Source organism: Streptomyces sp. NRRL B-24484, assembly GCF_000717715.1.
Lineage (GTDB): Bacteria > Actinomycetota > Actinomycetes > Streptomycetales > Streptomycetaceae > Kitasatospora.
Map to the genome: position 1 here is coordinate 1 of NZ_JOAI01000022.1, position 111,165 is coordinate 111,165.

The 111,165-nt window shown below is 73.5% G+C and carries 110 protein-coding genes and 3 pseudogenes (1 of these 113 only partly in view); 57 read left to right on the forward strand and 56 right to left on the reverse strand.

What is annotated here, in order from left to right; all coding sequences use genetic code 11:
- Positions 1–340: 340 nt before the first annotated feature.
- Positions 341–1,819 (forward strand): DEAD/DEAH box helicase, encoded by a 1,479-nt coding sequence (locus tag IE98_RS0120310; protein ID WP_078661156.1) that lies wholly within the window; start codon positions 341–343, stop codon positions 1,817–1,819.
- Positions 1,820–2,869: 1,050 nt separating this feature from the next.
- Here IE98_RS0120310 and IE98_RS0120320 read toward each other — a convergent pair.
- On the reverse strand, positions 2,870–3,445 hold the full coding sequence (locus tag IE98_RS0120320) for an N-acetylmuramoyl-L-alanine amidase (protein ID WP_159400990.1): 576 nt from the start codon (positions 3,443–3,445) through the stop codon (positions 2,870–2,872).
- 850 nt (positions 3,446–4,295) lie between these two features.
- On the opposite strand from IE98_RS0120320, the gene IE98_RS46525 reads away from it, so the two are divergent.
- Entirely contained in the window at positions 4,296–5,189 is an 894-nt protein-coding gene (locus IE98_RS46525; protein ID WP_078661158.1) for a restriction endonuclease, read from the forward strand.
- A gap of 323 nt (positions 5,190–5,512) precedes the next feature.
- On the opposite strand, the gene IE98_RS0120330 is transcribed toward IE98_RS46525, so the two are convergent.
- Positions 5,513–6,244: a dienelactone hydrolase family protein gene (locus IE98_RS0120330; RefSeq protein ID WP_030270859.1), complete on the reverse strand. Its 732-nt coding sequence runs from the start codon at positions 6,242–6,244 to the stop codon at positions 5,513–5,515.
- Between the two features lie 399 nt (positions 6,245–6,643).
- Between IE98_RS0120330 and IE98_RS0120335 the strand changes: the two genes are divergently transcribed.
- Entirely contained in the window at positions 6,644–7,357 is a 714-nt protein-coding gene (locus IE98_RS0120335) for a VIT1/CCC1 transporter family protein (protein ID WP_030270861.1), read from the forward strand.
- A 364-nt stretch (positions 7,358–7,721) separates the two neighbouring features.
- Here IE98_RS0120335 and IE98_RS0120340 read toward each other — a convergent pair whose 3' ends face one another.
- The gene (locus tag IE98_RS0120340; protein WP_030270863.1) at positions 7,722–8,159 is read right to left on the reverse strand and encodes a DoxX family protein; all 438 of its coding nucleotides are present in this window, start codon (positions 8,157–8,159) and stop codon (positions 7,722–7,724) included.
- A gap of 299 nt (positions 8,160–8,458) precedes the next feature.
- Between IE98_RS0120340 and IE98_RS0120345 the strand changes: the two genes are divergently transcribed.
- The 8 genes from IE98_RS0120345 (at position 8,459) to IE98_RS0120380 (ending at position 15,192) form a co-directional block, all read left to right on the forward strand.
- Positions 8,459–9,145: a response regulator transcription factor gene (locus IE98_RS0120345; protein ID WP_043174674.1), complete on the forward strand. Its 687-nt coding sequence runs from the start codon at positions 8,459–8,461 to the stop codon at positions 9,143–9,145.
- A gap of 6 nt (positions 9,146–9,151) precedes the next feature.
- Positions 9,152–10,549 carry a HAMP domain-containing sensor histidine kinase gene (locus IE98_RS0120350; RefSeq protein WP_030270867.1) on the forward strand — a complete coding sequence of 466 codons (1,398 nt, stop codon included), beginning with the start codon at positions 9,152–9,154 and terminating at the stop codon, positions 10,547–10,549.
- Positions 10,550–10,749: 200 nt separating this feature from the next.
- Entirely contained in the window at positions 10,750–11,052 is a 303-nt protein-coding gene (locus IE98_RS42755; RefSeq protein ID WP_043174676.1) for a hypothetical protein, read from the forward strand.
- Positions 11,049–12,047: an FAD:protein FMN transferase gene (locus tag IE98_RS0120360; protein ID WP_052390732.1), complete on the forward strand. Its 999-nt coding sequence runs from the start codon at positions 11,049–11,051 to the stop codon at positions 12,045–12,047. Before IE98_RS42755 ends, IE98_RS0120360 begins: the two co-directional genes overlap by 4 nt.
- Positions 12,044–12,790 (forward strand): ferric reductase-like transmembrane domain-containing protein, encoded by a 747-nt coding sequence (locus IE98_RS0120365; RefSeq protein WP_063748975.1) that lies wholly within the window; start codon positions 12,044–12,046, stop codon positions 12,788–12,790. Before IE98_RS0120360 ends, IE98_RS0120365 begins: the two co-directional genes overlap by 4 nt.
- A complete protein-coding gene (locus IE98_RS0120370; protein ID WP_234443608.1) occupies positions 12,787–14,127 on the forward strand; it encodes an NADH-ubiquinone oxidoreductase-F iron-sulfur binding region domain-containing protein in 1,341 nt (446 codons plus the stop codon). Before IE98_RS0120365 ends, IE98_RS0120370 begins: the two co-directional genes overlap by 4 nt.
- Positions 14,124–14,345, forward strand: coding sequence for a ferredoxin (locus tag IE98_RS0120375; protein WP_199922939.1), 222 nt, complete (start codon positions 14,124–14,126; stop codon positions 14,343–14,345). Before IE98_RS0120370 ends, IE98_RS0120375 begins: the two co-directional genes overlap by 4 nt.
- Before the next feature lie 115 nt (positions 14,346–14,460).
- On the forward strand, positions 14,461–15,192 hold the full coding sequence (locus IE98_RS0120380; RefSeq protein WP_030270878.1) for a hypothetical protein: 732 nt from the start codon (positions 14,461–14,463) through the stop codon (positions 15,190–15,192).
- A gap of 441 nt (positions 15,193–15,633) precedes the next feature.
- Here the strand turns inward: IE98_RS0120380 and IE98_RS0120385 are convergent, their stop codons facing one another.
- Entirely contained in the window at positions 15,634–15,948 is a 315-nt protein-coding gene (locus IE98_RS0120385) for a rhodanese-like domain-containing protein (protein ID WP_030270879.1), read from the reverse strand.
- A 501-nt stretch (positions 15,949–16,449) separates the two neighbouring features.
- Between IE98_RS0120385 and IE98_RS0120390 the strand changes: the two genes are divergently transcribed.
- The 9 genes from IE98_RS0120390 (at position 16,450) to IE98_RS0120430 (ending at position 23,546) form a co-directional block, all read left to right on the forward strand.
- Positions 16,450–17,640: a 4Fe-4S dicluster domain-containing protein gene (locus IE98_RS0120390; protein WP_030270881.1), complete on the forward strand. Its 1,191-nt coding sequence runs from the start codon at positions 16,450–16,452 to the stop codon at positions 17,638–17,640.
- On the forward strand, positions 17,637–18,098 hold the full coding sequence (locus IE98_RS0120395; RefSeq protein WP_063748976.1) for a cyclic nucleotide-binding domain-containing protein: 462 nt from the start codon (positions 17,637–17,639) through the stop codon (positions 18,096–18,098). Before IE98_RS0120390 ends, IE98_RS0120395 begins: the two co-directional genes overlap by 4 nt.
- Positions 18,095–18,892, forward strand: coding sequence for an FAD/NAD(P)-binding protein (locus tag IE98_RS0120400; protein ID WP_030270885.1), 798 nt, complete (start codon positions 18,095–18,097; stop codon positions 18,890–18,892). Before IE98_RS0120395 ends, IE98_RS0120400 begins: the two co-directional genes overlap by 4 nt.
- A 2-nt stretch (positions 18,893–18,894) precedes the next feature.
- The gene (locus IE98_RS0120405) at positions 18,895–19,728 is read left to right on the forward strand and encodes an oxidoreductase (RefSeq protein WP_030270887.1); all 834 of its coding nucleotides are present in this window, start codon (positions 18,895–18,897) and stop codon (positions 19,726–19,728) included.
- The gene (locus tag IE98_RS0120410; protein ID WP_030270890.1) at positions 19,725–21,071 is read left to right on the forward strand and encodes a Ni/Fe hydrogenase subunit alpha; all 1,347 of its coding nucleotides are present in this window, start codon (positions 19,725–19,727) and stop codon (positions 21,069–21,071) included. The genes IE98_RS0120405 and IE98_RS0120410 overlap by 4 nt, the downstream gene beginning before the upstream one ends.
- Positions 21,068–21,544: a hydrogenase maturation protease gene (locus IE98_RS0120415; protein ID WP_030270891.1), complete on the forward strand. Its 477-nt coding sequence runs from the start codon at positions 21,068–21,070 to the stop codon at positions 21,542–21,544. The genes IE98_RS0120410 and IE98_RS0120415 overlap by 4 nt, the downstream gene beginning before the upstream one ends.
- 498 nt (positions 21,545–22,042) lie before the next feature.
- Complete coding sequence (locus IE98_RS0120420; RefSeq protein WP_043174678.1) at positions 22,043–22,324, forward strand: dsRBD fold-containing protein; 282 nt, start codon at positions 22,043–22,045, stop codon at positions 22,322–22,324.
- Between the two features lie 14 nt (positions 22,325–22,338).
- A complete protein-coding gene (locus IE98_RS0120425; protein WP_030270895.1) occupies positions 22,339–22,785 on the forward strand; it encodes a universal stress protein in 447 nt (148 codons plus the stop codon).
- 59 nt (positions 22,786–22,844) lie between these two features.
- The gene (locus IE98_RS0120430) at positions 22,845–23,546 is read left to right on the forward strand and encodes a pyridoxamine 5'-phosphate oxidase family protein (protein ID WP_052390733.1); all 702 of its coding nucleotides are present in this window, start codon (positions 22,845–22,847) and stop codon (positions 23,544–23,546) included.
- Between the two features lie 141 nt (positions 23,547–23,687).
- Here the strand turns inward: IE98_RS0120430 and IE98_RS0120435 are convergent, their stop codons facing one another.
- Positions 23,688–24,383, reverse strand: a complete 696-nt coding sequence (locus IE98_RS0120435) for a CBS domain-containing protein (RefSeq protein ID WP_030270898.1) — start codon at positions 24,381–24,383, stop codon at positions 23,688–23,690.
- Between the two features lie 44 nt (positions 24,384–24,427).
- Positions 24,428–25,201, reverse strand: coding sequence for a CBS domain-containing protein (locus IE98_RS44800; RefSeq protein WP_052390734.1), 774 nt, complete (start codon positions 25,199–25,201; stop codon positions 24,428–24,430).
- Positions 25,202–25,392: 191 nt separating this feature from the next.
- Between IE98_RS44800 and IE98_RS0120450 the strand changes: the two genes are divergently transcribed.
- Positions 25,393–27,111, forward strand: a complete 1,719-nt coding sequence (locus IE98_RS0120450) for a GAF domain-containing sensor histidine kinase (RefSeq protein WP_030270900.1) — start codon at positions 25,393–25,395, stop codon at positions 27,109–27,111.
- Between the two features lie 2 nt (positions 27,112–27,113).
- Here IE98_RS0120450 and IE98_RS0120455 read toward each other — a convergent pair whose 3' ends face one another.
- The 6 genes from IE98_RS0120455 to IE98_RS0120485 all read right to left on the reverse strand — a co-directional run bounded on the left by IE98_RS0120455 (position 27,114) and on the right by IE98_RS0120485 (position 31,362).
- Entirely contained in the window at positions 27,114–28,109 is a 996-nt protein-coding gene (locus tag IE98_RS0120455) for an Acg family FMN-binding oxidoreductase (protein WP_030270902.1), read from the reverse strand.
- 219 nt (positions 28,110–28,328) lie between these two features.
- Positions 28,329–29,021, reverse strand: coding sequence for a response regulator (locus tag IE98_RS0120465; protein ID WP_030270903.1), 693 nt, complete (start codon positions 29,019–29,021; stop codon positions 28,329–28,331).
- 72 nt (positions 29,022–29,093) lie between these two features.
- The gene (locus tag IE98_RS0120470; RefSeq protein WP_159400991.1) at positions 29,094–29,906 is read right to left on the reverse strand and encodes a universal stress protein; all 813 of its coding nucleotides are present in this window, start codon (positions 29,904–29,906) and stop codon (positions 29,094–29,096) included.
- A gap of 21 nt (positions 29,907–29,927) precedes the next feature.
- Positions 29,928–30,530 carry a CBS domain-containing protein gene (locus tag IE98_RS0120475; RefSeq protein ID WP_030270907.1) on the reverse strand — a complete coding sequence of 201 codons (603 nt, stop codon included), beginning with the start codon at positions 30,528–30,530 and terminating at the stop codon, positions 29,928–29,930.
- Positions 30,527–30,979: a cyclic nucleotide-binding/CBS domain-containing protein gene (locus IE98_RS0120480; RefSeq protein ID WP_030270909.1), complete on the reverse strand. Its 453-nt coding sequence runs from the start codon at positions 30,977–30,979 to the stop codon at positions 30,527–30,529. The genes IE98_RS0120475 and IE98_RS0120480 overlap by 4 nt, the downstream gene beginning before the upstream one ends.
- Positions 30,958–31,362, reverse strand: coding sequence for an OsmC family protein (locus IE98_RS0120485; protein ID WP_234443609.1), 405 nt, complete (start codon positions 31,360–31,362; stop codon positions 30,958–30,960). Before IE98_RS0120485 ends, IE98_RS0120480 begins: the two co-directional genes overlap by 22 nt.
- Positions 31,363–31,856: 494 nt before the next feature.
- On the opposite strand from IE98_RS0120485, the gene IE98_RS0120490 reads away from it, so the two are divergent.
- The 6 genes and pseudogenes from IE98_RS0120490 (at position 31,857) to IE98_RS0120510 (ending at position 40,418) form a co-directional block, all read left to right on the forward strand.
- Complete coding sequence (locus tag IE98_RS0120490) at positions 31,857–32,450, forward strand: hypothetical protein (protein ID WP_052390735.1); 594 nt, start codon at positions 31,857–31,859, stop codon at positions 32,448–32,450.
- A gap of 42 nt (positions 32,451–32,492) precedes the next feature.
- On the forward strand, positions 32,493–33,371 hold the full coding sequence (locus IE98_RS0120495) for a universal stress protein (protein ID WP_030270915.1): 879 nt from the start codon (positions 32,493–32,495) through the stop codon (positions 33,369–33,371).
- A 1-nt stretch (position 33,372) separates the two neighbouring features.
- A complete protein-coding gene (locus IE98_RS0120500) occupies positions 33,373–36,327 on the forward strand; it encodes a cation-translocating P-type ATPase (protein ID WP_267882354.1) in 2,955 nt (984 codons plus the stop codon).
- 284 nt (positions 36,328–36,611) lie between these two features.
- A pseudogene (locus IE98_RS50940) lies at positions 36,612–37,899 on the forward strand (PEP/pyruvate-binding domain-containing protein); the annotation flags it as partial.
- 147 nt (positions 37,900–38,046) lie between these two features.
- Positions 38,047–38,985 (forward strand): putative PEP-binding protein, encoded by a 939-nt coding sequence (locus IE98_RS50955; RefSeq protein WP_234443613.1) that lies wholly within the window; start codon positions 38,047–38,049, stop codon positions 38,983–38,985.
- Between the two features lie 104 nt (positions 38,986–39,089).
- The gene (locus IE98_RS0120510) at positions 39,090–40,418 is read left to right on the forward strand and encodes an MBL fold metallo-hydrolase (protein ID WP_078661176.1); all 1,329 of its coding nucleotides are present in this window, start codon (positions 39,090–39,092) and stop codon (positions 40,416–40,418) included.
- A gap of 471 nt (positions 40,419–40,889) precedes the next feature.
- Here the strand turns inward: IE98_RS0120510 and IE98_RS0120515 are convergent, their stop codons facing one another.
- A complete protein-coding gene (locus IE98_RS0120515) occupies positions 40,890–41,528 on the reverse strand; it encodes a hypothetical protein (protein ID WP_052390736.1) in 639 nt (212 codons plus the stop codon).
- A gap of 45 nt (positions 41,529–41,573) precedes the next feature.
- Entirely contained in the window at positions 41,574–42,098 is a 525-nt protein-coding gene (locus IE98_RS0120520; RefSeq protein WP_030270925.1) for a flavodoxin domain-containing protein, read from the reverse strand.
- A 186-nt stretch (positions 42,099–42,284) separates the two neighbouring features.
- Here IE98_RS0120520 and IE98_RS0120525 point away from each other — a divergent pair, with 186 nt between their 5' ends.
- Positions 42,285–42,827: a flavodoxin domain-containing protein gene (locus IE98_RS0120525; protein WP_030270927.1), complete on the forward strand. Its 543-nt coding sequence runs from the start codon at positions 42,285–42,287 to the stop codon at positions 42,825–42,827.
- Positions 42,828–42,918: 91 nt separating this feature from the next.
- On the opposite strand, the gene IE98_RS0120530 is transcribed toward IE98_RS0120525, so the two are convergent.
- The 3 genes from IE98_RS0120530 to IE98_RS0120540 form a co-directional block, all read right to left on the reverse strand.
- On the reverse strand, positions 42,919–43,452 hold the full coding sequence (locus tag IE98_RS0120530; RefSeq protein ID WP_043174681.1) for an ester cyclase: 534 nt from the start codon (positions 43,450–43,452) through the stop codon (positions 42,919–42,921).
- A gap of 132 nt (positions 43,453–43,584) precedes the next feature.
- Positions 43,585–46,506: an ABC transporter permease gene (locus IE98_RS0120535; protein WP_030270933.1), complete on the reverse strand. Its 2,922-nt coding sequence runs from the start codon at positions 46,504–46,506 to the stop codon at positions 43,585–43,587.
- A 2-nt stretch (positions 46,507–46,508) separates the two neighbouring features.
- Complete coding sequence (locus IE98_RS0120540; RefSeq protein WP_030270935.1) at positions 46,509–47,240, reverse strand: ABC transporter ATP-binding protein; 732 nt, start codon at positions 47,238–47,240, stop codon at positions 46,509–46,511.
- Positions 47,241–47,466: 226 nt separating this feature from the next.
- On the opposite strand from IE98_RS0120540, the gene IE98_RS0120545 reads away from it, so the two are divergent.
- Positions 47,467–47,706, forward strand: a complete 240-nt coding sequence (locus IE98_RS0120545; protein ID WP_052390738.1) for a DUF1918 domain-containing protein — start codon at positions 47,467–47,469, stop codon at positions 47,704–47,706.
- 174 nt (positions 47,707–47,880) lie between these two features.
- Here the strand turns inward: IE98_RS0120545 and IE98_RS0120550 are convergent, their stop codons facing one another.
- The 8 genes from IE98_RS0120550 to IE98_RS0120585 form a co-directional block, all read right to left on the reverse strand.
- Positions 47,881–48,738 (reverse strand): universal stress protein, encoded by an 858-nt coding sequence (locus IE98_RS0120550; protein ID WP_030270940.1) that lies wholly within the window; start codon positions 48,736–48,738, stop codon positions 47,881–47,883.
- 164 nt (positions 48,739–48,902) lie between these two features.
- Positions 48,903–51,287: a phosphoketolase gene (locus IE98_RS0120555; protein ID WP_030270942.1), complete on the reverse strand. Its 2,385-nt coding sequence runs from the start codon at positions 51,285–51,287 to the stop codon at positions 48,903–48,905.
- Between the two features lie 417 nt (positions 51,288–51,704).
- Positions 51,705–51,830, reverse strand: a complete 126-nt coding sequence (locus IE98_RS46535) for a sigma 54 modulation/S30EA ribosomal C-terminal domain-containing protein (RefSeq protein WP_324605789.1) — start codon at positions 51,828–51,830, stop codon at positions 51,705–51,707.
- A complete protein-coding gene (locus IE98_RS51985; RefSeq protein WP_267882355.1) occupies positions 51,809–51,931 on the reverse strand; it encodes a hypothetical protein in 123 nt (40 codons plus the stop codon). Before IE98_RS51985 ends, IE98_RS46535 begins: the two co-directional genes overlap by 22 nt.
- 22 nt (positions 51,932–51,953) lie before the next feature.
- Positions 51,954–52,949, reverse strand: coding sequence for a carbamate kinase (locus IE98_RS0120570; RefSeq protein ID WP_052390739.1), 996 nt, complete (start codon positions 52,947–52,949; stop codon positions 51,954–51,956).
- 2 nt (positions 52,950–52,951) lie between these two features.
- Positions 52,952–53,956: an ornithine carbamoyltransferase gene (argF, locus tag IE98_RS0120575; RefSeq protein ID WP_030270945.1), complete on the reverse strand. Its 1,005-nt coding sequence runs from the start codon at positions 53,954–53,956 to the stop codon at positions 52,952–52,954.
- 23 nt (positions 53,957–53,979) lie between these two features.
- The gene (locus tag IE98_RS0120580) at positions 53,980–55,203 is read right to left on the reverse strand and encodes an arginine deiminase (RefSeq protein WP_030270947.1); all 1,224 of its coding nucleotides are present in this window, start codon (positions 55,201–55,203) and stop codon (positions 53,980–53,982) included.
- A gap of 20 nt (positions 55,204–55,223) precedes the next feature.
- Positions 55,224–56,651 carry an amino acid permease gene (locus tag IE98_RS0120585; RefSeq protein WP_030270949.1) on the reverse strand — a complete coding sequence of 476 codons (1,428 nt, stop codon included), beginning with the start codon at positions 56,649–56,651 and terminating at the stop codon, positions 55,224–55,226.
- A gap of 512 nt (positions 56,652–57,163) precedes the next feature.
- Between IE98_RS0120585 and IE98_RS49265 the strand changes: the two genes are divergently transcribed.
- Positions 57,164–57,814 (forward strand): hypothetical protein, encoded by a 651-nt coding sequence (locus IE98_RS49265; protein ID WP_030270951.1) that lies wholly within the window; start codon positions 57,164–57,166, stop codon positions 57,812–57,814.
- Positions 57,815–57,901: 87 nt separating this feature from the next.
- On the opposite strand, the gene IE98_RS0120595 is transcribed toward IE98_RS49265, so the two are convergent.
- Positions 57,902–58,564 carry a DUF4389 domain-containing protein gene (locus tag IE98_RS0120595; RefSeq protein ID WP_030270952.1) on the reverse strand — a complete coding sequence of 221 codons (663 nt, stop codon included), beginning with the start codon at positions 58,562–58,564 and terminating at the stop codon, positions 57,902–57,904.
- Positions 58,565–58,905: 341 nt separating this feature from the next.
- Between IE98_RS0120595 and IE98_RS51990 the strand changes: the two genes are divergently transcribed.
- Together IE98_RS51990 and IE98_RS51995 are read left to right on the forward strand one after the other, a co-directional pair.
- Positions 58,906–59,109, forward strand: coding sequence for a universal stress protein (locus IE98_RS51990; RefSeq protein ID WP_052390740.1), 204 nt, complete (start codon positions 58,906–58,908; stop codon positions 59,107–59,109).
- Between the two features lie 34 nt (positions 59,110–59,143).
- Positions 59,144–59,329 (forward strand): annotated as a pseudogene (locus IE98_RS51995) (universal stress protein); the annotation flags it as partial.
- A gap of 185 nt (positions 59,330–59,514) precedes the next feature.
- Here IE98_RS51995 and IE98_RS0120605 read toward each other — a convergent pair.
- The 3 genes from IE98_RS0120605 to IE98_RS0120615 form a co-directional block, all read right to left on the reverse strand.
- Positions 59,515–59,994, reverse strand: a complete 480-nt coding sequence (locus tag IE98_RS0120605; RefSeq protein WP_030270954.1) for a universal stress protein — start codon at positions 59,992–59,994, stop codon at positions 59,515–59,517.
- A 153-nt stretch (positions 59,995–60,147) separates the two neighbouring features.
- The gene (locus IE98_RS0120610) at positions 60,148–61,413 is read right to left on the reverse strand and encodes a DnaJ C-terminal domain-containing protein (protein WP_052390742.1); all 1,266 of its coding nucleotides are present in this window, start codon (positions 61,411–61,413) and stop codon (positions 60,148–60,150) included.
- 100 nt (positions 61,414–61,513) lie between these two features.
- Entirely contained in the window at positions 61,514–64,048 is a 2,535-nt protein-coding gene (locus IE98_RS0120615; protein ID WP_030270959.1) for a cation-translocating P-type ATPase, read from the reverse strand.
- Positions 64,049–64,381: 333 nt separating this feature from the next.
- Between IE98_RS0120615 and IE98_RS0120620 the strand changes: the two genes are divergently transcribed.
- The 3 genes from IE98_RS0120620 to IE98_RS52275 all read left to right on the forward strand — a co-directional run bounded on the left by IE98_RS0120620 (position 64,382) and on the right by IE98_RS52275 (position 68,405).
- A complete protein-coding gene (locus IE98_RS0120620) occupies positions 64,382–64,915 on the forward strand; it encodes a DUF4383 domain-containing protein (RefSeq protein ID WP_030270961.1) in 534 nt (177 codons plus the stop codon).
- Positions 64,916–65,873: 958 nt separating this feature from the next.
- Positions 65,874–67,112, forward strand: a complete 1,239-nt coding sequence (locus IE98_RS0120625) for a phospholipase D-like domain-containing protein (RefSeq protein WP_420706207.1) — start codon at positions 65,874–65,876, stop codon at positions 67,110–67,112.
- Positions 67,113–67,682: 570 nt separating this feature from the next.
- Positions 67,683–68,405, forward strand: a complete 723-nt coding sequence (locus IE98_RS52275) for a transglycosylase family protein (protein WP_030270965.1) — start codon at positions 67,683–67,685, stop codon at positions 68,403–68,405.
- Positions 68,406–68,418: 13 nt separating this feature from the next.
- Here the strand turns inward: IE98_RS52275 and IE98_RS0120640 are convergent, their stop codons facing one another.
- On the reverse strand, positions 68,419–68,865 hold the full coding sequence (locus tag IE98_RS0120640) for a hypothetical protein (protein ID WP_030270967.1): 447 nt from the start codon (positions 68,863–68,865) through the stop codon (positions 68,419–68,421).
- A gap of 647 nt (positions 68,866–69,512) precedes the next feature.
- Positions 69,513–70,448: a MerR family transcriptional regulator gene (locus tag IE98_RS0120645; RefSeq protein WP_030270968.1), complete on the reverse strand. Its 936-nt coding sequence runs from the start codon at positions 70,446–70,448 to the stop codon at positions 69,513–69,515.
- Positions 70,449–70,844: 396 nt separating this feature from the next.
- Here IE98_RS0120645 and IE98_RS0120650 point away from each other — a divergent pair, with 396 nt between their 5' ends.
- Complete coding sequence (locus tag IE98_RS0120650; protein WP_030270969.1) at positions 70,845–71,141, forward strand: DUF3303 family protein; 297 nt, start codon at positions 70,845–70,847, stop codon at positions 71,139–71,141.
- A 185-nt stretch (positions 71,142–71,326) separates the two neighbouring features.
- Here IE98_RS0120650 and IE98_RS0120655 read toward each other — a convergent pair whose 3' ends face one another.
- The 6 genes and pseudogenes from IE98_RS0120655 to IE98_RS52620 all read right to left on the reverse strand — a co-directional run.
- Positions 71,327–71,674 (reverse strand): ParB N-terminal domain-containing protein, encoded by a 348-nt coding sequence (locus tag IE98_RS0120655; RefSeq protein WP_052390743.1) that lies wholly within the window; start codon positions 71,672–71,674, stop codon positions 71,327–71,329.
- Positions 71,675–71,688: 14 nt separating this feature from the next.
- Positions 71,689–71,892, reverse strand: coding sequence for a cold-shock protein (locus IE98_RS0120660; RefSeq protein ID WP_030270971.1), 204 nt, complete (start codon positions 71,890–71,892; stop codon positions 71,689–71,691).
- Positions 71,893–72,283: 391 nt separating this feature from the next.
- Positions 72,284–72,556, reverse strand: a complete 273-nt coding sequence (locus tag IE98_RS46550) for a GntR family transcriptional regulator (RefSeq protein WP_234443610.1) — start codon at positions 72,554–72,556, stop codon at positions 72,284–72,286.
- A 135-nt stretch (positions 72,557–72,691) separates the two neighbouring features.
- Positions 72,692–73,087, reverse strand: coding sequence for a hypothetical protein (locus IE98_RS44815; RefSeq protein WP_052390744.1), 396 nt, complete (start codon positions 73,085–73,087; stop codon positions 72,692–72,694).
- A 201-nt stretch (positions 73,088–73,288) separates the two neighbouring features.
- On the reverse strand, positions 73,289–73,852 hold the full coding sequence (locus IE98_RS44820) for a hypothetical protein (protein ID WP_052390745.1): 564 nt from the start codon (positions 73,850–73,852) through the stop codon (positions 73,289–73,291).
- Positions 73,853–73,993: 141 nt separating this feature from the next.
- Positions 73,994–74,187: pseudogene (locus IE98_RS52620) on the reverse strand (MFS transporter); the annotation flags it as partial.
- A gap of 724 nt (positions 74,188–74,911) precedes the next feature.
- Here IE98_RS52620 and IE98_RS49270 point away from each other — a divergent pair.
- The gene (locus IE98_RS49270; RefSeq protein WP_159400992.1) at positions 74,912–75,049 is read left to right on the forward strand and encodes a hypothetical protein; all 138 of its coding nucleotides are present in this window, start codon (positions 74,912–74,914) and stop codon (positions 75,047–75,049) included.
- Between the two features lie 338 nt (positions 75,050–75,387).
- Here IE98_RS49270 and IE98_RS0120690 read toward each other — a convergent pair whose 3' ends face one another.
- Complete coding sequence (locus IE98_RS0120690; RefSeq protein WP_030270976.1) at positions 75,388–76,539, reverse strand: FAD-dependent oxidoreductase; 1,152 nt, start codon at positions 76,537–76,539, stop codon at positions 75,388–75,390.
- 1,031 nt (positions 76,540–77,570) lie between these two features.
- Here IE98_RS0120690 and IE98_RS0120695 point away from each other — a divergent pair.
- Entirely contained in the window at positions 77,571–78,131 is a 561-nt protein-coding gene (locus tag IE98_RS0120695) for a hypothetical protein (protein ID WP_030270978.1), read from the forward strand.
- A gap of 815 nt (positions 78,132–78,946) precedes the next feature.
- On the opposite strand, the gene IE98_RS0120705 is transcribed toward IE98_RS0120695, so the two are convergent.
- Together IE98_RS0120705 and IE98_RS44825 are read right to left on the reverse strand one after the other, a co-directional pair.
- On the reverse strand, positions 78,947–80,224 hold the full coding sequence (locus tag IE98_RS0120705) for a hypothetical protein (RefSeq protein WP_030270980.1): 1,278 nt from the start codon (positions 80,222–80,224) through the stop codon (positions 78,947–78,949).
- A gap of 81 nt (positions 80,225–80,305) precedes the next feature.
- On the reverse strand, positions 80,306–81,025 hold the full coding sequence (locus tag IE98_RS44825; RefSeq protein WP_159400993.1) for a hypothetical protein: 720 nt from the start codon (positions 81,023–81,025) through the stop codon (positions 80,306–80,308).
- A 384-nt stretch (positions 81,026–81,409) separates the two neighbouring features.
- Here IE98_RS44825 and IE98_RS0120715 point away from each other — a divergent pair, with 384 nt between their 5' ends.
- Both IE98_RS0120715 and IE98_RS49275 read left to right on the forward strand, forming a co-directional pair.
- Positions 81,410–81,817: a hypothetical protein gene (locus tag IE98_RS0120715; protein ID WP_030270985.1), complete on the forward strand. Its 408-nt coding sequence runs from the start codon at positions 81,410–81,412 to the stop codon at positions 81,815–81,817.
- Positions 81,818–82,246: 429 nt separating this feature from the next.
- Positions 82,247–82,606, forward strand: a complete 360-nt coding sequence (locus IE98_RS49275; RefSeq protein WP_052390746.1) for an SsgA family sporulation/cell division regulator — start codon at positions 82,247–82,249, stop codon at positions 82,604–82,606.
- Positions 82,607–82,890: 284 nt separating this feature from the next.
- Here IE98_RS49275 and IE98_RS0120725 read toward each other — a convergent pair whose 3' ends face one another.
- Entirely contained in the window at positions 82,891–84,309 is a 1,419-nt protein-coding gene (locus tag IE98_RS0120725; protein ID WP_052390747.1) for an amidohydrolase family protein, read from the reverse strand.
- A 300-nt stretch (positions 84,310–84,609) separates the two neighbouring features.
- Between IE98_RS0120725 and IE98_RS0120730 the strand changes: the two genes are divergently transcribed.
- Positions 84,610–85,437 (forward strand): helix-turn-helix domain-containing protein, encoded by an 828-nt coding sequence (locus IE98_RS0120730; RefSeq protein ID WP_030270991.1) that lies wholly within the window; start codon positions 84,610–84,612, stop codon positions 85,435–85,437.
- A gap of 211 nt (positions 85,438–85,648) precedes the next feature.
- On the opposite strand, the gene IE98_RS0120735 is transcribed toward IE98_RS0120730, so the two are convergent.
- From IE98_RS0120735 to IE98_RS0120745, 3 genes are all read right to left on the reverse strand, one after another.
- Positions 85,649–86,515 (reverse strand): NmrA family NAD(P)-binding protein, encoded by an 867-nt coding sequence (locus tag IE98_RS0120735; protein ID WP_030270993.1) that lies wholly within the window; start codon positions 86,513–86,515, stop codon positions 85,649–85,651.
- Positions 86,512–87,000 (reverse strand): hypothetical protein, encoded by a 489-nt coding sequence (locus IE98_RS0120740; RefSeq protein ID WP_052390748.1) that lies wholly within the window; start codon positions 86,998–87,000, stop codon positions 86,512–86,514. Before IE98_RS0120740 ends, IE98_RS0120735 begins: the two co-directional genes overlap by 4 nt.
- Positions 87,001–87,108: 108 nt before the next feature.
- A complete protein-coding gene (locus IE98_RS0120745) occupies positions 87,109–87,630 on the reverse strand; it encodes a MarR family winged helix-turn-helix transcriptional regulator (protein WP_030270995.1) in 522 nt (173 codons plus the stop codon).
- A gap of 495 nt (positions 87,631–88,125) precedes the next feature.
- On the opposite strand from IE98_RS0120745, the gene IE98_RS0120750 reads away from it, so the two are divergent.
- Positions 88,126–88,446, forward strand: coding sequence for a GntR family transcriptional regulator (locus IE98_RS0120750; protein ID WP_324605790.1), 321 nt, complete (start codon positions 88,126–88,128; stop codon positions 88,444–88,446).
- Between the two features lie 114 nt (positions 88,447–88,560).
- Here IE98_RS0120750 and IE98_RS0120755 read toward each other — a convergent pair whose 3' ends face one another.
- Positions 88,561–90,105, reverse strand: a complete 1,545-nt coding sequence (locus tag IE98_RS0120755; protein ID WP_030270998.1) for an FMN-binding glutamate synthase family protein — start codon at positions 90,103–90,105, stop codon at positions 88,561–88,563.
- A gap of 748 nt (positions 90,106–90,853) precedes the next feature.
- Positions 90,854–91,300, reverse strand: a complete 447-nt coding sequence (locus tag IE98_RS0120760) for an Lrp/AsnC family transcriptional regulator (RefSeq protein ID WP_030271000.1) — start codon at positions 91,298–91,300, stop codon at positions 90,854–90,856.
- A 93-nt stretch (positions 91,301–91,393) separates the two neighbouring features.
- Between IE98_RS0120760 and IE98_RS0120765 the strand changes: the two genes are divergently transcribed.
- Both IE98_RS0120765 and IE98_RS0120770 read left to right on the forward strand, forming a co-directional pair.
- Positions 91,394–92,212, forward strand: a complete 819-nt coding sequence (locus tag IE98_RS0120765; protein WP_030271002.1) for an LLM class flavin-dependent oxidoreductase — start codon at positions 91,394–91,396, stop codon at positions 92,210–92,212.
- Positions 92,209–92,637, forward strand: a complete 429-nt coding sequence (locus IE98_RS0120770) for a nucleoside deaminase (RefSeq protein ID WP_030271004.1) — start codon at positions 92,209–92,211, stop codon at positions 92,635–92,637. The genes IE98_RS0120765 and IE98_RS0120770 overlap by 4 nt, the downstream gene beginning before the upstream one ends.
- An 87-nt stretch (positions 92,638–92,724) precedes the next feature.
- Here IE98_RS0120770 and IE98_RS0120775 read toward each other — a convergent pair whose 3' ends face one another.
- Positions 92,725–93,699 carry a glycoside hydrolase family 16 protein gene (locus IE98_RS0120775; protein WP_159400994.1) on the reverse strand — a complete coding sequence of 325 codons (975 nt, stop codon included), beginning with the start codon at positions 93,697–93,699 and terminating at the stop codon, positions 92,725–92,727.
- Positions 93,700–94,248: 549 nt separating this feature from the next.
- On the opposite strand from IE98_RS0120775, the gene IE98_RS0120780 reads away from it, so the two are divergent.
- The gene (locus IE98_RS0120780) at positions 94,249–96,402 is read left to right on the forward strand and encodes a bifunctional polysaccharide deacetylase/glycosyltransferase family 2 protein (protein WP_052390750.1); all 2,154 of its coding nucleotides are present in this window, start codon (positions 94,249–94,251) and stop codon (positions 96,400–96,402) included.
- A gap of 218 nt (positions 96,403–96,620) precedes the next feature.
- Here IE98_RS0120780 and IE98_RS0120785 read toward each other — a convergent pair whose 3' ends face one another.
- Together IE98_RS0120785 and IE98_RS42785 are read right to left on the reverse strand one after the other, a co-directional pair.
- A complete protein-coding gene (locus tag IE98_RS0120785; RefSeq protein WP_052390751.1) occupies positions 96,621–97,034 on the reverse strand; it encodes an ATP-binding protein in 414 nt (137 codons plus the stop codon).
- An 87-nt stretch (positions 97,035–97,121) separates the two neighbouring features.
- Positions 97,122–97,517, reverse strand: a complete 396-nt coding sequence (locus tag IE98_RS42785) for an STAS domain-containing protein (RefSeq protein WP_043174683.1) — start codon at positions 97,515–97,517, stop codon at positions 97,122–97,124.
- A 327-nt stretch (positions 97,518–97,844) separates the two neighbouring features.
- Between IE98_RS42785 and IE98_RS48115 the strand changes: the two genes are divergently transcribed.
- Positions 97,845–98,036: a hypothetical protein gene (locus tag IE98_RS48115; protein ID WP_030271014.1), complete on the forward strand. Its 192-nt coding sequence runs from the start codon at positions 97,845–97,847 to the stop codon at positions 98,034–98,036.
- Between the two features lie 146 nt (positions 98,037–98,182).
- Entirely contained in the window at positions 98,183–98,509 is a 327-nt protein-coding gene (locus IE98_RS48120) for a hypothetical protein (protein ID WP_030271016.1), read from the forward strand.
- A 49-nt stretch (positions 98,510–98,558) separates the two neighbouring features.
- Here IE98_RS48120 and IE98_RS0120805 read toward each other — a convergent pair whose 3' ends face one another.
- Positions 98,559–98,918 carry an avidin/streptavidin family protein gene (locus tag IE98_RS0120805; protein ID WP_030271017.1) on the reverse strand — a complete coding sequence of 120 codons (360 nt, stop codon included), beginning with the start codon at positions 98,916–98,918 and terminating at the stop codon, positions 98,559–98,561.
- A 1,609-nt stretch (positions 98,919–100,527) separates the two neighbouring features.
- Here IE98_RS0120805 and IE98_RS42790 point away from each other — a divergent pair.
- From IE98_RS42790 to IE98_RS50985, 4 genes are all read left to right on the forward strand, one after another.
- Entirely contained in the window at positions 100,528–100,722 is a 195-nt protein-coding gene (locus IE98_RS42790) for a transposase (protein ID WP_106976648.1), read from the forward strand.
- 47 nt (positions 100,723–100,769) lie between these two features.
- Positions 100,770–101,240 (forward strand): sulfite exporter TauE/SafE family protein, encoded by a 471-nt coding sequence (locus tag IE98_RS0120825; protein WP_030271020.1) that lies wholly within the window; start codon positions 100,770–100,772, stop codon positions 101,238–101,240.
- Between the two features lie 334 nt (positions 101,241–101,574).
- Positions 101,575–102,033 (forward strand): GNAT family N-acetyltransferase, encoded by a 459-nt coding sequence (locus tag IE98_RS0120830; protein WP_234443615.1) that lies wholly within the window; start codon positions 101,575–101,577, stop codon positions 102,031–102,033.
- Positions 102,034–102,336: 303 nt separating this feature from the next.
- Positions 102,337–102,546, forward strand: a complete 210-nt coding sequence (locus IE98_RS50985) for a hypothetical protein (RefSeq protein ID WP_234443611.1) — start codon at positions 102,337–102,339, stop codon at positions 102,544–102,546.
- A gap of 72 nt (positions 102,547–102,618) precedes the next feature.
- Here IE98_RS50985 and trxB read toward each other — a convergent pair whose 3' ends face one another.
- Positions 102,619–103,623, reverse strand: a complete 1,005-nt coding sequence (trxB, locus tag IE98_RS0120840; protein WP_030271024.1) for a thioredoxin-disulfide reductase — start codon at positions 103,621–103,623, stop codon at positions 102,619–102,621.
- A 7-nt stretch (positions 103,624–103,630) separates the two neighbouring features.
- Positions 103,631–104,059 (reverse strand): arsenate reductase ArsC, encoded by a 429-nt coding sequence (locus tag IE98_RS0120845; RefSeq protein ID WP_030271026.1) that lies wholly within the window; start codon positions 104,057–104,059, stop codon positions 103,631–103,633.
- A gap of 119 nt (positions 104,060–104,178) precedes the next feature.
- On the opposite strand from IE98_RS0120845, the gene IE98_RS0120850 reads away from it, so the two are divergent.
- From IE98_RS0120850 to IE98_RS0120860, 3 genes are all read left to right on the forward strand, one after another.
- A complete protein-coding gene (locus IE98_RS0120850; protein WP_030271029.1) occupies positions 104,179–104,484 on the forward strand; it encodes an ArsR/SmtB family transcription factor in 306 nt (101 codons plus the stop codon).
- 63 nt (positions 104,485–104,547) lie between these two features.
- Positions 104,548–105,312 (forward strand): aquaporin, encoded by a 765-nt coding sequence (locus tag IE98_RS0120855; protein ID WP_078661175.1) that lies wholly within the window; start codon positions 104,548–104,550, stop codon positions 105,310–105,312.
- Positions 105,313–105,382: 70 nt separating this feature from the next.
- Entirely contained in the window at positions 105,383–106,435 is a 1,053-nt protein-coding gene (locus IE98_RS0120860; protein ID WP_030271035.1) for an ArsO family NAD(P)H-dependent flavin-containing monooxygenase, read from the forward strand.
- Positions 106,436–106,443: 8 nt separating this feature from the next.
- Here IE98_RS0120860 and IE98_RS0120865 read toward each other — a convergent pair whose 3' ends face one another.
- The 3 genes from IE98_RS0120865 to IE98_RS0120875 form a co-directional block, all read right to left on the reverse strand.
- Positions 106,444–106,944 (reverse strand): GNAT family N-acetyltransferase, encoded by a 501-nt coding sequence (locus tag IE98_RS0120865; RefSeq protein WP_030271037.1) that lies wholly within the window; start codon positions 106,942–106,944, stop codon positions 106,444–106,446.
- The gene (locus IE98_RS0120870; protein ID WP_030271039.1) at positions 106,934–107,275 is read right to left on the reverse strand and encodes an ArsR/SmtB family transcription factor; all 342 of its coding nucleotides are present in this window, start codon (positions 107,273–107,275) and stop codon (positions 106,934–106,936) included. Before IE98_RS0120870 ends, IE98_RS0120865 begins: the two co-directional genes overlap by 11 nt.
- Before the next feature lie 78 nt (positions 107,276–107,353).
- Positions 107,354–107,719 carry an ArsR/SmtB family transcription factor gene (locus IE98_RS0120875; RefSeq protein ID WP_030271041.1) on the reverse strand — a complete coding sequence of 122 codons (366 nt, stop codon included), beginning with the start codon at positions 107,717–107,719 and terminating at the stop codon, positions 107,354–107,356.
- Between the two features lie 202 nt (positions 107,720–107,921).
- Between IE98_RS0120875 and IE98_RS0120880 the strand changes: the two genes are divergently transcribed.
- From IE98_RS0120880 to IE98_RS0120890, 3 genes are read left to right on the forward strand one after another with little or no spacing between them, the layout of a single operon-like run.
- A complete protein-coding gene (locus IE98_RS0120880; protein WP_030271043.1) occupies positions 107,922–108,125 on the forward strand; it encodes a hypothetical protein in 204 nt (67 codons plus the stop codon).
- 51 nt (positions 108,126–108,176) lie between these two features.
- Entirely contained in the window at positions 108,177–109,565 is a 1,389-nt protein-coding gene (locus tag IE98_RS0120885; protein WP_030271045.1) for an NAD(P)-binding domain-containing protein, read from the forward strand.
- 8 nt (positions 109,566–109,573) lie between these two features.
- A complete protein-coding gene (locus IE98_RS0120890) occupies positions 109,574–110,815 on the forward strand; it encodes an MFS transporter (RefSeq protein ID WP_043174715.1) in 1,242 nt (413 codons plus the stop codon).
- Positions 110,816–110,910: 95 nt separating this feature from the next.
- Here the strand turns inward: IE98_RS0120890 and IE98_RS0120895 are convergent, their stop codons facing one another.
- Positions 110,911–111,165 carry the 3' portion of a hypothetical protein gene (locus tag IE98_RS0120895; RefSeq protein ID WP_159400996.1) on the reverse strand. 153 nt of this gene lie beyond the right edge of the window, so 255 of the gene's 408 nt are visible here — the last part of the coding sequence; the start codon falls outside the window, past its right edge — the gene reads right to left on this strand; it ends in the stop codon at positions 110,911–110,913.

Genomic DNA, 111,165 nt, shown 5'->3' on the forward strand with positions numbered 1-111,165 from the left:
GGCCGAGAACATCCGCCCGCTGTAGTTCTTCTGCCACGGCACCCGCCCGGCAGCGAGGGGCCCGCACCGCGTACACGCCCGGTGCGGGCCCCTCGGCATTGCACCTGGTCCCGCACTGCCTGTCCGCGGCCTACGGCCGGTCCGGGCGAGAGCGGCCTCCACTGGCCGAACCCGCGCCGAAGCACGGGGCGGGATTGCGCTCCCGGCGTCCTGTGGGCGCCGGGACTCAGCGCCTGCACGCCCCTCGTCACAGTACCGGCCTGTTGCCTTGCGGTCTTCGCCGGCGCGCCTGCGCCTCGCAGCCCTCTTCGTGGCGTGCCGTTCAGCAGAAGGCTTCCTCATGAACCGCTTCCCTCGCCCCTCCCCGTCGAGCACCCGGGGCCGGCCGCACAACAGCGTCGGCGGTTTCCCGTCGGCCGGCGGGCGGCACTCCACGGATCGCGGCCATCAGGACATCCCTCCGCAGGACGATCCCTCAGCGACCCCCGGCCGTACGGCACTGCCCGCCGTCACGTCCTTCGACGAGCTGGACCTGCCCACGGCCCTCATGGCGGAACTGACCCGTCAGGGCCTCACCTTGCCGTTCCCCATCCAGGCCGCGACGCTGCCCGACTCGCTGACCGGTCGCGACGTACTGGGACGGGGCCGCACCGGCTCCGGCAAGACCATCGCCTTCGGTCTGGCCGTCCTGGCCCGGCTCACCGGACGGAGGGCCCAGCCCCGCCGCCCACTCGCCCTGGTACTGGTCCCCACGCGCGAGCTCGCGCACCAGGTCGCCGAAGCCCTCGTCCCGTACGCCCACGCCGTCCGCCTGCGGACAGCCACCGTGGTCGGAGGGACATCGATCGGCCGCCAGTCCCAACGGCTCGGCCACGGCGCCGAGGTCGTCGTGGCCACCCCCGGCCGGCTGCGGGACCTCGTCCACCGAGGCGACTGCCGTCTCGACGACGTCACCGTCACCGTGCTCGACGAGGCCGACCAGATGGCCGACATGGGCTTCCTCCCCCAGGTCACCGACCTGCTCGAACAGGTCGCCCCGGACGCGCAGACCCTGCTGTTCTCCGCCACCCTGGACCGCAACGTCGAGCGCCTGGTGCAGCGCTTCCTGAAGGACCCCGTCACGCACTCGGTGGACCCGTCCACCGCCGCGGTCACCACGCTGGAACACCACGTGCTGCACATCCAGAACTTCGACAAGAGCGCCACGATCGCCCACATCGCCTCCCGCGACGGCAAGGTGATCATGTTCATCGACACCAAGCACGGCGCGGACCGCCTGGTCGACGACCTGCTCGCGAACGGGGTCAAAGCCGCCGCCCTGCACGGCGACAAGACCCAGCCCGAGCGTGCCCGCACCCTGGAACGGTTCCGCGCCGGCCAGGTGACCGCGCTGATCGCGACCAACGTCGCCGCCCGCGGCATCCACGTCGACGGCCTCGACCTGGTCGTCAACCTGGACCCGCCGACCGACCCCAAGGACTACCTGCACCGGGGCGGCCGGACAGCCCGAGCCGGCGCGTCCGGCACCGTCGTCACCCTCGTCCTGCCCAAACAGCGCCGCCACATGACACGCACAGCGACCGCGGCCGGGATCGCACCGACCATCACCAGGGTCCGCGCCGGCGATGACGAGCTGGCCCGCATCACCGGAGCCCGCGTCCCCAGCGGCGTGCCCGTCCTGATCGCCGAACCCGGCGGCGGACGACCGCGCCGAACCGTTTCCGCCGCCGGCCGCAGCCGCCGCTCCCCCAGCGCCCACAACTCACGCGCCACCAACAGCCCCCGGGAGGGCACCCCCAGGCACGTCGCCCCCGAATAGGACAACGCCGAGCCCCGACCACCGCCAACCCGGTGGACACGGAGAGCCCGCCCGTGCCCACCGCCATCGGCCACCCCCGAGCCACCACGGTCCGAGACCGCGTGCAACGACCGGAGCTGCAGATCAGCGGCGACACCGTGGTCGACACCGCCCTGGACATCCTGCGAAGCTCCGGCGCCGAGCCCACCCCATGCCGCTCCGGTCGGCAACCGCCTGCGCCCGCCACCTCGACGCCTGGCCGGTCGTGGACAACGACGGCCACGTCATCGGCCTGCTCTCCCTCTGGGCTCCGCTGCCCGGCACAGGTTCGAACCGGCATCCGACGCGCCCCCGGTGCGTCGCGCAGCTGCAAGCCGTGCCCTCGCCTCTGTCACCCCGTCCCGTTGCCGACACCGCCACACCATCGGCACGTCCTTCGAACACCCGGCTGCAGGACGGAAGTTCACGGGCCGGGTGATCATCTCCGGACACCCGACGAACCGTCCAGACCGCCACCACCGACACCGTCCCGGCCATCCGCCACGCAGCCCTGCGCGGACGTAGGCAGCCGGCCGTCGGGCAGCGGGACCACCTCGTCCGCTGGAGCTCGGCGGCGCCCCGCGCGACCCGGGCAACCTGTGGCCCGAGCCGCACTACGGCGCCAAGACGTCCTCCACCAAGGACGGCATCGAGACGAAGCCGAAGAACGCCGTCTGCAAGGGCACCATCACCCTCGCCCCCGCCCGCAACGCGATCCGCACCGGCCGGACCACCGCCCTCCAGGTCACCGGCATCGGCTGACCCGGCCGCTGCCGGCCGGCGGCCGGGTCGCGTCGGGCTCTGCCGGGTTCCGAGAGGCGCGCGCCACGGGCGTCGGCCGCTGCGCCCGGGCCGGCCGGTACGACACGGCCCGGCCGCCGGGGGGAGGACGGCCGGGCCGGGTACCACGGGGACGAGACGAGCCCCGCCTCGCGGAAACGACGATACGACCGACCGCTGTTCGGGGCGCGAAGGCGCGCGGCTCCCCGGCCGACAGGCGCAGGCGCGGCACCGGTCCGGCGGCCGCCCGGTCTACGCGGACGAGATCGGCCGGCTCCAGTAGAACGCTGCGCGGCGGGTGATGTCGGGCAGTTGGCTGTAGAGGGCGTCGCCGGGGCACTGGGTGCAGTAGGCGTCGCGGTGGCCGCTGATGGCGCGGAAGACGTGCCGGGTGCCCTGACGGTAGAGGCTCTCGGTGTTGTGGGAGGTCAGCACCGCGCTGCTGTCGGGGCGGGTGCCGCAGGCGGCCAGGCGCCAGGCCGCGAGGCGGGCGACGGCATCCAGGGCCGGCTCGGGGGCCGGGACGTCGGTGCAGGTGCCGATGACGGCGATCCCGACGGTCTCGCGGTTGAACCCGGCGGCGTGGGATCCGGCCACCACGCGGTGGATGTCCAGGGCGCCGCTGCGGCCCTCGTAGACGGTGCCGTAGCGGTCGACGAGGAAGTGGTAGCCGATGTCGTCCCACCCGCGGCGGTGCATGCTGTCGTACTGGATCTCCCGCACGATCTCCGCCGCATCGCCGGGGCCGTAGTCGTTGGGATCGGCACTGTGGTGCACGAACACCGCACGCACCACCTCGTCGAACACCAGCCGCCCCGACGCGGGCACCGCGCCCCACCCGGCCCTGGGCACCACCGGAACCGGCGGCCCATTGCCACCGGCACTCCCGGCGCCCCGGGGGGGAGGAGGCGCCGCCCGGCCGCCGCCGTGCGCAGCCGACCGCATCCGCAGCACTTCTGACCGAACATCACCTGGAACCGCCGACGGCCTCCGCTCCTCGGGGCCCACCGCCGCGGCCACGGCGGCGCCGAGCCCACCCCACGCCGCCCCGGTCAGCAACCGCCTGCGCCCGATCACCCTGCGCACCGTAGCGGCCCCTGCCCCTGCCACCCGCCTGCCACACCGGCCCGTCACCACCCCGGCCCACCCGCATCACCCGCGGCGCCCTGACCTCAAGCCAACTGCGCGACGCTCTGGCGGCCGACGCCCGGCGGTGTTCGCCGTACGCAACGCCGGCAGTGCACTCCCGTCTGGCTGAGCCGTTTCTGCAGCCCCTCCCGGTCAATGGCGACGGCTCGCGCACCCGACGGCGGACGCGGTTCGTCAGCGGGGCGAAGTATGTCTGCGTGTAGGTACCGGGTGCTACTGGGCACGGTGCGGCAGGCGTCGCGGCAAGCGGAGCGCGGCCGGTGGGCAAAGCCCCGGCGCAGCGCGACCTCGGTGACGGTAGTGGAACCGGGTCGGCGGCCGGGAGCACGCCGGAGGCGCAGTGCCAAGCAGCCGGGATCTCGTCTCCGCTCCTTTGCTGCGCACCCACTCCGCGTGACCGCCGTCTACCGACCGGGCAGCTGGTGCTGGCTGTTCCAGCTGCTGGCCGCGGCGCCCCCGACAGCAGCGACAGCCAGTAGATCTCCCGGTGGCTCCGGGACGGGGCGGAGGCCGTGCGATACTCCCGGCCGTGAGCAGCGGAAACAGTATTCGCGGGCCGCGCGCAGGCAGGCCGGCCCCTCGTCAGGTCCAGACCTGGCAGGTGGCGGAGCACAATGCGGCGGCCTGGATGCGGCATTGGGGCTATGACGATGCGCGAGCGCAGCCGGGCGGTGCCGATGGCGGCGTGGATGTCGTGTCCGGGCGGGCGTTGGGGCAGGTGAAGTATCAGGCGAGCGCCGTGGGTAGGCCCGAGTTGCAGCGGCTGTTCGGGGCGCGGGGCCTGGACATGGGCAAGCAGCTGCTGTTCTTCACAGGGAGCAGTTATGCGGCGACGGCTGTGGACTACGCAAACAAGAACAGCATTGCCCTGTTCGTCTACGCCCTCGACGGAACGATGAAGGCGATCAACCCGATCGCCCGTCAGATCAGCGCACCTCCCTCGCCCGCGATATCCGTTCCGGTCCAGGCTGACATGAGGAAGGCTCCATCGAAGCAGTCAGGTCTCAACGCCCGGCAAGGGGTGATCATTTTCCTGACCGTAGTCGCTTTGGGCGGGGTCGTCTCGGCGGTCGAGGGGCTCACGGGATACTCTCCCCACCGGGCCACCGGCAACGCCGCCGACAGTGCGTCGGCGATCCCTCCTGCGCAAGCAGCGGCCGCCTTCAAGGCCTACGCGGCGGAGCACGGCTCTCTCGAGCAGAAGGCCGCGGTGAACCATGTGTCCACGATCACCGAGACCGTGCAGCCGATTTCCGGTTTCGCTGTAGTGAATATCTACACCGATCTCGGGCGGTTCAGCGATAATTTCGACGAGGGACAGCTCGTGTCTTCCCTGTTCTCGGAATACCGCGGGGGCCGGAAACATGGGACTTTGACTGTTTACAACGGAGACCGTGCACCACTTGCATATGGCTCCTACTGAACGAGTTGGCCGCGGTCGGCGCCCGAGCCTTCGATGGGCGGGCGCCAGAGTGGGTGCTCTCTGCCCGCCGCGTCTTGGTCGACTGCCTGCACCAACGAGCTCCGTTGTGTTTTCGCCTCGAACCCCCAACGGGCTTGCAGGACCTGCGAAAACGCTGACTTCCCGGCCTTGGGTCAAGGCCCCACCGCTGAGCCGCAGGGGTGTGATCGGCAAACCTCCCTCGCAGAGCGGTCGATGCCGAGTGCCGGTCTCGGCCCGCGGTGGCCGGGGCGCGCCGACAAGCAGGGATGCCGGCCGGCGCGCTCGGGCCGAGGCCAGCGGTATCAGTCGAGGTGGCGGGCGAAGAACCGCACGGTGCTGTCGAGCTCGACGGCCGGCACCTCGGCGTGCTTGCCGGGGTTGGCGTGCAGGGTCTTCTCGGCCGAACCGAGGGCGTCGAAGAGGGCCAGTGCGGCGGCCCGCGGCACCCGTTCGTCGTCCCACTGGAGGAGGAACTCCACCGGGACGGTGATCCGCGCGGCGTCCCCGGCGGAGGCCGAGGCCCCGCCCAGGCCCAGGACCGCGGCACGGACCCGCGGTTCGGCGGCGACGAACGGTACGCCGAGCCCGCATCCCAGCGAGATCCCCCAGTAGCCCACCGGGCCGGCCCCGACGTGTGCCAGCCGCTGGACCGCGTCCACGACCGACCGCCACTCCGGGACGGTCCGGCGCGCCACCAGGGCCTGGAACTCGGCGATGAGCTGCGCCAGGTCCTCGCCCGCCTCGACGCGGGCCCGGTTCCCGGTCGCGATCCGGTCGAACTCCTCGTCCACCGGCCGGTCGCCGTGGCCGGGGACGTCGACCGCGACCACCGCACAGCCGCACTCGGCCGCGAGGCGGCGGGCCAGGCCCTCGATGTCCGGGTCCTTCTTGTGCCGGCCGCCGCCGTGACCCATCACGATCAGCGGACGGGGTCCGGCGGGCCCTTCCGGGGTCCACAGCACGCCGGGGACGCCGCCCAGGTCGAAGAGCTGCTCACGGACACCGCGGGACGACGATTCGGAGATGAAGCGCATGGGCGGTGAAGCCTTTCGGGATGCCTACTGCGGGCGTCCCCGGGCCATGCGGGGGAGGGAGGCCCGACCTGTCACAGCGTTGACGGGTCCCACCTCCTCGAATGCGCAGCGGCGCACGGCGGCACAGAAGGTATCACGAACGGTCTCGACCTCAAGCGGCCGGATGCCGCGGGAGACGAGGGGAGCTGACGAAGCATCGGGGCTCGTCCCTCGCGGGTGTCCGGTTGGCGCAAACTGCCCCGGGGCTCGGCGAGGCACGACCCGCCAGTGCGGCCCCGCGAGGGCGTACGGCCGGGTACCACGGGCCCTGGCCGTCGCCAAGGGGTCCTCCGGAAGCGACAACCGCCCACCCCGCCGATACTGACGAGGACGACCCGCATACCCAGGAACGCCGCACGGATGACCTTCTTCGACAGGCTCGGTCCGCACCGGGAGAGCCATGCCGCCGGCCGGGCCGGGTGGCTGCGGGCGGCCGTGCTCGGCGCCAACGACGGTCTGGTCTCCGTGGCCAGCCTGATGGTCGGCCTCGCCGCCGGTGGGGTGAGCACCTCCACCGTCGTCACCGGCGGCTTGGCGGGCCTGTCCGCCGGTGCGATGTCGATGGCCGCCGGCGAGTACGTCTCCGTCAGCTCCCAGGTCGATGTCGAAAGGGCCGACCGGGCCAAGGAGGCACGCGAACTCGCCGAGGCCCCCGAGGCGGAGCTCGACGAACTCACCGCCATCTACGAAGGCCGCGGTGTTCCGCGCGAGCTCGCCCGTCGGGTCGCCGAGGCCCTGCACGAGGCCGACCCGCTCGCGGCGCACCTGCGCGACGAGCTCGGCCAGAGCGAACAGACCGCCGCCAACCCGCTCCAGGCCGCGCTCGCCTCCGCCGCCAGCTTCCTCGCCGGCGGCCTGGTGCCCTTCCTCGGCCTGCTCGCCGGATCGGCCACCGCGCGCCTGTGGCTGATCGTCGCCGTCACGCTCTGCGGCCTCGCCCTGGCGGGCGTGCTCGCAGCCCGGGCCGCCGGCACGGCCGTCCTCCGGCCGACCCTGCGCGTCGTCCTCGGCGGCGGACTCGCCATGGCCGTCACCGCAGCCGTCGGCCAGCTCGCCCAGGTGTCCGGAGTCTGAGCCCCCGGGCACCACACGGCGAGAGCCGCCGACCGGCCGGGGACGGCCCCGAGCGCCGACGACCTCCTGGCCAGGACAGTGCCGGTCGACGTGCCACCCCTCACTACCTGACCGACGGCCGGGCCCACAGCCACTCGGCCATGCCGTACCCGGCGCCCCGACGGCGGGGGCGGCCGGCCGCGACGGCACGGTGGGCGTGCCGTCCGGCTCAGGATCCGGGCCGGACGGCCCAGGCCGTCCACTGCCCTGTTCGGACAGGCTGAAGAGAGCGGACGCCGAGGAGGTGGACATCCGCTCCCGTCGGGCGCTCCGCCGGCCGGGCCGGGAACGGCTGCGCGGAGCCGTCCCCGGCCAGCCGTGGAGATCAGGCCGAGGCCACGACCGCACCACCGGTTCGGTGCCGGACCGCCGGTCCGAGCGCCAGACCGCCAGGTCCGGTGACCGCGATCAGCAGGAAGGCCCAGCAGAACATCGCCGCGGGCTCGCCGCCGTTCTGGATCGGCCACAGGGCGTGCTCCTGGTGGACGCCGAAGTAGGCGTAGGCCATCGAACCGGAACAGAGCAGCGCGGCCGGGCGGACGGCCAGCCCCAGCAGGACGAAGGCGCCTGCAACCAGCTGGATGACGGCCGCCCACCAGCCGGGCCACTGCCCGACCTGCGGCGCCCTGCCGTGCGCGCCGCCGAGGACGCCGAACAGGGTCGCGGCGCCGTGGCACACGAAGAGGAGGGAGACCACGATGCGGAACAGCCCCAGCACGGTGGGTCGGGCGCGCTCGACGAGCAGCGAGAGGTCTGCGGACACAGGAACTCCTTGGGTGGGGACGAGGAGATCGGGCAGGCAGCCGAAATCGGTCGGGCGCGCGACGACGGCTGGCACCGGCTGCGCACTCGGACCGGAGGTGACGCCCGGACACCAAGACTGACGCTGTGTCATGTCCCTGACCAGACCTGTGAACCTCTGAACTTCCTCTGAGTCCCGCCGCCCAGGCCTCGTCCCGGATCTCGTCGGTCCGGACTCCGTCCGGGCAGCAGGGCGCAGCCGCCTGCCGATGCCCGGCGTCGGCGTGCCGGCTCCCCCTGCGCGACCCCTACGCTGGAGCCATGCACGACACGGGTACGGACACTGCGGCGGTACGGGTGCTCGTGGTCGAGGACGATGCGGGGATCGCCCGGTCCCTGGTCAGGGGTCTGCAGCGGGCCGGCTACGCAGCACAGAGCGTCGGGACGGGCCGTGCGGCCCTCACCGCCGTCCCGCCCCCGGACGTGGTCCTGCTCGATCTGGGGCTGCCCGACCTGGACGGCGTCGAGGTGTGCCGCCGGCTGCGGCAGCACGGCGACGCGGCGATCATCGTGGTGACCGCTCGGGGTGAGGAGGGCGACCGGGTCTCGGCCCTGGACGAGGGCGCGGACGACTACCTCGTCAAGCCGTTCGGCCTGGCCGAGCTGCTGGCCCGGATCCGCGCGGTGCTCCGCCGCACGCGCCCCGCCGAACCGGACCTGCTGCGCCACGGCGTGCTCACCGTCGACCCGCGGACGCGCAAGGTGAGCGTCGGCGGGACGGAGATCGCTCTGACTCCGAAGGAGTTCGACATCCTGGAGTGCCTGGCCGTCGACCCGGGCCGGGTGGTCTCCCGCCAGGAGATCCTGGAACGCGCCTGGGACCAGCACTGGTACGGGCCCACCAAGGTGCTGGACGTCCACGTGGCCGCACTTCGCCGCAAGCTCGGTGTGCCCGGCCTGGTCGAGACGGTCTACGGCCGGGGCTTCCGCCTCGGCGAACCGGGCTGAGCGGCGATGACCCGCCGGATCGCACTGACCGTCCTGGCCCTGGTGACCGTCCTCCTGGTGCTCGCCGTCGTCCCGCTGGGGGTGCTGCTGACGCAGCGTGAGGAGACCTCCTTCCGCGGCGCGGCCGAGGCCGCGGCACGGACGCTCGCCTCCGCCGCCGAGGAGAACCTCTCCGACCACAAGCCGGACACCGACCTGCGCGAGCTGCTCGACGAGACGCAGGACGAGGGCGGCTGCGCGGCCGTCTACGACGCCGCGGGCAAGGTGATCGCCCGCACCTCGTGCGCCGCCGCGACCTCCCGGACCGCCCGCGGCCTGGTGGCCGCGACCCTCGCCGACCCGCGCACGGTCGCCCACCGGTCCGGCGACACCCTGACGGTGGCCACGCCGGTCGGTGACAGCTCCGACGCGGTCGGCACGGTCGTGCTGGTGCGGTCCGCCGATCCGCTGGACGACCGGACCGCCGTGGTCTGGGCCTGGCTCGCGCTCATCGGCGTCGTCGGGCTCGTCCTCGGGACCCTGGTGTCGGTGCGGCTGGCCCGCTGGGTGGGGCGTCCGCTCCAGGCGGTCGACGCCGCAGCCCGCCGCCTGGGCGAGGGCGCGCTGGACGTCCGGGCCCCGGCGGACTCCGGGCCCGAGGAGGTGCGCCGGCTCGCAGCCACCTTCAACACCATGGCGGCACGCACCGAGGCCCTGGTGCACGGGCACCGGGCGGTGACCGCCGACGTGTCCCACCAGCTGCGGACCCCGCTGACGGCACTGCGGCTGCGGCTGGACCTGCTGGCTGCGGACGCCGAGGGCGAGGACGCGGTCGAGCTCGCCGGAGCCCAGGAGGAGATCGCCCGGCTGTCGCGTCTGGTGGACGGCCTGCTGGCGACCGCCCGCGCCGAGAACGCCGTACCCAGGCCCGTACCCGTGCGCGTGGACGAGGTCGTCGCGGAGCGGATCACGGCCTGGGAGCCGGTGGCCGCCGAACGGCAGGTGGACCTGACCTCGCACAGCCCCGGCCGGCCGGTCGTGTACCTCGGCGCCGGCGACCTGGAGCAGCTGCTCGACAACCTGCTGGCCAACGCCCTGGAGGCGGTGCCCGGAGGCGGTCGCATCCGGGTGGAGGCGGCATCCGCGGCGGCCTCCTTCGGGCCCGGTACGGAACTGCGGGTCGTCGACGACGGGCCGGGGATGAGTCCCGAGGCCCGGGCCACCGCGTTCCGGCGCTTCGGCAATCCGGAGGCACGCGGCACCGGCCTCGGCCTGGCCATCGTGCACCGGCTGGCGACCGCCAACGGTGGCACGGCCCGCTTGGAGGAGACCGTGGGCGGCGGTCTGACCGTGGTGCTGGAACTCCCCGCCGTCCCGCGCGGGCAGGGGTCGGAGCCGGGCCGTCCCCCGCAGCGGACGGCCTGAGCCCGCCACCGTCGGGCGGTCCGCCCTGCCCGTTCCCGACGCCGTGATCGGGTGCCCGCCGGCCTTTACGGGATCCGAAGGATTTCTGAACGGGATCCCGACCGCCCGTGTCGGACGCTGGAGACGGACGGTCCGGAGGCGACCCCACCGTCCACGCCCCAACACGACGGGTGCCGGGACGCCACCACCGGAGGTGCACCATGCCGGACTCCGACCCGCAGGACAGCTTCGCCGCCCGCCGGCGCGAGCGGGGGCTGCGCCGCGTCGGCGCGGTCACCGCAGCCCTCCTGACCACGGCCGCCGCGGGCACGGCGGTGCTCGGCGCGGAGTACCGCGCCCTGCTGTCGGGTGGCACCGCCGCGCCGGCGACGTCACCCGCCTCCGGGACGCCGGGCACGACCGGGACGACGGCCCCCCGGTCGGCCCTGCGACCTCCCTCCCGGGCCCCGGCCCCGGTCGCCCCGCACAGCCGGGCACCGTCCGCCACCACCGGTGCGTCATGACCGCCACGACCGCGCGGCACACCACCACGACGTTCACGGCCCTCGGAACGACGGCGGTGCTGCTGGTCGCCGAACCCGCCGCCATGGCCGCCGCCCTCCGGGTGCTGGAGGAGGAGCTCGCGGCGATCGACCTCGCGTGCAGCAGGTTCCGGCCCGACTCCGAGCTCTCCCGGGCCAATGACGCCGACGGAGCGGTCACCGCCGGACCTCTGTTCGCCGAGGCGATCGACGCGGCGCTGCGGGCGTCCCGGGCGACCGACGGCGCGGTCGATCCCACGGTCGGGCCCTCCGTGGCGGCACTCGGCTACGACCGCACCTTCGCCTCCGTCCGCCCCGACGGCGTGGGTCCGGTCACCGCCGTCCGGCCGTCCGGATGGCGCACCGTCGACTGGAACCCCCGAACGCGCCGGCTGTACCTGCCGCCGGGCACCGCGCTCGACCTCGGAGCGACGGCGAAGGCACTGGCCGCGGACCGCGCGGCCGCACGGGCGGCACACACGGCGGGTTGCGGCGTCCTGGTCTGCCTCGGCGGTGATCTGGCAGCAGCCGGCCCCGCCCCGGCAGGGGGCTGGCAGGTCGCGGTCGCCGACGACCACGCGGCCCCGGTGGACGGGGCGGGTCCGGTGGTGTCCGTCACGGGCGGCGGCCTGGCCACCTCCGGCACCACCGTGCGGAACTGGCGGCGGGGCGGCCGGGTCCTTCACCACATCGTGGACCCGGCCACCGGGGACGTCCCGGCCCCGCTCTGGCGGACGGTCAGCGTCGCCGCGGCGACCTGCGTGGACGCCAACACCGCCGCCACCGCGGCGATCGTGCGGAGCGCGCACGCCCTCGGGTGGCTGCACCGCCTCGGCCTGCCGGCCCGTCTGGTGCGGACCGACGGCTCCGTGGTGGTCGTCGGCGGCTGGCCGGCGGACCCGGCCCCCGCCCCTGCGCCCGGCAGCGGCCCCGGTGCCGGGCCGGAACCCGACGGCCCGGCGGGAGGTCCCCGATGACCGGCACCGTCCAGCTCGCGACCACCGCACCGAGCCCGCTCTGGTACGCGACCCGGGCCGGCGGCACCGTCGCCCTGCTCCTGCTCACGGCCACCCTCGTCCTGGGGATCGCCGCAGGCGGCCGGTACGCGCCGAAGCGGATCGCCCGGTTCGAGATCGGGGCTCTGCACCGCAACCTCGCGCTCCTCACCACGGTGTTCCTCGGCCTCCACATCGCCACCGCGATCGCCGACCCGTTCGTCCACCTGAGGTGGCTGGACGCGGTCGTGCCGTTCGCCTCCTCCTACCGCCCGTTCTGGCTGGGCCTCGGCGCCCTCGCGGTCGACCTGCTGCTCGCCGTCCTGGTGACCAGCGCGCTACGGCTACGGATCGGCCGCCGGAGCTGGAAGGCGGTGCACTGGCTCGCCTACGCGCTCTGGCCCCTGGCGCTCCTCCACGGGGCGGGGACCGGGACGGACACCCGACTGACCCTGCAACTCGGCCTCGCCGCCGGCTGCCTGGCTGCCGTGGTGGCGGCGGTGTGGTGGCGCCTGCTCCGGGCCGGCCCCGGTCACCGGGCCGGCCGGCTGTGGGCCGCCCTGGCGGCGGCAGCCGTCCCCGCCCTCGTGGCGGCGCTGCTGGCGGCCGGGCCGGCACGGACCGGATGGGCGCACCACGGCGGCAGCACCGTACGGCCCGGCACCGTCGCCACCGACCGGCAGACCGCCGGCGACGACGGCGGCAACGGAGGGGAGGACGGGTGATCCCCCGGACCCGCGCCGTGGCAGCGCCGCAGCCCGCAGGCATCCCCGAAGGACCGGCAGGCGCCCGGCTGCTGCACGGCTGGTACAGCACGGGCGGCCCGGCCGGACTGGCCGAGCACCTGGAGCGGTACGGCCCACCGCCCACCGCGTCCGGACACCGGGCCGCCGACCGACTGATCCGGGCCGTTGAGGAGGCCGGCCTGACCGGGCGCGGCGGCGCCGCCTTCCCCACCGGCCGCAAGCTCCGCGCGGTCGCCGCGCGGCGCGGCCGGGCCGTGGTCGTCGCCAACGGCATGGAGAGCGAGCCGGCCAGCGGCAAGGACGCCGCTCTGCTCGACCTCGCCCCGCACCTCGTCCTCGACGGCGCCGTCCTGGCCGCGGCGGCCGTGGGAGCATCCGCCGTCCACCTCTGTCTGGCCCGCACACGGCCGTGGCAGCTCGCACGGCTGACCGCGGCCGTCGACGAACGCGGCCGGGCGGGTCTCGACCGGCTGCCCGTCCGGGTGCACGCTCTGCCCCACCATTACGTCTCCAGTGAGGAGACCTCGCTGGTGCACTGGCTGAACGGCGGTGACGCCCGTCCCACAGCCACCCCACCGAGGCCGTTCGAGAAGGGCGTGGGCGGGCGCCCCACGCTCGTCGACAACGTGGAGACCCTGGCCCACCTCGCCCTCGTCGCCCGCTACGGACCCCGGTGGTTCCGCAGCGCGGGCAGCCCGGACGCGCCCGGGACGACCCTGGTCACGGTCTCCGGGGCGGTCCGCGCCCCCGGCGTCCGGGAGATCCCCCTCGGCACCCGGGTCGGGTCCGTCGTCGAAGCCGCCGGCGGCGCGTCGGAGCCGCTCGGCGCGGTCCTCGTCGGCGGGTACTTCGGCAGCTGGCTGCCGCTCTCCGCCGTGAGCGTGCCGTTCAGCAGGAACGGCCTCGCCCGGCTCGGCGCCGGGCCCGGCGCGGGGGTACTGGTCGCGCTCCCCCGCGACGCGTGCGGCCTCGCCGAGACCGCCGGGGTGCTCCACCACCTCGCCGTCCAGAGCGCGCGGCAGTGCGGCCCCTGCCGGTTCGGGCTGCCCGCGGTCGCCGACGACTTCGCGCGGCTCGCAGCCGGGCACACCGACCCCGGGCTGCTCGACCGGCTGAGCCGCCGCGCCGGGCTGCTGGCCGGGCGCGGTGCCTGCCGCCACCCCGACGGCGCTTCGCGGCTCACCGCGACCGCCCTGGAGGTGTTCGCCGAGGACGTGCGCCGGCACGTGCTGGGCGGGCCGTGCGGCGCCGCCGGGCGACGCTCCGTTCTCACGGTGCCCGATGCGGCAGACCCGGAGAGCGAGGGATGGCGGTGAGCGGGCACCGCCGCCTCACCGTCGACCGCATCGCCTGCGACGGCCGCGGCCTCTGCGCCGAGCTGCTGCCCGAACTGGTCGTCCCCGACGAGTGGGGCTACCCGATCCTCGTCGGGCCCGACGTCCCCGACGAGTTGCTGTCCGAAGCCCGGCGCGCGGTCGCGGCCTGCCCTGTCCTCGCCCTGCGGATCGAACGCACCCGTCCCGGCCGTACGTGACCTGAACCACTTCTTAGTGCCCGCTCGGGCACACTGCTCGCGGCCTCGCACCGGGCGGGCCGCCGTCCCGCGCAGCCCTGCGCGGCCCTGCACCAGCGGAAGGCGGAGCCATCACATGGTCTCGACAGGCAGCGACGCAGCCCCGGCCGGCAGTGCCGCGCCGATCCCGGCGGGCCGGCTCGGCGGGCCGGAGGGGAACCGGCGGCTGATCGCCGCCACCGGCGCCCTCCTGCTGCTGCTCCTGGCGGCCCAGGGCGTGACCATCCTGTTCCTGGACCGGCTCCTCACCTGGCACTTCTTCATCGGCATGCTGCTCGTCGGCCCGGTCGTGCTCAAGCTGGGCAGCACCGGCTACCGCATCGTGCGCTACTACACCGGCAGTCCCGCCTACCGTCGGCAGGGGCCGCCCCATCCGCTGCTACGACTGCTCGGCCCGGTCGTGGTCGCCACCACGCTCGCCGTCCTGGCCACCGGGGGCGCCCTCGCCCTCCTGGGCCGCGACACCGGAGCCGTACCCGTCCTCTTCCTCCACAAGGCCGCCTTCGTCTGCTGGGCGGCGGCGACCACCGTCCACGTCCTGGCCCACGTGTGGCGCCTGCCCGGGCTGATCGGCGCCGACCTGCGGCTGCGGGCCGCCCGGCACGGCCGACCCCGCGTCCGGGGAGCCGCGATCCGCTGGTCGCTGCTGCTCACCGCACTCGGCGCGGGACTCGCCCTGGCGCTGGCCGGTGCACCGACGGCCGGCCGGTGGCACGCGTCCACCCACCACGCCACGCGGCACCACGACCACCGTGCCGCCGCCGCACGGCCTGCCCTCGACCGGATCCCCGGGGCCCGGCTCACATGACCTCGCGCAACGCGGCACCCGCCCGAGCCGTCGGATCTCCGACCCGACTGACCGAAGTGGACCGATCGCACCCTCGCCGCACGCGGCGGTCGTCGAACGATGCCCCGACAGCCGTGCCCGGGCCTCCCTCGCACCGGACGTCACACCGGCCCGGGGAAACCGCGGAGAAGCCGCCGATGGCGGCTCAGCCGTGGGAGAAGGAGATCCTCGGAAGGATCCGGTCGAGCCGGGCAAGGGTGTGCCAGGCTGCCCGGCCGGTCAACCGGAGGATGTCCGGGAGCAGGACGAGGCGAACCAGGGCGGCGTCGAGTGGGACAGGGCGGGCAGCAGGGGCTGACCGGAGGCGACGAGGGGGCCGGAGGCGAGGACCAGGACGGCAAGAGTGGGTGGCCCCCTCGGGAATCCCGCAGTCCGCGCCGCACGCCGTCCCGCGAAGGAGGGTCATCCGGTTCCGGCCGCGAGTTCACGGCCGGAGAGCGACCAGGCGGCGACGCCTCCCCGGACGGAGGCCGCGTCGAAGCCGACCCCGGCAAGCAGTTCGGCTCCGACCTTGCTCCGGTTTCCGGACGCGCAGATCACCATGACCGCTCGGTCGCGGGGCAGGCCGACAAGACTTCCGGCCAGCATCCCCAAGGGGACCCAGCGAGCACCCGGCACGTGCCCCTCGGCGAACTCGAAGGCCTCCCGCACGTCGAGCACCACCGCGCCCGTATCACGGGCTGCACCGAACGCCTCGATGTCGACTTCCCTCACCATGTTCCAACCCTTCTTAATACCCTGGGGGGTATATTCAGCCTACGGCAACACTCACCGCGGGAAGTGCATTCCGCCGCTTGCGCACCGGCCGTGGCGTACTCGCGCACGAGCAGCAGACACACGACATCCCGGGCGAGGGCTCGGAGGAACTCATGGAAGAGGTCCCGGTCGGCCGAGGCACCGGTTCGGGTCGCCGCCCTGCGGCCCTCCTGCTCACCACGGCCGGGCCGGGAACGGCTGGTCCGCCTGGCGGACGACGCACCGGCAGGGCATCGGGAGATTCCCGGGCGCCCTCCGCCACGGGCAGCGCGCCGCGTCGGCCGCCGCGCCTGTCGGCGATGAGCCTTCGACCGCCGAAGGCGGCGTCCGCGATCGGCCGGTGCCCCGGCACGGCGTGCACCCGTCCGGGCGTATCCGGCGGTGTCGAGGACCGGCTTCCCCCTCGCGGGGACCGATCTGTGCGACACATGGAGGCGGACGTCGGCGAGGAGGGTGCACGGCATGACGGCGCGCAGCGGTGCCCCTGGTACGGCGGCCGAAGGCGGTGTCATCGGCACCGACGGCCTGGCGGCCCTGGTGGAGGTGCTGCTGGCCCGGGGCTTCACCGTGGTGGGCCCGACCGTGCGGGACGGGGCTATCGTCCTCGACGAGCTCAGCACCGCCGATCAGCTGCCCTACGGCTGGGGTGTCGAGTTGGCGGCCGGGTCGTACCGGCTGCGCGAGCGGTCCGACCGCGCGGCCTTCGCCAACGCGGCGGGCCCACAGTCCTGGAAGTCCTACCTGCACCCGGCGCGGGTCCGGCAGTGGCGGGCCGACCGGTCGGAGGGCGGTCTGGCGGTGGAGTCGGACGAGCCGATGCCGCACCGCTTCGCGTTCCTCGGGGTGCGACCGTGCGACCTGCGCGCCATCGCCGTCCAGGACCGCGTCATGGTCGGCGGGCGGCACCGCGATCCGGTCTACGAAGGCCGGCGGACCGGGGCGTTCCTGATCGCGGTCGAATGCACCGAACCGGGCGGTACGTGCTTCTGCGTGTCCATGGGCACCGGCCCGGCGGCAGGCCCGGGCCACGACCTCGTCCTGACGGAGGTGACGGACGCGTCGGACTCCGCGGGCCACCGGTTCTGGATCCGCAGCGGGAGCCCGGAGGGCGCCGAGGTCCTCGCCGAGCTGCCGCTGCGGCCCGCCGACGCACAGACCGTCGGCGCCGCCCGTGACGGCGTCTCCTCCGCCGCCGGCCGGATGGGCCGCAGCATGCCGGAGGTGGACCTGCACCGGCTGATGGCCGGCACGCTGGACGCCCCGCGCTGGAACGAGGTCGCCGAGCGCTGCCTGACGTGCGGGAACTGCACGATGGTCTGCCCGACCTGCTTCTGCACCACGACCGAGGACGTCACCGACCTGACCGGCGACCACGCCGAGCGGTGGCGGGTGTGGGACTCCTGCTTCGACCTCGACCACTCGTACGTGCACGGCGGCCCGGTGCGCGCGTCCGCGCCGAGCCGCTACCGGCAGTGGCTCACCCACAAGCTCGGAACGTGGTGGGACCAGTTCGGCTCCTCCGGCTGCGTCGGGTGCGGGCGGTGCATCGTCTGGTGCCCGGTCGCCATCGACATCACCGAGGAGGCGGCGGCCCTGCACGACTGGGCCGGGCTGCGGGCCGAATCGGACGGGGACGGGGACGGGCGGCCGTGACGGAACCGCAGCCGCAGCCACTGCTGGACGGCCTGTCCGACCTGCACCGGGCCCGCCTGCTCGGGCTCGCCGACGACCGCGAATTCCCCGCGGACAGGCGCCTGTTCGACGAGGCCGGGGCGGCCGACCGGTTCTGGCTGCTCCGCTCCGGCGAGGTCGCCCTCGATCTGCACGTGCCCGGGCGTCGTCCGCCGGTGGTCGAGACGGTCGGCGCCGGCCAACTGCTCGGCTGGTCCTGGCTCTTCCCGCCGTACCGCTGGCACCTCGGCGCCCGGACCCTCGGCCCGGTCTCCGCGTGGGAGTTCCCCGCGCACCGGGTACGGGCGCTCTGCGGGGCCGAGCCGGAGTTCGGTCTCCGACTCACCCTGCACTGCGCCGCCGTGATCGCGGAACGGCTCCAGGCCGCCCGGCTGCGCCTGGTGGACCTCTACGCACCGGACGGAGGCGGTCCGCCGTGAGCACCGTGCCCGTCCCGTACCGGGTGCTCTCGTCCCGGCCGGAGACCCCGGGCTGCGTCTCGCTCACCCTGGCCGCGGACGGCGTGTCCCTGTCGGCCTTCTCCCCCGGGCAGTTCGCCATGCTGTACACCTTCGGCGTCGGGGAGGTGCCGATCTCCGTCAGCGCCGTCGGCGACCGGACGCTGACCTTCACCGTCCGCACGGTCGGCGCCGTCTCGGCGGCGCTGTGCCGGCTCGCCCCCGGCGAGGCCCTCGGTGTGCGCGGCCCGTTCGGCACCGGCTGGAACCTCGACGGGGCGGACGGCTCCGAGGTCCTGGTGGTCGCCGGCGGCCTCGGACTGGCCCCGCTGCGGCCGGCCGTGCACCGGCTCCTGGGCCGGGCCGCCCGTCTCGCCGTCCTGGTGGGGACACGCACCCCTGCGGACCTCCTCTTCCCCGGCGAACTCGCCGCATGGAGCGACCGGTGCCGGGTGGAGGTGACGGTGGACCGGCCGACTCCGCAGTGGCGGGGCAGCGTCGGGGTGGTGACCGCCCTGCTCGACCGCGTGGCCGTCGGGGCGGGCACCGCAACCGCCCTCGTCTGCGGGCCGGAGGTGATGATGCGGCGCACCGCGGATGCGCTGCTCGCACGCGGCATGCCGCCCGAGCGCATCCAGCTCTCGCTGGAGCGCAACATGCGCTGCGGAACGGGACACTGCGGCCACTGCCAGCTGGGGCCGCTGCTGCTGTGCCGCGACGGCCCGGTGGTCGGCTGCGCGGTCTCCCGACAACTGCTCGCGGTGAGGGAGCTGTAGACATGGACGATGCCGACCGGCCGACCCTGGCGGTGTGGAAGTTCGCCTCCTGCGACGGCTGCCAGCTGACCCTCCTCGACTGCGAGGACGAACTGCTGCCGCTGGCCGGACGGGTGCGCATCGCCCACTTCCTGGAGATGAGCGGCGCCGAGGGCACGGGCTCCCGGGGTCCGGCCGGCCTTGGGGGTGCAGGGCCGTACGACCTGTCGCTGGTCGAGGGATCGATCACCACGGACGAGGACGCCCGGCGGATCCGGCACATCCGCGGCATCTCCCGGCGCCTGGTGACCATCGGCGCCTGCGCGACGGCCGGCGGTGTGCAGGCGCTGCGGAACTTCGCGGACGTCGCCGAGTTCCGCTCCGCCGTCTATGCCCGCCCCGAGTTCGTCGCGACACTCGGCACCTCCACCCCGATCTCGGCGCACGTCCCGGTCGACTTCGAACTGCGCGGCTGCCCGATCGACCGGCGCCAACTGCTGGAGGTGATCACCGCGTACCTGACCCACCGCAAACCCAACATCCCGGCGCACAGCGTCTGCTACGAGTGCAAGATCCGCGGCACCACCTGCGTCACCGTGGCCCACGGTACTCCCTGCCTCGGCCCGGTCACCCACGCCGGATGCGGGGCCATCTGCCCCGCGTACGAGCGGGGCTGCTACGGATGCTTCGGACCGGTGACCGACCCCAATCTGGAGTCGATGGTGCGCCAACTCGGCCGGGACGGCATGTCCGAGCTGGATGTCGTCCGCGTCTTCCGCACCTTCAACGCCGCGGCGCCCGAGTACGGTCCGGTGCCGGAGATCGCCGAAGGGCTCGGCACCGAGGGGCCGCAGTGAGCCACGGGTCGTCGCGAGTCCTGCGGTTGGACGCCCTGGCCAGGGTGGAGGGCGAGACTGCCGTCCGGCTGCGCCTGCAGGAAGGCGAGGTTGTCGCCGCCGAGCTGCGGATCTACGAGCCGCCCCGCTTCTTCGAGGCCTTCCTGGTCGGCCGGGGGCACACCGAGCCACCCGATCTCACCGCCCGGATCTGCGGGATCTGCCCGGTCGCCTACCAGATGACGGCCTGCCAGGCCATCGAGGCCGCCTGCGGGATCACCGTCGACGGACCGATCGCGCAATTGCGCCGGCTGCTGTACTACGGCGAGTGGATCGAAAGCCAGTCCCTGCACATCCACCTGTTGCACGCCCCCGACTTCCTCGGCTGCGCCGATGCCGTCGAGGTCGCCCGCGGACACCGGGGAGCCCTGGAACGCGGGCTGCGGATCAAACAGGCGGGCAACGCGGTGGTGGAGGTCCTCGGCGGGCGCCCGATCCACCCGGTCAACGTCAGGATCGGCGGCTTCCACAGGGCCCCGGCCCGGGCCGAACTCTCCCCACTGGCGGAGCAGCTGCGCCGCGCGCGGGACGAAGCACTGGAGACGGTGCGCTGGGTCGCCGGATTCGACTTCCCGGAGGCCTCGTTCGACGGGGAGTTCCTGGCCCTGCACGACCCGGGCCGCTACGCGATCGCCTCCGGCGAGCCCGCCGTGCTGCCCGCGCCGGAGAGCGGAGGCGTCCCGCGCGGCTTTCCCGTCACGGATTTCGAGCACCGCGTCGTCGAGGAGCAGGTGCCGTACTCGACGGCGCTCCAGTCGCGGCTGGACGGCCGACCGCACCTCACCGGAACGCTCGCCCGCTACGCGCTCAACGGCCGCTGGCTCCACCCGACGGCCGCCGAGGCGGCACGCGCCTCGGGACTCGGCGATCCCACGGCGGGCGTGGTGTGCCGCAACCCGTACCGCAGCATCGTCGTCCGGGCCGTCGAGGTGGTGCACGCCCTGGAGGAAGCGCTGCTGATCATCGAGGGGTACCGGCCGCCGGAGCGGGCGCACGTGACGGTGCCCGCGCGGGAGGCGGTCGGCTGCGCCGCCACCGAGGCACCCCGCGGCCTGCTCTACCACCGCTACGCGCTCGGCCCCGACGGTACCGTCACCGGGGCCCGGATCGTGCCGCCCACCGCACAGAACCAGGCGGCGATCGAGGAGGACCTCCGCCGCCAGGTCGGAGCCCGGCTGGCACAGTCCCCGGCCGAGGCCGGGGACGAGGGGCTGGCCGCGTTGTGCGAGCGGGCCGTCCGCAACCACGACCCGTGCATCTCCTGCGCCACTCACTTCCTCGACCTCACCGTGGAACGGGAGTGACCGGCCGGGTGGTGGTGATCGGCGTCGGCAATCCCTTCCGCCGCGACGACGGCGCCGGGCCGGCCGTGATCGAGTCCCTGCGGGTGCGGGGTGCACCGGCCGCCGTGCTCGCCCTGAGCGACGGGGACCCGGGCCGGTTGCTGGAGCTGTGGGGTCCGGCCGACACGGTGGTCCTCGCCGAGGCGGTGCGCTCCCCCGCCGACCGTCCCGGGCGCCTGCACACCCTCCGGGCCGGGCGGGCCGCCTCGCTGGCGGCCGCAACGGCCAGCACCCACGGGCTGGGCCTCGCAGAGACGGTGGCCCTGGCCGCCGCCCTCGACCGGCTGCCGAGCACCCTGGTCGTCCACGCCGTCGAAGGCGCGGACTTCACCCCCGGGCTCGGCCTCACCGACGCTGTCCGGGCGTCCCTTCCCGCCCTGGTGGAGTCGGTGGCCGCCTCCGTGCGGGCCGCACTATGGCGACAAGCACGGTGACCCGGCCGGCAACCAGGGCCGTTCTCCGAGCGGAACGGGGCCGCCCGACCCCGGCGGGAAGCCGTCGCCGAGGAGACGGTGGACGGCACGGTCGTCCTCGCGATCGCCGGCGGAACAGTGGCGCCAGGAGAGCAAGCCGCGAAGCCACAGCCCGTACACACGCCGAGGAACGCTGTCGTACGGCGGGCCCGGTGAGGCGGCCACACCGGCCCGCCCCCTCCGCCATCACCGGCACCCAGCCGGGGAGCCTGCTCGGCACGCCCCACAACCGTCCCGTCGGCCGGCACTGACCTGAAGCGAGGCCTCCGCCGCAGGCGCTGCGGAGCGTCCAGCCACGGGCAGGCGGCCCGTGCCCGTCCGTCCGCAGGATCAGGGCCGAACGGCCCCAGCGGCATGCCGGTCCCCCGGCCGACGCTGGTGGTACGGGCGCAGGCGCAGCGACCCGGACGGTGGGTCATGCGCCTCACCCGGCCGCATGCCGGAGGAGGCGACGGAGAGATGACCGAAAAGCGGACCCGGGCTCCCATGCACGTCAAGACCTGGACACTCAAGCTCGATCTGTTCGAGGACGGGGACACGACCACCGCGCACGGCGTGCTCGACACCGGCGACAACGTCCTGGAGAGCCGAAGCAGCGCCCACCGCAGCCCGCAGGATGCCGCCGTTCCCGAGATCGGCGACGAGTACGCGGCCGGCCGTGCCCTGATGGAGCTCGGACACCGGCTCCTGGTCGCAGGCATGCACGACGCCGCGGCCAATACGCCCGCCACCAGCGGCTGATCCCAGGAGGAATCATGACCGGCGACCGGTCAGGACAAGCGATTGTCGTCGGCGTGGACGGCTCGGAGCAGTCCCGGCGCGCCCTGCGCTGGGCGGTCCGCCAGGCCGGGCTGACCGGCGATGCGGTGCGGGCGGTCATCGCCTGGGAGCCGCCGTTCACGGGGTGGGGCGCGGACGTCCCCGCCTCCGGGGAGAAGGCGATGAACGACATCGCGTCGAGGGTGCTGGCGGAAAGCGTGGAGAAGGCGGCGGGCGCCGAGCCTGCGGTCGAGATCAGCACGGCGGTCGTCCAGGGCACTCCCGCGCAGGTGCTGCTGTCGGCGGCCGGCGAGGAGGACGTGGTCCTCCTGGTGGTGGGAAGCCGGGGAATCGGCGGCTTCACCGGGGCACTGCTCGGGTCGGTGGGACAGCACTGCGCGCAGCACGCGCCGTGCCCGGTCCTGATCGTGCGCGGCCCCTAGACATTCCGGGCCGTGTCTTCGAGGGAGAGCCGTGTCTTCGAGGGAGAAGGGAGTGAACCATGCGCAGGCAGCCGACGGGCACCGGGAGCCCAGGAGTTCCGGCCGGGCAACGGGGTGATGTCGCACGGCGCGTGACGCTGTGCAGGGAGCGGCTGGGGCTCAGCCGCGAGGAGGTGGCGGAGCGGGCCGGCATGGCGGTGGAGTACCTGGAGTACCTGGAATCGTCCGCCGCCGTACCCGACTCGGCGCCCCTCACACGGCTGGCGGGCGTGTTGGGCACCTCGGTCCGTACGCTGCTCGGTGCCGGCACGGAGGTGCCGCCGGGGCGTGCGGCAGCCGCCGCGGAGCCGGTGGTCGAGGAGCTGGCGCCGGCGGAGTGCTGGGCGAAGCTCGCCTCCGGCGGGGTCGGCAGGGTGGTGCTGTCCACCGGGAGCGGTCCCCTTGCCCTGCCCGTGAACTTCCGGGTGTCGGACGGAACGGTGGTCTACCGCACGGCGGAGGGAAGCAGTGTGTGCCCGGAGCCCGGCACATCCCTGGCGTTCGAGGTGGACCTCGTCGACGAGGCGTTGAGCTCGGGTTGGAGTGTGCTGGTGAGGGGCACTGCGGTCCGGCTCGACGAGCCTGGGGCCGTCGAGCGTCTGAAGCGCCGGGGCCGTCCCGAGCCATGGGTCGGTGAGGGCCGCGACGTCTACGTCCGGATCCGGACCTCGTCGGTGACAGGACGGTCCATCCGCACTGACGGCCCCGCGGCAACCCGTTGAGACCACGACCGGTGCTGCCCGTCGTCCAGGGGCGGCGCGGTCGTGCGGCGGACCGCCGTCGTAGCGGCGGCGGTCCCGGTCCGTCAGCGTTCCGGCGCTCCGTGTGGGGTCGATGGCCACCTCTGCCGGAGGCGCACCCGGTCAGCTGCCGGCCTGGTAGGCATGCGGGTGTTCGAGGCGGGCCTCGGTGTCGTCCTCGGTCCAGTCGAGCGTCTGGTGGACGGCCACGACTCCGTCGACCGCGCGGCACAGCTGCTCGGCGACCGGGATCAGGCTGCGTCGCGGGAGGCGGCCGGTGACGGTGACGACACCGTCGTGGACGGTCACCTCGACGTCTTCCGGCGGGGTCCACAGGATCTGGCCGAAGACGTCGTGCGCGATCTCCTCGCGGATTGCCGCGTCGTGCCGCAGGAACACCTGCAGCAGGTCGCGGCGGCTGACGATGCCGACGAGCCGGCCTGCCTCGTCCACCACGGGCAGCCGCTTCACCTTGTGCTTGTCCATCTGCCGGGCGGCCTCCGGCACGGACCAGGTGGGCCGGGCGGTGATGGCCGGTGTGGTCATCAGGCCTCCGGCCGTCTCGGCCTCGGCGCGGGCGCGGTCCTTCGGCGGCAGCCAGCGCCCCGGTGTGCGGCCCTCGGGGTCGGGCAGGACCGCTTCCTTGCGGATCAGGTCCGCCTCGGAGACCATGCCGATCGGCCGGTCCTGTTCGTCGAGGACGGGGACGGCCGTGATGTCGTTGCGGTGGAACAGGGCGGCGACCGCCTTGAACGGCGTGTCCGGCCTCGCGGTCACCACCTCTTGGGTCATGACTTCGTGAACGCTCCGGTGCTGCATGGTTCTCCTCCTCCTCGGTGGATCAGGGCCTCACTCGGGCGCGGTCATTTCGGCCGCGTGCCGGATCCGGTCGGTGACCGGGACGACGCCGTCGATCGGACGGCACAGCCTGTCGACGACCGCCGCCGGGGAGGGCGGGTCGATGGTGCCGCTGAGCGTGACCCGTCCCTGATCGACTTGGAGGTCCACGGCGGCGGGTCGATGCCGTCGATACCGCCGAGGACCTCGTCGGCGATCTGCTCCGCGATGGCCCGGTCGTCGCGGAGGAAGGCCTTCACCGGGTCGGCCCGGCTGACCGTGCCGACCAGCAGGCCGTCGGCGTCCACGGCCGGCAGGTGCTTCACTCGGTTCCGCTCCATGTGCCGGGCGGCGGCGACCACGCCGGCGTCGGCGGTGATGCACACGGGCGGGGCTGACATCAGGCCCGCCGCCGTGGCCCGGTCGCCTTCGGGGCGGGGCACGGTGCGGATCTCGTCGGGGTCGTCCTGGACGGCCTGGACGTGCATCAGGTCCGTCCGGTCCACCTGGAAGCCGACGTCGGAGCCGGCCGCGGTGGCCGCGATGCCGAAGTCGGACGTGCGGTGGGCGACAGCGCGGCCGTCGACGGTGCAGTTGACCGGCAGGACGACCGGGTAGTGGTGCCCCGGCAGTGCGATCCGGCCGACGCCGTGGGTTCCCGGCCGGTCCCGGCACTCCTTCCCGGTGAGCCGGAGCAGTCGGGCGCGCCGGGCCGCGTGTGCGTGTCGCGGGGGCTCGTCGGGGCGGCCGTCGACGAGGTCGTTGCGGCTCACGCCGAGGGCGTGCGCGAGACGGAACATGGCCACTCCCTCGGACGGCCCGGCCAAGCCACTGGTTGCCGGGGTTCCCTTTTCAGCGTCGGTCCGGGGACGGCGTCCGCACCATGGGCCGGACGGCCCACGGAGCGGGTCGAGCGGCCCCTGCTGCCACGGCATGCGCTCGGTGCCGTGACTAGCCTGGAAACGGCGCTCCGATCAGGACGGAGAACGACGTGGGCAAGGAACGGGACGAAGGCGGGTCCCCGCTGCCGCAACTCCACCTGGACGGTCTCCTCGACGAGCTCCAGGCACGGCTCGACGCCGCCCGCAGCGCCCGCGACCGCGTGCACAGCCTGCTGGAAGCGGTGCTGGACGTCGGCCGGGACCTGGAACTCGCCCAGGCCCTGCGGCACATCGTCGAAGCAGCGGTGACCCTGGTGGAAGCCCGTTACGGTGCGCTGGGCGTGATCGGCGAGGACCACCGGCTGTCCCAGTTCATCCCGGTGGGGATCAGCGACGAGCAGCGGGCGCGGATCGGCCCGCTGCCGTCCGGGCACGGCCTGCTCGGCGAGCTGATCCGCCATCCGGTGCCCTTGCGGCTCGACGAGATCGCGGACCACCCCTCGTCCGTCGGCTTCCCCGAGCACCACCCGCCGATGCACGGCTTCCTCGGTGTGCCGATCCGGGTTCGGAAGAAGGTCTTCGGCAACCTCTACCTGTCGGAGAAGCGCGGCGGCGGCGGGTTCGACGCCGACGACGAAGCCGTGCTCGCCACCCTGGCGGTGGCCGCGGGCGTCGCAATCGACAACGCCCTCCTCTACACACAGGCCCGGCTGCGGGAGCGCTGGCTGGCCGCGGGCGCCGAGGTGACGGGCGGCCTGCTGTCCGGCGAGGCGGAGCAGACGGTGCTGGACCTGCTGGTGAGCCGCGCCTCCGAGATCGCCGGTGCGGACCTCGCGGTGGTGGCGTTCCGCCTCCCGGGGACGGACGAACTGGAGGTCCGGATCGCGGTGGGCCTGCGCGGCTCCGACCACCAGGGCCTGGTGCTGCCGGTGAAGGGATCGTTCATGGGTGCGGCCGTGCAGTCGGCCGGCCTGGTGGTCAGCACCGATGTCCACAAGGACCCGCGGATCACAGCCGGACCGCCACGGTGGGAGGGCCTCGGGCCGGCAATCGCCGTACCGATCGGTACCCCGGAGGACGGCATCCGCGGGGTGCTCATGCTTGCCCGCGCCGAGGGCGCGCCCCTCTTCGACCAGGACGAGTCCGCTCCGCTGAAGGGATTCGCGGCCCAGGCGGCCGTGGCGATGGAGCTCGCGGAGCGGCGCCGCGACTCGGAGCAGGTGGCCCTGCTCCAGGAACGCGACCGGATCGCCCGGGACCTGCACGACCTGGCCATCCAGCGGCTCTTCGCCACCGGAATGACCCTGCAGGGCGCCACCCGGTTCATCGACCACCCGGAGGCCACCGACCGCGTGCTACGGGCGATCGACGACCTCGACGAGACCGCGAAGACCATCCGCTCCACCGTCTTCGGCCTGCGGACCCGGCGATCGGGGCCGGCCGGCAAGGGCCTGCGGGCAAGGGCCGGGGAGACGGTGGACCGGGCAGCCACCGTCCTCGGATTCGCCCCGGCTCTGCGGATGACCGGACTGATCGACGTCACCGTCCCGCCCGACACGGCAGACGAGGCGCTGGCCGTCCTGCAGGAAGCACTGTCCAACGCCGCCCGGCACTCCGGGGCCACCTCCGTGGAGGTGACGCTCGCCGCCGGCGCCGACCTGGTGCTCAGCATCACGGACAACGGCATCGGCCTGCCCGAGGGCGGAAGGCGCAGCGGCCTGGCCAACCTGGCCGAACGGGCGGCCTCACTGCGCGGCGGATTCGACGCCCGCACCCGCCCCGGCGGGGGCACGGAGCTGGTCTGGCGGGTACCGCTGCCGGCCGCCTGAACTCACGGGCGCTCGGCCTCGTCGTCGTCGATGCTGTCGGCCGGCGGGATCCGCGGCGTCGGTGCGCCTTCGGGGCCGTAGCCGAGGCGGAGGAGCATCTGCACGCAGCCGGGCCCTCGGGACGGGTCTCGGGTCGCCCACCGCACGTGGGGCCACTCGAGGGCCTGGTGCAGCATCGACGCACGGACCTGGTGGACGGTGGCGACCAGGAGCACGTGCTGCAGGGCCAGCCCTGCACGCAGCCAGTCCACCGGGCGGTCCTGGTGGGTGGACAGCACGGCGATGCACGGGTGTGCCTCGAAGGCTGCGGGCGGCAGGTGGTCGGCCGGGTCGATGGCGGAGAAGTCCCGCACCGGCAGGTGGCCCGCCGCGTCCTGCGGGCCGAGGGCGCTGCGCGGGATGCCCAGCGGCGGCCCGCCGGGTTCCTGGATCCAGGCACGGCTCTCGATGCGGCGCCTGATGTCGGTGGTGTTGGTCCGTTCCGCCTCCGCGGTCAGGTGGAGGAGCCGTTCGGTCTCCTCGGGGCCGGGGATGTCCAGCGCCGTCTCCTCCGCCCGTGCGGCCGCGACGAGGTCGGCGAGGACCGCAGCCGGGACGGGCGGGCCGGTGAACGGCGTGCGGATGGTGTGCCGGTGCCAGATCGCCTCGTACAGTTCGGCGGTGCTGGGAAGGGTGACGAGGGCCGGCCGGTCGAGTTCGACGGCGGCCAGCAGATCGGGTTCGGCCGGGTCCGGCAGCAGCCGGACCTCGGGCGCCCAACCCAGGTGGCGGGCCGCGACGCGCACGTTGAAGACCGCGGCGCCGACCGAGACGTACAGGGCCTGGCCGCGCGGGTCGGTCTGGGGAAGCTTCCGTTCTCCGACGGCACGCACCTCGAGGGTGGAGGTCTCGGGGCGCAGCCTGAAGTGCCAGGGCTGGCTGTTGTGGATGGACGGTGCGGCGACCGCGGCTGAGACGAGGGTCTCCAGTGCGGCGGCGTCGAGGGCGATGGTGGACATGACGGCTCCTCCGGGTGTTCGGTCAGCCGGAGGCCGGCCGGTTCGCGGCGTGCAGGGCGACCGAGCGGTGTCGGACGGGCCGGGCGGCGGTGCTTGTCCGGTGCATCATCGCGCGCTCCTGGTCCGGCGAGGTCGGGGCGGTCGCCCCTCACTTCCACCCTCCGCCTGCGGCGCAGGGCGCACATGGGCCGAGCGGCCCGATCCGCCGGGCCGTGCGGCTCAGTGGGGGTGCGGCGATCGGTGCCCGGTGTCGACCTGTGCGGCCAGGACGGCGGCCTGCAGGCGCCGCTCGACCCCGAGTTTGGCGAGTAGCCGGGACACGTGGTTCTTGACGGTCTTCTCGGCGAGGTAGAGCTCCTTGCCGATCTGCCGGTTGGTCTTGCCCTCGCCCACCAGGACGAGGATTTCCCGCTCGCGCGGGGTCAGCTGGTCGAGCAGGGCCTCCGTGTCGGTCTCGTCGTGGTGGCGCAGGTTCTCCATCAGCTTGCGGGTGGTGGCCGGGTCGAGCATCGACTGGCCGGCCGCGACGGTGCGGACGGCGCTGACCAGGTCCGCGCTCTTGACCTGCTTGAGGACGTACCCGGCCGCCCCGGCCATGATCGCGTCCAGCAGCGCGTCGTCGTCGTCGAAGGACGTGAGCATCAGGCAGACCAGGCCGGGCATCCGGTCGCGCAGCTCGCGGCAGACGGTGACGCCGTCGCCGTCGGGGAGCCGCACGTCGAGGACGGCCACCCGGGGCTTGAGCGCGGGCACCCGTGCGAGGGCCTGGGCGCAGGTGCCCGCCTCGCCGACGACCTCGATGTCGGGTTCGGCGTCGAGCAGGTCCTTGACGCCGCGCCGGACGATCTCGTGGTCGTCCAGCAGGAACACCCGTACGGGCTGTTCGGTGTCGCCGTCCCGGGTCGGGTCCATGGCGGCCTCCCTGCACCTGTGTCGTCTCTTCCCGATTCTGCGCGTCTGCTTCCTGTGCCGCACCGGTCGGGTTCATCCGTGCGGGACGACGGCGACCGGGACGCGAGCCCGGCCGATGACGGCGCGCGCCACCGGGCCGAGTCTTCGGCCCGCGCGGCCGACGACGAGCAGGTCGCAGTCCTCGCCCGCTCGGACGAGTTCCTCGGCAGCGGTGCCCGGGCGGACCTCGGTGACCGTTCGCGGAGCTGCGGGGCCGCGCTCGGCCACCGGCCCGGGGTCGCGTACGGTCCCGGGCCCGGTCAGCCGCTGCAGGACCTGCCGGGCGTGTTCGGTCAGTTCGCGCTCGACGGCGACGATCCGCAGTTCGGCCCCGCGGGACTCTGCCGCGTCCCGGGCGAAGGCGACGACCTCCGGGGCGGGAGGGCCGGGGTTGACCCCCACCACGATCCGTCCCGTCGGGGCCGCTCGTGCTCCGTTGTGCAGCAGCACGGTGGGGCAGTCGGCGTCGCCCGCCACGGCGGGCCCGAGGGCGTCGAGGAAGCGGGGGCCGAGGTGCCGGGGTCCGTGGGTGCCGAGCACGAGGAGACCGGCGCCGTGGGTGGCGGTGAGCACTCCTCGGAGCGCCGACTCTTCCAGGACGGCGGTCCGCACGTCCAGGCCTCGATGGTCGAGGCGCAGGCGGGCGGCCGTCTCGGCGAGCAGGCCGAGTGCCCGGCCTCGGACCTCGCTGGCACCGGGGAGCGCTGGCACGGTGCCGAGCGGCCGGGGCAGCGGGTGGACGAGGCACAGCGGTGCACCGCGGCGCCCGGCCTCGGCCGCGGCCCAGTCGACGACGGCCGGTGTGGCGGGCGAGCCGTCGACGACGGCCACTACGGGCGGGGCCACGGCGTTCACGTCGCAGGCCGTTCAGGCCGGAACGCCGAGCCGGACTTCGGCGGCGATGACGCCGGGCACACCCGTGACCAGGTGTTCCAGCAGGGCGGCCGTCGCTGTGCCGGGGAGTGTGCCGGACAGTGTGATCCGCCCGTCGTCGGCCTGCACGTCGAGCCCGGAGGCGTCCGCCGGGTGGAGCGCCGCGGTCAGCTCGAAGCGGACCTGGCCGGCCAGTTCCGCGTCGTCGCGGAGGTGGACCTTGAGCAGGTCGCCCCGGCTGACGATGCCGACCAGGCAGTCCTCGGCGTCGACGACCGGCAGCCGTTTGAGGTGCATCCGGGCCATCGACCGGCCGGCCTCGGCGATCGGGCTGTCCGGGTGGACGGTCACGGCCGGCGCGGTCATCATGGCGCCGGCGGTCATGCCCCGGTAGGTCTCGGGTTCACGGTCCTGGGCGGTGAGCAGGTCCGCCTCGGAGACCACGCCGATCACCCGCCCGTCACCGGTCAGCACGGGTACGGCGCTGACCTGCCACTGCTGCAGGGTGTCGGTGATCTCCCGGAAGTCCGCGTCCCGTCCCACCGCGACGACCGCGTGGGTCATCACGTCGCCGACGGTGTACCAGGTGCTGTTCATGGCGTGGTCCTTTCGAGGGGCGGCACGGCGGCCTCGTCGTGCAGGGTGCTGCGGGAGACCGGGCCGAGCAGGTCGGCGAAGTGCTGCAGGACGTCGAGGAAGAGGTCGTCGACGGTGATGACGCCGACCGCCTCGCCGTCCCGCAGCACAGGCAGTCGGCGCACCCCGGTGCGGCGGAACATCCGGTAGGCGGCGGTGAGTTCGTCGTCGGCATCGACGGTCAGCGCAGGTGCCGACATCAGCCTGGCCACCGACGTGTTGGCGTCCGCGTCCCCCGCCAGCACCCGGACGACGAGGTCACGATCGGTCAGGACGCCCAGGAGGGCGCGGTCGTCCGCCACCAGGACGCAGCCGATAGCCCGGTCCGCCATCATCCGCGCCGCCTCGGCGGCGGTGCTGTCGGGCGGAACGGCCACCGGGGGCGAGATCATGAGCTCCGAGACGCGCACGGGTCACCCTCCTTCAGCGCGATGGTGACCTCGGGCGGACGGGTCAGCGTGTTGTGGACCGTGCAGTGGGATGCCACGGCGAGCAGTCCCGCAGCTCGCTCCGCAGGCAGCCGGGGAGCGGCGATGCGAACGTCTGCCGAGGCGATCCGCGCCGGCCGGTCGTTCGCCATCCGGTGGTCCACCGTCACCCGCAGCCCCTCGCGGTCGATACCGTGCCGGGCCAGGTAGCGGCCCGCGTAGTGGGCGACACACCCGGCGAGGGAGGCGGTGAACAGTTCGAGCGGTGTCGGTGCCGTGTCGGCGCCGCCATCCTGCACCGGCTGATCGACGGTGAGCACGTGGCCGCGCACGAATACGGCGTACTGGTCGTCGCGCAGGTGCACCGCCTCCGTGTACCCGGCTCCGTCCCGGCCCCCCGGGACGGCCGCCTCGCGGATCAGGGCCGCAGCGACCTGCCTCGCCTCGGCACACGTCAGCGCGGCCCGGCCGGCGGCGCCGAGGTCCAGCAACAACGGGCCGGCTCCGACAGGGGCGGCGCGGGTGACGAGGACCGACCCTCCGGCCGCGGTGGTCATCGGTTGGGTCGAGGTCGCCATGGCGGTCCTCCGTGCTCCGTGCGCCCTTGAGAGGCGCGGGCTCCTGCTCCCAGCACACCGCGCCCTGCGGGCGGCGGCCAGGGCCGGCCGGTCGCATCCCGGCAGGACCGTGGGTACCCCGCCGAGAGGGCCGTTCGGCCCTCCGCGCCCACCGCAGCGCGTGGAACGCCGGCCAAGGGGCCGTTCCGTCCGAGGAGGCACCATGTCGACGGCCGGGATCACCGACTTGTACGAGGTGACGACGGCACACTCCTGACCTCGCCGCCGCCGGCCTGGCCGGGGTGAGGATCACGGCCGGTGGCGGCCTCGACGAACACGGCATCGCCGACCTGCTCGCCGCGGGGGCACCGATCGACGTCTTCGCCGTCGGGACCCGTGTCGGCGTCTCGGCGGACGCCCCGTACCTGGACGTCGCGTACAAACTGGTCGCCTACGACGGGCGGCCGATGATGAAGCTCTCGGCGGGCAAGGCCACGGCGCCCGGCGCCAAGCAGGTCTTCCGCAGCCGGAACCTCTCCGACACCATCGTTCTCCGGGCGGAGGCCGCACCACCGGGGACCAGGCCGTTGCCGGGCCGGATGATGGCAGGCGGGCAGCGGATCGGCGGACCGCGCGCCATCGAGCAGGCGCGAGCGGCTTTCGGATCCGATCTGGCGGCTCTCCCCGCGCCCGCCAGGCGCGTCACCGGTCCGCGGCCCCCGGCGGCGGCCTGGTCCGAAAGGCCCGCCATCCTCACCGACGGCCTCCGGCGGCGGCTCGAGACGGCTGCGGGTCACGGGTACCGCGGAACCGGCGCTGTTCGGCCGCCGGGAGTGCGCACCGGCCCCGGCGGGCGGGGCCGGTCGGCCCTCCCCGTCGGCGGCGGCCGACCGTAGCGTGGCAGCGAGGCACTGATCCGCTCACGGGTGGAGGACGCCATGGGATCCGCTGCTGCACACCGTCCGATCGTGCTGGGCATCGACGCTCCGGCTCCCGCCCCGATGACCGTGGCCTGGGCCGCGGACGAGGCCGCCCGGTGGGACCGGCCGCTGCGGCTGGTCCGCGCCGTGTCTCCCCCGCCCTACGGATTCACCGGAGCCGACTGGGTCGGCAGCCTCAAGGAGCAGCACCGCGAGGGCGGCGTGGCCGTCGACAGGGCGGCCCTGCTGGCCCGGGAGCGCCACCCTGGCCTGGAGGTGACGGGCGAAACCGTCGAAGGCGTCACGGACCAGGTCCTGTGCGAGGAGTCCCGGCGCGCCGACCTGGTGGTCGTCGGCTCGCGGCGCCTCAGCCACGCCGAGGAGTGGCTGAGCGCCTCCTCGGTCACCGTCCCGCTGAGCGCCCAGGCGCACTGCCCGCTCGTCGTGGTCGGCGCACCGGAGCACTCGACCCAGCAGCCTCCGTACGTGGTGGTGGGGGTGGACGGCAGCCGTTCGTCGGCCGCCGCGGTGGACTTCGCCTTCGACCTGGCGGCGCGGCGCGGCGCCGAGCTGCGGGCCGTGTGGGTGTGGCGGCCTCCGCTGATCCTGCCGACCGACCGGGCCACCGCCGTGCAGACCCTGCGGCGGCAGCTGTCCGAGGCCACCGCCGGTCACGGTGACGCGCAGCCGGACGTCCGGCTGACCCACGACCTACTTGTCGGGCACCCGGTCGAGCAGCTGGCCGCGGCGTCGGCGCACGCCCTGGCCGTGGTGGTCGGCCGGCGCGGCCACGGCGGGTTCACCGGCATGCGTCTGGGCTCCGTCCCGCACGGACTGCTGCACCACGCGCGCTGCCCGGTCGTCACCGTCCCGCCGCCCGCCGACCACCCTCGCTGACGTGTCCGGCGAACGGGCCGGCACGCTCCGGCCACCGCCTGTGGAGGCCGAACCGGCGGAGCCCGACCCGCGCGAGCCGGTCAACCTGCTCTTCCGCGACCTGCGGACCTCGCCGGACGGCCTGGCCGAACGGGAGGCGAGCCGCCGGCTGACCGTCCACGGGCCGAACGCGCTGGCCCGGCGGGGCGGACGGCGCTGGCCCGGCGAGCTGGCGCAGCAGTTCACCCACCCGCTGGCCGTCCTGCTCGCCCTGGCGGCGGTTCTCGCCCTGGTGAGCGGCGCCCCGGCCCTGGCGGTGGCGATCGCCGCCGTCATCGTGCTGAACGCCCTGCTCGCCTTCGCGCAGGAACGGCAGGCCGAACAGGCGGTGGAGGCACTGGCCGACTTCCTGCCGGACCGCGCCACCGTCGTCCGCGGCGGCACCCGCAAGGAGGTCCCGGCCACCGAGCTCGTGCCGGGCGACATCCTCCTCGTCGAGGAGGGCGACCGGGTGTCCGCCGATGCCCGGCTGCTCTCCGGCGGCGTCGAGGTGGACCTGTCGGCGCTGACCGGCGAGTCCGTCCCTGTCTTCCGCTCCGCCGAGACGGCCGACCTCACCGGTCCGCTGCTGGACGCCCGCGACCTGGTGTTCTCCGGCTCCGCCTGCACCGGCGGCCAGGCTCTGGCCGTGGTGACGGCCACCGGCATGCACACCGAACTCGGGCGGATCGCCGCCCTGAGCCAGCGCACCCGCCGCGAGGAAAGCCCACTGGAACACCAGGTCAAACGGGTCGCCCGGCTGATCGCGGTGATCGCGGTGGGTGTCGGGCTCGCCTTCCTGCCGATGGGCCTGGCCGCCGGCCTCTCGCTGACCGCCGCGGTGACCTTCGCCGTCGGTCTGCTGGTCGCGAACGTGCCCGAGGGCCTGCTGCCGACCATCACGCTCGCCCTCGCCTCCGGGGTGCGCGACCTGGCCAGGCGCGGCGCAGTCGTCAAACGGCTGTCCGCGGTGGAGACCCTCGGTTCGACCACCGTCGTCTGCACCGACAAGACCGGCACCCTGACCGAGAACCGGATGCGGGTCACCACCGTGTGGACACCGGCCGGCGAGGCCCCGGCCGACGGCGCCGCAGCCGGCGACGCCGGACTGCGCGACCTCGCCGAAGCGGCCGCGGCCTGCACCACCGCCGACCCCGACACCGCACACGGCGACCCGACGGAGCTGGCCCTGCTCGACCTCGCCGACCGCTTCGGCGTGCCCTGCCCGGCAGGCCCCCGGGACAGCAGCCGTATGGCGCTCTTCCGATTCGACCCCCGGCTGAAGCTGATGACCACAGCCGACCGCCACGGCGAGCACGTGGTGCTCCACACCAAAGGGGCACCGGAGGAAGTCCTCGCCCACGCCGCCACGGTGTCCGACCGCGGCGCCCCTCGGCCCCTGACCGCCGCGGACCGCACCGCGACAGTGCACGAGATCGGCCGACTCGCAGCCCACGGCCTACGAGTTCTCGCGGTCGCCGTGAGGCCGCTCCGCCCCGGGCCGCCGCCGCGGCGCCGCGAGGACGCCGAACACGACCTGTGCCTGCTCGGCCTGGTCGCCATGGCCGACCCGCCCAGGCCCGAGGTCGCCGACGCCATCACCCGGGCCCACCGCGCCGGCATCACCGTGCACGTGGTCACCGGCGACAACGGACTGACCGCCGCAGCCGTCGCCGAGCAGGTCGGCATCGGTCACCGCGGCATGCGGATCGTCACCGGCGCGGAACTGGACTCCCTGGGCGACGACCGGCTGGACGCCCTGCTGGCACGCGGCGAGGAGGTGGTGTTCGCCCGGACCTCGCCCGAAGCCAAGCTGCGCATCGCCGACGCCCTGCGGGCGGAGGGCAACACGGTGGCCATGACCGGCGACGGGGTCAACGACGCCCCGGCGCTGCGCCGCGCCGACATCGGCGTCGCCATGGGCCGCTCCGGTACCGAGGTCGCCCGCGAATCGGCCACCATGGTGCTCACCGACGACAACTTCGCCACCATCGTGGCAGCGGTCGAGGAGGGCCGGCGCACCTACGACAACATCCGCAAGTTCATCGTCTACATCTTCGCGCACGCGGTGCCCGAGGTGGTGCCCTTCCTGGTCTTCGCCCTGGCCGGAGGCGCCGTGCCGCTGCCGCTGACGGTGATGCAGATCCTCGCGGTGGACCTCGGCACCGACACCCTGCCCGCCCTCGCCCTCGGCCGGGAGCGCGCCGAACCGGGCCTGATGGACCGTCCGCCCAGGCCGCGCGGGGAGAAGGTGATCCGGCCCGCCATGCTGGCCAGGGCCTGGGGATTCCTCGGCCTGATCTCCGCCGCGCTCGTCATGGGCGGCTACTTCCTCACCCTGACCGCGGGCGGCTGGCACCCCGGCGACCCCACCGGCCCCGGCAGCCCCCTCCACCACCTGTACCAGCAGGCCACCACCGTCGCCTGGCTGGGCATCGTCGCCTGCCAGGTCGGCACCGCCTTCGCCGCCCGGACCGAGCGGGCCTCGCTGCGGTCGATCGGGGTGTTCAGCAACCGCCAGTTGCTCGGCGGCATCGCCTTCTCCCTGGCGTTCGCGGCCGCACTCGTGTACGTCCCCGCCCTGCACGGCCTGTTCGGCACGGCTGCCCTCGGCCCGGCGCAGCTGGCCGTGCTGCTGCCCTTCCCCCTGGTGGTCTGGGGTGCGGACGAGCTCCGCAGGGCCGTCGTCCGCCGCGGGGCGGCCACAGCCACTGTTCCGGCAGCCGTGCGGCCCCTACAGCCCCCAGCGGCGGACGAGGAGACGGGCCACCACCCGCTGCCGGTGCTGCTCGCCCGGCACGGCTGGAGCGCCCACCGGCTGATCCACGCCCTGGGTGTCGGGGAGCACGCGGCAGCCGACATCGTGGCCCACGCGCGGCACATTGCGGCGGGGCACGGCCGGCCACCCGGCGGAGGCAGCAGTCCGACGCCGCGCTGATGTCCGTCCCTCTGCCGGGCTTGGGCCGAACGGCCCAAGGCGCCGTGCCCGACCGACACCGTGGCAGGGGCGGAGGGGCCCTGGAGACCTCGCCCGGTCCGAAAGGATCGTGGAGGACGACGGCAGTCCGCCCGCACCAGCGGGCCACCGGCCGAGGAGGTGGCAGCAATGCCCCGGACCAGGATCGTCAGGCATCCCACCACCCGGCCCCGTCCGCTCCCGCCGCTCGACCTGCGCACGCCGTCGGGCCGTCGGCTGCCCTACTGAACCGTCCGGGAGGAGCCATGCGCCGAGTGATCCGGTTCGCCGACCTCGAACGGGGCGATGTCGGCCTGGTCGGGGGCAAGAACGCCTCCCTGGGAGAGCTGGTCGGGCACCTCGGGCCGGCCGGTGTCCGCGTGCCCGACGGCTTCGCCACGACGGCCGACGCCTTCCGCGAGTTCATGGCCCGGGGCGGTCTGCGGGACGAGGTCGCCGCGCAGTTCGACCGGCTGCGTGAGGGCGCCCCGCTCGCCGACGTCGGCACCGCCGTCCGGGCCGCCGTCCTGGCGACACCTCTGCCCGAGGCACTGGCCGAGGAAATCACGGACGGGTACGCACGGCTGGGCCGGAAGGCGGGCCGGACGGACCCCGACGTGGCCGTGCGCAGCAGCGCCACTGCCGAGGACCTGCCGGAGGCGAGCTTCGCCGGGCAGCAGGAGACCTTCCTCAACGTCCGCGGGCCCGAGGCCCTGTTGGACGCCTGCCGGCGCTGCTTCGCGTCGCTGTTCACCGACCGGGCGATCGACTACCGCGAGCGGCTCGGGTTCGACCACCTCGCGGTGGCGCTGTCGGTCGGCGTGCAGCTGATGGTCCGCTCGGACCTCGGCGGATCGGGCGTGATGTTCACCCTGGACCCGGAGAGCCGCTTCCCGGAGGCCGTCGTGGTGAGCGCCGCATGGGGGCTCGGCGAGACGGTGGTCAGCGGCCAGGTCGATCCCGACGAGTACCTGGTCTTCAAGCCGCTGCTGAAGGACCCGGCTGTCGACCCGGTGCTACAGGCCGTGTGCGGCCCCAAGCGGCACAAGTCGGTGTACGGCGACGAGGGCCTCACCCGGATCGTCGAGACCTCGGCGGAGGAGCGCGGCGCCCTGGTGCTGGACCGGGCCGAGGTCCGGCGGCTGGCCGAGTGGGCGGTCGCCGTCGAGGAGCACTACGGCTGCCCGATGGACCTGGAATGGGCCAAGGACGGCCGTAGCGAACAGCTCTTCCTCGTACAGGCCCGACCGGAGACCGTCCAGTCCCGGCGTCGCGGGACGGTCCTGCGGCGCTACCGACTGACCGGCACCGGCACACGGCTGGTCGACGGCATCGCGGTGGGTGAGGCGATCGGGGCCGGCCCGGTCAGCAGGCTGAGCAGCCCCGTCGAGATCGGCCGCTTCCCCACGGGGGCGGTGCTGGTCACCGCGATCACCGACCCCGACTGGGAACCGCTGATGAAGAAGGCGTCGGCGATCGTCACCGACCACGGGGGACGCACCTCGCACGGCGATCGTCAGCCGCGAACTCGGCGTACCGGCCGTGGTCGGTACCGGCCGGGCGACGGAGGTCCTCGACGACGGGCAGCAGGTCACCGTCTCCTGCGCGGAGGGCGCCGAGGGCCACGTCTACCGCGGCCACGTCGACTACGAGGAGTCGGAGACCGACCTCGACTCGCTGCCCGCCACCCGCACCAAGGTGATGCTGAACCTGGCCGACCCGGCCGCGGCTTTCCGCTGGTGGCGCCTGCCCGCGGACGGCGTGGGGCTCGCGCGCACCGAGTTCGTCGTGGCCCACCAGGTCCGGGTGCACCCCCTCGCGCTGCTGCACCCCGAGCGGCTGTCCGCCGAGGACCGGCGGCAGGTGGACGTGCTGACCGACGGCATGGCGGACCGGTCCGAGTACTTCGTCGACCGGCTGGCGCAGGGCGTCGCACGGATCGCCGCGTCCCGCTGGCCCGACCCGGTGGTGGTGCGCACCAGCGACTTCAAGACCAACGAGTACGCCCGGCTGGTCGGCGGCGCCCCGTTCGAACCCGTGGAGGCCAACCCGATGATCGGCTGGCGCGGCGCGAGCCGGTACTACGACGACCGCTACCGCGAGGGCTTCGCCCTCGAATGCCGGGCACTGCGGCGGGTCCGCGACGAGATGGGGCTGACCAACCCGGTGATCATGATCCCCTTCTGCCGCACCCCGGAGGAGGCCGACCGCGTGCTCGCCGTCATGGCGGACAACGGCCTCGCCCGCGGCCGCAACGGGCTCCGGGTCTTCGTGATGGCGGAGATCCCGGCGAACATCCTCCTCGCGGAGGAGTTCGCGCAGCGTTTCGACGGCTTCTCGATCGGCAGCAACGACTTCACCCAGCTCACCCTCGGCGTCGACCGCGACTCCGACCTCCTCGCGCACCTCTTCGACGAGAGCAACCCGGCGGTCACCCGCAGCATCGAGACACTGATCGCCACCGCGCACGCGGCCGGCCGCCACGTCGGCCTGTGCGGCCAACGCCCCAGCAACGACCCCGCGTTCACTCGCTTCCTGGTCGACGCGGGCATCGACTCGATCTCGGTCACCCCGGACAGCTTCGCCGCCGTCAAGCAGCAGGTCGCGGCAGCCGAACACGAGCAGCACAGCGCGAAGTGAGGACCGCCGTGAACACCACCGCGCCCATCACCCCCGGCCCCGCGCCCCGGCCGGGCCTGCTGACCTTCCTCGGCGGTGTCGGCACCGTCACCGGCAGCAAGTTCATGGTCGAGACCGACCACGCACGGATCGTGGTCGACTGCGGTCTCTTCCAGGGCCTCGCCGAACTGCGCCGCCGCAACCGCCGTCCGCTGCCGCTCGATCCGGCCGACGTCGACGCCGTCGTCCTGACCCACGCCCACCTGGACCACTGCGGCTACCTGCCGCGCCTGGTCCGCGACGGCTTCCGCGGCCCCGTCCTGACCACCCCGGACACCGCCCGCCTCGCCGAACTGATCCTCCGCGACAGCGCCCACCTGCTCCGCGAGGACGCCGACCACGCGAACCGGCACGGCTGGTCCAAGCACCGTCCCGCCGAACCGCTGTACGACGACAAGGACGTCGAGAACACCCTGCGCATGTTCGACCCCGTCCCGCTCGACACGGACGTCGAGATCAAGGCCGGCACGGTCCTGCGCCTGCACCGGGCCGGGCACATCCTCGGCTCCGCCTGGGCCCACCTCACCCTGGAGGACGGGCATACCCTCGCCGTCAGCGGCGACCTCGGCCGCCCGGTGCACCCCCTTCTCCGCCCGCCCGAACCGTTCACCGGTGCGGACGTGCTGCTGGTGGAGTCGACCTACGGCAACCGGCACCACGAGGAAACGGCCGCCCGCGAATGGTTCGCGCACGCCGTCGAACGGACCCTCGCCCGCGGCGGGACGGTCGTCATCCCCTCCTTCGCGGTCGACCGCACCGAGGTCGTCCTGCACCAGCTCGCCGACCTGCGCCGCAGCGGACGGCTGCGGGCCGGCGCCCCGGTGTACGTGGACAGCCCGATGGCGCTGGCCGCGCTGCAGGTGTACCGCGACGCCTTCGCCCGCCGTTCGCCCGAACTACGGCCCGACGTCCTGGACGACACTACGGCCCTCGACCCGGAGCCGTTCGAGCCGATCCACTCCCTCCAGGAGTCGCTGGCCCTCGAACGCTCCGCCGTGCCGTCCGTGCTGGTCTCCGCCTCCGGCATGGCCACCGGCGGGCGCGTCGTGCACCACCTGAGGCGCCTGCTGCCCGATCCGCGGAACACCGTCGTCGTGGTCGGCTACGCGGCCGAGGGCACCCGGGCCCGCCAACTCGTCGACGGGGCCAGGGTGCTGAAGATGTACGGCAGCTACGTGCCCGTCCGCGCCGAGGTGGTGAACGTTCCGGCCTTCTCGGCCCACGCCGACGCGGCGGAGGTCGTCGAGTGGCTGCGGGCCGCGCCGCCGCCGAGCGCCACCTACCTGGTGCACGGCGAACCCGAAGGGGCCGAGGCCCTCCGGGACCGGATCGACCGCGAACTCGGCTGGACGGCCGTGGTCCCGCGACCGGGCGAACGCGTCCTCGTCAACTGACCACCGGATGACCGGAGCGGGCTCGATCCGTCACTGGTGGGCCGTCGGTCCCCATCGACCAGCCGGAACGCGCCCGGCGCGCGGGCCGCCGGGGCGCGTTCTCGACAGTCACCGAGACCGACCGGGGCCTCCCCACCTGCCCGGACCTCGACCGGGCGCTGCGCCACCCCCGAGGCATCGGGCAGGCGACGGGGGCGGTGTGGAACGTGTCTCGCGGCCGACGTCCTTCGGGTGCCGGACCTGTGGTGGTGCTTGCCGGAACCCTGGCTGGCACCGGAAGCAAACGGCCTGGTCCGAGACCACGTACGAATCTCTCGGGTACCGCAACGAACCGCGTGGGCGTGCAGCAGCGGGAGCGGCTCGCGAAGGCCGCCGGCGGGGGCCGCAGGACGAGGCCGTTCCACGCCGGATCGTCATCACCCCGTCCGTCGGGAGTTCTGGGACGCCAGCCCTGCACGGTCTGCGCCCTGGTCAGCGTTCGCCGGTGCCCGGCCGGTCCGACCGGCCGGACCACAGTGGTTCGACGAGCTCCCAGTCGTTCTCCCACGCGGCGGCCGCCCGGTGGTCGAGGACACCGCGGCGCAGGACGAGCACCGCCCCGGAGAGGGTACCCGCGCCGGCCAGCGCGATGAGGCCGTAGCTCGCCGCGGACACCGCCATCTGGCTCTCACTGAGGGGAGGCTCGGCGGGAGCACCGACGTCGTCGACCCACAGCGGAACCTTCGTACCCTGCGGCGTCCCGCCCGGCACCTTGACGGTCCCGCTCAGGCTCTCCCCGGCCATGGTCCAGGTGGCGCCGGTCTGCGCCGTACCCAGGGGTTGGCCGCCGGTGTCGGCGGCGGCCTCCAGGGTCGTGGCCGTGACCTGGTGGCGGTGCGCGGTCGTGCGCTGCGCCTCGGCCCGCATGTCGTGCAGCAGTATCCGGGCGGTGGCCAGGGCGGCGACGACCGAGAGCACGGCCAGCAGGACGGCGGTGACGACCAGTCGGCTCCGGGCCCGGTCGGCACTGCGGCAGAGCGGGTTGCGGTCGAGGCCGACGGCCCGGCGCAGATGGCACCGGAGCGGGTGACCCGGCTGGAACGGGCGGGGCGAGGTGGATGCGGCGGGCATGGCGCGCCTCCTCGGTCTGCTGCGGCTGCCGCGGGCCACGGGGCGTCAGCTGCCCGTGCGGCCGCGGTCCTCGTGGGCCCGCAGGTCGGCGCCGATCTGCCGGGCCCAGCGCCGGATGTGCTCGGGGCTGCGGAAGTCGCCGCCCTTGTCGTGGCGGACCAAGCTGCGGGCGACGAAGCCGGGCGTCTCGGCGGTCACGCTGCCGCCGAAGGTGACGTGCCCGCGCGCGTGCAGGCGCTCCATCTCCTCCGCCACCTGGGCGACCGGCGGGATCTCGTGCTGCTCCGCGGAGCTGTCGACCGGCCCGCTGCTGAACAGCCAGACGGGCCGCCGTTCCAGCTCCCTCACGTGGCGGTGGGCGCAGCGGAGCGCATCGCGCTGCCAGTGGTTCATGTAGAGGGCGCTGCCGAGAATCACGGCGTCGAAGTCGGCAACGGTGGTGACCTCGGCGGCGGGGAGAACCTCGGTGGTGAAGCCCTCCTCGTCCAGCACCTGCCCGATCTCCTGGGCGATGCCGGCTGTGGCGCCGTGCTTGGTCCCGTAGGCGACGAGGACTCGCTGCTTCGTCATGGTGTGCCTCCCGCGGAATCGGATTCCGGAGGTCCCGGTTCGGCTTGCGTTTCCAGCGTCGTCCCGTTCGGGTCGGCGCCGACAGGGCCGCGTGTCCCGATCCGGGGGCCGAACGGTCCCTGCCGGTGGGGGACGCGCGGGCGTCTGATGGAGAGAGCGACGGGGAGCGGAAGCAGGAGCGGTGGCGTGCTGGTCTTCGTGGGTTGTGCGAGTGCATACGGTTCGACGCGTCGGATCGCGGAGCGGATCGCCCGGCAGTTGCGGTCGGACGGCCACGACACGGTCCTCCGACCGCTGGATCGGGCCGCGGGCCTCCCGGGCTGCGACGCCGCAGTGCTGGGCAGCGCCGTGCACGGCGGCAGGTGGCTGCCCGACGCGGTCGAGTTCGTCCGCCGAAACGCCGGTGCGCTCGCCGCGCGGCCGGTCGGGCTGTTCAGCGTGAGCCTCGTCGGAGAGCGGAGCAGCGCCTTCCCCTCGCCGGTGGCCCGCGGCCTGCGGCGGTTGAAGGCGCGCTCCGCCTCCGAGCTGCCTGCCGATCTCCTGGCTGCGATCGCGCCGGTCGGCCGGCACGACTTCGCAGGTGCGGTGGCACCGGAGCACTGGCCGGCGACCGGCCGGCTGGTCTTCCGGCTGATGGGCGGGCGGTACGGCGAGCACACCGACTGGGACGAGGTGGACGCGTGGGCGGCGGTCATCGCCGCCCGGGTGTCCGGCCGGCCGCCGGAATGAGCCGCACGCACGTCATCGGCCGGGCTGGAGCCGGAGGCCCGCACAGGCGGTGCGGTGGGGGCGGCGCCCTGGCAGAGGTCCGGGACGGCCGTCAGCCGGACCGTTGTGGAGCGGCGGCCGCGCGCCGGCTCCTTGCCCACGCGGTCGGACGGGTCTTCGTGTTGAACGTGGTGGTCAGGGACCGGTCCAGCGCCGAGCCGCGTGGCGGCAGCATGCCCACCTGGCGGGCGAAGGTGGCGCCGTCGTAGGCGATCCGGTTGCGGCGCACCAGGCCCGACTCGATCTCCATGAAGTCGATGCCGCGCAGGTCGATACGACGCCCATTGGGCCGCACGCCCTGGAACGCGCCACCGGAGAACGTGCCGGTCGTCCGCCACGTGACCGCCGCGCCGCGGTGGTCACCGATGACGTCCTCGGCGGTGATCGAGAAGTCCGGGAGGGCGGTGAGCAGTTCCGCGAAGAAGCGCCGGACCTCCACCGGGCCCCGGACTTCACCCACCGCGAGGAAGTCGTCGACGACATCGGGATGGCAGAGTCCGGTCAGCCGGTCGAGGTCGCGGGCGTCGAGGGCCGCGAACACGGCCCGGGCGACGTCGGCGGGCGAAGCGGGGGGCGGCTCCGGCATCGGGGTTCCTCCTGGCCTGGTTCCTCACCGTCTTCCGCCCTGATTCCGCCTCCGCCGCGGACGGATCCGCCGTCCTCGGTGGGCCGTCCGCACGCCGGCGGCGCGATCTCCCGGTCCCGTCTCCGCCGGCCGTCAGTCCGGAAGGCGGACGGCGAGGGCGGGTCTGATCCGTGCGGCGCGGCGGGCCGGGCCCGCGGCGGCGAGCAAGGAGGCGGCGAGGGTGAGGGCTGCGAGTACCGCGATCTGCGCCCATTCGACGGGGAAGCCGCCGTCGAGGCCGGTGAAGGCAGAGCTCTTCTGGTACATCAGCCAGGTGGTGAGGACGCCGAGGGCGGCGCCGAGCAGGGTGCCCTCCAGGGCGACGAGTCCGCTCTCCCACAGGAAGGACCGTTCGACGGTGCGGGCCTGGCAGCCGAGTGCGCGCAGCACGCCGATGGTGCGGCGGCGTTCGCGGACGGCGCGGACCATGACGACGCCGAGCCCGGTGATGCCGATCAGCAGGCCGAGGGCGAGGAAGCCCTGCATGAGGCGGAAGAAGGCGGTGTTGGCGGCGAACAGCCGGTGCACGTCGGCGGCGATCGGCGTGGCGACCAGGCTCGCGGAGAGGTGGCTGCCCTGCAGCCGGCCGGCCAGGTCCTCCGGGGATGTGCCGGGGGTGGTGCGGATCAGGGCGGCGGCGGTCTGCGCCTGCGGTCCGAACTGCGTACGGACGGCCTGCTCGCCCATGACGAGCGGGTAGACGGTGGCGCTGCTGCCCGTGCCGGGGTAGAAGGCGAGGCCGCTGGTCAGCACCCCGGCGATGGTCTTCGGCTCGGCGCGGCCGGTCACCGGGTCGGTCAGGGTGAGGGTGTCGCCGGGTGCGTAGAACCGGCCGCTGGGGCCGCCGGTGTGGCCGAAGAAGTTGTCCAGGACGACGTAGTCGGGGTGGGTGGCGAGGGCGTCCCAGACGGCCTTGTCGTCGGGCAGGCCGGGCAGACGGTCACGGAAGGCGATGCCGCTGGTCGCGCCGTCGGGCACGCCGACGACGGCGGTCTCCAACGGTGCGGGGGTGCGGTGGCCGGGGTCGGTGGCCTGTCCGCGGGCCGCCAGCAGCGGGGCGACGGCCTCGATCTGCCGGGCGAGCGGTCCGGTGCGCAGGTCCGTCAGGGGGTTCGCGGTCCGCGGGTTGTAGTCGACACGGAGGCTGTAGCCGGCGGTGGCGTCGGCGGCGGCCTGGTCGATGCTGGCGTTCATGATGCCGCTGATCTCGGTGAGCAGGACCAGGACGAGCACGATCAGGGTGTACATCACCATGGTCGAGCCGGTGCGGAACCGTTTGGCCAGCGGGTACGCGGCGGCGAGCCGGGTGGCGAGCCCCTGCTGGGTGGGGCGGTCCGTCAGGCGCCGCAGCGGCCGCAGCACGGCGTGCTGGTTCTCGCTGACCAGGACGACGGCGGAGAAGGCGGCCAGGGTGCCGAGGATGACGTAGACGGCCATGGACGGGGTGTCGAAGACACGGGGGCGGACCACGCTCGCCGCCAGGGTCCACAGCAGGACCAGCGCGGCCGCGATGCTGGTGGCCGCCCGGCGCGGCATCACCCTGGATGCGGCGGGCACCGCGAACGCCACGGCCAGTGCGGGCAACAGGTAGGTCTGTTCGGCCTGGCTCCGGGCGAGGGCCGGGACGGCGGCCAGTGCGCAGAGCAGGCTCAGGGCGGTGGAGACGGCGACCCGGCGGCGGTGGGGGCGGGGGCCGGCCTCGGCCGGCAGGTCGCGTACGGCGGCGATGACGTTGAAGCGGCTGATCCGCGCGCTGGTGGCGGCGATCGCGGCCAGGGCGATCACCAGGCCGAGCGCGGCGCCGTTGACGAGGCTGGTGGGGGTGACGGCGAAGGCGATGTCGAGGCCGCTGCCGTCGACCGACCAGCTGCGGAAGATCTGGGCGGCGGCGACGGCGACGCCCCAGCCGACCGCGATGCCGACGGCCGTGCCGGGCAGTGCGGCGGCCAGTGCGTAGAGGGCCCCTTCGATGCTGAACGAGCCGACCAGGTGGGCCCGTTTGAGTCCGACCGCGCGGAGCATGCCCAGCTGGGTCTTCCGCTCCTCGGCGAGCATCACGAAGATGTTCACCAGCAGCAGGGCGCCGGCGATGATGCTGAAGCTGCCGATCATCAGGAAGAGCGCGCCGAGGGCGTCGCCGGTCGCGGCGGCCTGGTCGAGAACGGTGTGCTTGGGGGTGTCGACGGCGGCCCGGCCGGCGTCGGGGCCGAGCGCGCTGCGGATCCCGGCGGTGACGGGTCCGGTGAGCTTCTCGCCCGTCTCGACGCCGCCGCGGTTGGAGACCAGGGTCACCGCGTGCGTGCTGCCCGCTCCGGCGGCGTCCAGCGTGCCGGGCGGCAGGAAGGCGTTGCGGTTGACCCGTCCGCCGAGTCCCGTACCTGCGAGGCCCTGCTGCGGGACGACCCGGGCCACCGTGAACTCGGCGGCGTGTCCGTTCAGGTACAGCGTGATCGGACGGCCTGCACCGGTCTTCAGCGACCGGGCGAGGGGTTCGTTGAGCACGACCTGGCCCGGAGACGGCGTCGGTCCGGCGAGCCCGGAGGGGCCGCCTGCGGCGCCGAAGCGGGCGGCCGCGTCGAAGTCGATCTGCCAGGCAAGCACCCGGGGTTCGGCCACGGGCTGCGCGGTGTGGGTGTTGACCGCCGCGGCCTGCGCGACCTCGGCGGTGAGCAGGCCGTCGACGTCGGGATCGGCCGCCAGCGGCTGGAGCCGGTCGGCAATGGCGCGTCCTGCGGCCGGGTCGGTGCTGACGATCCGTTCGTCGACCGGTCCGAGGGTGCGGTAGGCCTCCTGGCGGACGGAGAAGTTCAGGGTGTCGCCGACGACGAGTGCGCCGACGATGATCGCGGTGCCGAGGACGGATCCGGTGACGACCAGGGCCGCCTCCGTGCGGCGGCGGGCGACCTGGCGCAGCGCCAGGCGCCGCACCACGGGCTTGCGGACGGCGACGAGCAGCAGCGTCAGCAGGGCGGCCCCGAGGACGCCGAGGAGCGGGAGGAGGAGGTTCGGGTACATGGTCAGCCCGTCGACTGCAGCTCGGGCTGACGGGTGTCGGAGACGAGGCGCCCGTCGCGCATCCGGATGACGCGGGGCAGCCGGGCGCCGATGGCCTCGTCGTGGGTGACCAGCACGATGGTCTGGCCCTCGTCGCGGTTGAGGGTGTGCAGCAGGTCCATCACCTGGGCGGCCATGGTGCTGTCCAGGTTGCCGGTGGGCTCGTCCGCCCAGACCACGGCGGGCCGGGCGACGAGGGCGCGGGCGATGGTCACGCGCTGCTGCTCGCCGCCGGAGAGTTCGCCGGGCCGGTGCGCGGTGCGGTGGCCGAGGCCGACCCGTTCCAGCATGGCCTCGGCCCGGGCACGGGCCTCGCGCGGCGCGGTGCCGGTGAGCAGCAGCGGGAGTTCGACGTTCTCGGCGGCGGAGAAGACCGGGATCAGGTTGAAGGCCTGGAAGACGAAGCCCATCGCGCGGGCGCGGTGCTCGGTGCGTTCGGCGTCCGACATGGCGAACAGGTCGCGGCCCTCGACCTCGACCCGTCCCGCGTCGATGTCGTCCAGCCCGGACAGGCAGTTGAGCAGGGTGGTCTTGCCCGATCCCGACGGGCCCATCACGCCGACGAGTTCACCGGGCAGGACGGTGAGGTCGAGGTCCCGCAGCGCGGTCACCTCGACGGTACCGGTCCGGTAGACCTTGCGGACGCCGGTGGCGGCCAGCAGCGGCCGCGGCGCGTCGCTCGTCGGGGTGGACATGGCCGTCTCCTCGGTGCGGGCGGTCCCCGGGTTCCAGCCTCGTCCGGCGGGCCGGCCGGTCCCCAGTGCCGACCGGCCCGATGCCCGCGGCGAACGGGCCCCCGGTCGGCGAGGCCGTTCGGCCCGGGCAGGGGACCCGCCCGGCCCTGGCGCCGCCGGCGGATCCCTGCTGGTCTGGAGCCGGGGCCCGGCGCACCCGGGAACGCTTCGAGGACGGAGGCCCGCCATGAAGGCCGACATCGGAGATCGGGTCATCGTGAACGCCACCCGGCCCGGCGCCGCACGCCGCGACGGCGAGGTCGTGGCACTGCACCACCCGGACGGCAGCCCGCCGTGGGACGTCCGCTGGTCGGAGTCCGGCCGGGTGTCGATGTTCTTCCCCGGTCCGGACACCCAGCTGCACCACTTCGAGCACCCGGGGCGGGACCTGCGGCCGGCCGGTGTGCTCCACACCTTCGCCGACTGAGGCCTCCGCCGCGTCGGGTGCGCGGCCGGCGGGCGCTTCCGGTGAGCGCGGCCGTGCGCGGCCCCGGCTCCGGGGCCCACCTGCGCTGCGCCCCGCGGACGCGGCCCGGACCGCCGGGGGTCCGGGCCGCGGGAGACGGATGCAGGACCACCGGAGACAGGCGTACGGGCGTGCTCACCCGTGCGGCACGACGGCGACCGGGCCGTGGGCGTGGTGCAGCACCGTGTGTGCGGTACCGCCGAGCCGCGGGGCCGCGGGGAGCAGCCGGGGTGTCCGGCGGCCCAGCACCACCAGGGCGGCCGAGCGTGAGGCCTCGACCAGGGCACGCCCGGCCGGCCACCCGGTCACCTCGGCCTCGGCCCTGACCTCGGGGTACTTCTCCCGCCAGCGCGCGAGCGCGTCCTGGAGCCGCACCGTCTCGGACGCGGCCATCGACTCCCTGATCTCCGGCCGGGCCATCGGAGCGTCCGTCACGTAGGGCCCGGCGGGCAGGGTCACGCTCTCCAGCGCCCGCAGACCGGTGCCGTACTCGGCCGCCCGCGCGAAGGCGAAGGCCAGGACCTCGTCGCAGGGCCTGCTGCCCTCCACACCGACCACCACGTCGCCGCCCGTACCGCCGTCGTCCGCGCCCGACCGGACCAGGACCACCGGGCACGCGGCGTGCGCCGCCGCCTGCAGCGCCACCGACCCGAGGACCAGCCCCGCGGCCCCGCCCCGCCCGCGCGAACCGAGCACCAGCATCCCCTCCCGCTCCCCCACGGCGGCGAGCGCGTGGGCCGGGCTCCCGGGCACGTGCTCGCAGTGGATCTCCAGGTCGGGCAGTGCGTCCACGAGACGGTTGCGGAGCGCGCGCACCTCCTCCGGCAGCGGCTCGGCCGGGTCGCCGGGCTGCTCCGACAGCGGGGCCTCCGGTCCCCCGGCGTGGACCATCCGCAGCGTCCGGCCGCTGCGCCGGGCCTGCCGGGCCGCCCACTCGGCCGCCGCCGTGCTCTCCGCGGAGCCGTCGACCCCCACCACCACGGACTGAGTCATGGTCACATCCTCCTTCGTCAGGTGTCGCGCGGCACCGGTGCGCGCGACCTCGTCCCTGCAGGACAGGTTCTCGGCGCGCGCCCGCCGGGGACAGGGGCCGGGCAGCCCCGGACCGGGCCCGAAGGTCCCGGTCCGGGGCGGCGCCGAGGTGTCGATGTCGCGGGTCAGCCGCTCCAGCTCCAGTCGGCGACCTCGGGCAGGTCGGTGCCGTGTTCGCGGATCCAGTCGTGGTGGCGGGTTCGCCGGTCGGCCATCTCCTGTCGCACGGCGGCGGCGCGGACGGCGAGGCCGGGGACGCGGTCGATGACGTCCATGACCAGCCGGTAGCGGTCGAGGTCGTTACGGACGACCATGTCGAAGGGCGTGGTGGTGGTGCCGGACTCCTTGTATCCGCGCACGTGGAGCCGGGCGTGGACGGCCCGGCGGTAGGCGAGGCGGTGGATCAGCCACGGGTAGCCGTGGTACGCGAAGACCACCGGCCGGTCGCGGGTGAAGAGGGCGTCGAACTCGGCGTCCGGCATGCCGTGCGGGTGCTCCTCGGCGGGCATCAGCCGGGCCAGGTCGACCACGTTGACCACCCGTACGGCCAGGTCGGGCAGGTGGCGGCGCAGCAGCTCGGCCGCGGCCAGGACCTCCTGGGTGGGGACGTCGCCGGCACAGGCCAGGACCACGTCGGGTTCGCGGCCGCCGTCGTCCGTGCCCGCCCACTCCCAGATTCCGGCGCCCCGGGCGCAGTGGGTGCGGGCCTCGTCCAGCGTGAGCCAGTCGGAGCAGGGCTGCTTTCCGGCGACGACGACGTTGACGTAGTCGCGGCTGCGCAGCACGTGGTCGGCGGTGGCGAGCAGGGTGTTGGCGTCCGGCGGGAAGTAGACCCGGACGGCCTCGGGGCTCTTGTTGAGGACGTGGTCGACGAAGCCCGGGTCCTGGTGGGAGAAGCCGTTGTGGTCCTGGCGCCAGACGTGCGAGGTGAGCAGGTAGTTGAGCGAGGCGATCGGCGCCCGCCAGGGCAGGGCACGTGTGGTGCGCAGCCACTTGATGTGCTGGTTCACCATCGAGTCGACGATGTGGACGAACGCCTCGTAGCAGGAGAACAGGCCGTGGCGTCCGGTGAGCAGGTAGCCCTCCAGCCAGCCCTGGCAGGTGTGTTCGGAGAGGATCTCCATGACCCGGCCGTCCCGGGCGAGGTGTTCGTCGACGGGCAGCGTGTCGGCCTGCCAGGCCTTGCCGGTGGCGGCGTAGACGGCCTGGAGCCGGTTGGAGGCGGTCTCGTCCGGGCCGACCAGGCGGAAGTCCCGGCGGTCGGCGGTGGCGGCCATCAGGTCGGCGAGCAGACCGCCCAGGACCTGGGTCGGTTCGTGCCGGGTGGTGCCCGGCTTGTCCACCGGAACCGCGTATCGGTCCAGGTCCGGCAGCGGCAGGTCGCGCAGCAGCAGGCCGCCGTTGGCGTGCGGGTTGGCCCCGAGCCGGCGGGTGCCCTCGGGTATGCACGCCAGCACGTCGGCCGCGGGCCCGCCGTGCTCGTCGAAGAGTTCCCTGGGACGGTAGGAGCGCAGCCAGGCCTCCAGCTGGGCGAGGTGCCCGGGGTTGTCCCGGACGTGGTCGAGCGGCACCTGGTGGGCCCGCCAGGTGCCCTCCACCGGCAGGCCGTCGACCTCGGCCGGGCCGGTCCATCCCTTCGGGGTGCGCAGCACGATCAGCGGCCAGTGCGGGCGCCGGGTGGACCCGTCGGTGCGGGCCTCGTACTGGATCGCGGCGATCCGGTCCAGGGCGGTGTCCATGGCCTCCGCCATCGCCCGGTGGACGGCCGCCGGGTCGGCGCCGGTGACGTACAGCGGGAGGTGGCCGTAGCCGCGCAGCAGGGCGTCGAGTTCGCCCTCGGGCAGGCGTGACAGCACCGTCGGGTTGGCGATCTTGTATCCGTTCAGGTGCAGGATCGGCAGCACCGCGCCGTCGTGCACCGGGTCGAGGAACTTGTTGCCGTGCCAGGAGGCGGCCAGCGGGCCGGTCTCGGCCTCTCCGTCGCCGATCACGCAGGCGACCAGCAGACCGGGGTTGTCGAAGGCCGCGCCGTACGCGTGCGAGAGCGCGTAGCCGAGCTCGCCGCCCTCGTGGATCGAGCCCGGGGTCTCCGGTGCGACGTGGCTCGGCACCCCGCCCGGGAAGGAGAACCGGCGGAACAGCCGGGCCATGCCCGCCTCGTCCCGGCTCACGTCCGGGTACGTCTCCGAGTAGCTGCCGTCCAGCCACGAGTTCGCCAGCACGGCCGGCCCGCCGTGTCCGGGGCCCCAGACGCAGATCGCCTCCAGACCGCGGTTCCTGACGACCCGGTTGAGGTGGGTGTGCACGAGGTTCAGTCCCGGCGAGGTGCCCCAGTGTCCCAGCAGCCGCGGTTTGACGTGCTCGGGGCGCAGCGGCTCGCGCAGCAGCGGATTGGCCATCAGGTAGATCTGTCCCACCGCGAGATAGTTGGCGGCCCGCCAGTGGGCGTCGAGCGACCGCAGCTCCTCCTCGGACGGGGTGCCGGGCTGCGTGCTTGGGGTAGCGGGCATGTCGGCTGCCTCCTCGGCATCGGTCCGGACGGCCGCCGCGCGGCGGCCCGGACCATCGTCACCCGCTGCGACCGCCCGGCCACAGGGCCGATCGGTCCCCGGAACCGGATCCGGGCCGGGACCTGTGGCCCCGGGGAGCCCGGCTGCTGCACGGCACGATCCGGGCGCCTGCGGGTACCTGCCGAGGGCCGCGGGCCGACCCGACGACGACCGGGGGGTCATCGACGGTGGACGCGAAGTCCCTTCCGGAAGGCCCGTCCGGTCGGCGGCGGCCTCCGTTCCGGCGGCTGCGCGGGAGCGGCCCGGCCGGCACCGCACCGCGGTGGCGTGCAGGAGCCGGGGCCGGCCCCCACGCCGCCCCCGGTTCTGCGTTCCGTTCCCGGCCGGCCCCACGCCCGCCGGGTCGGACCCGTGTTGCTACGACACGGGAGTGATCAGGCCGTAGTGGCCGTCGTGCCGGTGGTGGAGAACATTGCCGCGACCGGTCTCGGCGTCGGTGAAGAACACGAACGGCGGACCGCTCAGGTCGAGCCGCTCCAGCACGGCGAGCAGCTCGTACGGGCGTGGTCGGGCGCGGCCGGGGTGACCTCGCCGCGGGTCTCCACCAGGACGCCGGGGGCGGGCCGGGACTGCAGAGGGTTCATCGGATCTCCTTTCCCGGTGGGTTCAGACAGCCGTGCGGGACGCTGCCGGGCCGAGGGCCGGAGGTCCCGTCGGCGTGGACCTCCGGCCCGTGTCCCCGGCCGGCGACAGCGCGCGGACGGTGGTACCGGTGGTGCCGACGAGCGCGCCGAGGGCGTCGTCCAGCGGGCCGATGACGGCGGGACGGCCGGTCCGTTCGGCGAAGGCGGCCGCGGCCTCGGCCTTGGGACGCATGGAGCCCTCGGGCAGGTCGAGCGCGCGCAGTTCACCGGGGGTGGCCGTGGTGAGCGGGCCGGGGCGGGAAGCGCCGAAGCGGGTGAACACATGGGTGACGTCGGTGAGGATCAGCAGGGCGTCCGCGTCGAGCTGCTCGGCGAGCAGGGCGGCGGTGAGGTCCTTGTCGACCACGGCCTCGACGCCGCGGACACACCCGGTGTCGGGGTTGCGGACGACCGGGACACCGCCGCCTCCGGCGGCGACGACCACGGTTCCGGCGGCCAGCAGGGCACGGATCGCGGGCAGTTCCGTGATCGCCCCGGGCCGCGGCGAGGGCACCGTGCGGCGCAGACGGTCGCCGTCGCGGGCGGTGGTCCAGCCGCGTTCGGTCCCCATCAGCCTGGCCTGGCGGTCGGTCAGCTGCCCGCCGACGAACTTGGTCGGCCGGCGGAACGCCGGGTCCTGCGGATCGACCTCGGTGTGGGTGACCAGTGCGGTCACGCTCCGCCCCGGCAGGCGGGCCGTCAGCTCGCGGACGAGCAGCGTGCCGATCATGCCCTGGGTCTCGGCGCCGACGACGTCCAGCGGGTAGGGCACGGTCAGGGCCGGGTCGGTCTCGCTCTCGGCGGCGAGCAGGCCGACCTGCGGACCGTTGCCGTGGGTGATCACCACCTCGTGCCCGGCGAGGACGAGTTCGGCGAGTGACCGGGCGGCGTCGTGGACGTGGTGCTGCTGGACGGCGGCGTCCGGGTGCTCCCCGCGCCGGAGCAGGGCGTTGCCGCCGACAGCGACGACGATGCGCATGGTCAGTCCCTCCCGAGGGTGGCGACGAGGATCGCCTTGATGGTGTGCATGCGGTTCTCGGCCTGCTCGAAGACCAGTGACGCGGGCGACTCGAACACCTCGTCGGTGACTTCGAGGCCGTCGAGTCCGTGCTGCTCGGCGAGTTCGGCGCCGAGGTCGGTGCCGCGGTCGTGCAGGGCGGGCAGGCAGTGCAGGAAGGCGGTGCCGGGGTTGCCGGTCGCGGCCATGACCCCTGCGTTGACCTGGTACGGCAGCAGCAGGTCGATGCGCTCCTTCCACCGGCCGTGGTTCTCCCCCATCGAGACCCAGACGTCGGTGTACAGGTAGTCGGCGCCGCGCACGGCCTCGTCGACCTCCTCGGTGAGGGTGAGCCGGGCACCGCTGTCCCGGCCGCGCAGCAGGCACTCCTCCAGCAGGGACGGGTCGGGCCAGAGCTCGCGCGGCGCGGCGACGCGCACGTCCATCCCGAGCAGACTGCCCATCGCCATCAGCGAGTTGGCGGTGTTGTTGCGGGCGTCGCCCAGGTAGCAGAAGGAGATCTGCTCCGGCGGCCTGCCACTGTGCTCACGCATGGTGAAGACGTCGCAGAGGCTCTGGGTGGGGTGGCACTCGTCGGTCAGGCCGTTGTAGACGGGGACGCCGGCGTGCGCGGCGAGTCCGGCGACGGTGGCCTGGGCGAAACCGCGGTACTCGATGCCGTCGTACATCCGGCCGAGCACGCGGGCGGTGTCGGCGACGGACTCCTTGTGGCCTATGTGGGAACTGTCGGGGCCGAGGTAGGTGGTGGTGGCGCCCTGGTCGGCCGCGGCGACCTCGAAGGCGCAGCGGGTCCGGGTGGAGTTCTTCTCGAAGATCAGCGCGAGGCGGCGGCCGGTCAGCCGCGGGGTCTCGGTGCCGGCCCGCTTGGCGGCCTTCAGCTCGGCGGCGAGGTCGAGCAGGTGGTGGATCTCGGCCGCGGTGAAGTCGAACTCGGTCAGGTAGTGGCGGCCGTTCAGGTTGACGGTCATGGCGGGTTCGTCCTCCGTGTGGGTCAGTCGACGGGATCGCGCTGGATCGGGCAGCTCATGCAGCGGGGGCCGCCGCGGCCGCGGCCGAGCTCGGAGCCGGCGATGGTGACGATCTCGATGCCCTGCTTGCGCAGGTGGGTGTTGGTGGTGGTGTTGCGCTCGTAACCGACGACGACGCCGGGTTCGAGGGCGAGGAAGTTGCTGCCGTCGTCCCACTGCTCGCGCTCGGCGGCCCGGGCGTCCTGCTCGGCGGAGAGGAGGCGGACCTTGTCCACGCCGAGCGACTCGGCGAGGGAGGCCGCCAGGTCGGCGTCCGGGGTGACCTCGAGGCCGCTGGGCCGTTCGGGGGCGGGGGTGAGGGTCCACGAGCGCAGCCGGTCGGCCAGGCCGGGGTGGACCGCGAAGGTGTCCCGGTCGATCATCGTCAGAACGGTGTCGAGGTGCATGAACGCCCGGCTCTCCGGCAGCCGCACGGCGATCACCCGGTGGGCGGCGCCGAACAGGAAGAGGTTCTGGGCCAGCAGCTCGACCGCCTGCGCGGTGGTGCGCTCACCCATGCCGACCATGACCACCCCGGAGGCGAAGACGTGGACGTCGCCTCCCTCCAGGCTCGGACCGGGGCCGACCGCGGTGCCGTCCAGCAGCGGCGGCGCGGTCTCGGCGAACAGCGGGTGGAAGCGGTAGATCGCCGCCGTGTGCAGGGTCTCCCGGCGGCGGGCGGGCCTGGCCATCGGATTGAGGCTGTAGCGGGCGCCGATCCAGCAGGAGTTGTCGCGCGGGAAGAGGTGGTTGGGCAGTGGTGGGAGGACGAAGTCCTGCTCACCCAGCGTGTTCCAGAGCAGGCTGTGCGGCCTGCGGATCGGCAGGTCGTTCTTGAGGACGCCGCCGATCAGGTACTCGGCGAGCGTCGTGCCGTCGAGCTGCTCGCACAGCTCCCGCACCGGCTCCACCAGGGCCGGGCCGACGGCGGCCGGAGTGACGACCTGGCCCAGCAGCCAGGCACGGGCGGGTGCCAGGTCGAGGGTCTCGGCGAGCAGCTCGGCGTAGTGGTGGACGCGAACGCCGTGGTCGCGCAGCACCTGGGCGAAGGCGTCGTGCTCCTCGCGGGCCCGTTTGGCCCACAGGATGTCGTCGAAGAGCAGCTCGTCGACGTTGCGCGGGGTGAGTCGGGAGAGTTCCAGGCCGGGACGGTGCAGGATCACCTGGCGCAGCCGGCCGGCTTCCGAGTCGACACGCAGAGTGGACATGTCGTTGTGCTCCTTGGTTCTCAGTGCTGGTGGCGCGGCGTCAGCGCGCGACGGAGGAGGGTGGGCAGGCCCGCACGGCGTGCGCCGCGGGCCGCCGCGGGCAGCGGCTCCCCGCGCCCGGCCCGCGCGGTCCCGGTGGGCAAGGTCCCGGTGTGCGGAGTTCCGGTGGGGGCACCGGTTCCGGCCGTGCGGGTGCGCGGGCGCTTCAGCCAGATGTACGCGGGGATGCCGAGCAGGATGGTGAACAGGCCGTAGTAGACGGTCTGGTAGCCGCTGCCCTGGATGGACCAGTAGCAGAACGCCAGGGCCGCGACGGCGACGGTGGCGTCCCGGACGAGGCGGCGCCGGTCGAGCTCCTCACGGCCGTGCTGCACCAGCCAGAGCAGTTGGGCGGCGGCCGCGACCAGGTACGGGACGGCTGCGGTGAGCACGCTCAGCAACACGATCCCGGTGAAGACCTGGGTGAAGCGGGTGTAGCTGACCACGGTGAGCACCGAGGCGAGGACGGTCGCCGAGAGGATGCCGAAGGCCGGCACGCCGGCGCGCCCGCGGACCTTGGTGAAGGCGGACGGGAAGAGTCCGTCCCTGGCGGCGGCCATCGGCATCTCGGCACAGATCAGCGTCCACCCGTTGAGTGCGCCGATGCCGGAGACGATCGCCGCCGCCGCGACCAGGTCACCGGCCCAGTGGCCGCCCGCGACGGTGTTCACCGCGTCCGTGAACGGCGCCGTGGAGGAACCGAGTCGGGCGTGCGGCACGGTGCCGAAGACGGCCAGCGTGCCCAGCAGGTAGATCGCGGCGCACGCCAGCGTGCCGTACACCGTGGCACGCGGGACGTTGCGCCTGGGATCGCGGACCCGTCCGGCGGCCACCGAGGCGGTCTCCAGGCCGATGTAGCTGAACAGGGCGATCGCCCCCGCCGCCGACACCGCCCCGAGCGCCGACGTCCCGCTGGCGTTGAAGGCACCGAAGTTCCCGGACTTCACGAACAGCAGGCCGACCGTGCCCATGAAGGCCAGCGGCAGGAACTTCAGCACCGTGGTGACGATCTGGAACGCCCCGACGGCCCGGACGCCCGTCAGGTTGACGACGGCCGGCACCCACAGGCCCGCGAGCGCGATCGCGATCGAACCCCCGGTGTGGTGTCCCTTGTTGACGAACACCTCGACGTAGCCGACCCAGGCCACCGCGATGGCCGCGTTGCCCGCCCAGGCGGTGATCCAGTACGACCACGCGGTGAGGAAACCGGCGAACTCCCCGAACGCCTCCCGGGCGTAGACGTACGGTCCGCCGCTTCCCGGCACCCGCTCCGACAGCCGGCCGAAGGTCACCGCCAGGGCCAGGGCTCCGATCGTCACCAGGGCGAACGCCACCAGGGCGATCGGCCCGTACGGGGCGAGTGCGGACGGCAGCGCGAAGACGCCGGTGCCGATGACGCTGCCGACCACCAGTGCGGTCGCCGCCGGCAGGCCGAAGCCGCCGGCCGTGCCGGACGGACCGTCATCCGGGTTTCTCCGCAGGGCCTTTCCGCGGCCGTGTAGGGACATCACGCGCTCCTTTGCGGTGTGTTCGGGGAAGCAGGCGGACACTGCTGTGCCCGTGACCCACGGTGAAGATCCTCGGAGAGAGGCCGGGTGCCTTCCCAGGGACCGACGGCCCTGTCCTCCTCGCCGGCAGTCCCGTCGCCCGTGCCCCGATGGTCCCGGCCGGGGCGGTCGGGCTGACGGTTCGTCGCCGGACCGGACACGCCGTCCCCCGTGCGGGAGCCGTGGCCGGTCAGGGACCACCGGCCCTCCGGTCGGCCCGGTCGGTCCCTGTGCCTGCCCGGACCGTCGCCTGCAGAGTTCTTCTCGAACGCGACCCGCAGGAGCCCCGGCCCTGCACCACCCGGCTGCCGGAAGGCGGCGGGTGGCGGCGGTCCGCTCCCGACCGTGCACCCCCGTCCGCAGAGGAGTTCCCGATGGCCGGCACCCACGGCACCCGCGTCACCCGCCCATGGCAGCGCCACCTGCGCCGGGCTCTCGGCACCGAGCACAACGCCCTGGCCCGGGCCACGGACCGCGCCCGCAGCCGCTCGCTCGTCCTCGCGGTACTCGCGGTGGTCGTGGCGGCACTGCTCGGCGCCGCCACCGCCCGGGCCGGCCTCGGATCGGCCGAGCGGCGGGCCGCCGAGGCGGCACCCCACCGGCACCGCATCGACGCGGTCCTGCTCACGCCGACCCGGAACTCCGGTGGCACGGCCGATGCCGTGGCCGGCCACTACCGTGCCGCCGCGACCTGGACCGCCCCCTCCGGACAGCACAACACCGGCACCGTCCAGCTGCGCCGGCCGACTCCGGCGGGCGCCGCGACGACCGTATGGGTGGGCGACTCCGGGCAGCTCGTCCCCGCGCCGCCCAGCACCGCCGATCTCGTCTCCGACGCGGTGAGTCTCAGCCTGTTCGTCTTCGGCTGCCTGTCCCTTCTCACCGCCTGCGTCCTCGGTCTCCGCCTGACCGCTCTGAACCGCCGGGCGGACGCGGCCTGGCAGCGCTCATGGGCCGACCTCGAACCCGTCTGGAGCGGACGAGCCGCCCGCAAGCCCGGCAACGGTGAGGCCCGCCGCGGCTGAGCCGGACCGCACCCGAAGGCTCGGGCCCCGGCCCGCGTCCCGGTGCTCCGTCCGCGACCCGCCGTTGTCCGCGGTTCGCGGGTCGGGTCACCGGCCCGGTGCAGGCATCGGTTCGCCGGCCGGGTCGGTGGCGCCCTGGTCGAGGCGGAAGGGCGGGTACACGTCGGTCATCAGCGTCGCGTACGCGACGACGCGGAAGACCCAGCGGTTCAGTCCGACGATCAGGTCGAAGATGCCCGTCGGATAGCGGGCGGTGAAGGCCAGCGACACACCGGCGAAGAGGGCGAGCAGGCCGATCAGGCCGCCGCCGCCCCTGTCCCCCGCGCCGCCGAGGAGGAAGCCGAGGACGGCGTAGTGCGGGATCGCCAGCAGCCACCACTTGACCAGCACCAGCCCCCGGGACAGCCGTTCCGGGCGGGCGACGGCGAGTGTGGCGGGGTAGTCGGGCTCCTCCCCGAGGCTGAACGGCGGATAGCGGTCGGTGCCGAGGCCGCCGTAGGAGTAGTACGAGACCCGCCACGTCCAGCGCAGCACCCCGAGGTTGAAGTCGAAGATCCACCGCGGATAGGCGCCCGTGACGAGGACCGCGAAGAACACGACCACCGTCAGCAGGAAGAAGGCCGCCCAGAGGAAGCAGAGGACGATCCAGTGGGGTATCGCCAGAAGCCACTTGACCAGCCAGAGCCAGCGCGAGACCGGTAGGTCCAATCTGGCTTCGAGCCGTACGGGATTAGCCTTCACGCCGGTCATGTTTACGCCGGTCACGGCGATCACCTCCTGGCAGGCCGGGCGTTCCGGTACGGCCGGGACCCGCCGTACCTTCGACACACTCCGGACACCCCCATGGTCGAACGGCCGCGACGGCCGGCGGCAGGGCCGACCGGCCCCGACCCGAGGGCCGCGGGGCGGGGATCGCCCCGCCCGCCTGATCGCAGCGGAACCGCAGGTCCCGCCTCCGGCCCCGGCCGGCACGTGGCCGGTCGATCGGATGCACCCGGCCCACCCGACAAGGACCGCTCGGCCCCGCCCACGGCGGCGCCTCGGCCTTTACGGTTCCCATGGGGCGGGAACCGACTCGGGTCGGAGGAGCAATGACCGGCTCTCGGCGGTCCCGCCCGGTCGTCGTCGGCGTGGACCACAGGGACGGCTCCCGGCCGGCCCTGGTCTGGGCGGCCGACGAAGCCGAGCGTCGCGGAGTGCAGCTGCGGCTGGCGCACGCCACCGCACCGAACCACCACCGGTCGTACCGCGCCGTCGGCTCGGGGCGCCGCAAGGCCGGGCGCCGTGTGCTCTAGGCGCCGTGTGCTCTAGGAGGCAGCCGCCCTCGTCGTGGGCGGACACCCCGGCATTGACCTCGCGACCGTCCTTGCCGGGGGTCTGCCTGCCCGGGTGCTGTGCCACGAATCGCACGACGCGGGCCTGACCGTCCTCGGCTCGCGGCGGCTGAGCCGTCTGGAGGAGTTCCTCGGCGCGCACTCGGTGGCCGCCCCGGTCAGTGCCCAGGCGGCCTGCCCGGTGGTCGTGGTGCTGGGGCCCCGGCGACAGCACCGAGCAACCGCCGTACTTCGTCGCCGGTGTCGACGGCAGCCCGGCCTCCCGCGCCGCTCTGGCGTACGCCTTCGCCGCGTCCGCGTACACCAGGTCCGGGGTGAGCAGCGCGACCATGCCGGGCAGGGCCCGGAAGACCGTCGCGTAGTCGATCACCGGTCCTTCGCCGGCTCTCCGTCGGGGGCCGGCCGGACGACGACCACGGGGCAGCGGCCGTGGTGCACGCAGTGCTGCCCGACCGAGCCCAGCAGCGCCTCGGTGAAGCCGCCGTGGCCGCGGTTGCCGACGACCAGGAGATCGGCCCCCTCCGAGGCGTCCAGCAGGACGGCTGCCGGATGGCCCTGCACGACGAGCTGCCGAACCAGCGCGCCACCCGGCGCGCCGCCGGTGACCTTGGTGACCTTGGTGACGGCCTGGGCGAGACAGCGGCGCGCGTTGTCCTCGAAGTCGAAGCCGTCCAGGATCGGCGCCGGCCAGCCGTAGCCCGAGGGGTAGGCCCAGGCGATCACCGCGTCCACCGTGCCACCGACCAGGGCGGCCTGGCGAACGGCCCAGCGCAGGGCCTCCTCCGAGGTCGGCGAGCCGTCCACACCGACCACGATCCGCGGTGTCTTCCCAGTTCCGTCGTCCACTGCGCACCTCCGGTGTTCGCCGCGTGTCCGCGGCCGACTTCCACGCTACGCACACCGGTGTCCCCGCTCCGTTCCGGAAGCACCGTCGTCCGGGCCACACGGCCCACCAGCACCACTCTCGCGGGCGGTCGGCCCGGCAGGCCGGAGAAGCCCTCACATCCCGTCGTGCGGTGCTCCACCCCGTCGCTTCCACCACCGGTGCCACCAATGGCGTCGGCGACCGGTCCCGTCGGCACCGAAGGGTTCGCGTTCCTCCGCGCCGGTGTCCACCTGCGGAGGCCCGCCGCGGGTGACGGGCAGGTGCGGGGCGTGGAGAGCGGCCAGTCTGCGGTAGAGCTCCTGCTCCTCCTCCGAGGGCAGCTCCGGGATGCGGACGGTCACCGACACCCGGAGGCTGCCGCGGTCCCGGCCGCCCGGCCGGGGCAGGCCCAGGCCGGGCAGGTCGAGAACCGCCCCCGGCTGGGTACCGGGCGGAACGCTGAGCGGGACCGGGCCGTCCGGCCCGGGGACGGTCAGCGCCGCGCCGAGGACGGCCTGGTGCACCGCGATCTCCAGCCCGTGCCACAGGTCCGCACCCTGGCGGGTGAAGCGCGGATCGGCGGCCGTCCGCACGGTGACGAAAGCGTCACCCGACTTCCCGCGCGGGTGGGACGGCGGCATGCCCTTGCCGAGCAGCCTGAAGACCGTTCCCTCCGCGATACCGGCCGGAATCCGGAAACTGACGGGTTCCTCCACGAGCGTCCTGCCGGTGCCGCCGCAGGTGCTGCAGGGGTTCCGAACCACGGTGCCCCGGCCGCCGCACGCCCGACAGGTCGTCACCTGCTGCAGCACGGTGCTGCCGCGGCGGCGCTCGGTGACCCGTTGCCCGCTGCCCCGGCAGCGGGGGCACTGCTGCAGGGCACCGCCGGTGGCGCCCGTCCCGCCGCACGCCGGGCAGACGCCCGGCCGGCGGACGGTCACCGTCCCGGTGGCTCCCGTCATCACGGCCGAGAGCGGGACGGTCAGATCGAGTTCGATGTCCGCCCCTCGTTCGGGGGCCCGCCCGTCGCCGCCCTCCGGCGGCGCACCGAACGGGCCGTCGAACAGGTTGCCGAAGAAGTTGCCGCCCCCACCGAAGACCCTGCCGCCGGCGCTGCCGAACACGTCGCCGAGATCGAGCCCCGCCAGCAGGTCCTCGACGGACACGACGGTGGGCCGGGCCGTGCCGCGCCGGTCGTACTCGTCGCGCCGCTCCGGGTCCGACAGCACGCTGTAAGCCTCCGCGACCTCCTTGAACCGGTCCTGCGCGCCGGGCTCCGTGCTGAGGTCGGGGTGGTACCGGCGGGCGAGCTCCCGGAAGGCCCGCTTCAGCGTCTTCGGGTCCGCATCGCGGGGCACACCCAGGACGTCGTAGTAGTCCCTGCCACCGGTGGTCGCCATGCATCCAGCCTCGTGCCCGCTCGGTCGCCGCCGTGAGGGCCGACCGGCCCCACCTCTCCGGCGGACGGACCCATCGCGGGCACGCCCCGCCGCTGCCCGGCTACCTCCGCCGCGTGGTCGGATCGAACCGCGCCGCGCCGAAAGCCACCAGGCCGGCGGCGACGGCCGCACCGAGCCCCGGCCACGAGACAGGCTCCGTGCCCAGCACGTCCTGCAGGGCCGGCAGGTACAGCGCCGCGAGACCGAGCACCGCCGAGGCCGCGACGGCCAGCGGCAGGAAGGGATTGGCCCGGGTGAACAGCCGCTCGCGCAGGCCGAGGACCACACCGAGCTGCGCGGCGAGCAGGGTCAGGAAGAGGACGCTCTGCCACGCTGCGCCGCGGTCCTCGGACCACACTCCGGCCGCGAGGCTCAGTGCCGTCACCAGGACGCCCAGGCGCAGCACGCCCTGCCACAGACCGGCGCCCAGGATGTGCTCGTGCGGCGGTCTCGGGGGTCGGCTCATGGTCCGGGCGGCGACCGGTTCGGCGCCGACGGCCACACCGGTCAGGCCGTGGGTCAGCAGGTTGATCCAGAGGATCTGGCCGGCCCGCAGCGGCAGTGGCAGTCCCACGGTGGGGCCGAGCAGCATGACGAGGATCTCGGCCGCGCCGCCCGACATGGCGTACAGCAGGAAGCGGCGGATGTTGTCGTAGACCCGCCGGCCCTCCTCGATCGCGGAGACCACGGTGGCCAGTTCGTCGTCCGCGAGCACCAGGTCGGCGGCCTGCCGTGCCACCTCGCTGCCGCGGCGGCCCATGGCGACACCGATGTCCGCCTGTTGCAGGGCCGGGCCGTCGTTGACGCCGTCGCCGGTCATCGCCGTGACCGCGCCGTGCCCGCGCCAGGCGTCGATGATGTCGAGCTTCTGCTGCGGGTCGGTGCGGGCGAAAACGCGGGCCGCGGTGAGATCGGGGTGGGCGCCGGCGGCGAGGTCGGCGCCGGTGACGACGTCCGCCGCACCATCCGGGTCGGGGGAGGTCAGTCCGACGCGGGCGGCGAGTGCCCGGGCGGTGTCCGGGTGGTCCCCGGTGACGAGCACGGGGGTGATGCCGGCCCGGCGGCAGGCCCTGATCGTGGCGGCGGCGGCCGGCTTGGGTGGGTCGCTGAGTGCGGCGAGCCCCAGCAGGTGCAGTCCCGCCTCGGTGGCGGCCGCCGTTTCATCGCGCGTGGCGGCGGCCACGGCGAGCACCCGGTATCCGTCGGCGGCCAGCCGGGCGGCCGCTCTGCGGGCCTGGTCGAGGCGGTCCGGGCCGTCCAGGAGGACGTCAGGCTTCAGAACGGCTTCGGGTGCGCCCTTCAGACACACCTCCACTCTGCCGTCCGGTGTCCGGTGCACGGTGGTCATCCGTTTGCGGACGCTGTCGAAGGGGAGTTCGCCGATCCTGGGGCGCTCCACCACGAGTTCCGCGAGGTCGAGTCCGGCCTTGGCCGCCGCGGCCAGGAGTGCGGCCTCGGTCGGGTCGCCGAGGGCCGTCCAGTTGTCGGTACCTGCAGCTGGCGCCTGCAGGGATGCGTCGTTGCACAGTGCGGCGGCTCTCAGCAGGGCGACTGCCCTCTCGTCGCCCTGGGGGCCGGTCGCGCGGATCTCGCCCGTGGGCCGGTAGCCGGTCCCGGTGATCGTCGCCTCCCACTCCGGTCCCCACAAATGCTCGACGACCATGCGGCCCTCCGTCAGGGTTCCGGTCTTGTCCGTCGCGAGGACGGTGACCGAACCGAGGGTCTCGACCGCGGGAAGCCTGCGCACGACCGCGTGCCGGGCGGCCATCCTGCGTGCGCCGATGGCCAGCGCCAGAGTGACGACGGCCGGCAGCGACTCGGGAACCGCGGCGACCGCCAGGCTGATCGCGGTGACGGCCATCGTCTCCAGGTCCTGGCCGCGCACCAGGCCCACCGCGAAGACCACCGCGCAGAGGACGAGCGTCACTGCGGCGAGCACCCGGCCCAGCCCGGCCAGCCTGCGTTGCAGCGGTGTGCGCTGCGGACGCGGATGCAGCGAGACGGCGATCCGGCCCAGGGTGCTGTCCGCGCCGGTGGCAGTGACGGTCGCGACGGCCCGGCCGCGCACCACCACCGTTCCGGCGCTGAGGCCGGAATCGTGTGTCGCGTCCTTGTCCACGGGCACGGACTCGCCGGTCAGGACGGATTCGTCGAGCAGCAGGGCGGACGACTCCGCCACCACGGCGTCCGCGGGGACGACGTCCCCCTCCCCCAGCAGGACGACGTCGCCCGGCACGATCCCGGTCGCAGCGACCTCGCACTCGACACCGTCCCTGACCACGCGTGCCCTCGGTGTGCAGAGCGCCGACAGGGCGGCGACGGCCCGGTCGGCGCGGACCTCCTGGGCCACGCCGACGGCCGTGTTGACGACGACGACCAGCCCGACAACGACCGAATCCGCGTGATCGCCCGTGGCCAGCGTCAATACCGCCGCGGCCAGCAGGACCAGGATGAGGGGATCGCGCAACTGGGTGGCGATCCGGTACCACAACGGGGTGCCGGCCGCGGGGGCCACCTCGTTCGGGCCGTACCGTGCCAGCAGCGCGTCCGCCTGCTGCCCGGTCAGACCGCGCCGACGCTCGACGGCCGCTGTCATTGCCCACCTCCTGCCAGGTCGCCTCGGCACGCCGGTGGCCGCGGGCACCGTCAGCCCGCACGGGCAGCCCCCGGCCGCCGGCCCGGCCGCAACAGCCACGGCGCGGGCCGTCCGAGGGCGCCCGTCCGCCCGCAACCGGTCGGCAGCCCCCATGGTGGTACCGCCGGCCGCCACTCGACAGGGCCGGGCGGCCCCGGAAGGTGCGACAACCGTCCCGTTGCCGCACGCGCTCGCCGGGGCAACGCTGCGGGAACAGTGCGAGCGGGTGTTCCGAGCGGCACCCGGGAGAGTGGGAGCCAACGGTCCCCCATGAACAGCAACTGGAGTGTGGTCATGGACCTTCGCGACGAACTCCCCGTCGACCACCGGCTCGCCCAGGTCTACAGGATCGGCGCCGGCCTCTGCGGCGCCGTGCTGCTCGTCTTCGGTTGCCTTGGCCTCGCGGACGGTCTCGGCTTCTTCAACACCCGAGGACAGAACATCGTCGGCCTGTCGAGCAACGGCCTGCTCAGCCTCGTCTCCATCGTCACCGCCGCCGTCCTGATCACCGGCGCGGTCATCGGCGGCAACACCGCCTCCACCGTCAACATGACGGTCGGCGGCCTCTTCGTGCTCAGCGGATTCGCCAACCTGGCAGTGCTGGACTCGGACGCGAACGTCCTGGCCTTCCAGATGCCCAACGTGCTCTTCAGCTTCGCCATGGGACTGATCATCGCCACCTTCGGCATGTACGGACGGGTCAGCGGCCGGCTGCCGGTGGACAACCCCTACTACCGCCACCGCCACCCCGGAGCACCCGACCGCACCCGCCCCGCCGCCCTGACCCCTGCTACCCCCGGACGGGCAACCAGCGGCCCGACGACGTGAGCGCCACCGTCCGGCCCCGCCACTCGGCGGGGTGTCCACCAGCGAGGTCCGCACCGCCCGGGGCCGACCGAAGCAGGCGCCACGGGCGCCACGGGCGCCCGGGCGCAGCGGCGGCCGTGTCTGCCGTCGGCGCGGAGGTACGGGGGCATCTCGGGTGGACACGACACATCGATGTGGCACGCTGCGAAGCCCGTCAGGCACGGCTGGACGGCCCCGTGGCACCGAGCAGCAGAAGCGCTTCGGTGCCACGGCCGCCGTCGTCGCCGAGCGAACTGCACCTGCAGCACAGCACCTGATGCGCTTTCGGCTGATAGCACGCCTTGCCCGCCGGCGTTCTCATGACCGTTCCTGTCCCCCGGGTACGCCGGTCGTCCCGCTGTCCATGGCTGGCGGCCAACGGCCACGGACCCGCGCAAGGCGCGATGTGCCGGGCCACGAACGCAAGCACAGCTGGGACAGGAGCCGACCGGACGGCCGCTGCGAGGCTGTGGACACCGCCCGCTGCACCAACCCGTCGCTTCCTGCGCCGGTCGCCCCTCACGTCCGCGAAGTGCTCGACCAGGTCCGAGCACACACCGCAGGCAGCGGGCACGCACAAGCGCATGGCAAAGCGCTCGCACCGAGCTTGCGGCTTGGGGAAAAGACACATCCGGACGCAGGTCAACGAACCAAGGCCACCGCCTGCCCCGCCCCGGCCGGACCACGCCACCTGGCCCGCGTGGTCCGTGCACGGCGCAGCGGCCCGCGGCGGGGCCGGTCGGCCGCCAGTGCTCAGCCCGGTTGCTCGCACGGGGCGATCCGGCGCGCGGGGTGGTCAAGGGCGGCCGCGTACCGCTGCCCCGGACGAGCCGGCACATCAAACGGCTGCGAGCGGGTAGCCGACCGCCACCCACCGGCACCGGCGGGCGGTCCCGGGCCGGGGTCGCCCGTGCGTGTCCTTCGCCCCCAGGGAGAATCCGTGCTGTCCGAGGCCTTTGCACAGGACGTCGCACCACCCGTGCCGTACGCCGTCGCGCCAGGCGCCGACGGTCCGGGGCCCACCGACCGCGGTCAGGCGCTCAGGCGCCGTCTGGAAGGCCTGATCGGCATCGCCGCGACCGAGGGGAACGAACTCGTCCCGTTGCGCAACGGCGACGAAATCTTCCCCGCCATGCTCGCCGCCGTCGAAGGAGCCCGCCGCACCGTCGACATGATGACGTTCGTGTACTGGCGTGGCGACATAGCCCGACGTTTCGCACGAGCCCTGGCCCGCAAGGCTGCCGAGGGCCTGCGGGTGCGGCTGCTGCTCGACGGCTTCGGCAGCCGCCTGATCGAGCCCGAACTGGTCGACCTCATGGAGTCCTGCGGCGTCCGGATCGCCTGGTTCCGCCGTCCCGTACGGCTGTCGCCCCTGAAGCAGAATCACCGCTGCCACCGAAAGGTGCTGGTCGTGGACGGCCTGACGGCGTTCACGGGCGGTGTCGGCATCGCCGAGGAGTGGTGCGGCGACGCGCGGAACCCCGGCGAGTGGCGCGACACCCACGTCCAGGTCCGCGGACCGGCAGTGGACGGCATCGCCGCGGCCTTCGCCCAGAACTGGGCGGAGTGCCGGCCGGACGCCCTGTACGACGAGGCGGACCGCTTCGAGGAGCACGACCAGCCGGGACGCGCGGTCGTCCAAGTGGTCCGCGGCTCGGCCAGCGTCGGCTGGCAGGACCTGCAAACCCTGATGCGGGTGGTCATCTCGTCGGCGCAGCAGCGGCTGCGCCTCGCCACGGCCTACTTCGCGCCGGACGCCTACTTCGTCGACCTGTTGTGCGCGGCCGCCCGCCGCGGTGTGGAGGTGGAGCTGCTGGTTCCCGGTCCCCACACCGACAAGCGGGTCTGCCAGCTCGCGGGTGAGCGGTACTTCGAGCAGATGACCGCGTGCGGGATCCGGGTGTGGCGGTTCGCGCCGACGATGATGCACGCCAAGGTGCTGACGGTGGACGGAACCGCTGCGGTGATCGGATCTGCGAACTTCAACCGGCGCTCCCTCGACCACGACGAGGAGGTCGTGCTCACCGTGATCGACGAGCGATTCACCGCGTTGCTCGACCGTCACTTCGAGGACGACGTGCTGCGCAGCGAGCCGGTCACGGCGGTGAGGTGGAGGCGCCGGGGGCTCGCCCGGCGGGCCTTGGAGGTCGCCACCACGCCGGTGCGGCATTTCCTCTGACGCACCGGAGGCGGTTCGGGTCTGCCCTCGACCGCGGCACGGGCGGTGCGGTCCTCTCAGGAGTATCCGCCGTTGCTGCTCTGGCCCCCTCGGGTGGCGCGACCCGATGCCCGGAGCGTGGGCCGCTGCCGAGGTCGTCGACTCCGCTTCCTGTGTGGCCCTGCCCATCACCTGGTGACGGGTTGTCAGGGCGAGGTCCGGCCGCGGGTGCTCCCGGCCGTGCCGGCGGGCCGGTCCGTGAGGTGGCCGACGGTTCCGGTGACCTCCAGCACGCGTTGCATGCCGGCGGGGCGGTGGTCGAGGTGCAGTTGGGTGCCTGTGCAGCGAAGGTGCGGCGGTGGAGCATCAACAGCGCGGACAACGCGGTGAACTGCACCGGCGCGGCCAGCGCTACGGCCCGGGCGGGGCCGGCCGGCCTGTGCGGTGTGCGGGTGGCTCCGCGGGGCCGGGCGGGTGATGTGTCCGGGGTGTCGGCCCAGGCGCGGCCGCCTGGTGTGCGATCGCTGGAAGGGCGGTGCCCCGGGGCGCCGGCCGTCCGATCGCCGACCCTCTCGGGGAGTGTGCTCCGCCATGCCCGTCGTCTCCGTCGCCCACCGGATCCTGCAGTTACTCCTCGCCCTCGCCTGCGCAGCCGGTCTGTGGACCGCCTTCACCGGCCCCGCCCAGGCAGCCCCGCAGCAGTCTGTCGCCGCCGCGGCCGCCACCGCGGCGAACGCGGCGGTCGAGACGCCGGCGGCCGGCGGGCAGGGCGTCGACTGGGATCGGGTCGCGGCGTGCGAGAGCGGCGGCCGCTGGCACGCCAACACCGGCAACGGCTACTACGGCGGCCTCCAGTTCGACCGGGCGACGTGGCGTGCCAACGGCGGCACCGCCTACGCGGCCCGCCCCGACCTCGCCACCCGCGAGCAGCAGATCGCCGTCGCCGAACACCTCGCCGCCCGCCGCGGCCTCGCACCCTGGCCGGTCTGCGGCACGCGGGCCGCCGAACGCCCCGCGACCGGCCGCCACACGGTGCCCGCGCCGCGCCCGGCGCAGCAGCCCGCCGCCCGGCAGCCCGCTACAGCCGCCGACCGGACCGACCGGAGCGCCGTGGCTGCCGAGCCCGACATCGCCACCACCTCCGACCCGGCAGGCTCGGCGACGGTCGTGGTCCAGGACGGCGACACCCTCGACGCCATCGCCCAGGCCCAGCAGGTCGACGGCGGCTGGCCGGCCCTCTACGAGGCCAACCAGGACACCATCGGCGACAACCCCGACCTCATCCTGGCCGGACAGGCCCTCCGCCTTCCCTGACGCCCCGCGGGGCTCAGCCGAGGTCGAGGCCTGCCACGCCCTGCAGCGCCGCCCCGCTCGCCCGCACGTCGTCCAGCCAGTCCGCGAAGGTCTGCGCCCGACGGCCGGGCGGAACGTCGGAGAGATCGGGCGGCCACGTGCCGGGCGCCACCACGGTCACCACCACACCGCCGGCCCCTGCTGCCGCGGACAGCCACGTCGGCGGCGTCTCCATCACGGGCCTCGGCTCCCACACCTCGCGGCCGCCGACCAGCACCAGCCGCTCGAACCGGCCCGAGCGGACCTGCACCGTCCCCGTCGAGACCGGCACCCCGCCCGCGGCCACGAACCCGCTCTCCCACGCATCCGTCGCCAGCCCGCCCCAGTGGCCGGCGTCGACCTCGACAACGACTTCCGCCACCTCGCTGCCGTCGTCCGTCTCCCGCACCACCAGCGCCCACAGCACCGGGCCCTCACCCACAGGCGTCACCCCCTGGACATCGAATCGGCCCCGCCATCAAGCTTCACGGGATTCCGGCACCGAAGCCAGCCCGGCTCGTCCTCCGCGCCGCATCAGGGCAGCGGCCTCGTCTGGGGGTCGGTGCCTTGCCTCACAGAACCGGCAACCGCCCTGGCGTCCGGTGGAGACGTTGCCCAGCCGGGGCGTCACCTCCCTGCCGCCCGCCTCGTGCCGGCAGCCCCACGGGAGAGCCGTTCCCGGGTAGGGTTCCATGGGCTCGAACCCTGTCTCCCGCATGACCACTGCCGGATCCCGCAGGTCCTTCCGCGGACGCCCCATCACCACCGTGCCTCCCGTTCAGACCTCCCCCGGCCGGCAGTGTGGCGGCGACCACCGACAGAGCCGCTCGGGGCTGCTGCTGGTCCCGTGCCGGGAGCCGGCCGGCCGTCAGTTGCGCTCCGTGGTCCGCGTGGAAGCTTGCCGGTGGTCGCGTTCGACCTCCTCGTGCCAGCAGCCGGCAGCGGTCCGGGATCTCAAGGAGAAGTCCGGTTCGACGCCGGTCTCGCGCCGCTGCGCGGGTTGTCCCGCGAGCACAGGATGCTGGTCGAACGCCACCGGACGAAGGCGGCATGACCGGTCGGGCGACGCCGCGTCGCCTGACCGGCCCGCTACGCCGGGATCCGGGCGCCCAACGCCTGGATGAACCAGTCGAACGCCGGCGCCACGCTTTCCGGCGCCGACCAGCCGTTGATCACCGCGAGCAGCTGAAGGTACCGCTCCCTGCGCGGGTCGTTCGCGGTCTCCAGTCGGGTCGACAATCGGCGCCGAAGGTCGACGTCGTCGGGTCGGCCCAAGCCGTGCGCGTACTGAGCCATGACCGCTGCGACGACCCGGTCCGCCTGGGGTGAGCACGGGGCGACGCCGGCGGCCAGTGCCGGGCCGACCTGGTCAAGGACCGCTGCGGTGGCGTCGCGGCGCAGGCGTGCGGTGCCGTCCTGGGCGCGATCGGCCACATAGTGCTCGGCCGTGCGCCGCATGCAGGCGCGGAAGTCCGGGTCCTGGGACAGCTCGGCGAGCTCGACCCACGCCTCGACCTGCTCGGCCTCGGGGTTGTCGGGAAGCTCGGGAGTCATCGAGCGCGTGATCCCCACGAATTCGGGGTTGGCGTCCAGGCCGCCGAAGACGGTGTCGAGGAAGTCGTCGGCCAGACGTCGGCGTTCGTCCTCGGAGAGCTTGGCCAGCTTGTGCATGAGTTCCATCTCCTCAGGGGTGGACCCGCGTTTGGCCACCGCCGTGAGCACCGCGCGCCGCAGGCGCAGCAGCCGGATCTGCGTCGCCAGTGCTTCGGCGTGCGCCGCGGCGACCTCGGGCAGCGAGATCTCGCGATCCACGACCTTCCGGACAGTGGGGAGGTCCAGCCCCAGGTCGCGCAGCGTCCGCACGAGGTCCAGACGTGCGACGGCGTCGATGTCGTACAGGCGGTAACCGGCCGGGCTGCGGTCGGTCGGCGGCACGATCCCGCAGTCGGAGTAGAACCGAATGGCCTTGACCGTCAGACCGGTCCGCCGGGCCAGATCACCGATCGAGTAGAGCGCGCCGTCCATGCCCTCACCCTCGCACCTCCCCCTACCGGAGACTCAAGCCCATCCGCCTGCCGGCAGCACACCATCCCCCAGCCACAGGTCTTGACGTTTCCTCCGGGCGCTCGGGGCGGACTCCGAACCGACTGGGCTCAGCGGCCTCTGTCGTACGTGGTGGCAGGCCAGCGGGCGAGGACGGCGTGAGCGACTCGTTGGAGCAGTCGGCACTGAGGCGGTGGAGGGTGTCGGCTTCGGCCCGGGCGACGGTGAGGCCCCGGCATGGCCCTCGTGGCGGGGACGGGGCAGGGGTTCGACTGACCTCACTCCGATGCCCTGCCCCGGCTGCGAGCGCCTCGGCCCATGCCCACGCTTGGCAGGTGGCACGCATGTGCCAGCACTCCGACGAGAGGCGGAACCACCATGAGGGTGTTGCTGACGGTCGAGATGGACACCGAGAAGGCGAACAAGGCGATCACCGACAACACGCTGGCCACGACCATGAAATCGGTGCTCGACCGGATCAAGCCGGAGGCCGCGTACTTCGGGACCAAGGAAGGGCTGCGGACCGGCTACATCGTCTTCGATCTCAAGGACTCGTCGGACATCCCGACGGTCGCCGAGCCGTTCTTCCAGGACCTCGGCGCCAAGGTGACGTTCCTCCCGGTGATGAACTTCGACGATGTCCAGGCGGGCCTGCAGAAGTACGCCTCGAACTGAGCCGTAACCCGAGCCCCGCCCCGAGGGTCACCACTGCCGCCCGGCGGATCTCGTCGACTTTCTCGACCGACGGGTGCCCGTTGCCGGTGCCTGCTGACGCAACTGAACGCGCCTGCCGGGTGGAACGGCGACTGCTTGACCTCAGCCAAGTTGGCTGAGGTTTCCGGCTCCTCCCGGATCGCATCCTACGAGCTGCCCGGGCCACCCTTTGGCGGCCGACCGCCCTTGTTCTGCCGGATCCCCGGGCACAGCTCGCCTCCAGCGGCGAAAGTGGCATTGCGGCAGGTGTTCTCCTCCCACTCCGCCCGCAGTACCTCCTCGGCCGTGGTCAGGTCGACGACGGTGACTGGGACTTCGGTCCAGCCGAGGAAGCAGGCAAGGGCAAGGTGGCGGCCGCCGGCGGGGAGGTCGAGGTTCGCGGTGACAACGACCGGGTGGAGTAGCCCCACCGCGGTGATGGCCTCTGCGAGCTTGCCGAGGTCGTGTTCTCCACCAACCACCGCAGTGCCCGGCACCAAGACGGAGCCGGGCACCGCATGGCGCGGGATCAGGCCGGGCGGATGTGCTCCGCCTGCGGGCCCTTCTGGCCCTGAGTGATGTCGAACTCGACCTTCTGGCCCTCCTGCAGCTCGCGGAAGCCCTGCGCGTCGATGTTGGAGAAGTGGGCGAAGACGTCGGGGCCGCCGCCCTCCTGCTCGATAAAGCCGAAACCCTTCTCGGCGTTAAACCACTTCACAGTGCCCTTGGCCATGCTGGTGTCCTGTCGCAATCGGTGCCGGGCACGCACTGTGCGGCCCGTGCGGAGGTGATCGCCATGGCCCAAGGCAGCAAAACACCCGCGGCCTGTGACCGCGGGCGAAAACTCGGAACCACGACTGCTGATCAACACGCTACTCCGGCCCGTGGAAGACCGCAGGGCGACGCGCACAAGCCCCTCCGTGCCGTGGAAGCCGGGCTGAGGGCGTCATATCTGCCTATCGTCCCGGCTGCCACGATGACCCCTCGCGGGTCCGGCAACGGTGTCCTCGGCTGCCGGACCCGCACATTTGGCAACGAACACCCGGTCGAGTTATCCACAGAGGTATCCCCAAGGGTGAATACCTGCGGTGTACCGCCCACTCCCCAGGGTGCGGGGCGTCTCGTCATGCCTGGGCTTCGACGAAAGAGCCGCCCCTCGGCCTGACACAGATGAGGCCGTCCGTCCGCAGCGCCTCGTACACCTTCAGCGCAGTGGCCGAAGCAATTCCGAACTTGGCCTGCAGCCGCACCACTGAAGGAATCCGGCCACCGGGCAGATACTCGCCAGACTCGATACGTTCGGCAATCACGTTGCGACCTGCCGCCACCACGGCATATGCCGTGGGCCTCGGCGGCGTCGCGCACCCGCTGCCGCACGCGGGGCTGCCAGCGTTCACGGACGGCGTCCTCGACCTTGCGGGCGTTGTCGGGGCCGATGCCGGCGCCCTTGCGCCACCGCTCGACCGAACGGATCGAGACACCGAGCGCAGCGGCAACGTTCCGGGTGCCCTTCAGCTGCCGGACCAGGAAGTTCACCCTGCCTCGGAGGGTCTTGGGGATGGGCTGGGTCTGCAGGGCGCGTTCCGGCCCGCGGTCGATGGCGTCCATCGGCTACTCCCCTCGGCGACGGCGTCGCCGCCCTTGACGTGCCGGCCCGGGTTGGTGTGGTCGGCGATCAACCCGACGGCCCAGTCCATGGTCCGGGTGCCCTCGTGCTTGCACAGGCCCGGCGAGATCCCGAGCCGCCACACCGTCGTCAGCATGCCGTCCGGGCCGCGGAGCAGGTCCGGGGCGGACGGCCCGGGGGCCGGGTAGACGGTGCAGTCGGAGAGGATCGCGAGCGGGAACTGCCCGGTGATGGGGGCGTGGCGGCGGATCCTGCGGTGCTGGTTGACGGTGGCGGTGTCGATGATCAGCGCGCGGTTCACGGGGCCCAGGTCGGGCGCTCCAGTGCGGGCCGGCGTTGGCCCGGCCGGTAGGAGGCGCCGCGGGGGCGCTCGCGGAGCTTGCCGACGCCGCCCTTCGCGGTCGCCTTGGCCGCGGCCAGGAGGGCGGGCTCGACCGGGTCGCCGTGCTCCTGCAGGCCGGCCCTGGCGTCCAGGAACGCCTGCGGGTCCTCTCGCCGAGGTTCAGCGGCACGCCGAGCCGCTCCATGGTGGTGACGGCACGCAGGCGCTTGTGCCACGGGTCGAGCCGCGGCCCGGACTCGTGCCGCAGCCAACTCTCGGTCGGTGCCACGTCGAGGCCGAGTTCGCGGGCGTAGGCGAACTTGGGAGTGGTGTACCAGGCGGGGCCGGTCGGCGGCAGGCCGTCCGGGTGAACGGGTTCGGCAGCCGCAGGTCCAGGGCCGCGGTGGAGAAGTCGCACTTCCAGCTGCCGGGGATCTTCGGGTCGAAGACGGGGTTGAGCTCGTGCACCGGCTCCGACAGCGCCATGGTGAGCCGGCCGGCCGCCGCGAGGAACGCCGTGTTGCCTAGGCCCACCACGTGCGGCAGGGCCCGCTCACCGTCGCCGATCGCCTCGACGGGGCGGATCCAGTCCCACGCCTCGGTGACCAGGACGTCGGCGGGGTCGCGGTCCTGGGCGACCGGGTGCTCCGCCGGGGCCTCCGGCGGCGCCGGGTCGAACGCGTAGGTGCGTGAGCCCGGGCTGAACTGGGTGATCCCGGTCGCGCTGATCGCGGCGGCGTTCACGTTCAGCGCCCGTTACCCGGACTCGGTCCGTCGTCGGACGGCCGGGGCAAGTGCCCCGGCGGGCGGCGGGGCGACGGCCGGGGCGGGCGTCCGGGACGACCGGAGCGGGAGTCCGGGCCGTCCCGGCTGACCCCGCCGTCCGAGCCGCTCGGGAACGGGGTTGCCGACGGCCTCGACGGTCCGCCGGAGCAGGACCTTCAGCAGCACGGCGAAGCCGATGACGAAGAACACAGCAGGGAGATGATCGCCGAGCGACAGCTGCCGGTGATCTGGTACGCGAGGCCGAAGACCAGTGGGCCCATGTCGGTGCCGCGGTCGCTGACCTCGTAGAAACTCGGCCTCCTTGCCGGCACGGGGCCGAGGGCGACCTCGACACGACGGTGGAGAACTCCGGCTCGGACGTGACAGCGCGCAGGGACCGGCGAAGGCTCCCGCGGGCGTACGCCCCCCTAGCACCGCCGCTGCGCTGTGGATGCGAGACGACACGCTTCGACGGACCCTGAAAGAAGCCGACCACGGAGGCGCGTCATGACCGGGGAACACACACGAGCGCCAAGCGCGATCGTCCACATGACCATCTCCGGCGACCCGTCCGTGGCCCAGGTGGTCGCCGACACCGTGGCGCAATCGTTCAGACTCACCACCGCCCCGGCCCCCCTCACCGCCGGGGACTACGCCGCCCCGGCCGACACAGCGGAACGAGCGCGGTGGCAGGTGGACACCTCCGCCCCGATCGCAGGTGCCGCCACACCACCAGTCGCCCCCGCCGCCCCGGGAGCGGGAGCGGTGAGAGTGGAGCTCGGAGGGAGACCCGATGCGGTCCGCAGGCTCACGGCGCTGATCCGGGGATGCTTTCGCTCAGGACCGCCGACGGGGATGTCACAGGGCTTCGAGGTATGGCCGGAGGACCGACGACAGGACGGCGAGGAGACCCACCCACCCCACGCCGCGAAGGAACCGTCGACGGCCGCCGAACAGCCGCCGCACCAGTGACCTTGGTGGTCGGCCCCCGGGACCGGCCAAGGGCCTGACCCGCCGGTGAGCGGCCCGGATCCTCCAGTGCGTCCTCGTCTGCGGCCCCCCTGTGCGGGCACCGGCGGCATCGACCTCGACGCCCGCTCCGTGCGCGCCGCCGCGACCGACACCTTCGGCAACGGCGAACTGTTCACCCTGCCCGTCGTCCTCGGCTCCTTCTGACCCCGCCCACGCCGGTCGCCCGCGAACCCGAACCACCTGAGGAGCGGAGCGGCACAGCCCTCCCCTTGCGGGACATCACTGCCGCCGCCCGAACGATCCGGCCCGGCGTCGATGCCCGCACCGCCCTTCAGCTCGCAGGGGCACTGCCGGCCATCGTCCAGAGCGAGCACGGCGGGGAGGCCGTCCTGCAGTCGATCCGCCACAGGAACAGCTGGCACTCCGGCGCTGTGGGCCCCTCACCCTTCACTGGGGTGCGGGGCCCACAGCATTTCCCCGCGGCGTTTCTTGAAGATTCTGCAGGTGCTCAGACGCTCAGCGGGCCCGGGGGTGAGGGGGCATCAGCTCGGTGCCTGAGTGGCTCCTTGGCCCTTCTGGGTGAACATGTCGATCAGGCCGTGGACTGTGTTGCCCGCGGAGTCGATCCGGTGGACCTCGGCACCTTCGAAAGTGGCGATCTCGGCGCTGCGGCGGAACATGGCCTGCTCGTACTCGCCGAGCGCGGCCTCGATGTCGTCGGGGTGCGCGGCGAGGGCCTTGCCGAGTTCGGCGCCGTCGAGCATGGCCAGATTGGCGCCCTCGCCGTTCGGGGCTGCGAGGTGGGCGGCGTCGCCGACAAGGGTCACCCCAGGCACCCGGTCCCACCGGTGCCCTGTCGGCAGTGCGTAGTGGGGGCGCAGGACCGGCGCGGTGTCGCTGCTGGTGATCAGCGCGGTGAGTTCCGGTGCCCAGCCGTCGAATTCGGCCGCGATCCGCGCGGTCGCTGTGGCGGCATCGGTGAAGTCGATGTCGGCGAACCAGTCCTGCGGCTTGGACAGCGCCGTGTAGGTGTGCAGGGTGTCGCCGCTTTCCCGGTGAGCGAAGATCTCCTTGCCCGGCGTGGGAGCGATCATCGACCTGCTGCCGACCGCTTTCGCGGCGGCGGGGTGCCGGGTGTCGGCGCCGTACAGGTAGGTCTCGACGAACGACGTGCCGGTGTACTGCGGTGTGGCGGTGGAGAGCAGCGGCCGGACCCGTGACCAGGCGCCGTCCGCGCCGGCCAGAAGGCTCGTCACGACGGTGGTGCCGTCGGCGAACGTCACCTCGTGGCGGCTCTCGCCGAGGCCTCGGGCGTGACTGACCTTGTGCCCCCACCGGACCGTGCCGGCCGGTAGCGATGCGAGCAGGATGCCTCGCAGCTCGCCGCGCATCGCCTCGGGGCGTCCGCCCGTGCCGTCGTCGGCCTCCTCGAACAGGACGGTCCCGTCCCGGTCGAGTACCCGTATCGCCTGGCGGCCCTCCAGGACGATGGCGCGGAACTCCTCCATCAGGCCGGCCGCTTCGAGGGCGAGCTGCCCGTTGTAGTCGTGGATGTCGAGCATTCCGCCCTGCGTGCGCGCCGACGCGGAGACATCGGCCTCGTAGACCGTGACCGGGATGCCGTGGATGTGCAGGACGCGGGCCAGCGTGAGCCCGCCGAGGCCGGCGCCGATGATCGTGACTGGGGTGTGCATGGTGGCTCCTTCGGGATCGGGCCGCCCGGTGAGCTCCGGCCGGCCGTCTCCGGAAAGGTGCCAGCCTCCGCTGACGAGCCACCGGCATCCGGCCGACAGCCCCCGACAGCGCTCCGACACAGCACCGACACCGCAGATCAGCTGTCTGTCAGGCGGACACACCCTCCTGGCTGAGCCCACAACCAAACGGGGTGGCGAGCGGGGTGGCCGTTTCAAGGAGACTCGACAGCGCCCGAGTAAACCGGGTTTACTCGCCGTTCTCCGGCCGGAATGACCTGAAGCCGGTCAGGGCAGCGGCCCGCCGGGACGACCTGACGGCCCGGGCGAGTGCGGCGGCCGCCGACGGCTCCGCTCCGGTCGCTGATGTGAACCCGGTCTGCTCCGGCCGCCAGGCGGCCGTCCCCGACCCAGCGTGCTGAGGCCGTTCCCGCCTCGCTGACCCTGCACCCGGACCTGAGGGACGGCACTGCCGCCGCCCGAACGATCCGGGCCGGCGTCGACGCCCGCGCCGCCCTTCAGCTCGTGGGGGCATTGCTGGCCGTCGTCCAGAGCGAGCCCGGCGGGGAGGCCGTCCTGCAGTCGATCCCCCACAGGAACAGCTGACGCCCCGTCGCCGTGGGCCTCTCCCCCTTCACCGGTTGCGGGCCCACGGCATTTCCCGGCCGTCGAGGACGACGCCACTCCGTCCGTCGTCAGCCGTAGGACCGGCTGGACCCCGCCGAAGGGCATCGACAGCACTCGCACACCCAGGCTGACGAGCATCCCGTTGGCCTCGCCGCAGAACAGGGGCACGGGGAGACCACTGCCACGTACCGCGGCACGTCGGCGGGTGTGATGGCGCAGAACCCGGCAGGTGCGACCGGCGGCCCCGTTCTTCATTGTCCGGATTCCGTCTGCATTCCGCGGCGACTCGGTTGTCACGATGTGGTGTTGGCCTTCGGTGTCCCGGGCTGCCCTGCCGCGGGGTCGGCACTCCTCGGAGCAGCGGTCTTCGGGCCGGCGCGCATTCGACCTCTGAATCGGAGACTGCGTTGAGAATTGCCACGATCCGCCGCAAGCTGGCGCTCCTGCTCGCCGCGGTGATCAGCGTGTCGGGCCTCGTCATGGTGACGGCCCAGCCGGCGGCTGCCGCGTGCGGGTTCTCGCAGATGCCCGGACCGCACGTCTGGCGCGACACCCACAGCCAGACCGTGTTCGCAACCGTGTCGCTGTACTACAACTCGTGCCCGGACCAGCGGACCGTCTGGGCCGAGATCGACACCGACACCTACATGCTGCACTGCTACGTCCCCAGCGAGTACTGGTCCATGTCGCTGGACATCGTCGACGAGAACATGAGGCAGGTCCAGCACGTGACGAGCCCGTGGACCAACTACTACTCCGGCATCAGCACAATCCCCATCAAGATCGACAACTACGCGGCGCCGAAGAACTTCCAGGCACGGGGATGGTTCGGAATCAGCACCAGCCCATCCGGGCCCGCCTACACAGGCGGCTACGCTGACAGCTCCTGGCACTCGTTCAGCTACGGCGGGGACGGCGGCGGCGGATTCGGCGCAGGCGTCTCCACCGGCACGATCATGAGCTGCTGACGAGGCCTGCGGAATGATCTACGGACGCCGGCGGATCGAAGGCCCGCAGGGACCGACTGGCCGACCCGGTCCGTAACCCGCACGGGAGACAGGGTGGTACCGCGGAGCGGTGCCACCCTGTCTCGCTGACGCGCGTGACGCCTGCGCCTGGCCGGCACCTCCGTCGGTGCACCCGTAGCCGGCCCACCCTCCTGCAGAGCCCCCGGCCGCGGCCGAACCGGCCGCCGCGTCCATGACTACCGGTCAACACAGGGTGCAGTCCGCCACTCCGCCGATCCGGACAGACCCGGCCGGCCGGAACGCGACCTTCGGCACTCACCCCACGGACGCGCGGCGGCCCGGCCCCGGAGGGGTGCACTGCGGCGGGAGCGGTCATCCCTGCGCGCCCACGGCCTCCAGCCCACGCAGTTCCCGCTCGGCACGCTGCTGATCGGCGAACGCGTCGATCCCGTAGTCCACCGCCCGCACACAGGCAGCGACCAGGCCCCGGGCGAGGTCGAGGACGGCTCGTGCGGCCAGGGCCCGCCCCGGCCGGCCGCCCGCCCCGAGGGCACGTTGTCGCCCGTGACCTCGGACATGGCGCGCACCGCCGCCCCCACCGCGGTCGGATCCGTCAGCCGGTCGCTGCGCCGGGCGAGGTACTCCTGCCGCAGGTACCCGATCGCACCGTCCTCGCCGTCCCGCTCGGCCGCGTCCGGGCCGAGCGGGACGGGGCCGGTGCCCTGTCGTCCGGCTTCTCGCCCGGCGCTGCGGCCCGTGCCGACCTGCTGCAGCCGCGCGGGGCGCGGTCTGCAGTCGGGGCCGGCGGCCCGGCGTCAGCAGGTGGGCAGGCCTCGGCCTCCGCGGTCGCCGCTGCCGAGCCAGACCTCGGAGATGTAGCCCTCCCGTCCGTCGGCCGAGCGGGCCTTGTACCAGCGGGTGCTGGTGAACAGGCCCGGGTTGCGGTCGTCGATCGCGTTGTTGTCCTCGCCGTTGGTGATCCGGTCGCCCTGGAGCTGGCAGAGGGCGTCGAGGCCGGCGCCGCTGTGCATGTCGGTGCCGTCGACCTTGCAGTTGAACAGGCGGCACCTGGCGACGGTGCGGGTGGAGAGGTAGGCCGGGGTGTCCTCGCGCAGCTGGGTCGCGCCGTTGGTCACCTGGTCGAAGACGGTGACGTGGACCGGCTGCGGGGATGCGGGCCCGGCCGGGGCGGGTGTGTCGGCCGGGGCGGCGGCCGGTGCCGGCGGTGGGGTGGTGGTGCGGGTCTGCGGGGCCGCGGCGGCGGCGCCGATGGTGAAGGAGACCGTGCCGGTGCTGACGGAGCCGTCCATGCTGCCGATGGAGGTGGTGTAGGTGCCGGCGGGGTCGCCCTTGCAGGGCCAGGTCCAGGCGACGGTGCCGTCGGCGCGGCCCTTGGTCGCGGACTTCACCGGGTACGGCCGGCCGTCGGGGTAGGCGGCGTCGATGTAGTACTCGACGCCCTCGGCGAAGCCGGAGGTCCGGCCGACGAGGGTCCCGCCGTCGGTGGTGCACGTTCCGTCGACGGTGAGGGTCGGGTGCGCGGGCTCGGCGCGCGGGTGGACGGGGTACTGCCGGTAGATCTCGTCGCTGCACCCCGGCGTGCGGATCTGCTCGGGCACGGGGATGACGTCGGAGTACAGGAACCCGGACGTCTGCGGGTGCTCGCCGTCGAGCTCGGTGACGTAGAACCAGCGGCCCTGCGTGTCGGCGCCGAGTGTGCTGTGCTCGGGTGCCGGGCGGGCGTAGCGGCCGGTGACGTCGTGCCAGCAGCGCATCTGCACGGTGGTGCCGGTGGCCAGGCGTTCGACGGGGGCGCACTGGACGTTGGTGTCCTGCAGGTCCTGCTGGGTGGGGATGGCCGCGGGGCAGCCGCGCAGGATGGCGCCGGCGGACTCGGTGGTGCTGATGCGGCTGGTGCCGGACAGCCGCGTCACGGACATGGTGGGCGTGGCGGTTGCGGCCGGGCGGGCGGCCCCGGCCGGGACGGTGGGCGTTGCGGGCGGCGAGGGCTCGTCGTGGGTGAAGAGGATTCCCGCCGTGACGAGGACGGCTGCGGCGCCGCCGACGGCCAGGCGCGACACTGCACGGTTCATGCTCGGCTCCTTGCGCTGTGCTGTGCGGGGCCCGACTTGGCGGCCGCCGGCCTGGCGGGGTACCGGGGCGGGCAGGGGTGGTCAGCAGGGAGGGACGGGGGCTGCGTTGTCGATCCGGGTGTAGACGGCCGGTGCCCAGCCGCCGGTGTCGAGCCGGTACCAGGTCCCGGTGGGCTGCGGGTTCGGGCCGCTGTAGGACGGGCCGACGGTGACCTTGCGTCCGCCGTCGATCCGGCAGACCACGGAGAGCAGGTCGTCGGGGTTGTATCCCCGCCCGTCGGGGTTCGGCGCGGCCGCGCGGGGGTCCTTGGAGGTGGCGAGGAGTTTGGATCCGGCACCGTCGTCGGTCCAGCTGACGTGCGCCGGGAACGGGCCGGCGCCGGCACCCGCCGGGCTGGGCCCGGTCGGGACTGGGCCGGGGGAGCTCGGGGTGACGGACGGTGTCGCCGATGCGGTCGGCGGGGACGACGCGGAACTGTGGCCGGTCGTGCCGGTGGACAGCAACCACGCCCCGACGCCAAGTAGGACGACACCGACGGCGACCAGCACGACGACCACCGGAGAGCGCGACGGGAGCGGAGGCGGCGAGGACGGCGGGGGCTCCTGGCCCTCATCGGCGAGCTGCGCGTTCACTGCCTCGTCGAAGAACTGTTTCCAGTACCCCTCGTCCTGCTGCTCGGCGGGCAGGTCCTTGGCTTCGGGGAGGGAGAGGCATGCGGTGACGACCTTCTGAAATTCCTCCCGGCTCTCCGATTTCAGTGGGCCCTGGTTGAGCAGCCTGCTGAGCACGGGCGCAGACATTCCAACCTTTGGAACGAGGGACGCCTGCGTGGTTCCGCAGTCGGCGATCAGCTTTTTGATCGCTCTCCGGAATTCCTCGGCCCGGCGTCCTGACGTGTTCCGGCCATTTCCCACCGGCATGCTCCCCTACTCGGCCAGTCAGGTAATCTGACGGACCATCATGCAGGCTCAAGGGGAGATCGTCAGACCGTTTCCGGTGGTCGCGGCCGTTTCGGAACCTTCCCGGAAGGGACGCGGAACACTCCCGCGATTCCAGGAAATCCCGGCATGAGCTGCGGAAATTCCACTGCTCCCCTACCTCTGGTTCCGCGGCCGCGCGACTGGTGGACTTTTCGCCGGGTGCAGATCTGCACCGAATCTCCTCACCCAGAGAAAGGGCATACCGTGCTCACCGGTCACAGCTTTCCCTTCGACACCGCCAGCCACATCGGGGCGGTCGCCGTCATGGGCGGCGGCGTCGTGCTCCTCGCCACGGCGGCGGTGTTCGCGGCCGGGCACCGCCGCAGCGGCGGGCGCCCGCAGGCCCGCTCGCGCGACGCGTGGATCTTCTTCGCGATCCTCGTCTTCGCGCTGGCCCTGGTCGCGATGGACACCCCCGCGACGCGTCTCGCCGCGGTCGGCACGCTCGTCGTCACCTGCGCCCGCGCCTGGTACCGCAAGGGCGCCGCCGACGACGACTCCCCCGCCGGCCCCACCCACAAGAGCATCTTCTCGGTGAGGCTCCGCGGCCTCACCTACCGCCGGACCTCCACCGAGCCCGCCGAGAAGGCGTCCTCGTCCAAGGCCTCCTGACCCGGGAGAGCAACCAAACGACCTGCGTCATGCTTCGGTGCCGGGGCGGGGCCTGCCTGCCTGCCTGCCTGCCTGCCTGCCTGCCTGCCCCAGCATCGCGCCATGGCGGGCAACGAACGTGCGGTCGCCGTGACCGGCCGTCACGCACGAAGGGCGGGCGGCGGAGGCAGTCGGACCCCCGGGCAGGGGCATCGCGCCGTGTCGGCCGGACGGTGCGGATCGTTGGTCGGACATGGAACGGTGTCAGGGGGCTGCCTTGATCGCAGCGGAATCGGTTCTTCGAACGGCCACGGACGGACGGTCGGCGGCGGCCTGCGTGTACGGGCGGCCGCGGTGAGCGCCCGCGGCTCCGGAATGGTCCCACCGCAGCGTTCCCGGCCCGCGGCGTGCACCAGGAGCCTTCTCCTCGGGGCCGTCCTGGGCCCGGGCGTGGCCGTCGAGGTCAAGTCCGTTCTCCGCTTCCACCCCGACGACCCGTACGCGGTCCACCTCGACATCGGTACCGACATGCGCACCCCGGTGACGTGGATCCTGTCCCGTGAGGTGCTGACGGCCGGCCTGACCGGGCCCTCGGGCATGGGGGACGTTCTGGTCCGCCGCGGCACCGAAGACGACGCCGACACCGTGTTCGTTCTCCTGAAGGGAGAGGAGGCCACTGCGTTGATGTGCATCCCGGTTCTCGACCTGCAGACCTTCCTGGCCTGGACCGAGTGCGTCGTGCCGCCCGGCATGGAAGGCGAGCACCTGGACCTGGACGCGCTCGTCCACGACCTCCTGGCGCTTTCCTGACCGCGGACGAGCTCGGACAAGGCGAAGAACCAGGAAGCCCGCCGCGGCCCAGGCGGACCAGCGCCTCGACGGGATGGAGCTCGGCGGCGCTGTTCCTGCCCGCAGCGGCCCCGGCGGCCTCCGGCACAGGCCGTCGGGGCCGAGTCGGCCGTCGTGTCCTTCAGCAAGTTCCGGCGCACCGACGGCCCGGCGTCGGCGACAGTCCGCCACCTGCCCTGGAGGTCGGGGGCGCCGCCTCGCGAAGGCACCGATCTGCGGCCTCTTCCCGGCCCGGGGTGGCGACGTCAGCCGGTGGCCGTGCGAAGAATGCGGTCCCGCGAGGCCGCCGCCTCGGCGCGCAGGCCGGGCAGGTCGACGTCCAGGACGCGGCCGGCCCATTTCCGAATCTGTCCGGCGATCAGCACGGTGTCGATGTTGCGGGTGTCGCAGCCGAGGACGGCCGTCCCGGTGGGGTCGTTCAGCGGGAGGTTGTTGATCTCGTCGGTGGTGAGGAGGAGCAGGTCGGCCTGTTTGCCGGGTGTCAGTGATCCGGTGGTCTCCCCGAGGCCGCAGGTGCGGGCGCCTTGCAGGGTGGCGAACTCCAGTACGTCGGCGGTGCCGATCCGGCCGGGCACCGTGCCGACGGCGCCCGATGCGTGGGCGGCGTTCACGGCCCTCATCCGTTGGATCGCGAGGAGGGTTCGCATCTGGGTGAACATGTCGCCGGCCAGGGCGACTTCGACATCGATGCTCAGCCCGGGCCGTACCCCGGCAGCGAGCGCCTCGTCAATGGCGGGTACGGCGTTGTCCAGGCCGATCTGCGGCTCGGAGGCGGGGGCGAGTGAGACGGTGGCGCCGCTCGCGGCGATGGCCCGCCATGCGTCCCGGCTCAGGCCGGTGGCGTGGATCAGCTGCACCTGCTCGTCGAGCAGACCGGCTCGTGCCCAGTCGAGGATCGCCCGCGAGGACGGGGCTCCGAACACCGCGTCGACGCTCACTCCGATGCCGAGTTCGCGTGCGGTGCGGGCGAGGCCGGGTCCGTGGGCAAGGTCGGGGCCGGCGATCTCGGCGGTGGCGAGAGCGGCGAGGCGGAAGGTGAGCAGCGGATGGGTGAAGCGGTCGCGGAGCCGGGCGAGGTCGGCCGGCCACTGCCGGTCCCAGGCGCCGAAGTGCGGTGCCATCGAGGCGTGGATGCCGCGGATGCCGGTGTCGACCAGTGCCTGCACAGCGGCGTCGGAGTGTTCTGCGCTGCGGGAGTTGTGGGAGAAGTCCAGCATCGTGGTGATGCCCGAGTCCACGGCGCCGAGGGTGGCCAGTCGCGTGCCGGTGTACATGTCCTCGGGCCGGTAGGCGGGGGCGCAGCGGGCGAGGGTGGTCGTCAGGTAGCCGGCGAGATCGTCGACGTCGGGGATGGTGCGGCGCAGTTGGGCCTGCCAGGCGTGGCGGTGGGTGTCGACGAAGCCGGGGAGGAGGAGGGTGCCGGCGGCGTCGATCACGATGGTGTTGTGGGCGGCGTCGGCGGCTTGCAGGTCGGGGGCGACGGCGGTGACGGTGCTGCCGGTGACGAGCAGGTCGCCGGTGTCGAGGGTGCCGAGGGCCGGGTCCATGGTGAGGATCGTTGCGCCGGTGAACAGGATCCGGCGTGCCGGGTCGTCGGCGGTTTGCCGCAGACGGTCGAGGAGGTCCGGGCGGTCGGTGTCGGTCGGGCGGTGAACAGGTTGCACGGAAGTCCGTTTCGCAGGTGGTCGGTGGTGGCGGGGCGTCCGGTGGCCGGTGCCTGCTCGGCGGCGCCGGGCAGGGTCCGGGTCGGCCCCTGGCCGCCGGCCGGGAGCGGCGGATGCCGGGTGATCGGAGCCGGGGTGGTCGGCGCGGTGGTGCCCGGCTCCAACGTGGCAGGCTGCGGGGCGTGCTTCCAGGTCGCGGTGTACCGGGGGTGCGCCCCGCCGGGGTGCGGGGTTTCCGGGGTGTGGTGCACCCCCTCTCCGGGGTTCTGCCGGCCGGGGCGGGGGCCGTAGCCTTCGGTCATGCGCACCGACCTGTCCCCGCGGCGCGACAATGCGCTCGGGGAGTACCTGCGGGCCCGTCGGGCCCAACTGGCCCCGGATCGGGCGGGGGTGAGCTGGGTCGGCCACCGGCGGGTGCCGGGCCTGCGCCGGGAGGAGGTCGCCCGCCTCGCCGGGGTCAGCACCGACTACTACACGCGCCTCGAACAGGGTCGCGAGCGCAACCCCTCCCCGCAGTTGCTGCACGCCGTCGCCCGCGCGCTGGACCTGGACGGGGACGCCGCCGAATACTTGGCCGGCCTCGCCGCACCGCCTCCGTCCCGGCGACGTGGCGCCTGCGGAGCGGTCGCGCCCGTGCTGCGGCACCTCATGGAAGCGCTGTCCACGCCCGCGCTGGTCGTCGGGCGGACGCTGGACGTCCTGGCGCTCAACCCGTCCGCCGCCGCTCTCTACGGCGGGTTCGCCCGGGTGGACAACCTGGTGCGGATGACGTTCCTCGACCCGGTCTCCCCCACCTTCCACCGGGACTGGGAGGCGGCCGCCCGCGCGGCGGTGGCATCTCTGCGCGCCGCCGCCGGCCACGACCGCCACGACCCCCCACTGGTCGCACTCGTCCGTGAACTCTCCCTCCACAGTCACGACTTCCGTGGCCTGTGGGCCAGGCACGACGTCCACAGCAAAACCGGCGGCACCAAGTCACTGCACCACCCACAGGTCGGCGACCTGGAGCTGGCCTACGAGACGCTCACCCTCAACAGCGCCCCCGACCAGCAACTGGTGGTCTATCAGGCAGCGCCCGCCAGCCCATCCGCCGGACGCCTGGCACGGCTGCACGCACCGAACCCGTGAGGCAGGGTGGCAGTCCTCGGCACGCTGAGCTGTAGGCGGCCGGTGGCCGTCCTCGTGGCCCGGCCGATCGGCTCTTCGCCCGTGGCGGCGGACTGATCGAGAAGGGCGCGCTCCGGCCTCCGGGCCCCGCCGGCGTTCCGGAGGTGGCCCGTTCGGAGCGGCGACACCGGCCCGGACGGCGTACTGCCCCGAACGGACCACTGCCGGACGGTCAGCGGAACCGGTGCAGGTTCTCGTTGAGGAACGCCTCCAGGGTGCGCGGGGCGCGCCCGGTGAGGTGGGTGAAGGTGTCGTCCGGTGTCTCCGTGCGGGCCACCGCGAGCTGTTGGATCTCCACCACGTGGGTGGCGAGCCAGTCCGGCATCCCGGCCCGGCCGACCAGACGGGCGTGCAGTTCGGACGGCGTCAGGTCGAGGTAGCGGACCGGGCGGCCGAGCAACTCGCCGATCAGTGCGGTGAGTTCCTGGTGACTGTAGGCCTGGCCACCGGTGAGCTGGTACGTGCCGCCCGCCGGCTGCGGGCGGGTGAGGACTGCTGCCGCGGCGTCCCCGATGTCCCGGACGTCCACGTAGTTGCAGCGGGCCCGGCCCGTCGCTCCGTGCACCACCCCGGCGGCGGCAATGCCGGGCGCCAGGAGCAGCAGCTTCTGCATGAAGGCGTACGGCCGCAGGACGGTGGTGGTGATGCCGGAGGTGCGCAGCCGTTCCTCGACGAGGTGGTGGCCGCGGGAGACGGCGACCGGGGAGTCCGGTTCGGCGGCGGGTGCGGAGATCTTGACGATGTGTTGCACACCGCAGTCGACGGCCGCCTCGATCGCGTTGAGCTCGAACTGCACCTGGTGCGGGCCGTTGGCCATGGTGAGGAAGAGTTGGTCCGCGCCGTCGAACGCCGCCCGCAGCGACTGCGGGTCGGCCGCGTCGGCCGGGAGGGGAAGCGCCCGGGCGAGGGTGTGCCCGTCGAGTGCCGCGGCGAGGCGGGCCGGGTCGCGGCTCAGGGCGCGGCTCGGTGTGCCGAGGGCGGCGAGGCTGCGCAGGGTGGCGCCGCCGGTGGCGCCGGCGGCGCCCATGATGACGATCATGACATCTGCCTTTCGGGTCGGGGTGCGGTGGGGAGCCGGCGCTGCGGGGCGCGGGTCGGTCGGGTGCCGCGCCAGCGCCAGGTGGTGATGGTGGCCGCGATCGCCGAGGAGACCGGCAGGTCGACGGGCAGCCTGCGCGGCCACGGGCTGTCGGCGAGGGCCGGGAGGTGCGGCAGCCAGTGGGCGGCGGCGAGGCCGACGGCCAGGCCGAGTGCCGCGGCGGCCAGCCCCAGGGCTGCGGCCGCGGCCGCGCGCGGGGCCCGGGCGGGCCGGGTTCGGACGGGACGGCGGCGCAGCGTGGCGCCGAGGGCGGCGGCCACCAGGGCGGAGGTGCCGCCGATGGTGGTGAGCGCCGCGGCCACCAGCTGGGGCTGCCCTGTGACGGCTCCGCCGAGGCCGGCCGTGACGGCGGGCATGGCGTAGGCGGCCAGGACCTCGCGCCACAGGACGAAGGGCGGGGGTGCCCCCGGATCCTTCTTGCGCATGGAATCTCCTCTCCAGGATTTAATGAGGCACCTAAGTGTTTATGCTTAGGCACCTAACTATGTGGGCGAAAAGAAGGGCGGACCGACCGGCGGCCCGCCCGAGTGCGGTCAGTCCCCGGTGAGCGCGTCGATGCCCGCGACCACCCGGGCCAGCAGGTCGAGGAAGGTGCTGCGCTCCTCTGCGGAGAGCCCGCCCACCAGGGCCTGCATCCGGGCGAAGTGCTCGGGCGCCAGGTCGCGCAGCTTCTCGGCGCCGCGCGCAGTGAGGATCACCACGTTGCCGCGCCCGTCCTCGGCGGACGGCCGGCGGGCCACCAGACCCTCCCGCTCCAGGCCGTCGACCAGTCCGGTCACGGTCGCCCTGGAGACCCCGAGGCTCGCCGCCAACTGGGACGGCGACTTCTCGCCGCCGTGGTCCTCCAGGTCGGCCAGCAGCCGGTAGCGACCGGTCGAGAGGCCGAAGCGACCGAAGTGCACCTCGCCGGCCTGCCCGATCCGGGCACCGGCCGCCATCAGCCGTGCCGCGACCAGGACCGCCTGCGGATCGACCGTGAGGCCGTAGCGGGAGATCTGGCGACGGGCCTGGTCGAGGGTGGGGGCGCCGAGGTCGGACTCGGGGTACTGGGTCACGAGAAGTAATATGGCGCCTAATCAGATCCGGGTCAAGCCGATCCGGAACCCCACGGCACCCGGCAGCTCGCCGCGCCGACGGTGGGCGCGCGTCCCGCCCGCCGCCCGGCCTGCGAAAATCGCCGGGGTATCGACAGCCGGTGTGCGCCACACCCTGGACTTCCTTGACTGCTGCGACTGATCGACAAGAGGTCGACCGCCTTCCGCGCCGCGGTCGGCCCCCCGGTGCCGGATCAGTGCGTTCTCAAGAGGGGCGCGGCCGGCTGCGGCAGGGTGCCGACAGGCTGGTGTCCCGCTGCGGGGACCGGGCAGGCAACACCGGGCGGTCGGGCGACGACGGAGCACGCCGGACACGAGAACCCGCGCAGTCCGACGGGAGGCGACCACAGACCCTCCGGTCCCACCCGTCCCGGCGATCCGCTCGGCGTACGCACGCTTGGCGGCGGGACGCTACGGATGCGCCTCGCGGCCGGAAGCCCGGTCGCAGTCCTGCCTGTGCCCGGCGTCCTGGACTCCCGCTGCGCCCTGGAACTGCCGGAAGCGCTGCTCGCCGCGGCGCGGGCGCGCCCGGACGACGCCATCGACTACGAGGCTCCCCGCACGCCCTACCGGCAGCTCGCAGCCATCCTGCGGGCCCGCATCGCCCGCGGCGACCGGCAGCAGGGGCGGGCCGCCGCGGGCGATGCGCAGCTGGTCCAGCAGTACGGTCTCGCGCGCAGCACGGTCCGCCGCACCGTTGCCCTACTGGTCGGGGGAGGCGTGCTCTCCGTCGTCCCCCAGCGCGGCACGTACGTGGCAACCGCCGCCGGCCGGTAGCCGGCACGCTCCTGGCAAACGCCCGTCAATGGGTCCGGATCCGTCGTCATCGTGCGGCCCGCGCGAACGGGGCGCGGGCCGCACATCGGGCCGTGGGCCGGCCCGGTCGATGCGTCAGACGGCGGGCTTCCGGGTCGAGTTCGGCGCGGCGGTGAGAAGGGCCGTGATCTCCTCGGCGAGCTCCGGGCCGAGCGATCCCCAGCCGTCCTTGTAGCCGTAGACGCCGGCCAGGGTGCGGGCCTCGTAGTCGCCGTTCATGATCTCGACGTCGTCGGCCGTGATCAGCGCCGGGTGCGCGACACCGACCGCCGCCGAGACCTTCATCAGTTCCCGGCGCAGGGTGCGCAGGTAGACCGCGGCCCGGGTCGACTTCGAGGTCGGGTCGAGACCGCGGGCCAGCCACGGGTTCTGGGTCGCGATGCCTGTCGGGCACTTGTCGGTGTGGCACTTCTGCGCCTGGATGCAGCCGATCGACAGCATCGCCTCACGGCCCACGTTGATCATGTCGACACCCAGGGCGAAGGCGACCGCGGCGTTCTCCGGCAGGCCGAGCTTGCCCGAGCCGATGAAGGTCAGTTCGTCGGTCAGCCCCAGCTCGGCGAAGGTGCCGTACACCCGTGAGAAGCCCATCCGGAACGGCAGCGACACCGAGTCGGCGAACATCCGCGGCGCCGCCCCCGTCCCGCCCTCGCCGCCGTCGACGGTCACGAAGTCCACCCCGCGGTCGCCGCGTGCCATCAGAGCGGCCAGTTCCTGCCAGAACCCCAGGTCTCCCACGGCGCTCTTCACCCCGACCGGCAGCCCGGTCTCGGCCGCGAGCAGCTCGACGAAGTCCAGCATCGAGTCCACGTCGCCGAAGGCGCTGTGCCGCGACGGCGACGCGCAGTCCTGCCCGGCGGGGATGCCGCGGATCGCGGCGATCTCCGGGGTCACCTTCGCCCCCGGGAGCATGCCGCCCAGCCCGGGCTTGGCACCCTGCGAGAGCTTGATCTCGATCGCCTTCACCGGCGCGCCGGCGACCACGTCCTTGAGCTTGTCGAGGTTGAAGCTGCCGTCCGCGTTGCGGCAGCCGAAGTACGAGGTGCCGAGCTGGAGGACCAGGTCACCGCCGTTGCGGTGGTACGGCGACAGGCCGCCCTCGCCCGTGTTGTGCATCGCGCCGGCCAGCGCCGCGCCCTGGTTGAGCGCCGTGATCGCCGGGCCCGACAGCGACCCGAAGCTCATCGCCGATATGTTGACCACGCTCGCCGGCCGGAACGCCTTCGCCCGCCCGCGCGGCCCGCCCAGCACCTTCGCCGAGGGCAGGAAGGCCTGCGGGTCGTGCACGTCGGGCAGCGGGCCGGCGAACGTGCGCTGCTTCAGGTACGCGTGCCCCTGGACGTGCTCCACGTCCACCTCGGTGCCGAACCCGAAGTAGTTGTTCTCCTCCTTCGCCGAGGCGTAGATCCAGGTCCGCTGGTCTCGGCTGAACGGGCGCTCCTCCTCGTTGGAGGCCACGATGTACTGCCGCAGCTCCGGCCCGATCCGCTCCAGCAGGTAGCGGGCGTGCCCGACCACCGGGAAGTTCCGCAGCAGCGCGTGCCTCTTCTGTACGAGGTCGCGGGCGGCCAGCACCGCCACCGCGGTCGCAGCGGCCGCGCCGATCTTCCGAGCATTCATGGACGTTCCCCCTCGACGTGCACAGCTCCGTCGCAGTGCGATGGTGCTGATGCTAGGGGGCCGCGCGAACCGTCGTGCAGCCAGGGGCCGGGCGCCCGTGGCTCGGTGAATCCGGGTGAGGAGTGCCGCGGCCACGGCGACCCGGAGTGTCCCTGGAGACAGTGCCTCACCGGAGGCGCGGGATCCGGCGCTGCCCGCACGCGGACGGGCGTTCGTTCCGGTCGCCGGCAGTCCCCACCCCCTGTCGGACCACGGAAGGCAACGGTCCGGTGGCCCGGTCGGTGACGGCGACGGTGAGCAGCGCGCCATCGAGGTCGCCGGCCCCTTTCGGCCTCGCGCCCGCTCCGGCGGGCGGCGGCGAAGCTGACCCCTGACCGTCAAGGACTTCGACCTCACGCCTTGGGTCCGTATGGACTACGGCCTGGACGACGCCATCGACTACGCGGCTCCCCGCACGCCCTACCGGCAGCTCGCAGCCATCGTGCGGGCCCGCATCGCCCGCGGCGACTGGCGGCCGAGGCGGCCCGTCGCGTCCGAAGCACCGCTGGTCCGGCAGTACGGCCTCGCACGCAGCACGGTCCGCCACACCGTTGCCCCGCAGGTCGAGGAAGTCGGACGTCGGGCCGAAGGCGAGGCGTACCCGGCGGTCGCCGAGGAAGGCGTCGGGCGTCACGCACCACACGGTGCCCGGGGGTCGCCTGACGTCGGTGCGACCTGGCCGAACGGGTCCGGGAGGGCCGGCTGCCGGTCAGGGTCGGCCGGGTCCGCGGGAGGGCAGCGTCCGGCTGTAGACGACGCTGGTGGTCGTGCTGCCGAAGCCGGCCAGTTCGTCCACGAGTGTCTCCAGGTGCTCCATGGAGGTCGCGGCCACCTTCAGGGTGTAGCAGTCGTCACCGGTGGTGCGCAGGCACTCCAGGATCTCCCGCCGCTCGGTGAGCAGTCGGCGCAGCGGTTGGTGGCGGTTGCCCGGGTACTTCAGTCGGACGACGGCGAGCACGGGGTAGCCGACCTTGGCCGGGTCGATCGCGGCGTGGTAGCCGGTGATGACGCCCAGCGATTCCAGGTTCCGCACCCGTTCCGTGGTGGCCGAGGCGCTGAGGTTCACCCGTCGCCCCAGCTCGCTGAGCGAGAGGCGGCCCTCCTGCTGCAACCGGTCGATGATCGCCCAGTCGGTGTCGTCGAGATTCACGGCCATGTCGCGACCCTACCGCCGGAACCACGGCAGAATCCCCTCATCGCCGGGAAGTCCTGGTTCCCGGCCTCATGATCTCCGGGATAGCCTCGATGCATGCAACTCGGTGTCAACGTACCGAACTTCGGGCCGGGTACCGACCCCGGCGTCCTGCGTGAATGGGCTCGGATCGCGGAGGGGCTGGGCTTCGACCTCCTCATGGTGTCGGACCACGTGGCCGTCACCCCGGACGTGGCAGAGCGCTACCCGGAACCGTTCTACGAGCCGTTCACGACACTGTCCTGGCTGGCCGGCGTCACCACGCACATGCGGCTGGGCACGACCGTGCTCGTCCTGCCCTACCGGCATCCGCTGCTGGTGGCCCGGATGGCCGGCACCCTCGCCCGGCTCAACGACCGCGGGTTCGTCCTCGGGGTCGGCGTCGGCTGGGCCCGTCAGGAGTTCGACGCACTCGGCGTGCCGTTCACCGCGCGCGGCCGGCTGACCGACGAGTACCTCGCGGCACTGCGGGACGCCGGGCGCACCGGGGCCGAGCCCGGCGTCGCCCCGGTACCCGTCTGGGTCGGCGGCCACAGCGAGGCGGCACTCCGGCGTGCGGTCGCCTTCGGGGACGCCTGGCATCCGCTGCGGCTCTCCGTGGCCCGGATGCGTACGGTCCTGACGGACCGTGCGCTGCCGGCGTTCGCACCCCGCATCGCCCTGCGACTGACCGGGACTCCGGTCGAGGACCCCGAACGGATCGCCGGCGTCGGCACCCTCGAACAGGTCCTCGACGACCTCGAGCAGCTGCGCCTGCTCGGCGCCGACACCGTCGTACTCGACCCCTACCACGGAGATCCGGAGGAGACCCGCCGACCCCGGGCGGCCTGGCGGGCACTCACCGAGGTGGCCACCCACTGGAGGACAGCACCATGATCACGCCCGCCGACGAGGCGTTCCTGCGCCGCGCGATCGGCATCGCGGCCCGCGCCGTCGCCCGGGGGGACGCACCGTACGGTTCCCTGCTGGTGGGCCCGGACGGTACGGTCCTCGCCGAGGCCCACAACACGGTCCGACGCGACGACGACATCACCGCCCACCCGGAACTGAAGCTCGCCCGCTGGGCGGCCCGCGAACTCGACCCGGACACGGCCGCCCGCACCACCATGTACACCAGCTGCCAGCCCTGCGGCATGTGCACCGGCGGCATCGTCCGCTCCGGCATCGGCCGGGTCGTCCACGCGCTCTCCACCGAACAACTCGTCGGACTCAACCCGCAGTCGGGTGCCTGGCCGACGGTGGTACAGGACGGCCCCGCCCTGTTCGACGAGGCACGCGCCCCCGTCGAGGCCTACTACTGACCACCGGGGGCGGGCGGACCGTCCTTCCGTCCGCACCTGCCCCTCATGGCCGGGGGGCCGGCCCGTGCCTCGCCGTGCGGGCCGGGATCAGGACTTCGGCAGGGTGTCCACGAAGTCGGTGCCGGCGGTGTAGAAGCCGTCCACGGTCTTCTGGACGTCCGCGTAGGAGACGGCCTCGGCGTCCTTGTAGTAGAACCAGTTGATCTTCAGGTTCCAGGTGCGCTGTCCGCCGAGGGACGGCAGCAGGTCGATGAACCAGTTGCTGAAGTGGACGTCCATCTTCTCGCGCGGGACGTACTTGCCGGAGCTGGTGAACAGCTCCTTGCCGTCCATGGAGTAGGTGGCCTTCCCGTTCAGGGAGGTGACCATCATGATGTGCCAGCCGCCGAGGCGCTGCTTGTGGGGCTTGGTGACCCGGTCCGGCGGGTCGGCCTTGAACCAGCTGGTGGTGTCGAGCTGCGGGCCGGGCGTGCCCCAGCCGCCGTTCGTCATGTACTCGTAGTCGAGCTCGCTGTAGTTCGCCGAGTCGTCCTGGGGGGAGATCGGGAAGTAGGACTGGACGACGTGGTCGCCGTTCTTGCCGCTCGCCGGCTTGTCGCTGAGGTAGACCCGGGCTGCGTAGGTGCCGTTGAAGAGCTTGGCGCCGGTGCTCTGGATCTCGGCCTGCTTGGTGCCCTTCTGGGTGCCGTCGGTGGACGCCTGCAGCTGCAGGGTCCGCTTGCCCTGGGCGGTGGCGTCGTCGGGGAAGCTGGCGCCGGCGCCGGACCAGGTGTCCTTGATCCCGGGGCCGCCCTCGCCGCTGCGGATCTCCCAGCCGTGGGCGGTGAGCGCGGGGTCGGTGGGACCGGTGTAGTGGAAGTTGTCGAACAGGGTTCCCGGCGGGCCGGTCGGGGTCGGCGAGGCGCTGGTGGCGGCCGCACCCTTCGCCGTCGCGCCGTCGCCGTCGCCGTCGCCACCACCGGAGGCCGCACCGCTCGAACAGGCGGTGAGCACGCAGAGCAGGGTCGGCAGGGTGAGCACGCTCCACGCGCGGTGACGAGGGGTGCGGCGGGGCTGACTCACGCGGGCTCCTTGGGGCGGACCGATCACACGGCGTGCTGATCAACTGATCGGATGAGGGGGTCATCCTAACGGGAGGCCCCGGCCCCTCCGGCGGGCGACCGCCTCATCCGGCGGGGACGGAGTCCGAGGTCAACGGCGTGCGCCGGAGGCCGGACGCGCACGCGCCGACCGGCATTTCGATCCGATTACAACCCGCCGCCAGATCAGGCCAAATCCACCCATCGACCCCAATTCGAATCAGGTCGGTGCACTAGCGTTCGCTCTACGCTTCCGCGGTCTCCGTACCCTGCACGGAAAGGCGTCGCACGGTGCGCCCACGCTTCACCCCTGTCGAACGCGGATCGGCGCACCCGCCCCAGCCTGACGTGCATGAGTCAAGCGCAGAAGAGGCCACTCCCGCACCGGTGTCCGTCGACCGGTCCGGTCTGCGCCGCCGGCGGCTACGGGGCTCCGGCCGGCCGTCGAGGTCGGCGCCCAGGGCGCCCTCCCCCTCGGGCCCGACGCCCCAGCACCCCTGAACCGCCGCACCACCCATCTCCAGGAGCGCCAATGTCCCGCCGCCACCAGCGACGCCGCCAGTCACCGCGGAGGCCGCGCAGACTGGCCGCGCCGCCGTTGCGCTTCTTCATGCCGCTGTCGCTGCTGGCGTGCCTGCTCCTGCTCATCGTCCTGCGCGGCCTGGCCACCAACGAGGTGTTCCACGACGCCCGGATCGCCGACTCGGCCGACCAAACGACCGTGCCGACGCAGGTGCTCAAGGGCGGCCCGGTCGTCGACGCGCGCGGCGACAAGAACGACGACCCGGTGAGCTACCGCATCCCGGACCGCACCGTCGTCCTGAGCTTCGACGACGGCCCCTCGGAGGAGTGGACCCCGAAGATCCTGGAGATCCTGGAGTCCCGCCACGTCCGCGCGGACTTCTTCGTCACCGGCGCCATGACCGCCCGCAACCCGGACCTGATCCGGAAGATCGTGGCGGGCGGCCACGAGATCGGCCTGCACAGCTTCACCCACCCCGACCTGGCGTTCCAGTCGCACGCCCGGATCAGCTGGGAGATGGCCCAGACCCAGCTGGCGCTGGCCGGCGTCGCGGGCGTGCACAGCTCGCTGTTCCGCCCGCCGTACTCGTCCAACGCGGCCGCGCTGGACGACTGGAGCTACCCGGTCGTCAAGTACCTGGGCGCCCGCGGCTACGTCACCGCGTTCATCGACCACGACACCGACGACTGGAAGCGTCCGGGTGTGGACGCGATCGTCAAGGAGGGGCTGCCGGCCAAGCCCGGTGCGGGCGAGCTGATCCTGCTGCACGACGCCGGTGGCGACCGCTCCCAGACGGTCGAGGCGCTCGGCCTGCTCATCGACAAGCTGCAGTCCGACGGCTACAAATTCGCCACCATCACCGAGGCGCTCGGCGCCTCCAGCGCCACCACGCCGGTGCACGGCTTCCAGCTGTGGGCGGGCAAGGCCTACATCTGGGCCACCCAGCTGGGCGTGCACACCCTGCCGGTACTGATCGCGCTGCTGGCCGTCGTCGGCTTCCTGAACTTCGGCCGGTTCGCGCTGATGCTGGTCCTCGCCCCGATCCACGCCCGCCGCAGCAAGCGGCCGGACCTCTGGGGCGATCCCGTCACCGAACCGGTCACCGTGCTCGTCCCGGCCTACAACGAGCGCGAGTGCATCGCCAACACCCTCAACTCGCTGGCCGCCAGTGACTACCCGATCGAGGTCATCGTCATCGACGACGGCTCCTCGGACGGCACGGCGGACATCGTCGAGGAGATGGCCATGCCGTTCGTCCGGCTGATCCGCCAGGTCAACGGCGGCAAGTCCAGCGCGCTCAACACCGGCATCGCGGCCGCCTCGTACGACATCGTCGTGATGATGGACGGCGACACCGTCTTCGAGCCGTCCACCGTGCGCGAGCTGGTCCAGCCCTTCGCCGACCCGGGGATCGGCGCCGTCTCCGGCAACGCCAAGGTCGGCAACCGCGACACCCTGATCGGCTCCTGGCAGCACATCGAGTACGTCCTCGGCCACAACCTGGACCGCCGGATGTACGACATGCTCGGCATCATCCCGACCATCCCCGGCGCGGTCGGCGCCTTCCGCAAGGAGGCCCTGCAGGCGGTCGGCGGCATGAGCGACGACACCCTCGCCGAGGACACCGACATCACCATGGCGGTGCTCTGCGAAGGCTGGCGGGTCGTCTACGCCGAGCGCGCCCGCGCCTGGACCGAGGCCCCCGCGAGCCTCCAGCAGCTCTGGTCCCAGCGGTACCGCTGGAGCTACGGCTCGATGCAGGCGATGTGGAAGCACCGCCGCGCCGTCACCGCCCGCGGGCCGGCCGGGCGCTTCGGCCGCCTCGGACTGCCGCTCGTCGTGATGTTCGGCGTCGTCGCCCCGCTGCTGGCGCCGCTGGTCGACATCTTCCTGCTGTACGGCGTGTTCTTCGCGGACGCCGGGCTGACCCTCACCAGCTTCGGCGGCTTCCTGATGATCCAGGCGGTGCTGTCCTGGTACGCCTTCCGGCTCGACCGCGAGAAGCCCTGGCACCTGATCAGCCTGCCGACCCAGCAGCTGGTCTACCGGCAGCTGATGTACATCGTCCTGCTGCAGTCCGCGATCACCGCGGTGACCGGTGGCCGACTGCGCTGGCAGAAGCTCCGGCGCACCGGCGAGGTCGCCGTACCGGTGGAGGCGTGACGGCGGATCCTTCCGCCGGGTGACCCTGCGGCCACCCGGGGCACCGTCGGCCGAGGGCCCGCACGAGGACAGCCGAAAGCCCTGCACGAGGACATGGGCGGCCGTGGGAGACCACGGCCGCCCTCGCCGTTCCTGCGCGGGGGCAGGGCGGCCCGCACCCACACCCGGGCCGGCGCGTTCGCCGCCCGCTTGCCCGCTCCGTGGACACCGGACGGCCGTCACGGCAGGCGGAGCTCGGCCCAGACCGTCTTGCCCGTGTCGTCGCGGCGGTGGCCCCAGGCTTCGGCGATGTGGTCGACGATGCGCAGGCCGCGGTGGTGCGGCTCCCCCGGCCGCACGGGGAGGATCCGCGGTGCCGCCGGGCCGGTGTCGACGACGTCGATCCGCAGCCGGTCGCCGCTTGCGGCGAGCCACAGGTCCAGGGCCACCGGGCCGCCCGCGTGGTCGACGGCGTTGGCGAGCAGTTCGGCCGCCACCAGCAGCACGTCGTGCACCACCGCCGGGTTCGTCCCGGGCCGCCACTGCGCCAGGGCGAGCCTGACGAAGTCGATGCCGCGGCGGACGCCGACGCCCCGTTCGCCCGGACGGAAGTCCAGGCGGCAGTGGGCCGAGGCGGCAAGCGGTGGGCACATGACCGTGGTCGCGCAGGTCGGAGGGGAGCGTTCGTCGGCCTTCGCGCCTACCCCGCCGCATCCGTCCCATGCCTCGCTCGGGGCGCCCTACGATGCGGGCGGGCCCCGGTGGTGCCGCTCCGGTTCGAGGTCGGGGCGGATCGGGAACAGCACCTCGGTTCCGGTGATCGCCAGGGTTCGGCGCACGCTGGTGCTGGGGGCGAGGGGGACCAGCGGGATGCCGTGCGCGTGTGCGGCGCGGCGGGCGACGAACAGGGTGTTCAGCCCGCTGGAGGTGAACATGACGACGCCGGAGAGGTCCACGGCCAGGACGGCCGGACGCCGGCCGAGGGCCGCGTCCAGGGCCCGCTGCACCTGCTCCTCGTTCTCCAGGTGCAGCAACCCGGCCACCGTGCACACCACCGTCTCCGCCGTGGAGGAGGTACGGATCCTCAGGTCGGGTGCCGGCCCGGCCCGCTGCGCAAGACCGTCGTCGGACGTCATGGCGTGCCCTCCGAGCCCACCGCTCCGGGCGCACCACGGGTTGCGCCCGGCCCGCACTCCGCTCGGACAACCGCGCTGACCTGCCGACATGCACGGATGGTCACCGGGCGGGGTCCCTGATGGGGCTTGTCTGCGGCACGGTTCGGCGTAGCGTGAACAGTCAGTAGCGGAGTCCGTGATGAGAGCGTGGGCGCACGGTCGGTCGAGCACCGTCTCCGCCGCCGAAGTCAGGGTGGCGCGACGGGCGGGGGCCGAGCCGCCCCGCGGACCGCCGGCCCGGGGGTCCCGGGTTCGTCTCCGATCACCTCGCACGGACGACGGTTCCTCATGCGCATACCCGTCTCGCAGACGCTGACCCTGCACCCGCCGGGCCCGGGCGGCTTCACCTGCCCGGGCGGCCAGACCCTGGTGCCGGCTGACGTCACCTCCACGAACGTGAGCCTCACCGACACCACCAACAACGTCGCGGCGACCATTCCCGGCACCTTCAGCACGGTCTTCGTGACCTTCTGCAAGTGACCTCCGGCGCCGTCCTGCCGTCGCGATCGGCCCACGACGGCCGATCCCGCACGTGAGGTGAGGCACCGCCCGCCCGCGCGCCGTACCGAGGCCGGGCGGGTGGGCCCGAACCGCCACGGCATGTCCCAGGGCGAAGGAGCCGGTTCATGGACGAGTCGTTCTTCCACGCGGGTGGTGTCTACCGGCACGACGGGGACGGCACGCCCGGCGGCACGTGCCTGTTCGTCGTGGTGCACGTCGGGCGGCCACCGGAGGGCTTCGGCCACCCGAACGGGGCGGGCGAGGTCGCCTTCGGCTGGCGCCGCTGCACCCTGCCAGACGGCACCCCCGCCCCGCGGGGCTCCTACGCCACGGCCGACTTCACCGGCTGGCACGAGATCGGCGACTCCGAACTCGCCGCCGCACTCGGCGACACGCCACTCCCCCGCGGCCCCGCACCGCCCGTCCGGGCCCGGCAGAAGCGATCCGACTGACCGCGACCGGGCCGGACGTGGCAGGGTGCAGCCCCGCCCGAGCGCGGACTCAGTCGGTCGGCGGCTCGCGGCGGAAGGTGTCCTGGCCGATGACGGTGGATTTCCAGGCGTCGTCGGGGCCGGTCGCGGTGGTGAACAGCCAGCCGGCGACGATGCGCTCGCTGTCCGGGAAGTACTGGCCGTTCCAGCTCGTCGTGGCGGCGGCGCCGGCGCGGTCGTCACGCCAGGCGACCGTCCACCCCAGGGCCACACCGGGCGCACCCGGGCGGACGTCGAGCCGTCCGATGAGATCCCGCCGCCCGGCCGGGCCCGCCCCGGGCTCGAAGGTGCCCGTCAGCAGGCCCTCCGCGTCGGCCCGAAGCCGCAGACGGGAACCGAACTCGTTGTACCAGTCGCCCGTGACGCCCATCCCCACGCCCGATCCCTTCTGTCCGGACACCGCCGCCCTGGCACGGTCCTCTCCCCGGCATCGTCACCCGTAACGGGCCGTCCGGCGCGCGGCGCTACTGCAGACCACCGACAGCACCGCACCGACCGACCGGGACGGCTCCGCCCGGGGGCGGAACGTTCGCACACCAAGGGAACGTCGGCCGCCCCGGTCGGCACCCGGGTGCTCGCCCTGGACGGCCACGCCGACATGGACACCGTCTTCGACATCACCGACGCACCGCGTCCGGCGGCCTGTTCGGCCCTCTGACGGCCGCCGGGTCCCTGCGAGGATCCAGCCGCTGCCGATCCCGCCGGACGATGCCGGGTCCGTCGTGCCGGAAGCCGGAACCCGGGTCAGTCCTTGGCGGTGTGGTAGATGACCGTCCCCACCGCCCAGAGCACCAGCCCCCCCCGAGCGCCACCACGGTGAGGGCCACGCAGCCCAGCTTGCTCCAGAACCGCGACCACCACTCGGCCCGCCGGCCCTCGGGGGTGTCCACCCGCCAGGCCGCCGGTACCTCCACCCGGCCCTCGGCGAGGTCTGCGGCCGTCCGCTCGACGTCCTCCTGTTGGTAGTCGTGGAAGGTCGGCGCCGCGCCGTACGTGCCGCGGCTCCCCCCGCCGAAGGTGCGGTGGCGTACGCCCGTTCGCGATGCCACCTGCCGGACGTGGTCCGTCCTGATCCGCCAGCGCCCTGCGGTCTCCGTCCCCGTCAGCCACTGCTGTTCCCCGCCGTCCGGCTGCTCGGGCATCCGACCCCCTCCCGCTCGTGCGCCGTCCCCCAGTAGAGCCGACCGTGCGGACGGTGACCAGAGGGCGCCGGAGGGCGGTCGGCCCGGGAGGAACCCGGTGTCCGGGACCGGGGCCGAATCCGCGAAGGGCCGGTCGGCGCAGGGCTGTTGCGGTCGGCTCCCGCCACGCGGCGGACGGGCCGGGCTCAGGACGGCGGGCGCGCGGCACCGCCGCCGTCGGGTCCGCTGAGGAGGTGTCGGGAACACGGTGGCCGGCTGTGGGACCGGCCACCGCGTCGATCCGCCCGCCACCGGCTGTCGGGGGGAGTCAGCGGGTGGGGGACCGTCCGCACCGCATCGGCGGTGCTCGATGGGAACAACGAACACGGCGGCCGGAGGGGCACGGCGGCTCCGTCGGATCGTGCGGTACCTGGAGGTCGGACCGCCCGGGCCGGGACGCACGCCTCCCCCGGGCCGTCCCGCCGCGCGGGAGCAGGACGGCGGTCAGGGCCGGCCGCGCTCGGGTTCGCAGCCGGCCCTTGTCGCACCAGGGTGTCGCAACGGCGGGTGGGAGTGCGGACGGCTTGCGCCGCCGGGGCTGTGCAGTCGCTCCGGCGTGCGACGGGGCTCCGCTGCACGGAGCAGTCCGTGCCGGGGCGGCCGGACGCTCGGGCGGGTGGCCGCCCCGGTGGCGCTACAGGGTCTGCAGGACGGCGGCCACCTTGCCGATGACGGTGGCACGCTCGCCCGGGACGGCCCGGCGGTCGGCGTCGCGCGGGAGGAGCCACGTGAAGTTCCCCCCGGATCTTGGACAGCTCGATACTGGGACGGTTGGTCCCGGAGGAAGCAGTCGAGATCGTGAGTGGCAAGAGCGGTAAGCGGTACACGGCCGAGTTCAAGAAGGACGCGGTGGAGCTGGTGCTTTCCACCGGGCGGACCCCGACCGAGGTGGCCAGGGAGCTCGGTGTCAGTGCCGAGGGCCTGCGTGCGTGGGTCAAGCAGGCGAAGACCGACCGGGGGCCAGGGCCCTGCTGGGGCGCTGACCAGCGATGAGCGGGAGGAGCTGCGGCGGATCCTCACGACCCGCGAGGATGCGGGTCATGACCGTCGAAACAGGCCGCGCGCCCCAGCGTTCGACACACTCGACGCCGTTGGTGTTCGCTGCCGGTGCGGTCATCGGCGTTCTGGGCGGGATGATCGGCCTGGGCGGTGCGGAGTTCCGCCTGCCCGTGCTGATTGGTCTGTTCGGGTTCGCCGCGCTCTCCGCCGTCATCCTGGACAAGGCGATGAGCCTGATCGTCGTCCTGGCCGCGCTGCCCGCCCGCCTGGTGGCGGTGCCCGCCTCGGAGGTGGCCGCGCACTGGCCCATCGCGGTCAACCTGCTCGCCGGGAGCCTGCTCGGGGCCTGGGCCGGAGCAAACTGGGCGGTGCGGATGCGCAGCTCCACCCTCTACAAGGTGTCGGCCGCCTTGATGGTGCTCATGGCCGCCGCGCTGCTGGTCACCCACATGTCCACGCTCGGCACGCTCACGCTGCCGCTGTGGGCCCAGGTGCCTTGTGGTGTCGCGTGACAGCGGCCACGGGGAATTCCCCACGGACGGCCACTTACGGATGTAGCGGTGGGTGACCACTGTCGGCCGGAGATCGTCAGCCGTGGGCTCGTGGCCGGTTGTCCGGCTGGCGTCTCCCGGCCCGAGTCGGTGCGTTCGGCGGCGTGCGGTCAGACGAGACGCCTGGCGGTTCGGTGATCCTCTCCCCGGCCGCTGCAGCGGCCGGGGAGAGGATCAGTTACCCGGCCGAGGCTGCACGACAAGCCACCCAGCAGATCCCGCCTGCGGAAGTTGAGCACACCTGGGAATGGGCCCACGCCGGAGCGGCGGCGCGTGCAAGTATGCCGACGTGACGATGACCAACACCGGCAACCTTCGTACCGCGACCGCGCGCGATGGCGCGGCGTTGCTCCGACTCTGGGAGCAGCTCTTCGATGAGGCGGGCCAGCAGGAGCCGTGGGGACGTCACGCAGCTGAGTGGTTCGCCCGCTTTGTGGAGGATCGGGGAAATGCTCGCTTCCCGGTGATCGAGGTCAACGGTGCGATCGTCGCCACAGCGATCGGCACTCTCGAACTCGGCGTGCCCAACCCCCAATGCACCAAGGGGCGCACCGTGCGCCTCGCGAACGTCATCACCCTGGCCGAACACCGCGGACAAGGCTATGGAACGGCGCTCGTCCTCGACGTGCTCAGCTGGGCAAGGTCCATCAACGCCGACCGTGTTGACCTGAGCGCCACTGCGGAGGGCAAGCGGCTCTACGAGAAGCTCGGCTTCACGCTGACTGCAGCCCCGCGGATGAAATTCGTCCTGTAGCGCACTGCTCGCCTTCGCACAGGACCGCGCGCAGAGTCTCGCGGCTGACAGCGATCGCATCGAACTGTCGACCCGCCGGCGACTACGCGTTGTGACATTCACGGCCAGATGGCTCCCCGCTGACTGGCCGCGAGTGGGGAAGCTGGACTGGCCACTGACAGTCGCGGCAGGGTTCGGCATCGGAGTGGTCGCGGCGATCATGGGCGTGGCCGGGGGCGAGCTGCCGATCCCGACGATCGTGCTGCTGTTCGCCGTCGACATCAAGACCGCGGGGAGCCTGTCCTCGTGGTGTCCCTGCCGACCATGCTGGTCGCGTTCGCCCGCTACAGCCGGGACGGCAGCTTCGCCGTCCTGGGCGCCAATCGTCGCTTCACCCTGGTGATGGCCACGGGCTCGATCGTCGGCGCACTCCTCGGCGGACTGCTGCTCGAAATGTTCTCGGACCTGATTCTCGTGCCTGCGCTGGCCGTGATCCTGTTCGTCTCCGCAGTCAAGCTCGCCCGGCACGACTGAGCCTGTGCAGCCCGGCACCCCACACGGCCCGGGCGGTATGGCCGCCCGGGCCGCGAAGCTGCGGGCGTCGCGTCAGGCGACGGGTGCGAGCCGCGGGGAGTCCTCGCCCAGGCCTGCGACGGTGTCCGCGAGCGCGGCGAGGTACCGCTCGGCGTCCAGGGCCGCCTGGCACCCGCTGCCGGCCGCGGTGATGGCCTGGCGGTAGGTGTGGTCGACGACGTCGCCGGCGCCGAACACGCCCGCGATGTTGGTGCGGGTGGAGGGGGATGCCACCTTCAGGTAGCCCTCGTCGTCCAGGTCGAGCTGGCCGGTGAACAGTTCGGTGCGCGGGTCGTGGCCGATCGCGATGAACAGGCCGGACGCCGCGAGCTCGCGCTCCTCACCGGTGACCGTGTCGCGCAGGGTGACGCCGGAGACCAGCTGGTCGCCGTGGATCGCGGCGACCTCGCTGTTCCACGCGAAGGTGATCTTCTCGTCGGCGAACGCCCGGTTCTGCATCGCCTTCGACGCCCGGAGGCTGTCGCGGCGGTGCACGATCGTCACCGAGTTCGCGAAGCGGGTGAGGAACGTGGCCTCCTCCAGCGCGGTGTCGCCGCCGCCGACCACGACGACGTCCTTCCCGCGGAAGAAGAACCCGTCGCAGGTCGCACACCAGGACACGCCGCGGCCCGACAGCTCGTCCTCGCGGGGGATGCCGAGCTTGCGGTAGCCGGAGCCAGTGGCGACGATCACCGTCTTGGCGCGGTGGACGGTGCCCTCGGAGTCGGTCAGCAGCTTGATGTCCCCGGTGAGGTCGACCTCGATGATGTCGTCGTCGATCATCTCGGCGCCGAACTTCTCGGCCTGGGCCCGCATGTCGGTCATGAGGTCGGGGCCGTCGATGCCGTTCGGGAAGCCGGGGAAGTTCTCGACCTCGGTGGTGGTGGTGAGCGAGCCGCCGACGAAGATCGAGCTGCCGAACAGCAGTGGCTTGAGCTGGGCACGGGCGGTGTAGAGGGCGGCGGTGTACCCGGCGGGGCCGGAGCCGATGATGACGACCTCGCGCACCTCGGCGGCGGTGTCCTGGTTCGCGGTCATGAGGACGTCAGCTCTCCTGTCCGGCAGCGGCCTTGGCGTCGATCTCGGCGATGAGGTCCTCGATGAGGCCCTTGATCTCGTCGCGGATCGGGCGGACGGCCGCGACGCCCTGGCCGGCCGGGTCTTCGAGCTTCCAGTCCAGGTACTTCTTGCCGGGGAAGTACGGGCAGGCGTCGCCGCAGCCCATGGTGATCACGTAGTCCGATGCCCGGACGGCCTCGGTGGTGAGGATCTTCGGCTTCTGGTCGGAGATGTCGATGCCGAGCTCCGCCATCGCGGCGACGGCGGAGGGGTTGACCTGGTCGCCGGGCATGGAGCCGGCCGAGCGGACCTCGACGCGGTCGCCGGCGAGGTGGGTGAGGAAGCCCGCGGCCATCTGGGAGCGGCCGGCGTTGTGGATGCAGACGAACAGCACGGAGGCGAGCGGCGCGGTCATGCGGGATGTCCTTCGATGGCAGGGCGCGGGCGGTGTTGCGAAGACACGCAGGTGCGGCCCGGTGACGGGCAAAGGGCAGGGCTCGCCAAGCGGGCCCGACACGGGTAACGTATCAGTCTATGGTGACGTCAGTCGACAGTGATGTGTTGAAGGTCTTGGCCGACCCGCTGCGGATGCAGATCGTGCAGCTCCTCGCCCGCGAGGCGCTGTGCACGACCCATCTCGTGGAGGAGACCGGCGCGAGACAGACCAACCTGTCGAACCACCTGAAGCTGCTTCGGGACGCCGGGCTCGTGGACACCGAGCCGTGCGGGCGCTTCACCTACTACTCACTCCGCCCCGAGGCCCTGGAGGCCCTGGCCGGAGACCTCGCCGGGCTGGCCGCCACCGCCCGCGAGGCAGCGGGCCGCAAGCGGTCCTGCTGACCCTCCCACCACAGCCCCACCGGCGGCCTGCCCCGCCCTGCATGAGGAGTGTCCTTGAGCGCCATGGACGAGGCGAGATCCGAGACTGCCCCAGTGAACCACGTGGACCCCGTCGAGGAGCCGCTGGCGGTCGAGCCGCCGACGGTGCCGCTGCCGAACCGGGTGGCGGCCGAGCTGGTCGGCACCGCCGCCCTGGTCGCGGTCGTGGTCGGCTCGGGCATCCAGGCCACCGAGCTCACCCAGGACGTCGGCCTGCAGCTGCTGGCCAACTCCCTGGCCACGGTCTTCGGCCTCGGCATCCTGATCCTGCTGCTCGGCCCGGTCTCCGGCGCGCACTTCAACCCGGTGGTGACCCTCGCCGAGTGGTGGTCCGGCCGCAAGGACCCCAAGGGCCTCGGACCCCGGGAGGTCGCCGCGTACATCCCGGCGCAGATCGCAGGCGCGATCGCCGGGGCGATCCTGGCGGACGCCATGTTCGGCGAGGCGCTGGTGAAGTGGTCCACCCACGACCGCTCCGCCGGGCACCTGCTGCTCGGCGAGGTCGTCGCCACCGCCGGCCTGGTGCTGCTGATCTTCGGACTCGGCAAGAGCGACCTGCTCAGGTTCGCGCCGGTCGCGGTCGCCTCCTACATCGGCGCCGCGTACTGGTTCACCTCCTCCACCTCGTTCGCGAACCCGGCGGTGACGATCGGCCGCGCGTTCACGGACACGTTCGCCGGCATCGCCCCGAGCTCGGTTCCCGGGTTTGTCGGCATGCAGCTGATCGGCGGCGTCGCGGGCCTGGCCCTGGTGGCGCTGATCTTCACCCACCGCACCGGCCGCAAGTAGCCGCCACCGCCCGCCGCACACCCGGACCGGGCAACGGTGCGGCGGCCTCTCTTTCTCCGGGGAGCCGTTGATGAGCCCGCAGCCCACGGCCGTTGACGTCCTGGTCGTGGGTGGCGGACAGGCCGGACTCGCAGCCGGCTACTACCTGCGCCGCGCGAAGCTCGACTTCGCGATCCTCGACGCCTCCACCGCGCCGGGCGGCTCCTGGCAGCACTACTGGGACAGCCTGCGCCTGTTCTCGCCGGCCGCCTACTCCTCGCTGCCCGGCCGGCCGATGCCCGCCCAGGCCGGGCAGACCTACCCGGATGCCGACCACGTCGCCCGGTACCTCGCCGAGTACGAGAAGCGCTACGACCTGCCCGTCCACCGCCCCGTGACGGTCCGGGCGATCGAGGACACCGCCGACGGCCGACTGCTGGCCCGCACCGACGCCGGCACCTGGCGGGCCGGAGCACTGGTCATGGCCACCGGCACCTGGTCACGCCCGTTCATCCCCGCCCTGCCCGGCCGCGAGCACTTCGAGGGCCGCCAGGTCCACACCCACGGCTACCGCACCGCCGCCGACTTCACCGGCCAGCGGGTCGTCGTGGTCGGCGGCGGCAACTCCGGCGCCCAGATCGCCGCCGACCTCACCGGTCACGCCGCCGCCGTCCGCTGGACCACCCTGCGCCCGCCGCGTTTCCTCCCGGACGAGATCGACGGCCGGGCCCTGTTCGAGATCGCCACCCGCCGCGTCAACGGCGACGGCCCCCGGATCAGCGACCTCGGCGACATCGTGGCCACCGACCCCGTCCGTACCGCCCGCGACGCCGGCCTGCTCACCGCCCACCCGATGTTCGAACGGATGGAGCCGGACACCGTGGTCTGGGCGGGCGGCGAGCGGTGGCCGTGCGACGCGGTCATCTGGTGCACCGGCTTCCGCCCGGCCCTCGGGCCGCTTGCCGCACTCGGCCTGCGCGGCGGCGCCGGCCGGATCCCCACCGACGGCACCCGGGCCCTGGCCGACGAGCGGATCCGTCTGCTCGGCTACGGCGACTGGACCGGTCCGGCGTCCGCCACCCTCATCGGCGTCGGCCGCACCGCCCGCCAGGCCGTCGCGGAGATCCAGCAACGCCTCGCCTGACGTACCGCTCAGTCGACGGCCGGGCTGCGGCGCTCCATCAGCGCGACGTCGCGCCAGGTGCCGCGGTGGCGGCCGATACGCTCCCGGGTGCCGATCACCCGGAACCCCGCCCGCGTGTGCAGGGCGAGGCTGGCGGTGTTCTCCGGGAACACCCCGGACTGGATCGTCCAGATCCCGGCCGCCTCCGTCGAGCCGATCAGCGCCTCCAGCAGCCGGCTGGCGACGCCGCGGCCGCGCGCACCGGGGTGGACGTAGACCGAGTGCTCGACCACCCCGGCGTACGCGCACCGGTCCGAGACCCGACTCGCCGCGACCCAGCCCAGCACCTCGCCCGCCGCGTCCAGCGCGACGAAGCGGTGGTCCGGAAGCCTGCCCGCGTCGAACGCCTCCCAGCCGGGAGCGGCCGTCTCGAAGGTGGCGTTCCCCTCGTCGATCCCCGCCTGATAGATCGCCAGCACCTGCCCCGCATGGGAGTCCGTCATCGGGACGATCGCGACGTCAGCGGCCATGGCCGGTGTCCTCGCTCTCGCCCAGGATCGCCCTGACCGCGGCCGGGAAGACCGCCATACAGGTCCGGTTGACCTCGTACCGGGTAGAGGTGCCGTGCTTCTCGGGCAGGACGAAGCGGACCTCGGCAAGGACCCTCAGGTGGTGGGAGACCGTCGACTGCCCGATCGGCGACCGCTCGACGATCTCGCCCACGCTCATCGGCCGGCCCTCGGTGGCGAGCAGGTGCAGCAGCTGGATCCGGGTCGGGTCGGCGAGCGCCTTGAACCACGCCGCGTACAGCGCGGCGGCCTCGGCGTCGATCACGGGGGTGGTGCATCCAGACTCATTCATCGACAATCGACGATAGTCGATGAACTGGGCGGGCCGGAAGTCCCCGCACGGCCCCGGCGCCCGGGCGGGCGTGTCCGGTCAGCCGCCGGCCGCGGCAAGCATGCCGGCCATGGCGGCGAGCACGCCCGGGGCGACGCGGTAGTAGACCCAGGTGCCGCGGCGCTCGGATGTGAGCAGGCCGGCCTCGCGGAGCTTCTTGAGGTGGTGGGAGACGGTGGGCTGGGAGACGCCGACGTCCTGGATGTCGCACACGCACGCCTCGCCGCCCTCGTGCGAGGCGACCCGGGAGAACAGCCGCAGCCGCACCGGGTCGGACAGGGCCTTGAACATCGCCGCCATCTTGACCGAGTCCTCCTCCGACAGCGGGGCGGAGGTCAGCGGCGGGCAGCACGGCACGGCCTCCGGCTCCAGCACCGGCAGCTCGATCACCTGGAGATTCGACATGTGTCTATGTTGGCATCCGTCGAATCACTTCGGAAGTCCCACCTCCGCCCGACGGAGGCGGCCGCGCATCCACCACCCTCCAGGCGCTCCAGATTTCGACGAATGTCTATGTTGACGCTCATCGAAGCAGGTGCCATGCTAGCCACACAGCAGGCCATCGACAAACGTCGAAACAAGGCCCCTTCGCCTCCGGGAGGCAGCCATGACCGAGCCCACCCCCGCCGCAACCGCCCAGCCCGCCACCGGCTGCTGCTGCGCCAAGAGCGACGCCCCCACCCCGGCGGTCGAGGTGAAGACCGCGTCGGCCCCGTGCTGCGGCACCGCGACGGACGCCGCCAAGGCCGGCGCCTGTTGCGCCCCGGCCGCCAAGAGCGAGGCCGTCGCCGCCGGCGCCGGCTGCTGCTGACCCGCCCCCGCCCGAACCGCCCGACCGATCCATCGAGCCGGAGATCCCGAGATGAGCGAGAACACCCCCACCGCCGCCCTGCCCGTCGCCGTCGTCGGCGCCGGCCCGATCGGCCTCGCCGCCGCCGCCCACCTGATCGAGCGCGGCATTGAGCCCTTGGTTCTGGAGGCCGGGCCCGCCGCGGGCACGGCGGTGCGCGAGTGGGCCCACGTGCGGCTGTTCTCCCCGTGGGCGGAGGTGGTCGACCCGGCCGCCGAGAAGCTCCTGACTCCCACCGGCTGGACCCGGCCCGACGGCACCGTCTACCCGTCCGGCGGCGACTGGGCGACGCAGTACCTGCAGCCGCTCGCCGACGTCCTCGGCGGTCGCGTCCACTACAACAGCCAGGTGACCGGAGTGGCCCGCGCCGGACGGGACCGCATCGTCGACTCCGGCCGCGACGAGCAGCCGTTCACCGTCCACGTCGAGCACGCCGACGGGTCCGAGGAGCGGATCCTGGTGCGCGCCGTCGTCGACGCGTCCGGGACCTGGTCCACCCCGAACCCGCTCGGCGCCAACGGCCTCCCGGCGCTCGGCGAGCGCGCCGCGAACGGCCGGATCTCCTACCGAATCCCGGACCTCATGGACCCGGCCGTCCGGCAGCGGTTCGCGGGCAAGCGCACCGCCGTGGTCGGCACCGGCGCCTCCGCCTTCACCGCACTGGCCTACCTCGCCGACCTCGCCAGGACCGAGCCCGGCACCCACGCCGTGTGGGTCCTGCGCCGCGGCATCACCGGCTCGACGTACGGCGGCGGCGAGGCCGACCAGCTGCCCGCCCGCGGCGCGCTCGGCCTGCGCGCCAAGAAGGCCGTCGAGGACGGCCACGCCAGCGCGCTCACCGGCTTCCGCACCGCAGCCGTCGAGACCGAGGGCGACCAGGTCGTCCTGGTCGCCGAGGACGGCCGCCGCAGCGAGAGCGTCGACCAGGTCGTCGTCCTGACCGGCCTGCGCCCGGACCTGTCCTTCCTGTCCGAAATCCGGCTCGGCCTCGACGAGCGCCTCCAGGCCCCGACCGCCCTCGCCCCGCTCATCGACCCGAACCAGCACTCCTGCGGCACCGTGTACCCGCACGGCGCGGCCGAGCTCGCCCACCCCGAGCAGGGCGTGTTCCTGGTCGGCATGAAGTCCTACGGCCGGGCGCCGACGTTCCTCGCCATGACCGGCTACGAGCAGGTCCGCTCCGTCGCGGCCCACCTCGCCGGCGACCTGGAGGCCGCCGCGCGCGTCGAACTCACCCTCCCCGAGACCGGGGTCTGCGGCGGCGCCGGCCTGTTCGACGAGCCCGCCGCGGCCCAGAGCGACGGCGGTGGCTGCTGCTCGGTGCCGGCCGCACCGCAGCTGATCACCCTCGGCGCCCCCGGCAGCGAATCCTCGTCGTGCTCCACCAGTGGCGGCTGCTGACCGGGCCCGTGACGACCGCTCAGGCCAGCGGGGCCGCGACCGGAACGGGGGACCGGTCGCGGCCCCGCGCCGCACTTCCCGCCCTGTGCGTCACCCAGATCACCGGCTGGGGCATCCTCTACTACGCCTTCCCCGTCCTCACCCCGCGCCTCATCGCCGACACCGGCTGGAGCACCGCGCAGACGACCGCCGCATTCACCGCCGCCCTCCTCCTGTCGGCCGTCACGGGCATCCCGGTCGGCCGGATCGTCGACCGGCACGGCCCCCGCACCGTGATGACCACAGGCTCCGGCCTCGGCGTTGTGGCGCTCGCCGCCGTAGCGTCCGCCCCGAGCCTGCCCCTGTTCTTCGCCGCCTGGCTGCTCGCCGGCACCGCCATGGCCGCCACCTTCTACCAGCCCGCCTTCACCGCCCTCACCCGCTGGCACCAGCCCGACCACGTCCGGGCGCTGACCACCGTCACCCTCGCCGGCGGCCTCGCCTCCACCGTCTTCGCCCCCGCCACCGCCGCCCTCGCCGACCACCTCAGCTGGCGGACCACCTACCTCGTCCTCGCCGCAGTCCTCGCAGGAGTCACCATCCCGCTGCACGCCCTGGCGCTGCGCCACCCCTGGCCCCAGGAACCGCACACCACGGCACACTCCGGACCCGCGGCCGTCCGGAGCCCGGCGAGGACCAGGCCGTTCCTCCTGCTCGCCGCCGCGTTCACCCTGTCCGGGTTCGCGATGTACGGCGTCGTCTTCAACACCGTCCCGCTCCTCACCGAACGCGGCGCCGGCCCCACCACCGCGGCCTGGGCCCTCGGCCTCGGCGGTCTCGGCCAGACCCTCGGCCGCACCCTCTACTCCACCCTCGCCCGGCACACCGGAGCCACCAGCCGCACCACGACGCTGATCGCCGCCGGAGGCACCACCACCCTCCTGCTAGCCCTGGTGCCCGGCCCCGTACCCCTGCTCGCAGGCATGGCGATCCTGGCCGGCACCATCCGCGGCAACCTCACCCTGCTCCACGCCACTGCCGTCACCGACCGCTGGGGCACCAACGCCTACGGCCACCTCACCGCACAACTCGCCGCCCCCGCGACCATCGCCGGAGCGCTCGCCCCCTGGGCCTCCAGCGCACTGGCCCCCACCCTCGGCGGCTATCCCGCCCTGTTCACCGTCCTCGCCGCCCTGTCAGCCGCGGCCGCCCTGCTCACGCTGGGCACGGCCCCGCCACGACAGCAGCCTGATGACGTCCGTACCAGTTGAGCCGCGGCAGAGATGATGCTCACTTGACGTGATGGCCCACCGCAGTCGACAACCCAGCAGGGACCAGAACCCGCGCGGCCCTCCCACCACCCGCGTCAGCCACCCGTCGGTTCGCCGACACACCCACGCAGGAATGCGGGAGCCCATCGGCTTCGCAGCAGCATGAGGCCGACCGCGTCGGCGAGGGCGGCCGCGACCTCGGGCCGGCGCTCCCCCGGGTACTCCGCGAGCAGCAGGCGGTCGAGGGCGACGCCGAGCTCGGCGGCGGCGACCAGGCCGAGGCCCTGCAGGCCGACGGCTGCGCACCAGGTGCCTGCGGTGGTGGCGGCGGCAGCGAGGGCGAGCATCAG

Excerpts from the sequence above, each read along its gene's own strand:
- IE98_RS0120310 (WP_078661156.1), top strand. The coding sequence starts at position 341 with ATGAACCGCTTCCCTCGCCCCTCCCCGTCGAGCACCCGGGGCCGGCCG.
- IE98_RS0120330 (WP_030270859.1), bottom strand. The coding sequence starts at position 6,244 with ATGCGCTTCATCTCCGAATCGTCGTCCCGCGGTGTCCGTGAGCAGCTC.
- IE98_RS0120335 (WP_030270861.1), top strand. The coding sequence starts at position 6,644 with ATGACCTTCTTCGACAGGCTCGGTCCGCACCGGGAGAGCCATGCCGCC.
- IE98_RS0120345 (WP_043174674.1), top strand. The coding sequence starts at position 8,459 with ATGCACGACACGGGTACGGACACTGCGGCGGTACGGGTGCTCGTGGTC.
- IE98_RS0120350 (WP_030270867.1), top strand. The coding sequence starts at position 9,152 with ATGACCCGCCGGATCGCACTGACCGTCCTGGCCCTGGTGACCGTCCTC.
- IE98_RS42755 (WP_043174676.1), top strand. The coding sequence starts at position 10,750 with ATGCCGGACTCCGACCCGCAGGACAGCTTCGCCGCCCGCCGGCGCGAG.
- IE98_RS0120360 (WP_052390732.1), top strand. The coding sequence starts at position 11,049 with ATGACCGCCACGACCGCGCGGCACACCACCACGACGTTCACGGCCCTC.
- IE98_RS0120365 (WP_063748975.1), top strand. The coding sequence starts at position 12,044 with ATGACCGGCACCGTCCAGCTCGCGACCACCGCACCGAGCCCGCTCTGG.
- IE98_RS0120380 (WP_030270878.1), top strand. The coding sequence starts at position 14,461 with ATGGTCTCGACAGGCAGCGACGCAGCCCCGGCCGGCAGTGCCGCGCCG.
- IE98_RS0120385 (WP_030270879.1), bottom strand. The coding sequence starts at position 15,948 with ATGGTGAGGGAAGTCGACATCGAGGCGTTCGGTGCAGCCCGTGATACG.
- IE98_RS0120390 (WP_030270881.1), top strand. The coding sequence starts at position 16,450 with ATGACGGCGCGCAGCGGTGCCCCTGGTACGGCGGCCGAAGGCGGTGTC.
- IE98_RS0120405 (WP_030270887.1), top strand. The coding sequence starts at position 18,895 with ATGGACGATGCCGACCGGCCGACCCTGGCGGTGTGGAAGTTCGCCTCC.
- IE98_RS0120420 (WP_043174678.1), top strand. The coding sequence starts at position 22,043 with ATGACCGAAAAGCGGACCCGGGCTCCCATGCACGTCAAGACCTGGACA.
- IE98_RS0120425 (WP_030270895.1), top strand. The coding sequence starts at position 22,339 with ATGACCGGCGACCGGTCAGGACAAGCGATTGTCGTCGGCGTGGACGGC.
- IE98_RS0120430 (WP_052390733.1), top strand. The coding sequence starts at position 22,845 with ATGCGCAGGCAGCCGACGGGCACCGGGAGCCCAGGAGTTCCGGCCGGG.
- IE98_RS0120435 (WP_030270898.1), bottom strand. The coding sequence starts at position 24,383 with ATGCAGCACCGGAGCGTTCACGAAGTCATGACCCAAGAGGTGGTGACC.
- IE98_RS44800 (WP_052390734.1), bottom strand. The coding sequence starts at position 25,201 with ATGTTCCGTCTCGCGCACGCCCTCGGCGTGAGCCGCAACGACCTCGTC.
- IE98_RS0120455 (WP_030270902.1), bottom strand. The coding sequence starts at position 28,109 with ATGTCCACCATCGCCCTCGACGCCGCCGCACTGGAGACCCTCGTCTCA.
- IE98_RS0120465 (WP_030270903.1), bottom strand. The coding sequence starts at position 29,021 with ATGGACCCGACCCGGGACGGCGACACCGAACAGCCCGTACGGGTGTTC.
- IE98_RS0120475 (WP_030270907.1), bottom strand. The coding sequence starts at position 30,530 with ATGAACAGCACCTGGTACACCGTCGGCGACGTGATGACCCACGCGGTC.
- IE98_RS0120495 (WP_030270915.1), top strand. The coding sequence starts at position 32,493 with ATGGGATCCGCTGCTGCACACCGTCCGATCGTGCTGGGCATCGACGCT.
- IE98_RS50955 (WP_234443613.1), top strand. The coding sequence starts at position 38,047 with ATGCTGAACCTGGCCGACCCGGCCGCGGCTTTCCGCTGGTGGCGCCTG.
- IE98_RS0120510 (WP_078661176.1), top strand. The coding sequence starts at position 39,090 with ATGGTCGAGACCGACCACGCACGGATCGTGGTCGACTGCGGTCTCTTC.
- IE98_RS0120515 (WP_052390736.1), bottom strand. The coding sequence starts at position 41,528 with ATGCCCGCCGCATCCACCTCGCCCCGCCCGTTCCAGCCGGGTCACCCG.
- IE98_RS0120520 (WP_030270925.1), bottom strand. The coding sequence starts at position 42,098 with ATGACGAAGCAGCGAGTCCTCGTCGCCTACGGGACCAAGCACGGCGCC.
- IE98_RS0120530 (WP_043174681.1), bottom strand. The coding sequence starts at position 43,452 with ATGCCGGAGCCGCCCCCCGCTTCGCCCGCCGACGTCGCCCGGGCCGTG.
- IE98_RS0120535 (WP_030270933.1), bottom strand. The coding sequence starts at position 46,506 with ATGTACCCGAACCTCCTCCTCCCGCTCCTCGGCGTCCTCGGGGCCGCC.
- IE98_RS0120540 (WP_030270935.1), bottom strand. The coding sequence starts at position 47,240 with ATGTCCACCCCGACGAGCGACGCGCCGCGGCCGCTGCTGGCCGCCACC.
- IE98_RS0120545 (WP_052390738.1), top strand. The coding sequence starts at position 47,467 with ATGAAGGCCGACATCGGAGATCGGGTCATCGTGAACGCCACCCGGCCC.
- IE98_RS0120550 (WP_030270940.1), bottom strand. The coding sequence starts at position 48,738 with ATGACTCAGTCCGTGGTGGTGGGGGTCGACGGCTCCGCGGAGAGCACG.
- IE98_RS0120555 (WP_030270942.1), bottom strand. The coding sequence starts at position 51,287 with ATGCCCGCTACCCCAAGCACGCAGCCCGGCACCCCGTCCGAGGAGGAG.
- IE98_RS51985 (WP_267882355.1), bottom strand. The coding sequence starts at position 51,931 with ATGAACCCTCTGCAGTCCCGGCCCGCCCCCGGCGTCCTGGTGGAGACC.
- IE98_RS0120570 (WP_052390739.1), bottom strand. The coding sequence starts at position 52,949 with ATGCGCATCGTCGTCGCTGTCGGCGGCAACGCCCTGCTCCGGCGCGGG.
- argF (WP_030270945.1), bottom strand. The coding sequence starts at position 53,956 with ATGACCGTCAACCTGAACGGCCGCCACTACCTGACCGAGTTCGACTTC.
- IE98_RS0120580 (WP_030270947.1), bottom strand. The coding sequence starts at position 55,203 with ATGTCCACTCTGCGTGTCGACTCGGAAGCCGGCCGGCTGCGCCAGGTG.
- IE98_RS49265 (WP_030270951.1), top strand. The coding sequence starts at position 57,164 with ATGGCCGGCACCCACGGCACCCGCGTCACCCGCCCATGGCAGCGCCAC.
- IE98_RS0120595 (WP_030270952.1), bottom strand. The coding sequence starts at position 58,564 with ATGACCGGCGTGAAGGCTAATCCCGTACGGCTCGAAGCCAGATTGGAC.
- IE98_RS51990 (WP_052390740.1), top strand. The coding sequence starts at position 58,906 with ATGACCGGCTCTCGGCGGTCCCGCCCGGTCGTCGTCGGCGTGGACCAC.
- IE98_RS0120610 (WP_052390742.1), bottom strand. The coding sequence starts at position 61,413 with ATGGCGACCACCGGTGGCAGGGACTACTACGACGTCCTGGGTGTGCCC.
- IE98_RS0120615 (WP_030270959.1), bottom strand. The coding sequence starts at position 64,048 with ATGACAGCGGCCGTCGAGCGTCGGCGCGGTCTGACCGGGCAGCAGGCG.
- IE98_RS0120620 (WP_030270961.1), top strand. The coding sequence starts at position 64,382 with ATGGACCTTCGCGACGAACTCCCCGTCGACCACCGGCTCGCCCAGGTC.
- IE98_RS52275 (WP_030270965.1), top strand. The coding sequence starts at position 67,683 with ATGCCCGTCGTCTCCGTCGCCCACCGGATCCTGCAGTTACTCCTCGCC.
- IE98_RS0120645 (WP_030270968.1), bottom strand. The coding sequence starts at position 70,448 with ATGGACGGCGCGCTCTACTCGATCGGTGATCTGGCCCGGCGGACCGGT.
- IE98_RS0120650 (WP_030270969.1), top strand. The coding sequence starts at position 70,845 with ATGAGGGTGTTGCTGACGGTCGAGATGGACACCGAGAAGGCGAACAAG.
- IE98_RS0120660 (WP_030270971.1), bottom strand. The coding sequence starts at position 71,892 with ATGGCCAAGGGCACTGTGAAGTGGTTTAACGCCGAGAAGGGTTTCGGC.
- IE98_RS0120690 (WP_030270976.1), bottom strand. The coding sequence starts at position 76,539 with ATGCACACCCCAGTCACGATCATCGGCGCCGGCCTCGGCGGGCTCACG.
- IE98_RS0120705 (WP_030270980.1), bottom strand. The coding sequence starts at position 80,224 with ATGAACCGTGCAGTGTCGCGCCTGGCCGTCGGCGGCGCCGCAGCCGTC.
- IE98_RS44825 (WP_159400993.1), bottom strand. The coding sequence starts at position 81,025 with ATGTCTGCGCCCGTGCTCAGCAGGCTGCTCAACCAGGGCCCACTGAAA.
- IE98_RS0120730 (WP_030270991.1), top strand. The coding sequence starts at position 84,610 with ATGCGCACCGACCTGTCCCCGCGGCGCGACAATGCGCTCGGGGAGTAC.
- IE98_RS0120735 (WP_030270993.1), bottom strand. The coding sequence starts at position 86,515 with ATGATCGTCATCATGGGCGCCGCCGGCGCCACCGGCGGCGCCACCCTG.
- IE98_RS0120740 (WP_052390748.1), bottom strand. The coding sequence starts at position 87,000 with ATGCGCAAGAAGGATCCGGGGGCACCCCCGCCCTTCGTCCTGTGGCGC.
- IE98_RS0120755 (WP_030270998.1), bottom strand. The coding sequence starts at position 90,105 with ATGAATGCTCGGAAGATCGGCGCGGCCGCTGCGACCGCGGTGGCGGTG.
- IE98_RS0120760 (WP_030271000.1), bottom strand. The coding sequence starts at position 91,300 with ATGGCCGTGAATCTCGACGACACCGACTGGGCGATCATCGACCGGTTG.
- IE98_RS0120765 (WP_030271002.1), top strand. The coding sequence starts at position 91,394 with ATGCAACTCGGTGTCAACGTACCGAACTTCGGGCCGGGTACCGACCCC.
- IE98_RS0120770 (WP_030271004.1), top strand. The coding sequence starts at position 92,209 with ATGATCACGCCCGCCGACGAGGCGTTCCTGCGCCGCGCGATCGGCATC.
- IE98_RS0120780 (WP_052390750.1), top strand. The coding sequence starts at position 94,249 with ATGTCCCGCCGCCACCAGCGACGCCGCCAGTCACCGCGGAGGCCGCGC.
- IE98_RS0120785 (WP_052390751.1), bottom strand. The coding sequence starts at position 97,034 with ATGTGCCCACCGCTTGCCGCCTCGGCCCACTGCCGCCTGGACTTCCGT.
- IE98_RS42785 (WP_043174683.1), bottom strand. The coding sequence starts at position 97,517 with ATGACGTCCGACGACGGTCTTGCGCAGCGGGCCGGGCCGGCACCCGAC.
- IE98_RS48115 (WP_030271014.1), top strand. The coding sequence starts at position 97,845 with ATGCGCATACCCGTCTCGCAGACGCTGACCCTGCACCCGCCGGGCCCG.
- IE98_RS48120 (WP_030271016.1), top strand. The coding sequence starts at position 98,183 with ATGGACGAGTCGTTCTTCCACGCGGGTGGTGTCTACCGGCACGACGGG.
- IE98_RS0120805 (WP_030271017.1), bottom strand. The coding sequence starts at position 98,918 with ATGGGCGTCACGGGCGACTGGTACAACGAGTTCGGTTCCCGTCTGCGG.
- IE98_RS0120825 (WP_030271020.1), top strand. The coding sequence starts at position 100,770 with ATGACCGTCGAAACAGGCCGCGCGCCCCAGCGTTCGACACACTCGACG.
- IE98_RS0120830 (WP_234443615.1), top strand. The coding sequence starts at position 101,575 with ATGACCAACACCGGCAACCTTCGTACCGCGACCGCGCGCGATGGCGCG.
- IE98_RS50985 (WP_234443611.1), top strand. The coding sequence starts at position 102,337 with ATGCTGGTCGCGTTCGCCCGCTACAGCCGGGACGGCAGCTTCGCCGTC.
- trxB (WP_030271024.1), bottom strand. The coding sequence starts at position 103,623 with ATGACCGCGAACCAGGACACCGCCGCCGAGGTGCGCGAGGTCGTCATC.
- IE98_RS0120845 (WP_030271026.1), bottom strand. The coding sequence starts at position 104,059 with ATGACCGCGCCGCTCGCCTCCGTGCTGTTCGTCTGCATCCACAACGCC.
- IE98_RS0120850 (WP_030271029.1), top strand. The coding sequence starts at position 104,179 with ATGGTGACGTCAGTCGACAGTGATGTGTTGAAGGTCTTGGCCGACCCG.
- IE98_RS0120855 (WP_078661175.1), top strand. The coding sequence starts at position 104,548 with ATGGACGAGGCGAGATCCGAGACTGCCCCAGTGAACCACGTGGACCCC.
- IE98_RS0120860 (WP_030271035.1), top strand. The coding sequence starts at position 105,383 with ATGAGCCCGCAGCCCACGGCCGTTGACGTCCTGGTCGTGGGTGGCGGA.
- IE98_RS0120865 (WP_030271037.1), bottom strand. The coding sequence starts at position 106,944 with ATGGCCGCTGACGTCGCGATCGTCCCGATGACGGACTCCCATGCGGGG.
- IE98_RS0120870 (WP_030271039.1), bottom strand. The coding sequence starts at position 107,275 with ATGAATGAGTCTGGATGCACCACCCCCGTGATCGACGCCGAGGCCGCC.
- IE98_RS0120875 (WP_030271041.1), bottom strand. The coding sequence starts at position 107,719 with ATGTCGAATCTCCAGGTGATCGAGCTGCCGGTGCTGGAGCCGGAGGCC.
- IE98_RS0120880 (WP_030271043.1), top strand. The coding sequence starts at position 107,922 with ATGACCGAGCCCACCCCCGCCGCAACCGCCCAGCCCGCCACCGGCTGC.
- IE98_RS0120885 (WP_030271045.1), top strand. The coding sequence starts at position 108,177 with ATGAGCGAGAACACCCCCACCGCCGCCCTGCCCGTCGCCGTCGTCGGC.